An 88517-nucleotide genomic window follows, 5' to 3' on the forward strand; every position below is an offset into this window, starting at 1 on the left:
CTCGGGCCGGGGGCGCCGGTCGGGCCAGCCGGTCCGGGGGCGCCGGTGGGGCCGGGGGCGCCAGGGCTGCCGCTCGGGCCGGGGGCGCCGGTCGGGCCGGGGGCGCCGGTCGGGCCGGGTTCACCCGTCGGGCCGGGGGCGCCGGTCGGTCCGGGGGCGCCGGTCGGGCCGGGTTCACCCGTCGGGCCGGGGGCGCCGGTCGGGCCGGGTTCACCCGTCGGGCCGGGAGGACCGCTCGGTCCGGGAGGCCCGGGCGGGCCAACGGCGCAGGCCGCCCTCGTGATGGTGTTGGTGTCCAGCGTGACCGCACCATTGCGCGCCAGGGCGCGGCCTTCGAGTACGGCGCCGGTGTTCAGCGTGATGGACGCCAGAGCCATGATGGTGCCCTTGAACTGGGTGGTCGTGTCGAGCGTGGCGGAGCTGCCCACCTGCCAGAACACGTTGCACGCATTGGCCCCGTTGATGAGGGCCACGACACTCGCCGGAGCGGTGATCAGGGTCTCGGGAATCTGGAAGATGAAGACGGCGTCGGGGTTGTTCTGGCCGTCGAGAGTGACCGTTCCGGTGAGGTTCAGCGTCGACGAGGCCGTGTAGACGCCGGGCGCCAGCGTCAGTCCGCCGATGTCGGGCGGAGTGGCGGTGCCGGGACCCCGGCTCGCAGCGTCGTTGTAGGCGATGACGAGGTCGGACTTCGCCTGAGCGGCGGCGGCGTCGGCGATGTGCTGCGTGCCGTTGACGATACCGGGCGGGAAGCCGGTCACCGAGCTACCCGGGTGGAGCCCCAGGTCGCCGTTGATGACGGTGGGGCCCGTGTTGGTGACCGTCGAACCGGCCAGGACCGCGTAATTGGTGGCGGTCCCCAGGTTCACGGGGGCTTCCGCCGCGTGAGCGAGGTTCGGGACCAGGGTCGCAGCCGCGAGGAGCGCTGCGGGAAGCAGGACGAGGATTCCCCGTTTGAACAGATTGCGTCGAGGTTTTTGGTCGGGTGGACCCGACCGGATGCCATCCAATGCCACAGCAGGACCTTTCTTGTTGCTCCGGGTCTCAGCCCTCCCGAAAGAGGTTCCCGAGCGCCCGCGACGAGGGCTGGCCAGGGCCGCAGGCCCCCTGCCCGCGCCGGCGCGCAGGCTCCCCGGGAGCGGGACCGAGAGCGACTCCCTGCCGGAGGTAGTGATACGCCGTCACGTGGAAGGAGTCACGCATATTTCACAGCAATCGGTCGTAAATCGTAAAAACTGGTCTATATGGCCGACGTGACGTCGGGATGCACGGCCCCGCGGGGACTCCGTGCGGCACCGTGAAGGGGAGGGCCGAGGGCGTCCCGCGCCCTCGGCGACGCGCGCCGTCCTTGTCAGGTGGCGCGCCCGTAGCGGACGCTGCTGCTCCAGATCTTCTCCAGTCGCACGCGGGTGCCCGGGTACGGGGCGTGCCAGATCCTGTCGTGGCCGGCGTAGATGCCCACATGGCCCATGGTGCGGCCCTTGGGGAAGAAGACCAGGTCACCCGGCGCGCGGTGGCTGCGCGAGATGTGGCGGGTGTGCGCGTACTGCTGCCCCGCGGTGCGCGGCAGTCGTCTGCCGGCTTGCCGGAAGGCGTAGAGCGTCAGGCCGGAGCAGTCGAAGCGTTTGGGACCGGTCGCGCCGTAGGCGTACGGCGAGCCCTGTTTGGACGCGGCCACGGCCACCGCCCTGATGCCGTATGGCGAGGCGGTTCGGGCCTGGGCCGCCGGCCCGGTCACCGTGGCGGTGACGAGGAAGAGCAGGAGGAGGAAGAAGACGTGGGCTCTGGGTGCGCGCGCAACGGTCCGTCGGTTCTGCTGGGCCTTGCGGGAGTCCGTCCTGGAGTAGGGCATGGTGATACCTCCATCGGATGCAGAGAACAGTCAGTCGGAGCTGGGAAGTTCAGGCTTTCGGTGACATGCGTTCTGGCTCTCGATAGCCGCCCAGTTTTCTCCGATGCTTTTCGCTCTCCGGCATCGGACACAGCGTGATTTTGTCCCGGTTTCGCAAAGAATCCGAGACGGTATTGAGAAATGATTTCCGGCGAGTCGGTGCGCGAAGGCGGGGAACAGCCCGCCAACGCCGCTCACTCCTCTGCGGTTTCCGCTGATCGCAGGGGCGGAGAGCGGCTCTTTTCCGCTGTCGGCGCCGGCGCGTCCAGCGTCTCTCAGGGGCTTTCCGCCGCCCGCCGAAGCAGGGCGACCGGTCGGTCCACTGCCGTCGACCTGGTCTTCATCCCGTAGGGCTCCTGCTCGTCCTCGCTGAGCACTTCGCGGCTGTTCGGGTCGCGGGAGATGTGGACCTGCATGTAGGGGATGGTCTCTCCGGGGGCGAAGAGTTCGCCCTCGTGCCATTTCGGGATCACCCACCACATGGCCGCCCACTCGGGAGCCTGAGTCATGTTCATGATTGCGCTGCTGCGGTAGATCCTCGACCGGTAGCGAAAGAAGTCATCACCCGGGTTCGCGAGCCACCGTGGCGCGTCCCAGAGGTGCTTGCGATCGGCGGAGTCCACGTCCCACGAGTACTCGATCGACTGCGGGTAACTGTTGGAGAGTTTGCAGCGGTCCGCCCGGATGAGCGAGACGGCGGCGGCGAGTTGGAGGCGCCCTGGGGAGGAATCGCGCAGCGGCACCTCGATGACGGCATCCTTGGAGAAATCGTCCCCCGGGTCGAGGCGGCTGCCCGCAGAGGCGGTCTGGCCGGCCGCCAGCATGCGCACGGGGTGGTTGAAGTCCTCGTGATGAAGCGGGCCGGCACGTACAGACTGGTGCCGGCGGCGTTCAGGGTCGGCTTGCCGAAGGAGGCCATGAAGGGGACCTTGGGCGGGGCGACGTACGGGGTGTACATGGCGGAGTACGCCACGCTCGTGGAACCGATGAGGGCCGACAGGGCGACGCCGGTCGCGAAGCTCTTGGGGTGTTTGATCTCCCGCCAGACCTTCTGACGGTTCACCTCCCACCACGCCCAGGCGGACCACATCACCAGGGCGATCCAGAGCGGGAACAGCCCGGCGTGGTAGCCGCCTTCCCACTGCAGGACCAGGAACATCAGGCTGGTGACGGTCGCGATGACGACGCCCAGCAGTACGCACTGTGCCGCGTACCGGGTGGCCCGCTTGCCCCAGCGGTCGAAGACGGCGCCTGCCGCGACCGTCTCCAGCAGCGCTCCGGTCAGGAACACCACCCCCATGACACGCCCCCCGAAGGTCAGCGCCCTGAGGGCGTCCGAGAGCCCCACCCGGAACAGCACGGCGGCGGACACCAGCAGCCCGAGCGTCATGAAGCAGGCTTGGGCCCGCCTCCGCCAGGGGCGGTCCGGCCACAGGCCCGGGTCGGCCCGCCATCGGACGTCCCCCGGATGGCCGAGGTCGAGGTCCGGCGGCATCCCCGCCTGCCGCAGCACCCGGCGCAGGTCCGGTAGGGACCACGCCCGGCCGACGGTCCGCCCTGCGACGCTGACCTCCCGCAGGCCCCGGCTGTCGGGTGCGTGCACGATGACCTGCGGCCGGCGGGGCGTCATGGCCCCAGGATCGGCGCGGCGCGAGCGGGTCGCAGCCTGCGGGGGCATCCGGGTGACGGACCCGAGGGCGTCGGGCCCGGAGATTCGGCTACACGGGAGCGGGCAGGCGGGGGGCGGAGGACGCCTTCCCGCTCGGACCCGTGCCGGGACCGGAGCGCCGGGAGCACGTCCCCGCACGGGCGTCGCGTACACGTCCCCGACCGAAGGAGCAGAGCGCCATGGGTACCCCTCCCAACGATCCCGTTCCTCCCAGCCCCACCCCGGCGCCGGGCCCCGGCCCCGGGCCGCAGCCCGGGCCCGTGCCGGGTCCCGTACCGGCTCCGGGGCCCGATCCCGTGCCGCCGGCCCCGCCGCAGCCCGGACCGGACCCCGAGCCGCCGCCCGCGCCGCGGCCCGACCCGCACCCGCAGCCCGGCCCCCTGCCCGGTCCCGTACCGGCGCCCGAGCCCCTCACCTGAGGGGGCCGACGGCGGGCGTGTCGCCCTGCGTAGCGGCTTCGGCAGGGGGTAGCGGCCTGTGGGGGCCGGATTCCGGCGAGGGGGCAGGGAGCGCCGGAACGTCCACGAAGGGTGGCGCGCCGTGCAGAGTGAGAAGAACGGACCGCCCACCAGCCCGTTCCCGCAGGACCCGGGGGATCCGCACCCCGCCCCTCCCACGCGCCCGTTCCCGGTCGACCCGCAGGCGCCGCGGCCGGCGCCCAGGCCCGGCCCGGCGCCGGCGCCGAAGCCCGAGCCGCCACCGGTCGCGGACTGAGGCAGGAGGGCCGTGGTAGCGGGGCGCGGGTCGACGCCCGCGCGGCCTACGACATACCCGGCGCGGAGGAGGTGCCACCATGAGCGCGCTCATTCCGCTGGTCTCCGTGGCGGACGGCCAGCTGCTCATCCCGGCCGACGAGGTCACGGCCCTGCTGCGACGCCTCGCCTCCGGGTGGCTGCACTCGGTGTACGAAGGTGAGACGGAGCTGGATCCGGGTACGGCCCTCGGGCTGGCCGGCGTCCTGGTGGAGCTCGCCGATCAGATCGACGTGGAGTGCATCGGGTACATGCCGATGAGGAGCGGGGACGAAGGCTCGGCGCCGCCCTGAGCGGAGGCGGTCCCCGCCGCAGACAGGTCCGCAGACCCTGTCCGCAGCCGGCGGGCACACGTACCTCAGGCCGAGTCCGACGGGTTCGAGGATTCGGCGGCGCGGCGGTATTCGGCGTTGATGCGCTGGGCCTCTTCGAGCTGGTCTTCCAGGATCACGATGCGGCACGCGGCCTCGATGGGGGTGCCCTGGTCGACGAGCTCCCGCGCGCGGGCGGCGATGCGCAGCTGGTAGCGGGAGTAGCGGCGGTGTCCGCCCGCGGAGCGGAGCGGGGTGATGAGGCGGGCTTCGCCGATGGCACGCAGGAAGCCCTGGGTGGTGCCGAGCATCTCCGCGGCCCGGCCCATGGTGTAGGCGGGGTAGTCGTCGTCGTCGAGACGGCCGAACGAGTCGTCTGCTGTCATTGAACCTCTCTCATGGAACGCGTGGAGGGGCCCTGGTGCCGAACGGCACCAGGGCCCCGAAGGAACTACTACACCATCTGCCGGCCTCAGTACTGCGCCGGCCTTCGGTTTCCGCAAACCCGACCGAGTCGCTGTCGGGGGTGCGGGGATCGCGGTTGCTTGACCGGAGACCACCTCACTATCGATGTCCTGCGGTACCCGGGTTCCAGACTGCCGCCCGGGCGATCCTGATGGCGCGGGGCTCCTCCGTTCTTCCCTCGGTGATCAACTACTTACCCAACGGGGGACTGCATACTGCTGTACTGCTTACTGCTGTACTGCCTACTACGGGTACTGCGAACTGCTCTGTGGCCTGTCACAGCGCCACTCTCCGGCAGCCAGCCCCGTCGCCCATCCTGCATCTGCTCTGGCTTAGAACCCCACTGCCGAACTTCCCGGTGCGCGCGTCCGCAGCCGACGCCTTCACCGAGGTGCTGCTCACTGACTTCACTGCTGGGTACTGCGCACTGCACTTGCGGGTACTGCCACTGCGTCAACCGCGGCACTGCTCACGGCGGCCCCTGATCACTGCGGGCCACCCGGTCCGGCCGTCAGTCCCGTCGCCGTCCTTCGACAACGTGGCTTCGGAACTCCACCGCCGCACCGTTCTGCGTACTTCAACTGATCTTGCTTGCCCGGCAGTTCGTCTCTGCCGGGCCTTGCTGTCTCTCTGGGCTACGAGAGAAACCATAGCCAGGCCACCGCCCAATGTCTACTCCGACCGCGATAGATTTTCGTGTGCATCGAGGGGAGCTAGGCCTCCGTGGCGGCGTCAGGATGGGGAAAACGGCCTGCGCCGCAGGTCAGGCGCCCGCAGGTACGCGAAAGGGCCCGACCGGCGTGTGCCGGTCGGGCCCTGCTCTGTTCGGGTGTCGGACGGTCGACCCGTCTTACGGTCGGACCGTCAGACGGTCAGACGGTCACCGGGGTGCCCAGCATCGCGGAGGCCCGCTGGAGCGGGCTGAGGGCGGGCGCGGGCGCGGCGGCCATGGGGAGGCCGCGGCAGGTGAAGCCGAGCTGGGTCATGGCCCGGATGACTTCGCCGGCGCTGAAGTCGCGGCGGTCCTGGCGGGTGATGACCTGGCCGACTTGCTTCACGGGGTAGGTGCGGCGCCCGATGATCACGGACTCGCCCGTGACCTGCTCGGGCTTGACGCCCTTCATCGATTCCAGGACGCCGCTCTTGGTCAGGTCGAACGGGAAGCGGGCGATGACGCAGCGCATGATGCCTCACAGGGAGAAGAGGAAAGGGGTCGGACCGCGGTGAGGCGGTTCAGCGCGCGAGGGCGAGCTCGGCCTCGGCCGTCGCGGTCAGGTGCGAGGTGAGCGCCCCGCCGTCGCCGAGGACGTCGCGCAGCCGGATCTGGTCCGTGTACGCGTCGCCGTCACGGACGGCGGCGAGCTGGGCCTGGGTGACCAGTCCCGCCCACAGGCCGTCCTCGTCCAGCACTACCAGATGACCCGTACGGGCGCTGGCCATGACGGACAGGGCCACCTCGACCGTCATGTCGTCACCGATCTGCGGGCCGCCGCCCGCTTCCGCGGCCTCGGCCACCGCACGGTACACAGGGAGGGCGTGCGCCGAGCGGGGCTGCATCTGGACCAGCGTCACAACGTGCCTCCTGCAGAGATGGGTCAGTTTCCTGATCAAGTGGTGTTCAGGCCGCCGCGTTGAAGGAGGTCTGCCGCCCGCTCGCGCGCCGGGCCGCCGAGGCGGGGCTGCGCCGGCCGCGGGAGGCGGCGCTGCGCTTGGGCCGGTCGGAGGCCGGCGCGGTGATCGTGACCGGGATGCCGGAGGGGGCCTGGGCGCCGGTGATGCGGCGCAGCGCCTCCTCGCCGGAGCGGACCTGGGTGGTCTGGGGGACGATGCCGGCGGCGGCCATGAGGCGGGTCATGTCGCGGCGCTGGTTGGGGGTGACGAGGGTGACGACGCTGCCGGACTCGCCGGCGCGGGCGGTGCGGCCGCCGCGGTGGAGGTAGTCCTTGTGGTCGGTCGGCGGGTCGACGTTCACGACGAGGTCGAGGTTGTCGACGTGGATCCCGCGCGCCGCGACGTTGGTCGCCACCAGCACGGTGACGTGTCCGGTCTTGAACTGGGCCAGGGTCCGGGTGCGCTGCGGCTGCGACTTGCCGCCGTGCAGGGCTGCGGCGCGGACCCCGCTGTTGAGCAGGTCCTGGGTGAGGCGGTCCACGGCGTGCTTGGTGTCCAGGAACATGATCACCCGGCCCTCGCGGGCCGCGATCTCGGTGGTCGTCGCGTGCTTGTCCGTGCCGTGGACGTGCAGGACGTGGTGTTCCATCGTGGTGACCGCGCCCTGGGAGGGGTCCACCGAGTGGACGACGGGGTCGGTCAGGTAGCGGCGGACCAGCAGGTCGACGTTGCGGTCCAGCGTCGCGGAGAACAGCATCCGCTGGCCTTCGGGGCGCACCTGGTCCAGGAGCGCGGTGACCTGCGGCATGAAGCCCATGTCGGCCATCTGGTCGGCCTCGTCGAGGACGGTGATGCCGACCTGGTTCAGCCGGCAGTCGCCGCGGTCGATGAGGTCCTTGAGGCGTCCGGGCGTGGCGACCACGACTTCGGCGCCACCGCGCAGCGCACTGGCCTGCCTGCCGATCGGCATCCCGCCGACGACGGTGGCCAGGCGCAGCTTGACGGCGCGGGCGTACGGGGTGAGCGCGTCCGTGACCTGCTGGGCGAGTTCCCGGGTCGGTACGAGGATCAGGGCCAGCGGCTGGCGGGGCTCGGCGCGCTGTCCGGCGGTGCGGGCCAGGAGTGCCAGGCCGAAGGCGAGGGTCTTGCCGGAGCCCGTCCGGCCGCGGCCGAGGACGTCACGGCCGGCGAGGGAGTTCGGCAGCGTCGCCCCCTGGATCGGGAACGGCATCGTCAGCCCCTGGACACCGAGCGCGGCGAGCAGCTCCGCGGGCAGGTCGAGATCGGCGAACGCCTCGACGGCGGGCAGCGCCGGAGTGATCGTCTTCGGCAGGGCGAACTCACCCTGCACCGCGGAGGACCGTCGGCCGTAGCCGCCGGAGCGGCTCGGAGCCCCGCCCGAACGGCTGGGGGCGCCACCCGAACGGCTCGGGGCGCCACCCGAACGGCTCGGGGCGGAGGAACCGAAGCGGCTGCCGCGACCCGAGCCGGCGGCGGAGCCGAAAGCGGGGCCGCCGGTGCGGCTGCGGGTGCGGGAAGAGCGGTCGTTCGTACGTACGGGGTTCATTCAGAACCTTCCTTGATACGGCGCGTATCAAGGAATTCCCGCAGCAGAGGAGCAGCGCGGGGAATCACGAGAACGGCCGAAATGAAATGCGAGAGCGAACTCGGTCCACCGGAAATGGGTGGCGGTGCGAGTGCTGAAATGCGTGACGTCGCGTCACGGGGGTTGCAGGTCAAAACACTGCGGAAATGCGGGCAGCTGGGGCCCGCACCCCGAGGGATGCGGGCCCCAGCTACACGTGTACGTCGGCGTCAGGCGGGAAGGATGTTCTCGGCCGTCGGGCCCTTCTGGCCCTGCGCGATGTCGAAAGTGACCTTCTGGCCCTCGACGAGCTCGCGGAAGCCCTGGGCGGCGATGTTCGAGAAGTGGGCGAACACGTCAGCGCCGCCCCCGTCCTGCTCGATGAAGCCAAAACCCTTTGCGGCGTTGAACCACTTCACGGTGCCAGCAGCCATGTCATATCTCCCTTGGGGCAGTACACCAGCGGCCGCACAGTGCGGTCACCGTGTCGCCGCGATGATGCCCCGCCCGGAAAAGACACCGGGAAATATGAAGCGCTTCCGTGCGGCGCGGGGGCCGACCGGAACCGCTTGAAGTTTTTGGGTACCAAAACTGCAACCGAGATCGACAGTAGCACGTCGCAGTGTCCTGTGTAGGTTAAATGCTTTCGCGCTGTGCGTTGCGGTAAGAACTCTCCTGGCGGGGTCTGTTAAATTCTCAGACCGCGGACACAGATATTCATTCGGGGGATCAGGCCGCGGGCTCGGGCTGGCGCAGTTCCGCCTGGCCGAACAGCAGGGCGTAGCCGCCGGGGAGCCGGCGCAGGATCCGGGCGAGCAGGTCGGGTCCCGCCAGGCGGGAGACGATGGCGAGCACGGCGCCGGTGTCCCAGCGGGCGGTGGCCGGCGTGGCGCCGGTGCGGGCGGCCATGTCCTTGATGAAGCCCCAGCCCGTGAGCTGTTCGGTGTCGGGGATCTGGGCGGTCAGGGCGAGAGCGGCCTCGACGGGCAGGCAGTGGGCGAGGTCCACGCGTTCCTCTCCGGTGACCTGGCGGCCGAGGGCGGCGAGGACGGTGCGGACGGCCGCCTCGGCGCGTTCGCGGGTGGGGTAGGCGCCTTCGTAGCGCACGCGTTCCAGCATCTGCTCGAACGTCATGGCGGGGGCGGCCAGGTGCGGTCGAGGCTGGTCGTACATGGGGCTGCGGTTGCCTTTCTCTTCGATGGTTCGGCGTCCGGGCGGTGGCGTCGGTGCGGGCGGCGGGGGCGGTGGCGGGTCAGGTGGGCTGTGGGTGGCCGAAGAGGAGGTCGTAGCCGGGCGGGAGCTGGAGCAGGGCCTCGCGCGTGAGGACGTCCCCCGCCGCGGCGGCCACGGTGGACAGGACGGCGCCGATGTCCCACAGGGCCGTCTTCTCGGTGGCGCCCTCGATCCAGGCCGCGGTGGCGCGGACGAAGCGTTCGGGGGAGAGCGGTTCTGCGGCCGGCAGGGGGTTGAGGAGGATCAGGGCGCACGTCTCGGGGAGCCGGGCCGCGAGCTCGGCTCGTACGGTGCCGACCAGGTGTGCGCCCAGCAGGGCCAGGACGACGCGGGTCGCGCGTTCGGCTTCCGCTCGGGTCTGATACTTGCCGCGTTCCTGGACCTGGTCCAAGAACGCCTCCCAGCGCATCGACATCACGTCTCCTCCGGGGGAGGGCGGGGCGAAGGGCTAAGGGCTTAGGCGAGGGGCCGGGGAGCGGAGGGCGGGGTGCCGGAGGGGGGCGGTTCCCCGTCCTCCGCCGCTGGTGACGGGCTGTGACGGGCTGTTCAGCCGGAGATCTGCTTGCGGCCGGATTCGCCGCTGATGCTGATCTTGCGGGGCTTGGCACGCTCGGCGATCGGGATCCGCAGGGTCAGGACGCCTGCTTCGTAGTCCGCCTCGATGTGCTCGGTGTCCAGGGTGTCGGCCAGCATGACCTGGCGGGAGAAGACGCCGAGGGGCCGCTCGGACAGTTCCATCTGCACGCCCTCGGACTTCTCCGCGGGCCGGCGCTCGGCCTTCACGGTCAGCATGTTCCGCTCGACGTCGACGTCGATCGCCTCGGTGCTCACGCCGGGGAGGTCGAAGGCGATCACGTACACGTCGCCCTGGCGGTAGGCGTCCATCGGCATCACGGACGGCTTCGACCACGTGCCCGAGGCACCCGACAGCTGCTGAACGATCCGGTCCATCTCGCGGAACGGGTCAGTGCGCATCAACATCGCGAAACACCTCCAGTTGGCTCAGGCAGAGACTGCCAATGCGCTTCCACGTGCTCCTGTTGTAACATGTCATCGAAACGATGACAAGCAAGGAGTCATCTGGAGGATGACAGAGCGACGGAGAACGCCATGAACGAGGCCGCCGAGCCGACAGCACCCGTTCCCTTCCTGGCCGCCGCCGCGGCGCTGGAGGCCATCAACCAGGCCCTGAAGGAGGCGCAGCAGCACTCCGCGACGGCGTCGGCAGCCGACGCGGCGCCCGCGACGGACCCCGGCCCGCACCCGGCCCTGGCCGCGCTGCTGACGCTGCGCGAGGTGCGGGAGCAGCTCGCCGGCTGGGAGAGCGGTCTGATCGAGACCGCCCGCGGGCGGGGCGCGAGCTGGGCCGACCTCGCGGGCCCCCTCGGGGTCGCCAGCCGTCAGGCCGCCGAGCGCCGCTACCTGAGGCTGCGCCCCGGCACCGCCGGAAGCACCGGCGAGGAACGCGTCCAGGCGACCCGCGACACGCGAGCCGCCGATCGCACCGTCTCCGCCTGGGCCCGCGACAACGCGGCCGACCTGCGCCGGCTCGCCGGTCAGATCACTGCCCTCACCGGGCTGCCCGCCAGTGCCCAGAACGCCATCGGGGACCTGAACGAGGCCCTCGCCGACAACGACGCCGCCCGCCTCGTCCGTCCCCTGACCGACACCCGGGCCCATCTGCGGGCCGAGGACGCCGAGCTCGCCGAACGCATCGACGCCCTGACCCGGCATACCGACCAGCTCCGCCAGGACATCCGCGACCAGCGCAGCACCTGACGCCGGCGGGTCACGCCCGTAGATCCAAGGAGGGATCACCATGGCCGAACGCCCACTCCAGGAGGCAGGCGGCAACGACATCGCCGTGGAGGTCCTGGACCACACCGTGGCGGTCAGGCCCACCGGCGAGATCGACATCGAGACGGCGGCCTCCCTGCGGCTCGCCCTCTTCGAGGCTCTCGCCCAGGCCTCGTCGGCCAGGCCGGTGGCGGTCGACTGCAGCCGCCTGACCTTCTGCGACTCCTCGGCGCTGAACGCGCTCCTCGCCGCGCGACGCGCAGCGCACGAGAGTGGCACCGTCATCCGCCTGGCCGCCCCCAACGTCCAGCTCCAGCGTCTTCTGCAGATCACCGGCGCCCTGTCGCTCTTCCCGGTGGACCGGTGCCCGCCGGCGACGGGGCGCGGCCCGTGGGGAGGCCGTGCATGACTGGCCGTGCATGACTGGCCGTGCATGACTGACGGTGCACGGCTGACCGTGCATGACTGGCGGACTCCCGCCGACGGCGGTTGCATTGAAGTGAGGGGGCCTGTCAGAGCGCCCCCCGCGGGCCGCTCGATCGCGAAGGCCGTGCCGTCATGAACACACCCCGCACCGGACCACCGCGCGTCGTCACCAGCATCCCGGTGGGGGCGAAGCCACTGGCGGTGGCGGTGGACGTCCAGCGCCGCGTCTTCGTCACCAACAGCGGCGCCGCCACCGTGTCGGTGATCGACTCTTCGACCAACACGGTGAGTGCCACCCTCGGCGTCGGATCGCGCCCCGAGGGCGTGGCGACCGATCCTCAATTCGGGACCTGCGTGGTCAACGGCGGCGACAACACCGTCTCGATGCTCGACAAGTCCCACCACCTCGTCGCCACCGTCAGTGTCGAAGGCCTGTTCGCCGGCCCGTCACCCCCCGTGACGCGGGTGGCCGTCGATCACCAGCTGGCCCGCGCGTACGTGACCCACCGCGGGAGCGCCAGGCTGTCGGCCATCGGCCTCGGCGGCCAACTGCCCCCCTTCGCACCCCCGTTCAGCGAGGTGCCCGGCGCCCTGGGTGTGGCGGTCGATCCGGTGAGCCACCGCGTCTTCGTCACGCAACCCGACCTCAACACGGTCTCCGTGATCGATCCCGCGACCGGCGCGGTCGAGGCGACCATCCCCGTACGACAGCAGCCCACCGGTATCGCGATCGACGGCCCCCGGCGTCGCGTCTACGTCGCCGACTCGGGCGTCCACACGGTGTCCATGATCGATACGGCCACCGGTGGTGTCACCGAACTCGACGTCGCCGCAGGGCCCGAGGGTATAGCGGTCGACTCCCGCGGTGACGCCTACGTCACCCACGTCGACGGCACCGTGAGGGTCATCGACGCCGCGTCCGGCAGCGTGAGCGCCACCCTCCCGGTGGGCTCCCAGCCCGAGGGCGTGGCCTTCGAGCCCCACAGCAATCGGCTCTATGTCGCCAACAGCGGTGAGGACACCGTGTCGGTGATCGATCTCGCCGCCGGTGGGGGAGGGCCGCCGCAGGGCACGGCCCTCACCAGTCGCGCCAGCGGTCCGTGAGCTCCGACCGGTCGAGGCCCCGCCTCGCCGTCAGGGCGGTCACGTCCACACCGTGGCCGCCCAGGGTGAGGTCGATGTAGTCGCACAGCTGCTCCCGCTCCAGTGTGCAGAAGCCCGCGCCGCCGTGCCGGTCGTCCCCGTCGATCGCGTTGAGGGCGAGGACCACCCGCTCGACGGTCCCGAAGACGGCGTCGTCGGACGGGTCCCGCAGCGCACGCACCTCGTCTTCGAACGCCTCCAGCGCGGCGTCCGTCGCCAGCAGCAAGGACTCCGGGTAGGGAACGGCCGCGCCGGCGCTCTCCGGGGCCAGGGCCCCGGTCGCCACCTTGCGGGCCCTCTCGGCCATCTGGGTACGCCATGTGTCAGAAGGTCTTTTCGCCATGGACCAGACGGTAAGCCCGAGCACTGACAGTCGACCGCTGGCGTACTGGCGCACCGAGCCTGCCGCTGGCGGCAGTTCGGCCGTGGCGAGGTCAGGCCGCCGCCTGCGCGCGGGCGCGGTCAGGGGTCTCCTGCCGTACGACCCGCCGGCGACGGGTCGGCAGGCCCAGGGTCGGGTTGGCGACGCCCCAGGCCGCGCCCTTGCAGATCAGTTCCTTGTAGCGGGCGGCGATGCGGCCCGTCAGGGCGCGGTCGACCGCCCGGTCGTCGGCGGTGACGAACTGGATCAGGCCCTCCCTGCGGCCCAGCGAGATGCACTGCTGCACGTAACGGATGGGGACGCGGGGGACCTCGGCGCCGGTGAGCCGGGCGGCGATGGCGTCGGCGGCCTGCCAGGCCATGGGGACGCCCGAGGCGCAGGACATGCGCAGGGGCTCGCCGCCCGGGCCGATCGCCATCGCCGCGTCGCCGACCGCGTACACGTCCGGGTGGGAGAGCGAGCGCATCGTCGAGTCGACCACGATCCGGCCGCGGTCGGCGAGTTCCAGGGTGGTGGCCCCGGCGATCGGGTGGACCGCGAAACCCGTCGTCCAGACCGTGACCTCGGCGGGGATGGTCCGGCCGTCGGCGGTCCTCACGCGGTCCGCCTCCACGGCGTCGACCGCGGTGTGCTCGTGGACCGTGATGCCGAGACCGTCCACCACCTTCCGCAGGTGGGCGCGGCCCTTCTCCGAGAGCCAGCCGCCGAGGACGCCGTGGACGGCCAGCGCGACGTCGAGGTCCGGGCGGGCCTCGGCGATCTCGGTGACGGCCTCCACGCCCGTCAGGCCGCCGCCGACCACGACCACGGGCCGGCCGGCCTCCAGGGCGGCCAGGCGCGCGCGCAGGCGCAGGGCGCCGGCCCGGCCGGCGATCTCGTGGGCGTGTTCGGCGACGCCGGGGACACCGCCGTCGTTCCAGCCGCTGCCGAGGGCGTAGACGAGGGTGTCGTACTCCAGTTCCTCCCGCTCGCCGCCGCTGGCGGGGGCGAGCGTCACCGTCTTGCGGTCCACGTCCACGGCGGTGACCTTCGCGAGCTTCAGTTCCACACCCGTGCCCGCGAACACCTCGGAGAACGGGCGGGGCCTGAGGTCCTGGCCGGCCGCGAGCTGGTGCAGCCGGACCCGCTCGACGAAGTCGGGCTCGGGGTTGACCAGGGTGATGGTGACGTCCTCGTGGTGCAGCCGCTTGGCGAGGCGGCCGGCGGCGGTGGCGCCGGTGTAGCCGGCTCCGAGGACGACGATGCGGTGCTGCATGTCCGTGCTCCTGTCTGGGCGGGGCTGCCGTGGTCCGGCGTGGTTTCGCCTCTTGAACCGGACAGCCCCGCGTTCCCTGACAGGATCGCGATGTGACCTGCGTCACATGTTTTCAGAGGGTGTGGAGCGGGGCCTCCCCGTGGTGCGCGGCGGCCCACAGCTCCGTCGCGCGGACGAGCTTGTCCGGGTTGACCTGACTGCGGACCGCGGCGATGCCCTCCTCGGTGACCTCCAGGCAGGTGATCCCGACGACCTTGCCGTCCACGACCGCCACGATGGCGGGCCCGCCGTTGGCGGTCGTGGCGTAGATGCCGGGCGCACCGCCGATGAGGGCCCGCTTGGCCGGGCTGGGCTTGAACAGGCCGCGCAGGAACGTGGCGACCGCGCGCGCACCCTCGAACGCCTTCGCGCGGGCCGGGACCTTCCCGCCGCCGTCGCCCACCGAGACGGCGTCCTGGGTGAGCAGGCGTACGAGGGGCTCGGTACGGCCGCTGGTCGCCGCGGCCAGGAACTCCTCGACGATCCTGCGGGCAGCGGCCTCGTCGATGTCGGTGCGTGCCTTGCCGTCCGCGATGTGCTTCTTGGCCCGGTGGTAGATCTGCTGGCTGGCGGCCTCGGTGATGTCCAGGATCTGGGCGATCTCCCGGTGCGGGTAGTCGAAGGCCTCGCGCAGGACGTACACCGCCCGCTCGCCCGGAGACAGCCGCTCCAGCAGCACGAGGACGGCGTACGACACCGACTCGCGCTGCTCGGCGGTATCGGCGGGGCCGAGCATCGGGTCCCCGGCGAGCAGCGGCTCGGGGAGCCACCTGCCCACGTAGGTCTCGCGCCGGGCCCGCGCCGAAGTGAGCAGGTTGAGGCACCAGTTGGTGAGGACCTTGGTCAGCCAGGCCTCGGGCACCTCGATGCGCCCGACGTCAGCGGCCTGCCAGCGCAGGAACGTCTCCTGCACGGCGTCCTCCGCCTCGCTCGCCGAGCCGAGCAGCCGGTAGGCGATGGCCTCCAGCCGGGGCCTGGCGGTCTCGAACCGGTCCACGTCACTCATGATCAGGGCCATGGTCACGATCCTAGAGGGGACCCTCCAGGCGGTTCAGTGCTCGCAGAGCGAAAATTCTCGTTCGTAGAGCTGCTGGTTGTGTTCGTCCACGAAGAACTTGCGCTCCCGCATGAGCTGTTCGCGGTAGTCCTCGGCCTGTTCAAGCGTCATGGTCGCGGTGTCGGACCACGGCTGCTGCGGCGGCACGTCGGACGTCGAGACGATCCTCTCCGACGGGTCGACCAGGAAGAACGCGAGGATCTTGCGGTGTCCCGGCCGGGTGGGGTCCGTGAGCCGGAACGAGTCGACGCGGTGCTGCAGGATGTTCGGGAACGCCAGGCAGCGGCCAGCCGGGGTCGCCACCGACCCCAGCAGCTGGTTCAGCGCGTCCTCGTCCTCCAGGCCGTAGACCTCGCGCAGGCCGTTGTCGTCGTTCTGCGCGTAGTGCGGGTCGTCGAGTGCGGCCCGGAAACCGAGGCGGCTCTCGGTGATGTTCTCGCTGTCCCAGTAGTACATGCCGGTGGAGACGATCCGCTCGTTCATCATCCCCTCGACGTGCCAGGAACCGCCGGGGTACTCGGGCTTGTCCGGGGTGAGGTGAATCGTGGCGAGCTTGACGATGACCTGGAGACCGCGGCCGCGCAGGTCGACCCGGCCGGATGCGTCGGGCGACGGGGGCGGGGTGAAGTCCGGGGCGTCCGGGACGACCGGACGGCGGTTCTCCGACCAGTCCTCAAAGGCCTCGTCCCACGCGCTGAGGGCTTCCGCGTAGGCATCGGCGTCACTGTAGGAGGACTTGTCCGGATACTCCGGCTCCGAGTCGTACCACCCGTAGGGATCGGCCTCGATCCGCAGCGGCCGCGGATGACGCAGATCGGTGAGCACGTTCTCCAGCAGCGGGCGCATGCGCGCGAACACGTCCGGCAGGACGCTGGCCAGCTCGCGATGGGCCTCGGGGTGGAGGTTGTTGACGTAGGAACGGAAGACGACCTCGCCGTCCTCGCTGACGTCCACGTCCGTGGGCAGCCACTGGAACTTCTCCGAGAACTCGTACTTCGAGTACCGGTCCGCCGGGTTCTGCCACGTGCTCTCGGGCGCCCCGCTCACCTCTCTCACCAGGCAGAACAGCGAGGGGTGGACCAGGTCCAGGACCTGGCCGTCGGATCCGGGATGCCAGTCCTGCTCTGCTGCGGGGACCTCTTCCAACACCCGGACCGCCTCGCACAGCCGGGATCGGAGCGTGTCGTCGACCAGCGCGTCCGACTGCCACACCCCGTCGACGGCGGACACCTCGACGCCGGTGCGCTCGTCGCGCAGCGCGGCGTAGTGCGCGAGTTCGCCGAGGACGTAACGCACCTGCGCCTCGGTGAGGCCCTGCGCGAGCGCTTCGCGCGTCCACCGGGCGACGATGTCCGCGTCGTTCATCTTGTCGAACCACCCCGGCTTGGCCCGGATGTGTGCGCTGCACTGCATCATCTGCAGTTCCCGCAGCGTTCGGGGCGTCGCGAACGCTATGGAACGGGACACGTGAAAGGGCAGCGGGAAGGCGGACAGGCCGGTCAATTCTCTTGGTCCTCCGAGTCGGTGTGCGGTGGCGGGAAGGATACGTCAGCGCCCTGACAGCGCCGCCGTGCTCCGGCCGTGCTCCGGTCTGCTCCCGAGCCGGCACCCCCCGGCGCCGCGTACCGGTCGGCCCGGGATGCGGCCTGCCCGGGGGGCCGCGATCCTGGAACCGACGGGGGACGCGACAAGGAGGCAGCGATGTCGATGATGGACAAGCTCAAGCAGATGCTGAAGGGCCACGAGACTCAGGCCGGACAGGGCATCGACAAGGCCGGCGACTTCGTCGACGGGAGGACGCAGGGCAAGTACAGCAGCCAGGTCGACACCGCCCAGGACAAGCTCAAGGAGCAGCTGGGGCCCATGGACCAGGGGCCGGACGCTCCGCCTCGCCCGTAACCGGGAGCTCGCGCGGGACCGGGCGGTGCTCTCGGCCATGGCGGGGCCGCAGGCCGTTGTGCCTGCGGCCCCGGTCGGGCGTCGGGTCAGGACGGGTCGGTCAGGACGGGTCGGTCAGGACGGGTCGCCGTACTGGAGGCCGCGCCCGTTGGTGCCGACGTAGACGCGGCCGTAGGTGTCGGGGTCCCCGCTGATGACGCCGACGCCGCCGATGCTGCCCCACTGGTGGGCGTCGTCGTTGACGCGGAGCCAGGTGGCGCCCTTGTCGGTGGAGCGGAAGACTCCGGTGACGTCCTTGACGGTGCCGATCAGGTACATGGCCTGGTAGCTGCCGCCCGGCGCGGCCTTGCCGAAGCCGAGGGCGGAGGCGGACTTCACCGTGGCGAGCGGGGTGAAGGTGCGGCCGCCGTCGGTGGAGTGCAGCAGCCCCTTGGAGCCGTCGGCGATCCACAGGTCCCCCGCGACGCCGGGGACGGCCGTGAGCCGGCCGGCGGGCAGGCTGGTGGCGCGGGCCGTGAAGGTCGCGCCGCCGTCGGTGCTGGCGTAGAGCGTGCCGCCGGACAGCGAGTAGAAGGTCTGCGCCGAGGCGCGGTCGGCGACGACCACGGCGCCGGTGCCCAGGCCGCTGACCTTCGACCAGCTCGCCCCCTTGTCGGTCGAGCGGTACGGGGCCTGACCGGCCTCGGTCCAGACGATGGCGGAGCCGTCCGCCGCGAGCGCCACCTGGCCGCCGTCGGCGCTGCCCACCGGCTCCGCCGGGAAGCCGTTCCAGCTGCTGCCGCCGTCGGTGGAGTAGGCACCGTCCTTCGCGCCGCCACGTCCGACGCGGACCATCACCGCAGGGTTGGACTGGGCGAAGTCGATGTCGGTGCTGTTGGTCATCATCGGGTTGTCCAGCCGCCCGGCGGGCACCTCCGTCAGGGAGTCGTGGCGGAAACCGCCCAGGTCACCCATGGCGGTGATCGCGGATGCGCCGCCCGGCGGGGCGATCACGTCCATCAGCGCGGTCTCCTCCAGCCCGCGGGCCCCCGCGGTGCTCCAGTGGCTGGTGCCGCCGCTGTCGGTAGCGGCTGCGTCCTTGCTGCGCCAGATGCCGCTGCCGGTGCCGTACAGCGCGTGCCCGGAGTCGAACGGATCGATGGCCAGGGCCGTCATCCAGTGCCCGGTGCCGGTGCCGACGTACGGGGCGGCGGCGGCGCTGCGCACCGACTTGGCGGCCTGCGCCTTCCAGGTCGCGCCGCCGTCGGTGCTGCGGTAGACCTCGTCCTCGGGCCACCAGCGGCAGAGGGTGGTGACCATCACCGTGGACGGCTTCTGCGGATCGACGGCCAGACCGGAGAACCCGTAACCGCCCTTGGACGGGGAGACGTTCTTCCACGCCCCGCCCGCCGGCGTGTGCTTCCACACCGAGCCCCCGGTCACGCCGTTGGGGCCGAGGGCGTTGGTGTACGACAGGTACAGCGAGCCGTCACCGGAGACCACGCCGTGCTGCGGCATCTCGCCGGTGGGCTGCCCGGGGACGGCCTGCCAGGTGCCGCCGCCGTCGGTGGAGCGGTACAGGGACGTGGACGTGTCGGCGACGCCGACGTAGACCGTCTTGCTGCCGGGCGGGCCGTACGTCACGAAGGTGATGCCCGCGCCGCTGCTCGCCCCGTCCTTGACGGGGAACGAGGGGACCTGGCTCCACGTCGCACCGTGGTCGGTGCTGCGCCACAGGCCGTTCTTGCGGGTGCCCAGCAGCAGGGTGCCGTTGTCCGAGGGGTTGACCGCCAGCCGTTCGCCCGCCCCGCGGCCGTCCTCGTTGGCGCCCAGCTTGAAGGGCAGGTCGGTGCGCTGGAAGGTGCGGCCCCGGTCCGTGGAGCGCAGGATCGCGCCGTTGCCCGCCCAGTGGTTGGTGTAGGTGCCCGTCGCGAGGTAGAGCCGCGCGGGATCGACGGGGTCGGTCGCCAGTGAGTCGATGCCCAGGAGGTTCCAGTCCTTCTCGCCGAGCCAGTCGGTCAGCGGGATCCACTGCTCGGCCGCCGGGTCCCAGCGGTAGGCGCCACCCATGTCGGTGCGCGCGTACAGCAGGCCCTTCTCCCGCGGGTTGAACACGAGCCCGGTGACGTAACCGCCGCCCACGACCTGAGCGTTCTTCCAGACGTACGGTCCGGCCGCGGTCCCCGGCCCGTCGGGCTGGGGCCCGGCCATTTTCACCAGCTTCCACTGCTGGTTGGTGCTGCCCCTGCCGGGGTACTGGATGACTCCCGCACCCTCGGCCGTGGAGCCTCCGGAGACGTCCAGGACCTGGCCGCTCCTGCGGGAGGTGAAGGTGACGGCGCCGGAACCGCTCACATCGTCGATCCGCCACTCCTGGGAGGTGGCGGAGCTGTCGGTCTGCTGCTCGGCGGCGGCTGCCTGGGCGGTCGAGTCACCCGCTATGCCGAGGACTTTGCCGCTGTTGCGGTTCACCAGCTCGTAGTAGCCGTCCTTGGTGGGCCTCAGCTTCCACTGCTGGTTGGCGGTGCCCTGGTCGGTCCACTGCTGGATGCGGGTGCCGTCGGCGGTGGAGAACGCGTTGACGTCGAGCGCCTTGCCGCTGCGTACGGAGACCAGCCGGTAGTAGGCGTTGCCGTCGACCGTCGCGGCCTGCGAGTCCTCCTGGACGAACAGCAGGTACGGGACGAGGACGGCGGGGACGCCGAGCAGCAGGCCGGTCGCGGTCCAGCGACGGCGGTGACGCCCGCGGCGCCCGCCGTTCGTGGGGTTCTTCATGGGGGGTGTTCTCCTTGCAAGCCACCGGAGGAAAGGCGGATCCGGCCACCGGGGCGGCCGGATCCGACTCCTTGTGGTCACAGGGCCCGCAAAGGGTTGCCGTGCGCCGGGAAAGTCGTCTGCGGGGCCGGTGATCCAGGGCACCGGCCCCGGCCGCATACCCTTGCCGACGCCAAGGTGCGGTGCCGTACTCGGCGGCCCGCTCCCCAGGGAGGTGGGAATGGGGCTCATGGATGCGGACCACACGGGGCTGGTCGTCGCCGCGCAGACCGGTGACGACCGGGCGCGCGAGGAACTGATCGCCGCGTACCTGCCGTTGCTGTACAACATCGTCGGGCGAGCGCTGAGCGGACATGTCGACGTCGACGACGTCGTCCAGGAGACCCTGCTGCGCGTCGTGCGCGACCTGCCCGCCCTGCGCGCGCCGGAGAGCTTCCGGTCCTGGCTGGTGTCGATCGCGCTCCGCCAGATCACCGACCACCGCCACCGCCGGCGCGTCTTCGCCGACCGGACCACGGTCATCGACGAGGCCCTGCGGATGCCGGACGCCGACGCCGAAGTCGAAGACGTGACGATCCTGCGTCTGCACGTGTCGGACGAGCGCCGCCAGGTCGTCGAGGCCGCCCGGTGGCTCGACCCGGACCATCGGGTGCTGCTGTCGCTGTGGTGGCAGGAATGTGCCGGCTCGCTGAGCCGAGACGACGTCGCCGCCGCGTTGGGGCTCACCGTCGCCCACGCCGGCGTACGGGTGCAACGCATGCGCGAGCAGCTGGAACTGAGCCGGACGATCACCGCCGCGCTGGGCGCCGACCCGCGCTGCCCGCAGCTGGACGAGACCGTCGCCCGCTGGGACGGACGGCGTTCCTCGGTGTGGCGCAAGCGGATCGCCCGGCACACCCGCGGTTGCCCGGTCTGCACGGCGATGACGACGGCGACGGCGACGGCGACCGGGCGGATCGCGGCCGAGCGGCTGCTCCTGAGCCTCGCGCCGCTGGCCGTCCCGGCCGGACTCGTCGCCGCGCTGACGGCCAAGGGCCTGCTGTCGGGTACGGCCGCGAGCGCCGCCGCCGGGCTGGCCACGGCGCAGGTGGCCGCCGGCACGGCGACGGGAGGAGGCGCTGCGCACGGCCTGCTGATCGGCAAGCTCCCGGCGGTGACCGCGCATCCGCTGGTGAGCCTCGCCACCGGCGCGGCGCTCATCGCGGGGATCGCGGGGACCGCCCTCTACGCGACCTGGCCCGAACCGGCGCGTCAGGTCCCCGGCGTCACCGCTGCTCCGGCGGCCGGCGGACCGATACCGGCCCCGTCGGCCTCCACCCCGTCGGCCGGGCCGTCCCCGGTGAGTCCGTCCGACGCCGCGAGCACGGTTCCGCTGGGCGCCCAGTCGCTGGAGTCGGTGGACGAGCCCGCCCTGTACCTGACGTACGCCGACGACTTCGCGACGCTCGGCCGGGCCTCCGCGTCCAGCAGCGCGCAGACACGGCAGCGGGCCACGTTCACGGTCGTCCGCGGGCTGGCCGACACTCGGTGCGTCACCTTCCGCGCCTCCGACGGCCGCTTCCTGCGCCATCGTGACCTGAGGCTCCGGCTGAGCGCCGACGACGGCAGCGAGCTGTTCCGTGAGGACGCCACCTTCTGTCCGCAGCCCGGGGCGGTCGCCGGGTCGGTCACCCTGCACGCGCACAACTACCCCGGATCGGTCCTCCGCCACCGCGACGGCGGCATCCGGCTCGACGGCTCCGACGGCACCCGGGCCTTCGCCGGCCAGGCCTCCTTCATCGTGCGCAGGGCCTGGGCCACCGCTCCCTGAGCGTGGGGGGCCGGGGCGCGGGGCGGGGTCGCGGGCCGGGTCGCGTGGCTCGGCGTAACACTTTTCGCGCGCGAGATGCATCACGGGGCCCATCGTCCGGGCGGCGCGCCTTTTCCGTTACGCGACGGGCCGCCCGGCGGCCTCCCCTTGCGTGGGGGAGTTCCCCCGTCGACGCATCCCCGGAAGAAAGCCCTTCAATGACGCGACACATCCATGAACCCCGGGCGACCGGTACGCAGGAGCGGCCCCATGCCCTGACCCGCGACCTCCGAGGAGAATCATGAAGGGCCTGCACCGGCTCGGCCGCAGCCGCCGGACCTGGACGGCAGGACTGTCGGCCGCGGCGCTGGTCGCCGGTGTCGTGACGCTCCTGCCCAGCTCCGCCGGAGCCGCGAGCCTCGGTACGCAGGCGGCCCCCTCGGGCCGGTACTTCGGCACCGCCCTGGCCGCCGGCCGGCTCGGCGACTCGCGGTACACCGCGATCGCGGACCGGGAGTTCACCATGGTCACCCCGGAGAACGAGATGAAGTGGGACGCCGTCGAACCGTCCCGCGGCCATTTCAACTTCGGGCCCGCCGACCAGATCGTCAACCGCGCCGCGGCACACGGCCAGCGCCTGCGCGGCCACACCCCGGTCTGGCACTCGCAGCTGCCGTCCTGGGTCAGCTCCATCGGCGACGCGAACACGCTGCGCAGCGTGATGAACCACCACATCACCACCCTGATGAGCCACTACAAGGGCAAGATCTACGCCTGGGACGTGGTCAACGAGGCCTTCGCGGACGGCTCCACCCAGCACCGCAGCTCGGTGTTCCAGAACGTGCTGGGCAACGGCTTCATCGAGGAGGCGTTCCGCACCGCCCGGGCGGCCGACTCCTCGGCCAAGCTCTGTTACAACGACTACAACATCGAGAACTGGTCGGACGCCAAGACCCAGGGCGTCTACGCCATGGTCAAGGACTTCACGTCCCGCGGCGTGCCGATCGACTGCGTCGGCTTCCAGAGCCACTTCGGCGCCGGCGGCCCGCCGGCCAGCTTCCAGACCACCCTGTCCAACTTCGCCGCCCTCGGTGTCGACGTCCAGATCACCGAGCTGGACATCGCCGGGGCGTCGCCCACCCACTACGCCAACACGGTCAAGGCCTGCCTGTCGGTGGCCCGTTGCACGGGCATCACGGTATGGGGCGTTCGCGACAGCGACTCCTGGCGCAGCGGTGAGAGCCCCCTGCTGTTCGACGGAAGCGGAAACCCCAAGGCCGCCCACACCGCCGTCGTGAACGCCTTCAAGGCCGCCCCCGGTACCCCCTCCGGCCCCGCCGGCACCGGGGAGATCAGGGGCGTCGGCTCCGGTCGCTGCATCGACGTCAACGGCTTCAGTACCGCCAACGGCACCCAGGCGCAGCTGTGGGACTGCAACGGACAGACCAACCAGCGCTGGACCCACACCTCCGGCAAGCAACTGATGATCTACGGCAACAAGTGCCTGGAGGCCAAGGGCAAGGGCGCCGTCAACGGCACCGCGGTGGTCATCGGTGACTGCAACGGCGGCGCCGGCCAGCAGTGGACCGTCAACACCGACGGCACGATCGCCGGCGTCCAGTCCGGGCTGTGCCTCGACGCCGTCGGCGCGGCCACCGCCAACCACACCAAGATCCAGCTGTACTCCTGCTGGTCCGGCACCAACCAGAAGTGGACCGGCCTGTCCAAGGCGACGACCCCGACCCCCACCACGCCGCCGCCGACGGGCGGCACGTGCGCCCTTCCGTCGACGTACCGATGGACGTCGACGGGCGCGCTGGCGCAGCCGGCGAACGGGTGGGGCTCGCTGAAGGACTTCACCCACGTGACGTACAACGGCAAGCACCTCGTCTACGCGTCCAACACGGCGGGATCGAAGTACGGCTCGATGGCGTTCAGCCCCTTCACGAACTGGCCGGAGATGGCGTCGGCCGGGCAGAGCGGGATGGGCCAGCCCGCGGTGGCGCCCACGCTGTTCTACTTCGCGCCGAAGAAGATCTGGGTGCTGGCCTACCAGTGGGGTTCGTGGCCCTTCATCTACCGCACGTCGAGCGACCCCACCAACCCCAACGGCTGGTCCGCGCCGCAGCCGCTGTTCACCGGCAGCCTTCCCGACTCGCCCACGGGCCCGATCGACCAGACCCTGATCGCCGACGGCCAGAACATGTACCTGTTCTTCGCCGGTGACAACGGCAAGATCTACCGGGCGAGCATGCCGATCGGGAACTTCCCGGGCAACTTCGGCTCCTCGTACACGACGGTCATGAGCGACTCGGAGAACAACCTGTTCGAGGCGCCGCAGGTCTACAAGGTCCAGGGCCAGAACCAGTACCTCATGATCGTGGAGGCGAAGGGGGCGAACGGGCGCTACTTCCGCTCGTTCACGGCCTCCAGCCTGAGCGGTACGTGGACCCCGCAGGCCGCCGGCGAGAGCAACCCCTTCGCGGGCAAGGCCAACAGTGGTGCCACCTGGACCAACGACATCAGCCACGGTGACCTGATCCGCAGCAACCCCGACCAGACCATGACCATCGACCCCTGCAACCTGCAGTTCCTCTACCAGGGCAAGTCCCCCACCGCGGGCGGCCCCTACGACCAACTGCCCTACCGGCCGGGCGTCCTCACCCTCCAGCGCTGACCCGACCGACCAAGAAACCCCGGCCGTACCCCGGCCGGGGTTTCTCTGTGCCCCGCACCGTCCGACGGTGCGGGATGTCCTACGCGGCGGGCGCGGGGCCGACGTCCGGGAGCCCGAGCTGGAACCTGCCGAACTGGGCGCGGTCCCGGGCGGCGAAGAACCGCTGCAACAGGTCCTCCTCCGCGAACGCCCCGTGTATCCGCGCGCGCACCTTCCGCAGCACCTCTTGCGGCTCCTCCGGCTGGCCGAAGCGCAGCAGCTCGGCGCACATCGCCTCGTCCTCACGGAGCTGGTCCAGCAGCCAGCGGGCCAGGTCCAGGCCGGTGGTGCAGGGGATCGAGCCGGTGATGTGGAGGGACGGGCCTTCCTCGGTCACCGGGTCGTGCCAGAAGCCCCGCGGCAGGAAGAGCACGTCGCCGGGGGAGAGCACCAGGTCGTCGACGACCTCGGCGGGCGGCGTGCCCATGGCCGAGTCCGCCGGGTGCATGGAGAATTCGTTGCGCCCGAAGATGCGCCACCGCTTCTTGCCCTGGAGCTGGACGACGAACACGTCGTGGTCGTCCCAGTGGGTGTTGAAGCTGCCGGTGGGCGCCCAGGAGGCGTAGAGGTTGAACTCGAAGTCGCTGAGCAGTCTGCGCTCGAATGCCTCGGAGAGCTGTGACACCCCGGGGTGGATCTCGTCCAGGTATCTCATCGAGAGCGTGTGGCCCGCACTGAGCGCCGCGCGCAGCTTCACCGGGTCGATGCGGACGCGTCGGCGGCCGCGCCGGGACGAACGCGCCTCCATGTAGGCGGCCTCGGCCAGCTGCTTGCCGTCCCGCGACAACCGCATCTGCGGGGATCTGAGCGGATGCGTCTCCAGGAGCTGGTTCAGGTCGTCCCAGCCGAAGACGTCCCTGATCTTCTCCGCGGCACCGGGGAACACGCGGTGTTCGCGGTGGTAGACCTGCGACAGGAAGTCGCCGGACACCACCGTGGAGATGACGTCCTCCATCGCGCCCGAGAGGTCTCTCGTGTATTCCATGATTCCTCCGTGATTCGCCTGCGAGCTTCCCCCGGCGGCTTCAGCCGGCACAAGAGGCGAAGGTGCTCATGAAGTGGCATTGCAGGAGGCTGAACGGCGCCGGTTGGCGAGCAATGTCCAGTTCGGCGGGGTCTGTTGCCTTCATGTTCCTGCAAGGTCACATCCTGTCCCGTTGCCCTCGTTGCCGTGCCGTCGATCTTGCGGCAATTCTTGTGTCAGCAAGCAGGCCGGTGCTTCGGACTGACGGGTAAAACCTTCAGGCGACTTCGAACCCGCGCTCTTGCCGATTCATATGGACAGGGGAGTCCGCTCCCCGTGTGAAAGGAATAATCATGGACGCTCAGGACACCAAGAACATCGAGATCGTCGAGGAGAAGTCGGTGCTCGAGGACATCGAGATGCTGGCTTGGCCGCGCAACCTCGCCGTTGTTCCCGCGGATGTCCTCGACCTGGTCTAAATCAGGGACGAGGGGCGGGTCGGCGTGCCTTCGGGCCGCCGGCCCGCCCCGCCTCTGAAGCGCGACCTCGCGACGGCATTGCAGGCATGGCAGAAGGACGTCTCCCATGAAGATCACCATTAGAACTCCCCACCTCACGGTGGTGGATGACTTTCTCGGCGAGGCCGAATTCGCATCGCTGGCGACCTCACTGCAGTTCCTGTCCTACCGCCCCATGCACGCCAAGGAATGGGTCAAGGCCTACGGACTGTCATCGGCGCCCGTCCTGCAGAGCGAGCTGGCCACCCGAGGACGGGTGGACTCCACTCCCCCGGGGATGAGCCGGGTCGGAGAGCTCGTCGAACGCATCGCCCGGCCGGACGAAGCGCTCCAGGACAGTTATCCGCAAGGGATCACCGGCAAGGGGTCCACCATCACCGGCCGCACCGTGCTCTCCGGGGTGGGAGCGGCTCTGAACTGGCACAACGACGCCGAGAGCCTGCTGGGTGCCTATGTCTTCTACGGGCATCCGCGCTGGGGTTCCACCTGGGGCGGCGAGCTGCTCGTCCTGGCCGAGGACGAAGCGGACGGCCGGGACCGGACCGGGAACTCCGATGATGGGCCCCGGGAGATCAACGGCGACCTGGGACCCGACTTCATGCTCGACGACCGTGCCGAGCGGTACCGGAACGACATCGGGCACGGCATCTTCGTCTCCGCCCGCCCCAACCGTTTGGTCCTGCTCACCTCCCGGGTCCACCACCGGGTCGCGCCGGTGACGCCCAGCGCGGGAGACCAGCCCAGGACGGCCGTCGTCGGCTTCTTCGTATCGGATGCGGGCGCCTCCTAGGAGCTTCCGCCATTCCGGCCCCAACTCTCAGCTCGGATTCGTGATTCAGTGACACCGCAAGCGATGATTCAGGACGCGATCGATCAGGCGATCGTGGAGGCGGGCACCAGCGGAAACATCGTGCTGCTTCTCGTCGACAAGGGACGCGAAACCCTGGTCGAGTGGGGTACGGAACACGCCGGTGCGACACCCGCGGATCAGTATTACCAGCTGGGTTCGATCTCGAAGTTCCTCACCGCGGTGGCGTGCCTCGTCCTGGAGGAGCAGGGCGAGCTGAGTCTGGACGAGCCGATGCGGTTCGCCGACCCCTTGATTCCCCGCTATCTGGGGCGAAGGGTTTCCCTCACGCCCCGCCAGGTCCTCCATCACGTCACGGGTCTCAACGTACGCAGCGTTCCCGGATACGCGCGCGATGAGTCGATTCCGGCCCTAGCCGACATCATCGCCGGCAAAGGCCGGTCGCCGGCGCTCGCCTTCACCGGGATACCGACGGGCCGTGTCGCCTATTGCAGCGGCGCTTTCGCGCTGCTTCAGACAGAACTCGAACACGGACACGACCTCGCCGGACTCCTCCCGGCTGCGCTCCGTGCGATGTCACCCGGGGTGGCCGTGCTGGCCGATGCGCTCGCAGGACCGGTGAACCCCCTCCTGGCCGAGGGGTTCATCCACCCCTCGATACCCGTCCCGTACGGCTCGCTCCACTACCCCGAGACCTGTGCCAGCGGCCTGTGGGCGCGTCCGAAGGACCTCATGACCCTGCTCGTCGACATCGCGGCCCACCTGCGCGGTGACGACCCGGGCGGCCCGCTGGGCCGTCGGATCCGTGGAGAACTGCTCTCCCGCCATCTCCACCCCAAGATGGCGATGTCCGCCCTGGTCGACGAGGACAAAGAAGGACGGACCTACTACCACCACCAAGGGGCCAGCGCCGGATTCACCACCGAATTCGCGAGCTACCCCGAGGACGACGTACACATCGTCGCGATGGCGACGGCCGCGGTCACTCCGCCCGAGCTGCGCACGGTGGTCAAGCAGGCGCTCGCCACCACGTCCGTGGGCACCCCGGTCCCTTCTCCGGGCAGCGTGCTCGCGGCGCAGAGCGCGACGTCGGCGGACAGCCGCACCGAGGACGCCGGGATCTACGCCGGCGACTGTCTCGGAGCCGAGGTGGCGCGGGACGTCGCCACGGTGCGCACGCAGAGCGGGTTCGAGCTGGAGCTGCGCAGGACGGCCCCCCATGTCTACGCGGTCCCCGGGGAGCAGTACCCCCGGTGCGTGATCGACGGAGACCGCATGCGGTTCGGCGACGGCTCCCGCCTGTACAGGCTCAGCCGCTCCTCGACCTCCGGATCCTAGGGAAGATGGGTGACTTCGGTGCCAGAACTCCTCGTACTCACCAGGATCCAGGGCGGCTGGGACCTCTTCCAGACCAGCTACGTCGAGGCTGCCCGGACGTTGCGCAGAAACCCCGGACGGCTTGCGGAGCTGTGGGCGGAGCGCCGTCGTGCGGTGGGTCTGCACCCGCTCTCCGACGACCTGCGGAAGCTCTACGGCGCCCAGATCGACCGGAGCCGTGCCGCCATGGCCACTCTGGCCCCCCCGCTGCTGCAGAGGTACGCCGACCACGCCGTGCCGCTGATCGAACATGCCTGGCTGCGGAGCATTCCGTTGCGGAGCAGCGCGGTCGAGGCGGCCCGGGCCGTGCTGAAGGAGCTCTCGCTCCCCGATGAGGCGGCATTGGCCACGGTCAGCAGCCCACCGGGCGGCGGTCCGGCCGGCCGGACCGCCAAGACGGCCACCGGCTTTCGCATCCTGGCCACCGACGACGGCACCACATCGTCCCTCGCGGTGCTCCTCCACGAGGTGGGGCACTTCCTCTACGAGGCCGACCCCGGACCGGGGCCGACCGAGGGCATCGCGCACTACGTCGAATCCGAAGCCGCGGCGCTGGCCCTCGGGCGAGTGGGGTTCGACAGGTACCTCACCGCACTCCCGGAGTCCGGCGAGAAACGGCGGCTGTGGGACTCGTACTGCGACACCGAAGCCTGGCTGAACCACTTCTACTTCCTGACGGAGGCCGCCGAGATGGGCCTCTGCGCGCCGCCTTCGGACACGTTGGACATGCTCTACCTCCGGGACACGTACGGCAGCACGGTCGGATACCAGTTCGTGTACGCCGCGGCATCGAGCCTCATGGCCGATCACCCGGAGCAGCTCGTCACCCGGCTGCGCACCGCCGCCGCCACCGCCGCCCCCGCTACCGCCGCCACCCGTACAGGAGAGGAGATGACCTCCACATGGTGATCGACCACGTAGGACAGGACCCCCAGGACGAGGTCGCGGCGCGCTTCTACAGCAAGATCGACCGCAGCAGGGCCGTCCAGCAGACCGGCGAGGGGCTCTGGTTGGTCCTCGGGCATCCGGAGGCCGTGCAGCTCCTGAGGGACCGCACCGTCAGCAGCATGACCAGAAACCCCGGGTCCGGCATCTGGGACCAGGTCTCCTCGCGCTTCTTCATGTTCAAGGACGCCCAGCAGCACATGCGGTTGCGGCGCATGGTCGGCGACTGCTTCACACCCGCCCGCCTGGCGGAGCTGAAGGCCGGCATCCGCCGGGCGACCTGTGAGCGCCTGGACCGGCTGGGCGAGGCCGCCGCGGCCGGGGGGCAGGAGGCCGACATCATGGCGACGGTGGCCTACCCCGTCGCCTCGGACGCCATCTGCCGGCTGCTGGGCGTGTCCCCGGTCGAGGGCGCCTTCCTCGGTCAGTGGGCCGTCTCCCTGTCCCAGCACACCAGCGACGAGCAGTTCAACCGCAGCGCCGACGAGATCCTGGCCTTCTTCCAGGAACAGCTGTCGGCCCACCGCACGACCCCCGGGGGCTCGGGACTGCTGCCGATCATGGCCGAGCGGGCCCTCGCCGCGGGCATCGACGACGACGAACTCCTCGCCACCTGCATTCTGCTGGTCGTCGCGGGCTTCGAGACGAGCGCGAACTTCTTCGGGAACATGCTCCTGTCGCTGCTGTGGCGTCGTGACCGGTTCGAGCGGCTGGTAGCCGACGAGGCGCTCGTCGCGCCCGCGATCGAGGAGCTCCTGCGGCTGCACAGCCCGGCGCACGTGGTGATGCGCAGGACGACCGGAGCCACCGTCGTGGGGGACACGGTCATACCGGCCGAGGCCCAGGTCGCCGTACTCCTGGGGCTCTGCAACCGGGATCCGCGGGTATTCGACGATCCGGACGCCTACCGCCTCGACCGCGCCTCCAATCCCCACCTCGCCTTCTCCCAGGGCCCGCACTACTGCGTGGGCGCGTCACTGGCCCGCGTCGAGCTGGAAGCGATGCTGCGCGCGGTCCTCGACCGCCTCCCCCTGCTGTCCCTCCACGCGGAGCAGTCGCTGCGCTGGTCGGGCCGCTTCCTGGGCAGGGGCCTGGACCGGCTGGAGGTCGTCGCGGCATGAGTACACGCACTGAGGGCGCCGTCGAGAACGCGCCCGCGGCGCAGCGGGCCCTGTCGTGGGGACCCCTGCGACTGGGCCTGGGCGGCAACCGCCTGGCCGGACCCGATTCCTTCGGCCCGCCGCGGGACGAGAAGGAGAGCCACCGGGTCGTCCACCTCGCCTGTGACCGCGGGGTGGCCGTCATCGACACCGCCGACTGCTACGGCCCCTACTGGTCCGAGCGCATCATCGGAGAGGCACTGAGCCGGCGTGACTCCCGGCCGCTCGTCGCCACCAAGGTGGGCGTGGTGCGCGACGCGTCCGCGGGCTGGTCCGTCGAGGCGCGACCGGAGGACCTGGCCCGGGCGGCCGAAGGCAGTCTGCGCAGGCTGAGGCTCGAAGCCGTCGACGTGCTGCAGCTGCACCACCCCTCCACCCGGGTCCCGCTGGAGGATCAGGTCGGCGCCCTCCAGGACGTACGGCGCCGTGGTCTTGCCCGTCACATCGGACTGTGCAACGTGACGCTGGAGCAGCTTCAGAGGGCTGAGCGCGAAGGACCGATCGTCAGCGTGCAGAACCATCTGCACGCCCTGCGCATCACCCCGGACGACCTGCGCCTGGTGGCGTACTGCAAGGACCGCGGCATCACCGTCATGGCCTACCAGCCCTTCGCCGAAGGCGCCCTGCTGAACGAGCCCAGGGTCGTGCGAGCGGCCGAACGCAAGGGCGTTCCCGCCGCCCAGGTGGCGCTGGGCGTGCTGCTCGACCTCGGCGACCACGTGATGCCGATCCCCGGATCGGGGTCGGCGCGCCACGTGCAGGCCAACGTCGACGCCGTCGTGGACCACCTCGGCCTGGCCGACCGCGGGTACCGACCGACACCGACCGATGCGGAGCACCTGTGATGAGACTGCCCGAACGCTCGGGGCCGCGGCCCGTCACCAGTGCCACCGTGCCGCACCAGCAGCTCACCCAGAGCTCCCCCTACTACGTACAGCGGCGGCTCCTGCGCCGGTGCGAGGAGCTCGCCGGCGTCGAGGTGTCCGCCACCAGGGTGTCCGTACCGGGCGCCGTCGGCCTTCACCTCACGCACGCGGGGCAGGACGGCCGGCCGCTGGAGTTCGCGCACGCCCACCCTTCGTACGACGGCTCGTGGCACGTCAGCCTGCCGGCGGGCGAGGCGGCCGCGGTCGTCGAGGCGGGATGGGGCGAGTACCACCCGCTCGCCGGCGACCGGCTGCCCCGGGGCACCGTTCTGCTGTTCGCACCCAGGGACGGCGAGGAGTCCGATGTCTGCTTCGACGTACTGAAGAGCGCCCATGCCTTCGCTTGCCGCACGCTCGGGGGATCACGTGACTGACGACGACCTCGGTTCGGTGTGCGTGCTGGGCGCCGGCCGTTTCGGAACGGCCCTTGCCCTGCGGCTGATGGACCACGCGGTCAGCACGCGGGTCGCGACACGCCGCGACGACGCCGAGACGCCCGGCCTGCTGGACCCCCTGCTGGAGCGGCGGGCCGTGAGGCCGACGCTCGAAGCGCTCGACGGGGCGGACATCGTGGTGCTCGCGCTTCCCTTCCCCGCCGCGGTGAACCTGGCGGAGAAGTTCCCCGGGTTCGCCGAGGGCCGCATCGTCGTGGACGCGACGAACCCGCTGACCGAAGAGGGCGATGGCATCGTCCTGCCCCCCGACACCAGCGGAGCGGTCGAAATCGCGCGGCGCATCCCCTATGCGCGTCTGGTCAAGGCCTTCAGCACCTGCACCGCGGAGGAACTCGCCTCGGACGCGACCGGGGCGCTCAATCTGGTGGCGGCGGACGACGAGGCGGCGAAGCAGACCGTGCTGCGGCTGTCCCGCCACATCGGTCTCGCGGGGCTCGACGCGGGCGTACTGGCCCACTGCGGTGTCCTGGAGGGGATGGCGCTCCTGCGTGAGGAGATCCGTCGCCGCAACCCGGCCGCTGCCGCCGAGGCTGCCGCCCGCCGCCTGACGGGAGCTCTGCTCGCGCCCGGTACCGGGGTGGAACACCCATGCTGAACTGGGGATTCATCGGGGCCGGCCATGCGGCCAGGGTCGCCATGGCGCCGGCTGTGCACCAGTCGAGGCTGGGCACCCTGCGGATCGCGGCCGCCAGGGAGCTGCGGCGGGCCGAGGCGCTCTCCCCGCAGAAGCAGAGCACCGACTACGAGGACGTGCTGGCGGACGACGCCGTGGACGTCGTCTACATCAGCCTGAGCAACGAGAGCCACCTGGCCTGGTGCGTCAAGGCGCTCGAAGCGGGCAAGCACGTGCTGTGCGAGAAGCCGCTCGCCCTGTCGGCCGCGCAGGTGGACCGGATCGCGGAAGCCGCGGACCGCGCCGGGCGCATCGTCTCGGAGGCCATGTGGTACCGGTGGCACCCACGGATGCGTTCGGCCGAACGGATCGCCGCGTCCTTCGGCCCCGGAGCGCACACCGAAGCGACGTTCGCCGTGCACCGCACGGACCACGCGAACTACAGGTGGGACCCGGCGAGGGGCGGCGGCGCGCTCTACGACCTGGGGGGCTACGTTCTGAGCGCGGTACTGGCCCTGAACGGCTGGCAGGCGCCCCGGATCGTAGCGAGCGCCATGACCACCGGCCCGACCGGAGTCGACACGAGCACGACGGCGTCACTGGCATGGGACGACGGCGCGACGGCCGAGGTCCACGTGTCGTTCACGGCGGAGCGACCGCGCGAGGTCCTCGACCTGCGCGGAGCGGGAGAGCAGCTCTCGCTGCCCGACTGGCCGTTCTCCGCGGTGGCCCAGGACACCGTGCACCTGGTCCACCGCGACAGGTCCGGCCGGAAGGCGGTGACGGAGTACTCCGACGTCAACTCCTACCGCCTGATGGTGGACGAGTTCAATCGTGCGGTGAGCGGTGATGACGGCCGGCGCGGCGAGAGCGGCGAGAGCGGCGAGCTCGTCGAGCGCGCCTGGACGATGCCGCTCGCCGAGTCCCGTGCCGTAGCCGCGCTGTCCGAAGCCGTGGCCCGTGAAGCCTCATCCAAGGAGAACTGACGATGGACCCCACACCCAGCGGACGGCCCTTCCAGAAGCTGTGGGCAGCCACCGCCACGTCGAACCTCGCGGACGGGGTGAGCCTGGCCGCGGCGCCCCTGCTCGCGGCCACCGTGACCCACGACCCGGCGCTGATCGCCGGCATCACCGTCGCGCAGAGGGCCCCCTGGCTGGTCCTGGCCTTCCTATCCGGAGCCCTCGCGGACCGGCTGGACCGCAAGCGTGTCGCACAGGCGGCGAACTGGATCCGCGTCGCCGGATTCGCGACGCTCGCGCTGGCGGTCCTGGGCGACGCCGTCTCCATGCCGCTGCTCTACGCGGTCTTCTTCGCCATCGGGACGGCCGAGACGCTCTACGACAGTTCGTCGTCCGCGTGGCTTCCGACCCTGGTGGACCCGGACGACCTGGGCCGGGCCAACGGACGGCTGCAGACCACCTTCGTCGTCTGCAACGAGTTCGTCGGACCGCCGGTGGGCGGGTTCCTCTTCGCCTCCGCGGCCGCGGCCCCGTTCGTGCTCGGAGCCGGCGGCTATCTGGCCGCCGTCGGCCTGCTGGCGCTGATCCCCTCGGCCACCCGCCACCGGCAGGAGTCGTCCGCAGAGCCCCTGTCCGCGGAGCCCCTGACGGTGAAGGGCATCGCCGCGGACATCGCCGTCGGCGCGCGGTGGTACTGGTCGTCGCCGACGCTGCGGTCGCTGAGCGTCATCGCGGCGATGGGCAACGCCGTCAGCGCCGCCACCTACGGCATCCTCGTACTCCTCGCCACGGACGTGCTGGGTGTCACCTCCAGCTGGTACGGCGTACTGCTCGCGGCCAGCGCCATCGGCGCGGTCGTCGGCGGTCTCGTGGCCGGCAAGGTGGGCGAGTGGATGCCGCTCGGCACGCTGATCCTGGTGACGAACCTGCTGTCGGCCGGATCCACCATCGGCATGGGACTGGCGATCAGCCCGGCGGTCACCGTCGCCTTCATGGCGCTGGACGGCTTCGTCGTCCTGATCCAGACCATCCAGGTCGTCACCCTGCGACAGCAGATCGTGCCCAACGAGCTGATGGGCCGCGTCACCGCGGCCTACCGGTCCGTCGCCGTCGGTGCTTTCACCGTCGGAGGGATCGTGGGCGGCCTGGTGGCCAAGTTCTTCGGAATCCCCGCCGCCTTCTACGTCGGTGGTACCGCCATGGCGGTCACGGCCCTGGCGGTCCTGCCCGTGCTGAACAACAAGCGCCTCGCCCAGGTGAAAAAAGAGGCAGCAGATCCGGAAGAGACTTCCGGATCCCGTTCGATGAAGGAGGATGAAAGTGAAGGAATTCACTCTCGATGACCTGGTGCGCATCCTGCGGGAATGCGCCGATCAAGACGTCTGGACCGAAATCGAGCTGGGCGCGGACATAGCGGACGAGGATTTCGAAAGCCTCGGATATGACTCGCTGTCGCTGTTCAACACGCTCACGCGCATAGAGAACGAATTCGGAGTCGAGCTCTCGTTCGACATCGTCTACACGGCCGCGACCCCAGGGACCCTGGTGAAGGTGGTCAACGAAGCTCTTCTGAGCAAGGCGTAAAAGAGAGACGGGGGTCAGGGACATGTGCGGAATCGCCGGGTGGGTGGACTTCGGACACGACGTGTCGGCACGGCACGAAGAGATCCGGAACATGACGGACACGCTGGCTTGCCGCGGCCCGGACGCGGAGGGGATGTGGACGGCTCCGCACGTGGCTCTGGGCCACCGCCGGCTCGCCATCGTCGACCTCGAGGGCGGCCGTCAGCCGATGACGGACGACGACCGCGGCCGTGAGCGCGTGACGCTCACGTTCTGCGGAGAGGTCTACAACTTCTCCGAGCTCCGTACCGAGCTGGCCGGGCACGGCCACGCGTTCCGCACGCGCAGCGACACCGAAGTGGTGCTCCGCGCCTATCTCCAATGGGGCCCGTCCTTCGCCGAACGCCTGAACGGCATGTTCGCGCTGGCGATCTGGGACGGCCGCAGCGACGAACTGACGCTCCTACGCGACCGCATGGGCGTCAAGCCCCTGTATTACTTCCCCACCCCGGACGGTGTGCTCTTCGGGTCCGAACCGAAAGCCATACTCGCCCACCCGAGGGTGTCCGCGCGCGTGAATTCCGACGGACTGCGCGAAGTCCTCGACATGGTGAAGACGCCGGAGGCGGCCGTCTATTCGGGCATGTACGAGGTGCGGCCCGGGCACATCGTCCGGGTGAGCCGGAAGGGCCTGGTCAAGCTCCGCTACTGGGCGCTGGAAGCCCGCGAGCACACCGACGACCTCGGTACGACGATCCGGACGGTCCGCGAGCTCCTGGAAGACACCGTCCAGCGTCAGATGGTGGCCGACGTCCCCCTTTCCTCCCTGCTCTCCGGCGGCCTGGACTCGTCCGCCATCACGGCTCTCGCCGCCCGCACGCTGGGATCGGAGCGGCTGAGGTCCTTCTCCGTCGACTTCGCCGAAGCCGCCGCCGGGTTCCAGCCCGATGCGGTACGCGGCGCGGCCGACGCCCCCTACGCACGCGAACTGGCCCGGCACGTCGACGCCGACCACACCGAAATCATCCTGGACAGCGGTGAGTTGCTCAGCCCCGCCGTGCGCGCGGCCGTCCTGCGCGCCACGGACCTGCCGCCGGCCTACTGGGGTGACATGTGGCCGTCGCTCTACCTGCTGTTCAAAGCCGTGAAGCAGCACACCACCGTGGCCCTGTCGGGGGAGTCGGCGGACGAGCTCTTCGGCGGATACCGGTGGTTCCACAATCCGGGGGCCGTACGGGCGGACACCTTTCCGTGGCTCACGTCGGGTTCGGCCCGCTATTTCGGCGGACTTCAACTGCTCGACCGGGGACTGGTGGAGAAGCTCGACATTCCCGGATACCGCCAGGCCCGCTATCACGAGGCCCTCAGCGAAGTGCCCGTACTGCCGGGCGAGGACCCGGGCGAGCGCCGCATGAGGGAGATGAGCCATCTCAACCTCACACGCTTCGTCCAGACGCTGCTGGACCGCAAGGACCGCATGAGCATGGCGGTCGGGCTGGAGGTCCGGGTCCCCTTCTGCGACCACCGGCTGGTCGAATACGTGTTCAACACCCCCTGGTCGATGAAGGCATTCGACGGCCGGGAGAAGAGCCTGCTCCGCGCCGCCACGGCCGACCTGCTGCCCACGTCCATCCTGGAACGCGTGAAGACCCCGTACCCGACCACTCAGGACCCGGCCTACGAGAGCGGTCTGCGCACCGAGATGGCCGAGATCCTCCGCGACGGCAACGCCCCGGTGCGGTCCCTGCTCGACGTGGAGAAGGTGCGGGCGGTCCTGGACCGGCCGCAGGGTGCGACCAGCCGGTCCTACGACCGGGGCAGTCTCGAGATGGCGATCTGGCTCAACAGGTGGCTCGGCTCCTACGACGTCACTCTGGATCTTTGACGCCGGAGTCGCCGAGGAGGTCCGAGGTGGCCAGCAGATAGCCGAGCTGCGCCCGGTTGGTGGATCCCAGCTGCTCGGCGATCTTCGCGATGTGCGAACGGCAGGTCCGCACGCTCATCCCCAGCCGCCGGGCGATGGCCTCGTCGACGTAACCCGAGATCAGGAGCTGGCAGATGGTCCGGCGGATGCCCGGAATCACACTCGGCTCCTCCCGGCTCCGGCTGCTTGACGTCAGGGGGGTCCCGCGCTGCCAGGCGCGCTCGTAGACGTCCACGAGGAAGGCGATGAGAGCCTGGTTGCGGACTTCGAGAGCGCTCTGCCGGTCGCTGCGGGCCGGGATGAACGCCACCTCACGATCGAAGATGATCATCCGCTCGAACAGCTCGTCCAGGGTCCGGACCTGCGCCGACGCACCGGCGTCGCTGATCTGGTGGATGTAGTCCATGGTCGCCGGGTTGTAGCGCACGGTGTGCTGGTACAGCGTCCGCAGCCGCACCCCGCGGCCGAGCAGGGCACGGCTGCGCTGCAGGGCCTCGGACAGGACCGCCGAGGAGCGGCCGCCGCCGGGCTGGGCCGTCAGCAGCTCGGTGGTGCACCGCTGGGTGGCATCGTCGATGGCGGCGTTGATGGCCGGCAGGCCCTCCAGCATCACCAGGTCCGCGGTGGGGCGCTGCTGGGCGTTGTAGAGGGCCTCGATCGGGTCCAGGGCCCGCTGCAGTCCCTGGGTGACCGCCTGACGCTGGTGGATCTCCTCCTCGATGGGGCGCACGAGCATGGCGAGGGCGTAGGACGGGCGGACGGGCATCAGCGTCCGCTCGGCGCCCGGGGCGGGCTGGAGGAGCTGCATCCGCAGGAGGCAGGCGGGCGCGGAAGGCTGATCGGCGTGACCGGTGCGGACGGCGTCCATGTAGTACTCGACGCCCCGCTGGCAGAGTGCACCACTGTTATCGCACTCATTGCCCGATTCACACGCTTCGTTCATGTTCAGCCTCCTGCAATGTCACTTCATGAGCACCTTCAACTCTTGTACGGCTGAAGCTGTCGCGAGAAGCTCTCATCCATCGCGGGTATCCGCCCGCGAATGAGGGGGAAATGATGAAGCTTCTTCACAAGGCTACCGGGCCCGCAATCGTGCTCATTGCACTCGTCTCGGTCCTCACAACTACCGGCCCTACCGCTGCTAATTCGGCGGGCACCGAAACTCACGCGACCGCCAGTGCCGCCGGTTCCGTCAAGGCTCCGGATCCCGGGTGGGATTAATCACTCCGCTGGGGGACTCGGGCCGGGCGTGGCTCCTATGAACCGGGAAAGCATGCGATACCTGCCGCCACCGTACGAACCGCCGCAGAGTTCTGGCGACCTCACGCGGCGCCTGGAATCGCTCCTCGCGGCGGACGTGCCGGCGCTCTGCCCCGTGTACGTGGGGCTGGCGCTCCCCGTGCCCTGTTCGCCGAAGCACGCGATCGCGACCCACGCCATCGCCGAACACCTGGCACGGCGCGACGTCGAGGCGCTTCCCGCCTTCAGTGAGATACCGCCCCGTCGGCTCCGCGTCCTCACCGCGGCCAGTTGGGGCCGTGCGGACGCGGTGGGGTCGGAGGTCGACCACCTTCCGACCGATCTGGCGACCGGCCTGTGGTGGCGGATCAGCGAACTGTGCAAGCGTTCCGAGGACTTGACCCCACTCGAACGCGACACGGCAGGCACGCTGATGCTGCGGCTGGGCTATCCCGAGCAGGCGGCGCGGCTGCTCGGGATCACCGACGTACGGGCGGGCATCCCGGCCTTCCCCCGGGACGTCCGGCCGGAGCACGCACTCGCCCGGGTGACCGTCTCCCTGCAGCTGCACCCCAGGCCCGGTCTCGTGGTGACGCAGGCCCTTCGAGCGGTGGCCGATCCCCGCCTGTCCGTCCTGACCCGCCTGACACTGGCGGGCTTCGCGATGCCGCTGGAAGCGAGCCGTGAGGCCGGTTCCGGGGCCCTGTACGAGACCGTCCGGCTGGCCGAACAAGCACTGACGCGACTGATCGACGTGGATCCGGAGCACCGGTGGGTCGAGCGCAGGGTCCTCCAGTCGCTCGCCGACGCCGCCGTCCTGCGCGGGGAACCCGAAGCCGCGTACGCCTATCTGGACCGGGCGGCCCTGGGCGCGATGGGCATGCGGCCGCAGGACGGCCTGCGGCGACTGGCGTGGGACGAAGAGGTGCTCGCTCTCCTCGCGTGCCAAGGGCGCGCTTGCCGGAGCAGGGACGACGCCGAGGGCGCCGTGGCCGCCACGTCCCGCATGCCGGGCATCGCTCCGTACGACGCCCACGCCTGGGCCGCCCACGGCTACGCGCTCCTGGTCTCGGGCCGGCTGGACGAGTCGCTCCACGCCTACGAGGAGATGCTCCCGCTCGGCGGACATCCGGTGGCCGCGGCCGCGTTCCACCTCGGCTGGATCCACGAGAGCCGCGGAGACCGAAGACGCGCCCAGGACGCCTACGCGTACTCGTACTCGATCGACCCCACGGTCCCCGCCGTCAAGGAGAGGCTGTCCGCCTTTCGCTGACGGCGCCCCCCGGTCGGCTCCGGTCGCTCCGGTGGGACCGGTCCGCTCCGGTGGGGACCGCAACGCCCCCCGCTGAACAACCAACCAAGAAAGACGTCTGATGTTCGAGGCTCACCACCACGCACGCATGCTCGCCGACGCCACGCGGCTGACCGCGTTCCACGACGCCATGGCGGAGGTGATCGCAGACGGGGACCGGGTCCTCGACGCCGGGACGGGTACGGGCATCCTCGCCGCCATGGCCTCGCAGCTGACCTCGGGGACGGTCGTCGCGGTCGAGTACCTGGAGGACACCGCTTCCTTCGCGCAGCAGGCCCTGCGGGCCTCGAACCTCGACCGCGTCGAAGTCGTCCAGGGCAACGCGGTCCAGGTCGACATCGGCACGCCCCCCGACGTCGTCGTCTCGGAGACGATCGGATCCCTCGGACCCGAGGAGAACATCGTGGGCCTGACCCACGCCCTGCGCCGCCGCTACCCCGACATCCGGGCCTTCATCCCGTCACGGCTGCGCGTCCTGGCGGAGCCGGTCGTCTCGCCGGAGGCGGACGCGCTGCGCGCGAGCGTCATCGGAGCGTTCACCCGGGAGCAGCCGGGCGGGATGTCGTTCGCCTCCGTACTGCCGGAGGCGGAGCACGCGCTGGGCAGCCAGATCATCACCGCGAAGCTGACCGACGCGACCTCGGCCGGACCCGCCCGGACGCTCATCGAGTACGACCTGGGCAGCACACCGGAGGCCGACTTCAGCCAGACGGTGTCCTTCGGCGACTCCCCGGCCAATGCCGTGCACCTCTACTTCGAGGCGCCCCTGTCCCCGTCCGTGACCCTCAGCAGCCACCGCACCGCGGCGTTCACGCACTGGGGCCACTCGTACATCGTCCGCCCGCCCCGAGCCTCCGCGGTCACGATCGGCTACCGCAGCGCCGACCGGCGCTTCACCTGCCGCTGGGACCGCACCGCTGATCGGACCGCTGACTGCGACTGACAACGGCTGCGCGCCGGGTTGTATCAGGCGGGTATCGGGCAGCGCTTGGTCGTCCATCGAAACCGTGCGCCGGGCCGCGTACGAGGGGGCCCACAGCCAGCCTGCCGTATCGTCGTTTCGGGTCGCCGGTCGCGCCACGGTGGAGTGGTGAGCGCCGCCGGGAGCGCCCTCCCACCCGGTCCGTACGAACAGGAGTCGTCCGCCGTGTCCTCCGCTGCCCCGGCTGGATCCTCCGCGCCCCCCGTCCGCGTGTTGCTGGTCGAGGACGACGAGCTGATGCGCCGGTCCTTCACCGTCGCCCTGGAGCGCTACGGCTACGAGATGAAGGCCGCGGCCGACGGGCTCGAAGGGCTGGAGACCTTCCGGGACGAGCGCTTCGACCTGCTGATCCTGGACGTGATGCTGCCCGGACTGGACGGGATCGGGCTGTGCCGCAGGGTCCGGGAGACCAGCCTGGTGCCCGTGCTGATGATGTCGGCGCGTGGCGACGGGCTCGATGTCGTCGCCGGTCTGGAGGCCGGAGCGGACGACTACGTGGTCAAGCCCGTGGACACGTACGTGCTGGTGGCGCGCATCCGGTCCCTGCTGCGGCGGGCCACCTACGCGCCCGCACCGGAGCCCGGACAGGCCGCCGGCGACAGGCCGCACGCCGAGGGGGAGGTGCTCGCGTTCGGGGACCTCAGCATCGACACCGCCGGCATGGAGGTGTTCGTCTCGGGCAGCCGCGTAGCGCTGACCCCGACCGAACTGAAGCTGCTCCTCCAGTTCGCCGCCCACCCGGGCGTCGTGCTGGAGCGGCACACCCTGCTGCGCGACGTCTGGGAGTACGGCTGGGACGGCGACAGCCGGGTCGTGGACCTGTGCGTGCAGCGGCTGCGCCGCAAGCTGGGGCGCGAGCGGATCGAGACGGTCCGCGGCTTCGGCTACAAGCTGAGGCGCTGAGGCCGGTGCGTCCCCTCCACCGGCTGTGGCCGGCCCGCGCGTCCTTGCGCTGGAAGATCGCCGGGCTCGCCGCGATCACGGCGTGCCTGGTCGTGGCCGCGGTGGGCGTCTCGGTACACCTGTGGACCGCGGACGACATCCGCGACCGGGGCGAAGCGCGGGCCGTCAACACGCTCTACTCGGCCATGGACGTCTACCGGCGTACGGGCACGCTCGCGGACGGCGCCGCGCTGGACCCGGCCGAACTGCCCGCCGTACTGCGCGACCCGGCCGACGGTAACCGGCACACGGCCTACGACGGGCGCGTCGAGGGAAACGTGGGGCCGAGCTTCTGGGCCGCCCAGCGGACCGGTGGCCCGGACCGCCCGGAGAGCCCTGTCCTCGCCGTCCAGGTCAACATGAGCTCGGAGCTCCACACCCTGCGCCGGCTCGACGTGACCATGACGCTGGCCTCGCTGCTCGCGCTCGCGGCGGCCACCCCCCTGACGATCTACGGGGCCGGGCTGCTCGCCCGCAGACTGCGGCGGGTCTCGCAGACCGCGGGCCGGATCTCGGCCGGGGACCTCGACGCCCGGACCGGGCCCACGAAAGGCCACGACGAGGTGGCCGACATCGCCGCCACCGTCGACCTCATGGCCGACAGCCTCGGCCGACGGCTGCGCACGGAGCGCCAGTTCACCGCGGACGTGGCCCACGAGCTGCGCACCCCCGTCGGCGGCCTGCTGGCGGCGGTCGACCTGCTGCCTCCGGGTGACACGGAGGATCTGATCCGTGCCCGGGTGCGGGATCTGCGCGGCCTGGTCGAGGACCTCCTGGAGATCTCCCGCCTCGACGCAGGCGCCGAACAGGCCGTCCGCGCGCGGGTGCCGCTCGGTGCCGTCGTCTGCGACGCCGTGGCCCGCACCGGCCTCGACACGGCGGTCACCGTCACCGAGACCACGACCCCGACGGTGGAGACCGACCCGCGCCGCCTGGAGCGGATCGTCAGCAACCTGGTCGTCAACGCCCACCGGCACGGTGGCGGCACCCCGGTGGAGGTCACCGTCGAGGGCCGTACGGTCGTCGTACGCGACCACGGCCCCGGCTTCCCGCACGACCTGCTGCTCCACGGACCGCGCCGTTTCCACACGGCCGCGCCGCAACGAGGCCCGGGCCACGGCCTGGGCCTGACCATCGCCCTGGGCCAAGCCCGTCTCCTAGGCGCCGAGCTCCGCCTGGACAACGCCCCATCCGGCGGCGCCCTGGCCACCCTGCACCTGCCGACGTGACCGCGTCCCGGCGTCCCGGCCTTCGGCGTGACGGCCTGACGGGGTCCCGGCCGGCGGCGTGACGGCCTGACGGGGTCCCGGCCTTCGGCGTGACGGCCTGACGGGGTCCCGGCCTGCGGCGTGACGGCCTGACGGCGTCCCGGCCTGCGGCGTGACCGCCTGACGGCGTCCCGGCCTGCGGCGTGACCGCCTGACGGCGTCCCGGCCTGCGGCGTGACCGCCTGACGGCGTCCCGGCCTGCGGCGTGTCCGCCTGTCGGGGCGTGGCCGACTGACCGCCTCCGCCTGCGGCGTGATGGCCTACCGGCCTGTCGGCAGGCGGCCCGTACACAACCGCTACGAAGCGGCGCGGACGCCGATACGTGCCCGCTCCGGCCCCGATACATTCCCCCGACACCCTTCGAAGTGCGCCTTCCCGCACTCGAAGAGGAGTCCCCCGTGACCACCCGTCCCCCCGCCCCGTACGCCCCGCACACCACGCCCGGCGTCGCGGCCTCCACCACCGACCTGACGAAGGTCTACGGCAGTGGCGACAACCGGGTCGTGGCCCTGGACCAGGTCACCTTCGCCTTCCGGGAGGGCGAGTTCACCGCGATCATGGGCCCCTCCGGCTGCGGCAAGTCCACCCTGATGCACTGCGCCGCCGGGCTCGACTCGCCCACGTCCGGCTCCGTACGCGTCGGCACCACCGAACTGAGCACGCTCGACGACCAGCAGCTCACACAACTGCGCCGCGACCGGATCGGGTTCGTCTTCCAGGCGTTCAACCTGCTGCCGACGCTGACCGCGCTGGAGAACATCACGCTGCCCCTGAGCATCGCCGGGCGCCGCCCCGACCGGCAGTGGCTGGACCGCGTGGTTTCCATGGTCGGCCTCTCCCAGCGACTCGACCACCGGCCCGCACAGCTGTCGGGCGGCCAGCAGCAGCGCGTCGCGGTGGCGCGCGCCCTGGTCTCGCGCCCTGCGATCGTCTTCGGCGACGAGCCCACCGGCAACCTCGACTCCCGCGCTTCAGCCGCGGTCCTCGGCTTCCTGCGCGACTCGGTGCGTGAGCTCGGCCAGACCGTGGTCATGGTCACCCACGACCCCGTCGCCGCCGGCTATGCGGACCGCGTCGTCTTCCTCTCCGACGGCCGCCTCGTCGACGAGATGGCGCACCCCACCCCGGACCGGGTCCTGGACCTGATGCTGCATCTCTCCCGGGGCGCTGACACCTCCGGGGGCCCCGAAAACGTAGAAACCCGCCCACGCACCAGCTGACCCGGCCTCGCCCCGGACCGAACCAGCCACCGGCTACGAGCCACCCGCCACCCGCCACCCGCCACCGGCGACCAGCCACCGCCCCCCGCTCGCCTCCGTCGAGCCACGTCCCGGAAGCTCCCTTCCCCATGCTCAGAACAGCCCTGCGCAACCTCCTCGCGCACAAGGCCCGTCAGCTCATGACCGTCCTCGCGGTCTGCCTCGGGGTCGCGTTCGTCTGCGGCACCCTCGTCTTCGCCGACTCCACCGCCGCCGCCCACCGCGCCGCCGTGTCGAAGAACTTCACCGGCATCGCGGTCACCGTGACCGCGAAGGAGCCCCCGCCCGGGGCGCCCGCCGACCCACGGACCAGCGTGCTCGACGACACGCTCGCACGGAAGCTGGCCGAGGTCCCCGGTGTCGCCGCCGTGCGTCCGTCGGTCGACGGCTCGGCCACCTTCAACGCGGCGGACGGCACCCCAGTGCGCGCCGGCAAGCCGGGGGCGAACCTGGCCGCCGCGTACGTACCCGGCAAGGACGGCAAGGACGACCGCTATCCGCTGGCCGAGGGCCGCGCCCCGACGAACAGCGGCGAACTCGCCGTGGACACCGGCACCGCCCACGCTGGCCACTTCCACCTCGGCGCCACGATCACGCTGGCCACCGACGGCCCGGTCATGACCAAGCGGCTCGTCGGGATCGTCACCACCACGGAGAGCCGGGTGACAGCCGGCGGCACCCTTGCCCTGTTCGACAAGGCGACCGCCCAGGAACTGTTCGCGTCCCCGGGCACGTACAGCGGCCTGGACCTGTCCGCCGCGCCCGGAATCGACCCGTCCGAACTCGCCGCCCGCGTCACCGACGTCCTCCCGGCCGACCGCGCCGAGGCCACGACCGGCGCCGCACGGGCCGCCCAGCAGGCCGTCCTCGTCGACACCCTGACCCGGGGCTACGAGAAGCTGCCGCTGCTCTTCGCCGGGATCTCGCTGTTCATCGGCTCCTTCCTCATCGTCAACACCTTCACCATGCTCGTGACGCGGCGCTCCCGCGAGATCGCCCTGCTGCGGGCGATCGGCGCCTCACGCCGCCAGGTGTCCCGCTCCGTACTCCTGGAAGCCCTCCTGGTCGGCCTCGTCGCATCGGCGGCCGGTTTCCTCCTCGGCCTCGGCATCGCCGCCGTCCTGCCCGACCTCCTCGGCACCGACGGCAGCACGCTGCCCCGAGGCCCCCTGGTGATCGGCCCGCGCTCCGTCGTGGCGGCGCTCGGCGTGGGCGTGGGCGTCACCGTCCTCGCCGCGTGGCTCCCGTCCCGCAGGGCGGCGAAGGTCGCACCCGTCGAGGCGATGCGCACGGCCGGACAATCGCCCTCCGCCTCCCGGTCCTCCCCGTCCTCCCGGTTCTCCCGGTCCCGGATCCGCGGCGCAGCGGGCCTGGCCCTGCTCCTCCTCGGCGTCGGCTGGCTGGTGTCGCTCACGGGGGCGAAGGACGCCTCGGAGGAGAACCTCCAGAAGGCGATGCTCGGGTGCGCCCTCCTCATCACCGCCTTGATCATGCTGGCACCGCTGCTCGCCGTCCCGGTGATCCGGCTGACCGGGAGACTGACCGGCCGCCTCGGTATCACCGGCCACCTCGCCCGGGAGAACGCGCTGCGCGACCCGCGCCGCACCGCGGCCACCGCCGCGACCCTGATGATCAGCACCGCGCTGGTCGCCGGCCTCGCCGTCATCGGACACTCCACGGGGCGGGCCCTGGACCACCAGGCGGCGGCCGGGCTCGGCGCCGACTACGTGATCAGTACGCGCAGCACGATGACCGGCATCGCCCCCGACGCCGTACGACGGGTGGCCGACACCGCCGCAGTGGCCACCGCGAGCGCCGTCACGGACTCCACGCTGTTCACCGGCGGCGGGGTCCGGGAGATCTCCGGCGTCGACCCCGACACCGTGAACGCCGTCATGAAGCTCGACTTCGTCAGCGGCTCCGCCGAGGGTCTCGGCCCGGGCCGGATCGCCCTCTCCCGCACCATGGCACGCGAACACGGCCTGACCACCGGCAGTCGCCTCGACGCCCGCATCGGCCGCAGCCACGAACCGGAGCAGTACACCGTCGTGGGCGTCTACAAGGACAACCCCGTCGCCCGGGACGTCCTGGGTGCCCGAACCGACGTGGCGAAGCACAGCTTCCTGCCCGACTCCGTCCAGCGCATCCTGGTCCGCACGGACGGCGACGCGGTCTCGAAGACCACCGAGCGACGACTGCGCACCGCCCTGGGCAACAGCCCGCTGCTGAAGGTGCAGGACCGGGCCCAACTCGTCCGCGAGGCCGCCGGCACCATGAGCGACCTGCTGAACGTGATGTACGGGCTGCTCGCCATCGGCGTCGTGACCAGCGCGCTCGGCATCGTGAACACCCTGGCCATGTCGGTCGCGGAACGCACCCGCGAGATCGGCGCCCTGCGTGCCCTCGGCATGGACCGCGCGGGCATCCGCCGGATGATCCGCCTGGAGGCAGTGACGGTCGCCGTGTTCGGCACCCTCCTCGGCCTGGCGGGCGGCCTGTTCGCCGCATGGGCGGTCGGCTCGCTCGCCAACGGCGCGATCGAGCAGTACTCCCTGACCCTCCCCTGGGGCACGCTCCTCCTCACCTGCCTGCTGTCCCCCACGACCGCGGCCCTCGCGGCCACCCTCCCGGCCCACCGGGCCGCAGCCCTGAGCCCACTGAAAGCCGTCGCCCAGACGTAACCCCCACCCGCCGGCCCGCCGCCCCCGTCCCCGACGTGACGCGGCCCCGGCTCGTCGCGGCCTTCCTCGCGCACCTCGTAGACGCCGACCTGGAGTGGGGGGTTCGCGCGGCAGGCCCGAAGGGGCCCGGCACATGGGTGGGTGCCGCTCGTGTCGTTCCTCCCCGCCGTAGCCCTATGCGTCGACCGCGGCAGGGTCGATGCAGTCGACGTCCTCCATGAAGGAGAGCATCCGGGCGTTGACCACGTCGGGGTGATCGATCTGCGGGCCGTGCCCGGTCGCGGAGATGATCTCGGCGCGGGCGCCCGGCACCAGCCTGGGTACGCGCTCCAGCTGCCGCTTGGGGTGTACGAGCAGGCTGTGCTTGCCCATGATCACGTAGAGCGGGGTCCGGATGGACCGCAGCGCGTCCTCGGCCAGCGGCAGGGGCGCGGGGCGGCGGATCCGGTACGCGCGGGCGCCGAGCTGGATCCACTTGCGCATCTCGGGGACGGCGAGGACCGGCTGATCCAGCCAGGCGGCGAGGCGCGGGCGCAGTGCCTTCGGGGCGAGGGTGGCGAACAGGCTCACGAAGACCCAGGCGAAGAAGCGCAGGCCGACCTTCTCCAGGCCGCCGGGGTCGAGGGCGGTGACGGAGGCGAGCCGTCCGGGCCGCCGGTGGGCCTGGTTGAGCACCAGCCAGCCGCCGTAGGAGGAGCCGACGAGGTGGACCCGATCGAGGCCGAGCGCGTCGAGGGCCTCGTCCATCCACTGAGCGGCCCGCTCCGGCTGCCACATGGGTTCGCGGTGGACGCTGCGGTTGGCGTCGCCGGGGGTGTCGAGGGCGTACACGGGGCGGTCGAGGCTGAGCCCGGGGGTGTTGGGGTACCACATCGCCGAGCTGTAGCCGGCGCCGTGGATCAGGACGATCGGCGTCCGGGAGTCGGCGGCGGGGTCCGCGGGTCCGTACCGGTAGACGTGCGTGGTGCCGAACGCGGTCTCCACATCGGTCTCGGAGCGGATGGGCGCCCCCATCGCGTAGAGCACGTCGGCGGCGGCGAAGTAGCGGTCGCGCAGGGTGTCGTTGACGTAGCGGCCGACATCGGGGCGTACGCGGGTGGTGTTCTCGGGCACGGCGGCACCTCCTGTGAAGATCCGTTCTTCATGGTACGACCGTACCATGAATATGGTACGGCGGTATCATCAAGGCGTGTGGGGAGCGGACCGCGAACCACCATCGACGGGCGGAGACACCGGAACATGCCGAAGCGTGTGGATCACGAGGAGCGGCGCGCCCAGATCGCCGAGGCGCTCATCCAGGTCGCGGGGCGGCGAGGGCTGCATGCGGTCGGCATGCGGGACGTGGCCGCGGAGGCCGGTGTGTCGCTCCGTCTCGTGCAGTACTACTTCGAGACCAAGGAGAGGCTGCTCTTCTACGGCCTTCGGCATCTGACCGACCGCTTCACCGCGAGGGTGGGCGCCCGCCTGGCCGCCGCCGGCCCGGACCCGGGCCCGCGCACCACGGTGGAGGCGCTGCTGTTGGCCTCGCTGCCGACCGACGAGGAGAGCCGCACGTTCCACCTGCTGTACAGCTCCTACGCGATCCTGTCGGTGACCGACGAGGCGCTGGCCGCCCAGCCCTTCATCGACAACCCTGACGCCGCGGAGAACGCCCTGACCGGACTCCTCGAACAGGCACAGGCGTCAGGCCTGGCCGACCCCGTCGCGGACGCGCGCACGGAGGCGATCAGCCTGCTCGCGATGGCGGCGACCATGGGCACCAGCATCCTCGTGGGCCAGCGGAGTCCGGAGTCGGCCATCGCCGTGCTCCGCCACCACCTGGACCGGATCTTCACGACTGCCGAGATCTCCTAGGTCCGCCCCCCGACGGTGGCTTCCCGGACAGCGCAGTCCTACCGTGGAGAGACAGCGAGCGTACCTATGGAGCGCGCCATGCTCGTCATCCTCGGACTCATCCTCTTGATCGCCGCGCTGGTCGTCGGCGTGACCGGCGTCGTCACCAACGACGGCAGCGCCCACGAGCTGACCGGTGAATTCTCCGTATTCGACTACCACGTCACCGGCTCCACCGGCTCACTCTTCCTCTACGGCATCGTCGTCGGGGCCGTGGCCATGCTCGGGCTGAGCCTTCTCCTGGCCGCTGCCCGCCGCCCCTCTCGCCGCGGCCGCGACGCGTACCCCACACGCACGGCGCGCCGCGAGACGGCCGCTGTCGGCAACGACCGCGAAGACGTCGTAGACCAGCGCGGTACCTCCCGCCCGCAGACGACGAGCGCGCGAGAGCCCAACCCCGAAGGCGAGCGCCGCAGGGGGCTCAACCCGTTCAAGCGCCGATCCGAGCCCCGGTAGGCCGACAGGGCTCTGCCGACCAACCGCCGGGGCAGCCCTGGACGGGGCGTCGCCGGCAGAAGATGACGAAGGGTGGAGACCTGTGAGTATCGGCAAGAAGATCGCGCACAAGGCCGAGGCGGCCAAGGGCGGCGCCAAGAAGACCGTCGGCCGTGTCACCGGCAACTGGCACCTTCGGGCCGAAGGCCGTGGTGACCAGGCCAAGGGCAACGTCAAGCAGGCTGGGGCGAAGATCAAGGACGTTTTCAAGCACTGACCACTGCGCCCGCCCTGTCCGCCTCACGGCAGGGCCCCGGAGGTGCCAGGTATGGCCATAAGGAACGGCAGTGCCGCCCAGGCCGGATCCCCGGGGCGGCGTGTGTCCAACAGCCGTGCCATGGAGGTCCTGTCCAGGGTCGGACTCTCCGCGCGCGGTGTGATCTACGTACTGGTTGGGCTGCTGGCCGTGCAGATGGGGTTGGGCGGCGACAGCGGCAAGGAGGCCGACCGGTCCGGTGCGGTGCGGACCATCGGGGAGCAGCCGTTCGGCCGGGTGCTGCTGTGGGCGCTGGTCGTGGGACTGGCGGCTATGGCGCTGTGGCGCCTGTCCGAGGCCGCGTTCGGACAGGCGGTGACGGGCGGTGACAAGTGGACCCGGCGCCTGGGCTCTTTGGGGCTGGCGGTCTTCTACGCCGTGATCTGTATCGGGGTGGTGCAGACCGCGCTGGTCGGCGGGTCCGCCGGGGGCCGTCCCGGCGATGAGGCGTCGAAGGACTACACCGCGAGGGTGCTGACCTGGCCCTTCGGGCGGGTGCTCGTCGGTGTGGTCGGAGCCGTCCTGGTCATCGTCGGCGTGGTGATCGTGGTCCGGAGCCTGATGCGGAAGTTCGAGCAGAACTTGCGGACGGGCAAGATGAGCCCGGTGACGCGGCGGGTGGTCGCGGGGCTGGGCATTGTCGGCGGCGTGGCGACCGGCGTGGTCGCGGCGGTGTCCGGGCTGTTCGTCGTGCTGGCCGCGGTGCGGTTCGATCCCGGGGAAGCCAAGGGCATGGACGAGACGCTGCGTTCGTTCGCCGCCACGCCCGCCGGGCCCGTGCTGCTGATCGCGGCGGCGGTGGGCCTCCTGCTGTTCGGCCTCTACTCGTTCTGCGAAGCCCGCTGGCGTAAAGCCCCTGAGCACGGCACCTCGGCAGAGCAGCCGGCCGAGGCCCCGGGCTCGGAGACGCGCCCGAGTGCGCCCTAGCGAGGGCATCGCGTCAGATGCCGTGGGCCGCTCGTCGCCGTTCGGGCTGCTGCCCGGGGCGGTCGTACCATGCTCGGGCTGCTCGGCCTCAGGCGTGAGAACGGTAACCCGCCTTGGGCAGGGCGCCGGTCAGCCGCTGGATCCCTCTGAGCGTTTCCGACGGGCCAGGGCTTGGCACGGCTCCGCCCGGGTGTAGTGATCAACACCGACGAGGCGTGACGTCGGCGGCGTGTGCGGCTGCGTGCCTCAAGGCGGCGTCGGGAGGTACCCCAACTCCCGGAAGACCGGCGCGAACACGACGTTGCGCGGCGGGGTGCAGCGGAGCTGCAGGTTCTCGCTGGAGGTGAGGGTGAGGAGCCGTGTCGGCTGCCGCTGGAATCCGCTGATGGTCAACGATGCCTGACGCTGCTGGAAGTCGTGCTGGAGGTCGAGCAGCAGGTGCAGTGCGAAGACGTCCATGAAGGGCACACCGACGAGGTCCATGTGCAAAGGGGCGCCATCGGCTGCCGCGGCGGCGGTGGCCTGGTGGAGGGTCGGGCAGGTGTCCATGTCCAGTTCGCCGGCCACCGTGATGACCGTGACTTCTGGATCGTGGCGCATGGTGACGCGGATGCCGTCGTTCATGGTTCGTCCCCGTTCGGGGGTCGAGCCCTTCACGGTCGCCCGCCGATGCGGGAGAAAAGGCCGCTGAGCGCGTGGCGTAGGGCCGCACGCAGCCGAGCGAGACCACCCGTACCAGGCCTTGGCCACTGGTATGGCCGTAGGGGCGGCGCGGGGTCTCCCACCAGACCAGGCTGGTTGTCCCCTTACAGTCCCAGAAGCCATGGCCGCAGTCCAGACGACGCCCGGCCGTTCTCAGAGCCCGGCCGGGGCGAGCGTGAACCGGCTGGGCTCTGCGTGCGTGGGCGAGTGGTGCTCTGCTCAGAGGCGTGAGGTCTCCCTCTGGCCCGGCTTCTGCCTGCTCGCGGGACGACTTTGCCCTGCTGGGGTACAGCTCCCTCTCGGATCACGCTGACATGTCGCCGCTGAGACGGCTGGCGAACAGCACCCGCAGGTGGCTGGTGCGGCGACGCCCGGGCCGGGGCGGGGGAGAGGACAGCAGGTCGGGGATGCCCCAGGGGGCCTTCTCGATACCCGCGGTTCCCTCCGCGTAGCCGCCCTTGCCTGTGCCGGCGGCGAACACCGGCACTCCGACATCCATGCGGGCTCAAGTGGCGGGTGACGATTGCTGGTCATGCTGACCGATGCACCGTTCCGGGACTCGATCGTTTTCGACGGTGTCGACCGTGTCGACGAAGTGGAGGTCGAGGCGGTGACGGCTGGGTTCGGCACAGTCGAGTTGGTTGCGTCAGAGGCCGACTGCCCCGGACGGCACGTCCGGGCTGCGGTCGCTCTTCGGACCGGGTGCAATGGGGCTTTCATTCCGTGTCCGGCAGCCAGGCGTTCTTGTTCGCGTTGTACCAGTAGCTGTGGCCGGCGTTCAAGGCGACCGTGCGGAACGGGCGGCCGTGGTCGTCGATGCGGGTGGTGCCCTGGCGGTCGCCGCTGCTCCAGGCCAGCTCCAGGTACCAGCTGACGTCCTGACCGAGTGTGGCGGCGTCGACGTTCAGGACCTGGGGGTCGGTGGCGGAGACCTTGTACGGGAAGTCGGTCGAGGCCGTCGGCCGCTCGCCCTCCCTGCCGGGTACGGGCCTGGCCCTCGGGGAGGCGTCGTCCAGGTCCACGGCGAAGGACGCCGGCACCAGCGCGCCGCCGCAACCGGCGCCCATCGTGTACGCGTTCCAGCCGGGAGCCTTGCGGCCGCTCACGACATGGACGTACAGCGCGTGCAGGACCGCGGGCTTGCCCTCGGTGCCCTGGACGGTCAGCTGCATGCGCAGGTGCCCCGCCGGGACGGCGTCCAGGGCCCGGGCCCACCCTTCGGTCGCCTGCCCGGCGGGGGGTGGGGGGACCGTGCCGGGTGCCTTGTCCAGGGCGAACCACTGGTCGCAGGGGCTGTCCCAGTTGTCGGGCAGGACGTTGACGGTGAACGGGGCGGTGGGGGAGGCCCCCTCCTTGGCGGTGGCTGTCGAGGGGGACGACGGTCCGGGGCTGGACGGGGGAGTGGAATCGGCGCTGGGCGTGGGTGACGACGACCCGTCGGACGGCAAGGCCGGACCCGCCGCCGCCCGCTCGCGCGAGGACGGCTGGACGGCGCCGTGGCGCGTGTCCCCGTGACTCGTATCTCCCAGGGCGGAGACGGCGGCGGCGATCCCCGCCACCGCCGCGGTGGCCACGGCGGCTGCAACGGCGAGCAGCAGCCGAGGACGCCGGACCCGCGGCACGGAGGCCCGGGCGGAGCCCGGCTGGATGAGGGCGGCGGGGGCGTCTGCGGCTGCCTCCGTTGCCGGTGCAGGAGCGGGCGCCTCCGCCGGTGCCGGCGCGGGCGCCGGAGTGGGGGTGGGCGCCGGGGCGGCCTCCGCACCGGCAGCTCCGGGCGCCGGGGCGGACCCGGCCGCGGGCGCCGGGGCCGGTGCGGGGTCGGTCTCCGCCTGCGGCCGGACCTCCGAAGCCTCCCCAGCCACGACCATCGCCGATGCAGGCGGCACCTCCGGCGCGGCGTCACCGCCCGGCGCCGCCGCGGAGTCCGCCGCCCCCGACCCCGGGGCCTGCCCCTCCGCTACCCCCCGCCGCCGCTCCACCAGGGCCAGCAGCCACTGCCGGTGCAGCGCGACCAGTTCGTCGGCCGAGGCACCGCAGACTCGGGCGAACCGCTCCACCGGGGCGTAATCCGTGGGCACCGCCGCGCCGCTGCAATAGCGGTGCAGCGTCGAGTTGCTGGAGTGCAGACGCTTCGCGAGCGTGCCGTAGCTGCGCCCCGAGCGCTCCTTGAATCCGCGCATCAGCTCCGCGAACCGCTCCGTCTCCGTGGCCATTCCACCCTCCCCCTCATCCCGGAAGCACGTTCCAGGCTCGCCCGATCGCCCAGGTGAGAAGGGTCGGGAGCGTTCCAGGGTTCCTACTATCCCGGTGCGGACGCCACTGGGACAAAACCAGCCGCACAGTTGGGTCATCAGCCCGTCGGTCCGCCGATCGGATCGGCGGGCGGATTCGGCGGTCGCAACGGGAGGGCCCCAACGGGGGCCCCACCCGCCCCACCGACCGCCCTCGGCCGCCTGCGGCAGCAGCCGACCGGAACAGCAGCCCCACCCAACGTCTCGTCAGAGAACAGGAAGCGGAAGCCTCCGTCTGACGACCGCACCGACACGGAGAGTTCCCCATGCGTACCTACCGACTCCGCACCACTGCCCTGGCCACCGCCACCGTCGGCCTCGCTCTGGCCCTGACCGCCTGCGGCGGCTCGGACAGCGCCAGCGGGCCGACCGCGGACCCCGCCGCGACCAAGAGCGCGGACAAGCCGGTCTCGACCGGGACCGTGACGCCGTCCGGGGAGGGCGCCTCCGCAGCCCCGTCCGCGGGCAAGGGCACCGGAACCGGCACGGCCACCACCACCCCGGCGAAAGCCGGTTCGGGCGGCAAGGACACGGGGGACACCGGTGACTCCTACGCCTACACCCACTCCTGCTCGGCGCGCGACCTGACCGTCAAGGTCACTTCCCCGACGGGTACTCCGGCCACCGTCCGGGTCATCACCGTGACCAACAACGGTTCCACCTCCTGCGGTCTGGACTACTTCCCCACCGTCGGCTTCAGCGCCAAGGGCGGCGCGCTCGGTCTCCAGGCCACTGCCCCCGGTGGACTGGGCGGTGCCCCGGCGTACCCGGTGCACCCCGGCGCCACCGCGTACGCGGCCGTGAACCTCAACCCGTCGGGTGGCACCGGCCCCGTGGCCGACGAGGTCAACGTCCTGGCCGACAAGGAGCACATGCCGAACGCGGACGGCGTCAGCCTCCAGCTGGCCAAGCCGGGCAGCGTAGCCAACCCGAAGGTCGGCCTGTATCGCACCAACACCCACGACGCGCTGAGCGCCTTCTGAACGGAGTTCCGGGGGCGGCGGTGCCAGTCCCACGGGTGTGTCACCGGGCGGGCTGAACTGTCCTGGGCGAGGAAACGCCAGACGTCGCGTTCCCTTCACCAGCTCGTGGATGTCGGGGCCGCGCGTCCAGGATGCGAGGTACGAGCGCAGGGCCGCCTGCGAGGAGCGTTCCGAGCCGTTCGGAATCCCGTCGGCCGGGGGGCTTCGCCCCCTCCGCGCGGTGGCCCGGGACCTGTCCCGCACCCTCATGCGGGCACGCGGCGAAACCACCTCGGACTCCCCTGGTCAGCCTGCTCCAGCTCCCTGGGGCTGGGCCCGCTGTCCGTAGTCCCGGAGCAGGATCTGTGGTTCGCGGCTCCCCAGCCGGGCCGGCTCGGCGGCCGACCATGTGCGGCGCCAGCTCGGGCGCACGGTCCAGGGACACCCCGAGCAGTTCCTCCCCGAAGCTCTCCGAGCGGTCCGGGTCCCGGTCCCCTCCGACGGTCATCCTGTGTGCCTCCAACGGGGCGGCGGGCCGGCGTCCGGATGCATGGGCGGCCTGGCCTCCAGGAGGTTCCCCCACAACTGGGCACGCCACACGGCTTCGTGCCCGACGGCCTTTTCCGGTTCGCCCGGCGTTCGCGTCCCCGCGCACACCGGGCGAAGCTGAACGCTCGTGATCAATACGTCAGGGCGTGCCTTTCGGTCAGGCCGGGCCCGTGGCCGTGCCTTCCTCCTCGGCCTCCATGCGCCGGATCCCCTCGTGGGTGAGGGTGACCATCGCGGGGGTGTTGCCGGGTTCCCAGTCGACGGTGATCAGTCCTTCGCCGGCCAGGTAAGTGCAGGCGGCGGCCAGGTCCTGTTCCGGCACGTGCAGGTCGCGCTGCAGCTGTGCTCCGGTGATGCCGAGGAGGCGGTTGCCTTCGACGGCTTCGTACAGGGCCCGGAGCACCTGATCGCGGTAGGTCTTGCGTTCGCGCAGTGTGGCCATGACCGCGTCCTTTCGTGTGAGGGGTGCGCTCCGGGGCCCGCCGGGTCTTCTCAGATCTCGTCGGAGTGGGCGTCGGCGCCGACGGGGGACAGGCCGGCGGTCAGCCGCGCGCGGGCGGGGCCGGCGGGTGTCGCCGTGTCCACGGTGAGGTGGAGGCGGGTGTCGCCGTCGAGACCGGGGTAGCTGCGCTGTTCCGCTCCGGCGAAGCAGCCGCGAAGGGCTTCCGCGACCATGCGGGCGGCTTCGGGCGTGTGCGCGATGATCCGTACCTCGGCGTGCCCGAGCGACGGCAGGGTCTGGGTCTCGATGTATTTCACGTGGGCGTGTTCCCTTTCAGGGAGGATGAGAGGCCGGCGGGTCGGGGCGCCGTGGCGCCCCGACCGCTGCCCCCGGTCGGAGGAAGGTCTGTTCCTCACCGGTCGGCATCCGTGTGGAGGGCTCGACGACCGGTGTCGTCCGGTAGGCCGGGAGGCCTCGGCAGGGGGTCGCTGAAGTGGTGGGCCTCGATCCGCGCGTGGTGCTGGGCGTTCAGCAGGTGGATCCAGCGCATTCCGATGGCGATCGCGAGGATGATCACCGTGATGAGGACGACGGTCTCCACGGAGCTCACCGCCAGCCGTTTCCGGGCAGCGGGAGGGTGCTTCGGTCCGGCAAGTTCCGGAAGGCGGACGTGCATGCCCCGCCTTCGCCCTCCCAGGTGTCTTGCCGGCGACGGGCGTCGCGGATGTCGCGCCCGATGGCAGTTTCGTTGGTCATCAGCGCGCCCGCGGTGAGGACGCTGCCCGGTATCGTCGCGGCGGCCATCAGGCGGGCCGCGGCTGCGGGTGCAGTCTCGGGCGGGATCACGAGGAGGTCCCAGCGGCCGACGGTGTAGGAGAGCAGGATCAGCTTGTCGGGGTCCTGTTCGGTGAACCAGCCCACGTGCAGCGTGCGCCCGTCCATGGGCACGGTGTGCGGTACGACGGGCCAGCGGGTGGGGTTCACGGTGACGCGGGTGATGCGGCCCCAGGGCTCGTCCAGGGCAGCCAGCAACACCGGGAGCTCGGCTTCGAGGTTTCGGGAGCAGGGCCACCAGGCGCCGTCCAGCTGGCCGGCGAGCGTGCTCTTGGGGGTGAGGGACAAGCGAGCCGGAAGCTCTGCGGCGAGGTCGCGGGGCGCGGTCCGGTCGAGGGTCGTGGTCATGATGTGGACCTGCCCCCGGACTACCCGTCGGCAGCCCGGTATTTAGGCGATCGCCGAAAATGACACCCGCGTGAAGCCGGTGTGCGAAGTACTTCCGGTGCTTTCACTGTACGCCTGTTCGACGGACTGTGACCGGCCTGAACAGGCATTTTCCGGCGGGCCGCGGAGCGAGTGGCGGGAGTACCGTGAAAGAACGGCAGGCCGGCGCAGTGCGGCCGTACCCCGTAGACGGGCGGATCCACATGGCTGACTCCGACACCCCACACACGCCGCCACTGCTCCTGCCGGACGCCATCCACCAGGCGATCAAGCCCGGTACGGCGCTGCTGCGGCTGGAGACCACGAGCTCCCGGCAGGGGCGCCTGGACGGCGCGTGGTGGCCGCGCACCCGTGACATCGAGACCGAGCTGCCCGCGCTGATCAGCGCGTTGACCGAGCACCTCGGGCCCATCACCCGGGTCGGCGTGGACGCGTCCGCCTGGAACGGCCTCCCCACCCGCCTGGTCATCGACGACCAGATCGTGCACCTCGACTCCGACCCGGTCGGCGACGACACCGTACTCGTCACCCGCGGCCACAACGACCACTTCGCCCTGCTGGTGGTTCCCCCGGACACCAGCGCCGACGACGCTCGCGACGTGATGGCCCGCGCCGTCCGCGCCGACAACATCACGCAGGCCGCTCAGATCCTCATCGCCACCACACCCGAACCTGAGGACAGTGCCGACGCGGCAGGCTGACGGCGAATCCTCAGCGGCCGAGCCGAGAGCGCGGCGCCACCGTGGCGGGCGGCCCGGTCCCCTCCGGCGTCGGTCGGGATGCCACAGAGCCCGGCCGGAGTGACTGTGGACCGGCCGGGCTGGGCATGTGGGCGAGTCGTGCGCTGGTCAGAGCCCCTCGTCGTGCAGGTCCTCTTCGCGCAGCAGGTCGTCCTCACGGCGGCGTGAGGCCTCCTTCGGGCCGGGCTTCTGTCCCTTCTCGCGGGACGACTTGCCCGGCTGGGCCTGCGCAGGGTCTCCGGGACGATGGTGCTCCTGCGCCTCGCGGCCCTTGCTCGGCTCCTGACGCTTGTCCTGACTACCGTCCATGACGGCGACTCCTCTGGATGACTGGGTACGGATTCCTCTGGGATCACGCTGACACGCACAGCGACGGCCCGCATCATGTCGCCTGCGAAGCGAGGCACACGGATGAGGCCCCTCCCCAGCGGGCGGCGTCGAAAGGCCGGCTATCCCTCCAGCGCCTATCCCTCCAGCGCCGAGGAGGACGCGATCCACACCCCGCCCGTCGGCCTCAGCGTGAGAGGCGATTGACCGGACGGCAGCCACTCGACATCGCGTAGCGCCCGGGGCCCAACCCCCTGACGCCCTACGAAGGCACTTGTGGCACGCGAATGGCATGAGAGCCCAGAAGGATCTGGACAGCAAAACAAGCCCCAGGTCTGTGGCCTGGGGCTTTGTTCGTGCGGCCCGTTTCGCAGCCCATCGCATCGCGCTCGAATGTGATCCGACGTCCGGAGGAGGTCGGGCCGGTCCGCCGCTGGCCGCGTCGTACGTGGACCCCACCGCCGCACCCAGCGGGTGGCGGCTCTCCACCACACGGTACGTCTTGTCCACCAGGTAAGTGGTGCACCTTCCCGTCGGGTGTGGTCGTGGTGATCGTGCGCAGGGGTCGCCGGGGGATGGGTCGGTAATGAGCCGCACTGTGGTGGCGTGACGCTGTCGTGGGGAGCCCTCGTCTACCGGATCCAAGGGAGAGGACTCGGGTGAACTGGCAGGTACGAGCGGGTCTCGGGTGTGATGTGTCTCTCTTATGCGGTGTGGGTGCACCACAGATGGTCAGTCAATAGCAGGCAGTTTTAAGACAGTTGTCGGGAGCGAGCCTGAACTGAGGCGGCCCTGTCGGCCCTTGCGGCCAAGCGCTGTGGCGGCGTTCGGCATGGCGGGGGCATCGAGGGCGGGTTTTGGCCATGCCAGGAGTCGAGTTGACCAAATGATTATGTGCTCCACATGATTGGGCCTCGTTCCCAGAGTTGATCAAGAAAATGGAGCTAAACATGCAGGTCAGTCGCATGCTCAAGGGTGCTGTCGCAGCTGGTGCGCTCGTGGTGGCCGTCGCTGCCCCGGCGATGGCCGGCGAGTCGGATGTCAGTGGCGGCAAGTGGTACTTCGGCGTCAACAGCAAGGACTTCGTGTACTCGAACTACTACCACGGCGAGCGTTGCCACGGTTCCTCGGCGAAGGGCAAGTACCTCGCGCAGAGCGGCAACGTCGAGAAGGAGAAGACGTCCTACGCGTCGGCGCCGGAGGCGGCCTGGGGCAACGAGTCGTACTACCGCTCCAACTGCAGCTGAGAACCTTCGCGGTTCTCTGCGTTTCCCGTAAGCCATCCCCGTTCTGATCTCGAAGATGGAGATAAACATGCAGGTCAGTCGTATGTTCCAGGGTGCTGTCGCAGCTGGTGCGCTCGTGGTGGCCGTCGCTGCCCCGGCGCTGGCCGGTGAGTCGGATGTCAGTGGCGGCAAGTGGTACTTCGGCGTCAGCAGCAGCGACTTCGTGTACTCGAACTACTACCACGGCGAGCGTTGCCACGGTTCCTCGGCGAAGGGCAAGTACCTCGCGCAGAGCGGCAACGTCGAGAAGGGGAAGACGTCCTACGCGTCGGCGCCGGAGGCGGCCTGGGGTAACGAGTCGTACTACCGTTCCAACTGCAGCTGAGAACCTTCCCGGTTGTTCGAGCTTCGCGTAGCCATCCCTGACCATGTGGGGGGCCGAAAACAGGTCCCCCACACGGCTGGGCTCTTCGGCGATCCGTTCGGCCCCATGTCATGCCCCCAAGCGCTCCAACCTAGGTAGTCGATGCTGCACCGAGGGATCAAATTCATCTACGCCGCCGTGCTCGCGTTCTCCGCGGTGGTGTCGTTTCTGTTCGTGCGGGGGCTGGACGAGGACTGGGTGCTCGGTCACTCGGCTGTGGTCTGGGTGCTTGACTCCGACGACTCGACGAGCGGGTCGCAGGTCGCGGGGGATCTGGCATCGTTCGCCGCCGACCACAAGGTCTCGGTCGCCCGCGAGGTGCCCGACCTGAAGGACCCCGACGGCCGCCGACACCTCTACCTCGCTTCCGGCATCCCGGACTCCGATGCGGCGTCATGGCTGGACGAGGGCTATCCGGCGTTCGGCCGGGACTACCGCACCGAGGTGCATCCGCTCGCCGAGATCGGACAGCGGGACCCGCGGGGCTTCTACTACGTGTTCGGGCCGCCGGAGGCCGCCGATGCCCTGGTGGCCGAGTTCGCCCGTCTGGGCCTGCAGGCGAGCGTGCAGCACCCGCTCTCCCTCGCGGAACTGGCTCCCTACTACGCGGACGGCACTCTCGCCCTGGCGCTCGGCGTAGTCGCTCTCGCCGCTGTGACGATGACCGGCGCGAGCGTCCTGCTCAACGCGAAGACGTACGGGGTGCTGCGCCTGCAGGGTAGGTCCTTCGCTGAGATCCTGCTCCGTGACCTGCGGCAGCTGGCTGCGTTCGGCGCGATCGCGGCCGGCGCCGTAGCCGCTGGGGTCCTGGCCCTCCTCGGCCTGTACAACGGTCTCGCCTGGATCGGCCTCTTCGCTTCGGTGACCGCAGCCATCGCCGGCCTTCTCGTCCTTCTGATGCTGGCCACCCACGCGGCCGTGCTCGCCCTGACCTTCAAGACCGACGTCCTGCCCGCCCTCAAGGGCGAACTGCCCGCCAGAGCCGCGTCCGTCTCCGCGTACCTCGTACGCGTCCCCGCCCTGCTGCTCGCCCTCAGCATCGCCACCTCTGTCGTCGCGGCCGGCCAGGACGTCCTTTCCCGCCAGGAGAGCAGGGACGTCTACGCCAAGGTGGGCGAGACATCCGCGATCCGTCTCAACGGCAGCCTGGGCGAAGACGACACGAAGGTGATGGAAGAGCGTGTCGGGCGATGGCTGCGCCAATCCGACGCGGCTGGCAAGCTCATCGTCGCCGGGCGCCGGGAACTCCGTGACATAGGGCCACGCTCCGGCCTGCCCCAGGGCGAGATGCTCATCGTCAACGAGACCTTCCTCGCCCAACAGCCCTTCTTCGATCCCGCGGGGCGGCGCTTTACCCCCGCACCACAGGACGGCAAGGGCCCCGACGCCCACGCCGTGCGCGTGCTCGTGCCCGAATCCCTCGGCCGGCACGCATCGGCCATCGCTGCGGAGATCCCCGGAACCCTGAGCCCAGCCCAACCGGAACGCATCCGGCCGGACCAGGTGCAGACGCTTACCGCCAAGAGCGGCCAACGAGTCTTCGGCTACAGCTCTGGCGACCAGGCGCACACCGCCGCCCGCAACATCAAGGAAGACCGCTCGCTGGTCAGCGACCCGGTGCTCGTCGTGGTCCCCAACGGGTCGCGGTTCCTCACCGACAACGCCTACACCTCGTTCGCCACTCAGGGAGGTGTGGTCTTCCCCGACCCGTCCCACATCCAGGCGGGCATCGAAGCGAACAGGCTGCAGGACGAAGTCATAGCCATCCGTCCGGTCGGGCAGAACGCGGCTCTGCAAATGAGGGACGCGCTGAATGACTTCCGGCTCCATCTGTTCAACCTGGCCGTGGCCGTGGCCGTGCTCGTCATCACCGGCATCGGCGTTTGCATCGTCTACTCCCGCAAGAACGCCCAGGCCATCTTCGTCAAGCACATCAGCGGCTGGAGGTTCGCGGCCAGTCACCGCTCCGTGCTGGCCGTCGAGGGAGTCCTCGCCGTTCTCCTGGCCGGCTGGGTCCCGTTCGACGTGTGGCAGCAGAACCAGGAGCTGAAGGAGTACACGGCCCTGGGCATCCCCGCCCCCAGCGAACCCGCGCAGATCACCGCGCTGGACCTGGGCCTCACCGCAGGGCTGGTCGCCTTCGAGGCCGGTGCCGTGCTCCTGGCGCTGATGGTCTTCCACCGCCGAATCGTCAAGGAAGGGGCGACCGAATGAAGCCACCCACACCCACACCCCGTCACTCAGGAGGAGCAGCGCCGTGATCGATATTGAGAAGCTGTCGAAATCCTTCGGACCCCGGACCCTGTGGTCCGACGTCACCTTGACCATCAACGGCGGAGAGATGCTCGCCCTGGTCGGCCCCAGCGGCTCGGGTAAATCCACCCTCCTCAACTGCCTCGGTCTCCTGGAAACACCCAGCGCGGGCGCGATCCGGCACCAGGGCAAGGACATCACCCGATTCGACCGGCGCGGGATCCGGCGGTTCCGCCGCGAGGTACTCGGCTACCTCTTCCAGAACTACGCCCTGATCGAGAACGCCACCGTCGCGGCCAACCTGGAGGCCGCCATCAAACCCCGGCGGTCCCTGAAGCACACCCCTCGCTTCACCATCGCCGAGGCCCTCGACCGCGTCGGCCTCGCCGGGCGGGAGAAGGAGAAGATCCACTACCTCAGCGGCGGAGAACAGCAGCGGGTGGCCCTTGCCCGACTCATGGTCAAGCAGCCCGCACTCGTACTCGCCGACGAGCCGACCGGCGCCCTCGACCACGCCAACACCACCATGGTCGTCGACATCCTCCGCGAGATGAGTCACGCCGGATGCGCCGTCGTCATCGCCACCCACAACGACTACGTGCGCGACCGCTGCGACACCGTTTTCGCTGTCAATGAGCCTGCCCCGGTGATGGGCTTCCCCTCACGGTCAGCCAAGAAGTCATCGGCGCGGTGATCAGGGGCCCCTCACCGAGCCCCAGACCGCCGCGCCGTCGCGACTCGCCTGCTTGCGGGCAGAAGAGCCCAGGGCTCTGAGAACGTTGACGTGGGCCGGCGCAATACCGCGGCCGTGTACCGCCTACGTTGACCGGGAGAGAAGTATGACCATCAAGGACATCGGGCCGGAACCTCAGAGCTTCGACCTTGAGAAGACGACGCTCGAGAACACGAACTACCGTGCGGTCGCCTGGTCCGGGAAGTACCTTCAGTTGACCCTCATGTCGATCCCCGTGGGTGAGGACATCGGCTTGGAGGCGCACCCGGAGACCGATCAGTTCCTACGAGTGGACGCAGGCCGGGGCCGCGTCCAGATGGGCCGCACGAAGGATCGACTCGACTTCGACCAGGAAGTCGAGGACGGCTGGGCCATCCTCGTGCCCGCCGGCACTTGGCACAACGTCACCAACATCGGTGACGAGACCCTGCAGCTCTACGCCGTATACGCGCCGGTCCACCATGCGTCGGGCAAGATCCAGGCGACAGCCGCCGACGCGGAGCGCGACGAGGACTCGGGCCACGACGAGCCGCCGAGCTGGTCGGTCCAGCCTCCCCAGCAGCCTTCGGACGAGCACGCCTGACCGGCGAGCACGCCTGACCGGCGAGCACGCCTGACCGGCGAGCACGCCTGACCGGCGAGCACGCCTGACCGGCGAGGGCGCGTCCGCCGTGGCGAAGCCCCCCGCGTGCGGCCGTTCAGTTCACCGGGTTGATGTCGGGCACTCCGAGCCGGACCGCGTCGGCGGTCCGGTCGTCCGGCTGCTGCTGGGCCTCGCGCTCGGCAGCCACGCGCCTGAGGTAGTGGTCGACCTCGCGGTCCTGCTGTGCCCGGTTCCATCCCAGGTGGGGCGCCATCAGCTGGGCCACGGTCGGCGCCGCGTCCACCCCGCGGTCCCAGGACTCGATGGAGATCCGGGTGCGCCGGGCGAGGACGTCCTCCACGTGGCGAGCTCCCTCGTGGGTCACCGCGTACACGGCCTCGACCCTCAGGTAGTCGTCGGAACTCGGCAGCGCCTCGCCGAGTGCGGGGTCGGCCGCCACGAGGGCGAGCAGTTCGGGCGCCAGGGAGCCGTAGCGGTTCAGGAGGTGCTCGATACGGGCGACATGGAGCCCGGAGTGCCCGGCGAGCCGGTGCCGGGAGTTCCACAGAGCCGGGAAGCCGTCGGCGCCCAGCAGCGGAACGCGGTCCGTGATGCAGCCGGGGACCTTCTCGTCCAGGGCGCGGGCGGCCTCGTCGACCGCGTCCTCGGCCATCACCCGGTAGGTGGTGTACTTGCCGCCCGCCACCACGACGAGTCCGGGTACCGGATGCGCGACGAGGTGCTCCCGGGACAGCTTGCTGGTCTCCGCCGCCTCGCCGGACAGCAGGGGGCGCAGGCCGGCGTAGACGCCCTCGACGTCTTCGGGGACCAAAGGGGTCGCCAGGACGCTGTTGACGTGTTCCAGCAGATAGGTCACGTCCTTGGAGCTGAGGGCCGGGTGGGCCTTGTCGAGCGTCCAGTCGGTGTCGGTGGTCCCGATGATCCAGTGCCGGCCCCAGGGGATGACGAACAGCACGCTCTTCTCGGTGCGCAGGATCAGTCCGGTGCGGGAGTTGATCCGGTCACGGGGGACGAGCAGGTGGACGCCTTTGGAGGCGCGGACGTGGAACTGGCCGCGGGTGCCGGCCATGGCCTGGGTGTCATCCGTCCACACCCCGGTCGCGTTGATGACCTGCTTGGCCCGCACCTCCGTCTCCTCGCCGCTCTCCAGGTCCGTGACCACGGCGCCGACCACCCGCTCGCCCTGCCGCAGGAAGCGGCTGACGCGGGTGCGGTTGGCGGTCAGCGCCCCGTACGAGGCGGCCGTACGGGCGAGGAACAGGGTGTGGCGGGCGTCATCGACCTGGGCGTCCCAGTACTGGATGGCGCCCACCAGTGCGTCGGAGCGCAGCGCGGGCGCCTCGCGCAGGGCCCGACGCTTGCTCAGGTGGCGGTGGACGGGCAGGCCGCCGGAGGTGCCGGAGGCCCTGGCCATCGCGTCGTACAGCAGCACGCCGCTACCGACGTACGGGCGCTCCGTGACGCGGTGTTGCAGGGGGTAGAGGAACGGCACCGGACGCACCAGGTGGGGGGCGAGGTACCGGAGCAGGAGGCCCCGTTCCTTGAGAGCTTCGGCGACGAGGCGGAAATCGAGCATCTCCAGGTAGCGCAGACCGCCGTGGATGAGTTTGCTGGAGCGGCTGGACGTGCCCGAGGCCCAGTCGCGGGCTTCGACGAGTCCGACGCTCAGGCCCCGGGTGGCGGCGTCCAGGGCGGCTCCGCAGCCGACGACGCCGCCTCCGACGACAAGGACGTCGAGTTCGCCCCGTCCCATGTCGGCGAGGGCCTGCGCGCGGGCTTGGGGTGAGAGGGCCACCGGATCGACCATGGTCTCCTCCTCGGTGCTGCGGGCGCGCGCGGCGGGCGGAACCTATTCGACCTTGGCCCAGTCGAGTGTGCGCTCCACCGCCCGCTTCCAGCCCTCGTACCCTTCGTTGCGCCGATCCTGCGACCACGCGGGCTCCCAGCGCTTGGACTCCTGCCAGTGGGTGCGCAGTTCGTCCGTGTCGCGCCAGAAGCCGGTGGCGAGCCCGGCCGCATAGGCGGCGCCGAGCGCGGTCGTCTCGGCGACCACGGGACGGCTGACCGGTACGCCGAGGACATCGGCCTGGGTCTGCATGCAGAGGTCGTTGGCGGTGACGCCGCCGTCCACCTTGAGCACGTCGAGGTGGACGCCGGAGTCCTGCTCCATGGCTTCCACGACGTCGCGGGTCTGGTAGCAGATGGCCTCCAGGGTGGCCCGCGCCAGGTGTCCGCTGTCGTGGTAGCGGGCCAGACCGACGATCGCACCGCGGGCGTCGGAGCGCCAGTACGGGGCGAACAGGCCGGAGAAGGCGGGGACGAAGTAGATACCGCCGCTGTCCTCCACCGTCTTGGCCAGGCGCTCGCTCTCGGCGGCGTCGCCGATGATCTTCAGCTGGTCGCGCAGCCATTGCACGGCGGAGCCGGTGACCGCGATGGATCCTTCGAGGGCGTAGACCACCGGCTCGTCGCCGAACTGGTAGGCCACCGTGGTCAGCAGACCGTGCTGCGAGCGGACCAGTTCCGTCCCCGTGTTGAGCACCAGGAAGTTGCCGGTTCCGTACGTGTTCTTCGCCTCGCCGGGCGCGTAGCAGACCTGCCCGACGGTGGCCGCCTGCTGATCGCCGAGGACACCGGTGATGGGAATGGCCTCGCGCAGCGGCCGGGAGGTGCGGGTCCGTCCGTACGCCTCGGGATGGGAGGACGGGTTGATGGTGGGCAGCATGGCCCGGGGTACGCCGAAGAAGCCGAGCAGTTCGTCGTCCCAGTCGAGGGTCTCCAGGTCCATGAGCATGGTGCGGCTGGCGTTGGTGACGTCGGTGGCGTGGACGCCGCCGTCGGGTCCGCCGGTGAGGTTCCACAGCACCCAGCAGTCGGTGTTGCCGAAGAGGGCGTGGCCCTGCTCGGCGGCTTCCCGCACGCCGTCGACGTTCTCCAGGATCCATTGGATCTTGCCGCCGGAGAAGTAGGTGGCCGGTGGCAGCCCCGCCTTACGGCGGATGACGTCGCCCTGGCCGCCGCGCTCCAGTGCGGCGGCGATGGAGTCCGTACGGGTGTCCTGCCAGACGATGGCGTTGTAGTACGGGCGGCCGGTGCGGGGATCCCAGACGACCGTCGTCTCGCGCTGGTTGGTGATGCCGACGGCCGCCAGGTCGGAGGCGTCGAGGTTTCCGTGCCGGAGGGCGTTCTGGATCACCGAGTTGGTGCGTTCCCAGATCTCCACGGGGTCGTGCTCGACCCACCCCGAGCGCGGGAGGATCTGGGAGTGCTCCAGCTGGTGCCGCGCCACCTCGTTGCCGGCGTGGTCGAAGATCATGAAACGGGTGCTCGTGGTCCCCTGGTCCACTGCGCCGACGAAGTCAGCCATGGGGTGCCGCCTTCCTTTGGGATGCCGTGCGTGGGGGCTGTCGTCCGGGACGGAACAGGCTGGGCCCGCCCCCGGATCGCGTCAGCTCTCGTCCGGTGTCGGTACGCGTCCGGGGGGCTCCGGTTCGGCGGTCGGCAGGAACCTGCCGATGAAGAACTTGTAGAGACCGGCTCCCAGGAGACCACCGATCAGCGGGCCGACGATCGGCACCCAGAAGTAGAAGTTCCCGTACTGATTCCTCCATGCCCCGCCGTACCCGGTGAGGAAGCTGGCCAGCCGGGGGCCGAAGTCACGGGCGGGGTTGATCGCGTACCCGGCGTCGGTGCCCCAGGCCATGCCGATCGCCACGACGATCAGGCCGACGATGAACGGGGCGAGGTTGGCGCCGGGAGGCGTGTTGAGCAGGTCCGTGACCGCGAGGATCAGCAGGAGCAGGATCGCGGTGCCGATGACCTGGTCGCGCAGTGCGCCCCACTCGGTCACCTGCAGGTTCGGGTTTCCGTTGGCCGGGAGCGTGGAGAAGACGCCCTGCGTCTTGATGGTGTGGCCGGGGTCGGCCTTGGCCAGCGCCTCGGTGTAGTTCCAGCGGACGATCAGGGCGGCAACGAAGGCTCCGGCGGTCTGGGCCAGCGCGTAGGGGGCCACCCTGCTCCACGGGAAGCCCTTGAAGGCGGCCAGGGCGACGGTCACCGCGGGATTGAGGTGGGCGCCGCTCAGCCTCGCCGCTACGTAGACGCCCAGGGTCACGCCGAGACCCCAGGCCCAGGCGATGCTGTCGTGGTTTCCGAGGCCGCCCGGGGGGTCCGTCAAGGCTCCGCCGGCGACCACCTGGGCCACGACACCACAGCCGAAGAGTATGAGGATCATGGTGCCGGCGAATTCAGCCGAGAGTTCACCGACCAGCCCTGATGCTTTCAGGCGCTCCTTCATGGGTGCCCGCTTCCCGCCGGTCCGAAGACCGGCACTCGACTGCCCCGAGCCCCCCGGTTCAGGGTAAGACGGGTCGCCCGTACCGGAAAGGCGGGGCGGGGCCGACCCTGCGGAAGCCAGTGCCCGCACGGTCCTCCGGGGCCTTCTCCGGGGCGTCGTCCGCGTAGTCGCGGAGACCCGCGGCGCGGCAGCACACTGTTCGTAGGGCGTGCCCTCACGGACGCGCCTGGCCCGCGCGCGGTGTTTCTGTGCTCCGTCACGGTGCCGGGCCACTGACCCGCTGGCTCCGACCGGGAGGCACTCGATGAAGATGCTGATCAACAGTCCCCAGACCGTGGTCGCCGACGCCCTCCGGGGGCTGGCGGCAGCCCACCCGGACCTGGACGTGGACGCCGAGGCCCGGGTCGTCGTACGGCGGGACGCGCGGCAGGGCGGACGGGTCGGTCTGGTCTCCGGCGGCGGCTCCGGACACGAGCCCTTGCACGCGGGCTTCGTCGGACACGGAATGCTGTCCGCCGCCTGCCCGGGCGAAGTGTTCACTTCCCCCGTGCCCGACCAGATGGTGCGGGCGGCAAAGGCCGTGGACTGTGGCCAGGGGGTGCTGTTCGTCGTCAAGAACTACACCGGGGACGTGCTGAACTTCGACATGGCCGCCGAACTGGCCGAGGAGGACGGCATCCGGGTCGAGCGGGTGCTGGTCAACGACGACGTCGCCGTGACCGACAGCCTCTACACCGCCGGGCGCCGGGGGACGGGGGCCACGCTCTTCGTCGAGAAGATCGCCGGGGCGGCGGCGGAGGAGGGCGCTCCCCTGGAGCAGGTCGCCGCCATCGCCCGGCGGGTCAACGAGGCCTCGGGCAGCTTCGGCGTGGCGCTGAGCGCCTGCACCACCCCCGCCAAGGGCTCCCCCACCTTCGACCTGCCGGACGGCGAGCTGGAGCTGGGCATCGGGATCCACGGCGAGCCGGGCCGGGAGCGGCGCCCGATGATGTCGGCGGGGGAGATCGCGGAGGTCGCGGTGGGCTCCGTGCTGGACGACATGGCGAACGCGACCGCGGTTGCCGACGGGCCGGTCCTGGCCTTGGTGAACGGGATGGGCTCAACGCCGCTGCTGGAGCTGTACGGCTTCCACGCGGAGGTGGCCCGGGTGCTTGCGGCACGGGGCGTACAGGTGGCTCGGACCCTTGTGGGGAACTACGTCACCTCGCTGGACATGGCGGGGTGCTCGGTGACGCTGTGCCGGGCCGACGAGGAAATGCTGCGGCTGTGGGACGCGCCGGTACAGACGGCAGCGCTGCGCTGGGGCCGCTGACCCCAAGGCGGTCTCCCGCTGTGCATCCGCCGAGAGCCGGATGGGCTCCGCCCGGCGTGCCGGACCTTCTGCCGAACGGCGGCGCCCGCCCGCGCGTCGGACGCGGCACGTCTCTTTATCGCCCTGGAGCCCTACGGCGGCATCTTCGTCGCCGGGTGTTGACCGTCTCTACTGGCATGTTGTGGCACGGCCGTTCCGGAGGCGCGTAGCAAGGAGCTTCGGTCGGTGTGTGATCCAGTGCACACCGGCAGGAGCGATGAGTCCGCTCTTCGCCGTCGGTCGTATGAGTGACAACGACGAAGCGAGGAAGGCCCTGCCATGACCGACACGCTCACCGCGCCCCGCCATCTTCCTTCCGCCGCGCCCGCGTCGCGATCCGCCGCCCGGTGGGCCGTGGCCGGCGGCATGGTGGCGGGTCCGCTCTTCCTGGCGGCCGGTCTCGCCCAGGGGTTCGCGCGGGACGGCTTCGGCTTCACCCGGAACGCGATCAGCCAGCTCGCCCTCGGGGAGGCGGGCTGGATCCAGACGGCGAGCTTCGTGCTCACCAGCGCGCTGCTGCTCGCCGGCGCGACGGGGCTGCGGCGGGTGCTCCGCGATGGCCCCGGTGGAGCATGGGGCCCGGTCCTGGTCGGTGTCTTCGGTGCTTCCTTCTGGGCTGCGGCGATCTTCCCGGCCGATGCCGGGGCGGGTTTCCCCGCGGGCTCCCCGGACGCGACGGTGATGAGCGGGCACGGTGCAGCCCACATGTTCGCTGGAATGATCGGCTACCTCGCCCTGTGTGCCGCGTTCGTCGTTCTGGCCCGTCCGCTTGCCGCCCGGGGCCTGCGGGGCTGGGCCGTCGCGTCCCGCGTCGTACCCGTGGCCGTCCTCGCCGGCTTCATGGCCTCGGCCATCTCCGTCCTGGCGTTCACCGCGGGCGCTGGCCTCGGCCTGCTGTGGCTGACCGCGGTGACGGCCCGCCTCGCCGCCGCCCCGGACATCCCCTAGCCGGCCGCCGTTCCCGCAGGCATCATCCACACCACCAAGATCATCACGACACGAAACGGGGCACCCATGACCGACGCCGTGAAGGGTCCTGCCAGCTACTTCCCGTCCATCGAGAAGAAGTACGGCCGTCCCATCATCGAGTGGAAGGACCTCATCCGCTCCTCGCCGCTGGCCAAGCACATGGAGCTGGTCAACTGGCTCAAGGCCGAGCACGGGCTCGGCCACGGCCATGCCAACGCCCTCGTCGCCCACACCCTCGCCGAGAACAGCGGCCAGTGATCGGGAACGTGATCACGCCCTGTGGTTCATGGCAGATCGGGTGACTTCTCCAAGGAACTCACGGAGTACGTGCCACAGGGCGTCCGGTCGCTCCAGGTGAACGTCGTGCCCCGTCCCGAGGACGCTCAGGGCCGCCGTCTCAGGCCGTCGCCGGAGCATCTCGTCGATTTCCTCGGGCGGCATGATGCCACCGAGCTGTTCGAGCACGGCGGCGGTGTCCGCGACGTACGCGGCCCGGCACACGTCCTGCGGGCGGCGCTCGCTGGCACCGTGGCCGCGCTGGTCGACGGCGACGACGCGGTAGCAGCGGCTCAGATCTCGGACGATGGCGTCCCATTCGTCCGCGTGGCCGGCCAGCCCGGCAACAGGACTACGGGCGGCCCCGACCCACCGCAGTCACGGCAGGAAATGCGGACACCCTCACGCCGGGCCTACATGTGCAGGCAGGCCGAAGAGGGGGAAGAGGTGGTCGGTGTCGCGGAAGGCCGTGATGCCGGCGATGCGGTCACCGGAGAACTCGACGACCTGGAGGAGGCGCGGGCACCTAGCGAGTCACGACGTCCGGGTCGCGCAGGGCGTTGGCCAGCAGCGACATGTCCTGATGGTTGGAAACGACCTGACGGCGAGGTCGTCCGGCTCGGGCAGGCCAAGGGGTGCGGAATTGGTGTCCCGCCAGTCCAGCAGTCGCCGGATCACCACTCCGGCTTCTATGCCCGGATTCCCTAATCGGCGAGGGCGACGAACGCCGGGGTGCTGCTCGGATCCCCGTCGACGGCGATCAGGCCTTCGCTCGCCAGATAGGTGCAGGCGGTGGCTAGATCCTGTTCCGGCAGGTTCCAGCACCCAACGCTGTGGCGCATGTTCGTAACCCCCCATAGCTGGGCTGACCACCTGGGGCTTGCTGGGGAGCCAGAATGGGTCAATCCTGACGAAATAAACTTCTCTCAACGCACCGTATCCACGAACGACTACGTGGAGAAGATGCGCTCGGGGGAGTGGGATGGGCGACGCCCTGGTACAGCGTTGAAGGTCATGGAAGTGGACGGCCAGCTGGTGTCGTACGACAACCGAAGGCTTGATGCAGCGCGCGAAGTGGGGAGGCCGGTAATCATCGAGCACGTCGACCCGAACGCGGTTCACCCTGATTCGACAACCGGACGGACATGGGCGGAGCAATTCAGAAGGCGCATGAATTCCTCGCGGAACAGAAATGAACTAGGTGAGTCAGTTCCCCCGACTGGACTCCAGGAGAGGCCGGAGCACGTGCGCAACGGGAAGTGCAAGCCAAGATGACGACGATCGAACGCCTATGGGAAGATTTTCAGCTTCCCATCAGAGATTCCCTGCATTTTGCAGACGGTAGGTCCTGTGATGTTGACCTCGACTCCGACGTGCCGAGCGGTTTGAGGGTGCTCGCCCCGTTGGACCTTGATGAAATGCTGGAGAGCGATCCCCTTCATTGCGCGGTTGACTGTTGACCGTGCGCTCACCTGGGCAATTTTCTTCACGGAATCCAATCCATTTGATCGGATCCAGCTGTCCGGAAACGTGGCCACCTTTAGCTCAACGTCGGGATTCGAGATCGCAGTCGACATCGACGATCCACGAACTCCAATCTCTGGGCCTACATCGAACCGGACCCCGTAAGGATCACCTCCCCGGACCGTAGGAGAGCGCGGCGGGAGCAAGGAACAGGTTGCATGTGTCCAGTGCCGGCGTGCGGTGGCGGACCGGCTGCCATCATTGCCGTCCGGCATCGGCGCTCCCGGCCCCCACGTCGGACTCCTCACCGGAAGCGACGCACCGATCCGGTCCTCGGCTGTAGGGTGCACCGACCGCGGATCCTGCCCAGCCATCTTTGCGATGCTTGCACTGGATGACCCAGCGCCGACCAGCCGTCTCGACGCAGCAGGTCTCGCGCGGCGTATTCAAACTGGGTGTAGTGGCGGCACCCAAAGGTGGTCGGCCAGCCAGGACTGCACCGCGATGAGGAAGCCAGATGCCCCGACACCGGCCAGGCCTAGCAACAAGAAGAGCTGGAAGTCGGAGCCCCTCTGCTTGCCTGGCCGACTGCCTCGGTTTGGGTGGCGTCGAGAGGGACGGCGGGTCTTTTTCGCCTGGTCCAGGCGTTCGCGGCCTACGCGCACCCCTGGTCGCTGATGGCCTTTTGGCGTGCGGAACGGTGGACGGTGACCGGTGCGACCACCACGGCGAAGTCTTACCGGCTGCTGAAGGCGACCATGCAGACCGTCGTCGAGGACGAGTTGATCCGTCGGAACCCCTGCTCCATCCGCGGCGCGGGCCGCGAGGACGCCGATGAGAGGCCAGTCGCCACCATCGACCAGGTCTTCGCGCTCGCCGAGGCCATTGGTGTCCGCTGGCGGCTGATAATGCTGCTGGGCGCCTTCGCCTCCATGAGACCCGAGGAGCTGGCCGAGCTGCGCCGTGGCGACATCGACCTCGACACCGGATCCGTGCGCGCGCAGCGCACCGACGAGCCGGACGGCGCGGATGGAGTCGCCGCCCAGGTCGAAGAAGCTGCTCTCGACGCTGACTTCGGCCTGCGCCAGGACCTCGGAGGCCCGTGACGCGGTCGGCATGCCGAGCGAGCTCCGCTTCTACGACCTGCGCCACACCGGAAACATCCTCGCGGCGGACACCGGCGCCAAGCTGAAGGACCTCATGGTCCGCGCGGGCCAGTCGTCCGCGCGGGCCCAGCTATCAGCACTCCACCAAGGCACACCAGCGGGTCCGACCGGCGGCTCCGGAGCTGAACACCGGACGCCGGGTGACCGGAGACCCCAAGTCCCGAGCGGGCAAGCGGGAGATCACTGCACGCTCGCAGACAACATCGACACCAACGTCCGCCGCCAGCGCACGCAGCGAGCTCGGCGTGGATCCCGGTCCCATGATGAGCGAGGTCTACCAGGGCATCCTGACCGGTCAGCCCTTACTGCGGTGCGCCGCATGACCGTATGAGTTCAGGCTCGTGTACATCACCGCGCCTGCGATCCACATCGTGGCGACGACCGCCGGGCTGTCACGCAAAAGCACCGAGACTCCCATCAGCGCGACGATGAAGGCCGCAAGCGACAGCGACGGCCGAGGTCGTTGCCGCGCCGACCGCGCGGCGACGACCTCGTCGATGACTTCCTCGACGATCTCGGCGACCCGGTCGTCGATCACATCGCCGAAGCGGTCGATGAAGAGTTCCATGTCGCCCTGGGTCGCCCCCGCGGGCCCGGTGATGTCACCCGCCGTTGAATGCTGCGTCTTCATGTCCACAACTCTGGCCCACCCGGCTCCCGATGGCAGTTATGCCCACCCACGGTCCAGGGGTGGGTTATCCCTACCCCAAGGTGGTCGGTTGTCCTCGTGTCGCCGTGGACCGGTGCCTGAGTACCGTCCTGAACGGGAGTTGGAGCACGAGCTGAGGGGCGCCGCATGGTTCAGGCACACGAGTACGATGATCACGTATCACGCATGGCGCCGGAGCCGGAGTTGAGTGACGACACAGCTGTGGACGGCGACCGTGGCAACCGGCCGTCGGGTGTCGCGGTACCGCCCAATCCCTACCGGGCACTGGTGACCCCACAACTGTGGCGTGCCTGTGCCCACCTGGCCACGGACGGCCTCATGGCGCTCGCCGGACTGGCCGTGCTGGTGACGCTCGGCATCGCCCTGTGCCTGGTACCCGTCGGCCTGACCGGCGTACCGCTGGTGCTCGTCGCGGGCTGGGCCCTGCACCGGCTCGGCGTCGCCGAACGGTACCGCTGGGCCGCGATCCACGGGCTCGACTTCCCGGAGCAGCCCCGGCCCTCCCTGTCCGGGCCGCTGCTGCGGTCGGCGGTCTCGCTGGCGAACGACCGGTCGACCTGGCGGCTCATCGCCTATTTCGCCGTTCTGGCGCCGCTGTCGCTGGTGACGTTCCTCGCCGTCCTGCTGGTGTGGGGCGTCCCCTTGGCGCTGGTCCTGCTGCCGGCGTACTACACGCGACTGTCCTCCGGCCGGGCCGCCCTCGGTCCCCTGACCGTCGACGACCCGGGTACCGCCCTGCTGGTCGCAGCCCTCGCGCTGCTGGTGTGCGCCACGCTCTCACCCCTGGTGGTCCGAGCGCTGCTGGCCGTCGACGTACTGCTCGCCCGTACGCTGCTGGCCTCGCCGCGGGACATGGAGCTGGCCAAGCGGGTGGAGTACCTGACGGAGAGCCGTGCCCGCGTCGTGGACGCAGCCGAAGCCGAACGGCGCCGGATCGAACGGGATTTGCACGACGGCGCCCAACAGCGTCTGGTAGCCATGACGATGACGCTGGGGCGAGCCCGCTCCCGGCTCAAGGACACCGGGCAGGACGCGGCCCTGGAGCTCGTCGAGGACGCCCGGCGCAGTGCCCAGGAGGCCATCATCGAGTTGCGCGACCTCACCCGAGGACTGCACCCGCCGGTGCTCACCGACCGTGGCCTGGACGCCGCGCTGTCCGCTGTGGCCGCCCGCTCGCCGATCCCGGTGACGGTCGATGTCCAGGTCACCCCCCGGCCGTCGGCCACCATCGAGGGCATCGCGTACTTCGTGGTGACCGAGGCCCTGACCAATGTCGCCAAGCACGCCGGGGCGACCACGGCGTGGGTCGTGATCCGCCGGGCGGGAAACCGGCTGATCACGACCATCGGCGACGACGGCACCGGCGGCGCGAAGGTGGCACCGGGCGGCGGACTCGCCGGGCTGGCCGACCGGGTCTCCGGAGTCGACGGCCAGGTGCGTGTGACGAGCCCGCCCGGTGGACCGACCCTGATCGAAGTGGACATGCAATGCGCGTAGTGATCGCCGAGGATTCCGCCCTGCTGCGGCAAGGCATCGTCCTGCTGCTCGAAGAGCAGGGGATCGACGTGGTGGACGCGGTGGGTGACGGCGAGGCGTTGCTGCGCTCCGTGGCCGAACACCAGCCGGACGTCTGCGTCGTCGATGTCCGGATGCCGCCGACCTTCGTCGACGAGGGGCTGCGCGCCGCACTGGTGATCCGAAACCGCTGGCCGGACATCGGTGTGCTGGTGCTCTCCCAGTACGTCGAACAGAGCTACGCCATCGACCTCATCGACAGCGCCACCAGCGGCGTCGGCTACCTCCTCAAGGACCGGGTCTCCGACGTCGACGAGTTCGTCGCCGCCCTGGGGCGCGTCATGGCCGGCGACACCGTCCTGGACCCCGAAGTGGTCAAGCAAATGTTCGCGCGCAGCCGCCGGCAGGACCCGCTGGCCACCTTGTCACCGCGGGAACGGGAGGTCCTCGCGGCGATGGCCGAGGGACGGTCCAACGGGGGAATCGCCACCCTGCTGGTCATCGGCTCGGCTGCCGTCGAGAAACACATCCGCAGCATCTTCCTGAAATTCGGCCTGCATCCAGAAGACGGCGAACACCGCCGAGTGCTCGCTGTCCTACGTTACTTGGGAGCCTGACATCAGTACGCCGCCGCACAAGAAGCACCGCTGGATCCTCGTCCTCGGCCTGGCCGTCCTCGGCCTGATCGTCGTCGCGGGTGCCTGGCTGGTCACCATCGTCCTGCCGGCCCGGGAGGACTACTCCTCGACCAGCACCGTGAATGCCGCCGACAGCACCTTGCTGCGCGTCGACACCGACGGCGCGGGCGTCACGCTGCGCGCCGGCACCGACTCCTCCGTCCATGTCACAGCGACCGGCGACTACACCGACACCCGCCCGGAGGTGTCGGCCGTCGCCTCCGGGGCGACGACCACGGTGTCCGCGTCCTGTGCCGGCAGCTGCTCGCTGAGGCTGGAGATCACCCTGCCGGCCGGCCTCGCGACGGAGGTGAGCTCGGGAGCGGGGGAGATCACTGCCAGCGATCTGACCGGGCGACTGGCTCTGAACACCAAGGCCGGCGCCATCAACGTCACCAACCCCGGCGGGCCACTGGTCCTGCACAGCGGCAGCGGCCAGATCGTAGTGGCGGGCGCCAAATCCCCCCGGTTCGACGCCACCACCAAGGAGGGGGAAGTCCGGGCCGCGTTCACCACGGCGCCCACGACCACGAACGTGACCACCGACCAGGGCGGCGTCGACCTGGCCCTGCCGCCCCACGCCGGCTACTACGTCGAGGCCAGCAGCGAGAGCGCCACACCGCAGATCAGCGTGCCGGTGGACCGCAACGCCAAGAACACGGTCACCGTGAAGACGGGCAGCGGAGGCGTGGACATCCACTGAGCCACCGGTCCGAGCCCCCGTCCGACCTCGGTCGGACGGGGGCTCGGTGGTTTCTCAAGCCTTCACCGACCGCGCGACCGGAGAGCGTACGCGGCGGCGAATCCCTCCGGCACGGCCACATCGCCGAGGGTCCAGCCCCGCGGGGCTGGACCGGGCGTCGGCCCGGTGCCCACGTAGTCGAGAGCGGGACTGCGCGAGAGGCCGGCCCCGATGCCCTTGAGGTACGACTCCTTGCGCGCCCATGCCCGGGCGAGCGCCATCGGCTTGGCGTGATCGGGTGCGGCAACCAGTTCCGCCGTTTCCATCGGGTGCATGGCAGAAGAGACCTGCGCGACGGCATCCGCCCGGAGGATCCCCTCCACGTCCACGCCCACCGGTGCACCGGCGATCCCGATCAACGCGAGATCGCCGCTGTGGGAAAGCGAGAAGTGCACCCCTCCACCCTCCACCGCAGGGCGGCCGTGCGGCCCGCCGCAGGAGGGACAGGGCTCTCGAACCAGCTGCACCGCACCGGGAGCGACTCCAAGGTGAGCGCCGAGCACTATGCGCAGAGCCACGTGCGCAACGACGTAGCACCGGCGATCCGCACTCCGATGGAACGCGGCTGCCCGCTGCTGCTCCATCCCGTCGAGGACACCGGGAGCGAGACCGGCAGCAACCGCTCCCTGACGGAGCGAATCCACGGTCCACAGGGACAACGTGCCGTCGTGCGTGTCGCAGAGCGCGGCACGGCGCACATCCTCAGGCCGTCCTCCGAGGATCAACTCGGCTGGGAACTCGAGGACGGACGTGTTGGTCATTCGGCAAGTCTAGTGCTGCCCCGCGCACGTTCATGGAGGAGTGCGGGGGCGGTTCGGGGTAGGTCGGGCAGTCGATGCTAGCGACGGGTGTCGCCTGTCAGCAGCTCCAAGACAACGAAGAAGGCCCAGGTCGCTGACCTGGGCCTTCTATCAAGAGCGGATGACGGGAATCGAACCCGCGCTATAAGCTTGGGAATCACCCGGCACGTGGACCGGTACACGCGACCCGACCTGCAGGAACGTGCGCTGATGACCTCGGCGCGACTGCTTTGCGGGCCCCCTTGTTGACCGCTGTTTACCCTCCCTACTGGCACGTTATGGCACGGACTCTCGTGTGAGGTGAGAGGTGACGCCGACGGGGAGGATGCCCAGGCGTACAGGTGTCAGCTTGGTGTGTCGCCCGATACGGAGCGAAGCGGCCTCCACCGTGGTGGAGGCCGCTGTGAAGAGAGGGGTTCGTGCTACGCGGTGAGGGCGAGCCAGTCGGCGGCAGACGGCCACCTCAGGGGCTTCATGGCTTCACGTAGCCCCAGCAGATCGGCGCAGCGGCCCTCGATGGCGTCTATGGTGCGGGGCGGGGTGTGGTCATGGAGCTGGAGCGCACGGACCTTGGCGAAGACCTCTCGCTTTGCCGGGTTTCGGTTGTGAGTGTTCAGTCGGCCCGGCAGGTCATCCTCGCGGTTGGCCTGGCCGAGCCAGCGCACATGGCCGGAGGGGTCCGTGACGATGTAGATGGCGGCGACGATGTCGTCGTACTTCCAGCGGTCGGACCAGGGAAGGGCCGTCAGGTGGGTCTCCACGAGGTGTCGTCCGCACGCGAGCGGAAGGGCGCCGAGCCTGGGCCTGGTCAGGCGGGGTCCGATCGGCAGCATCGTCGTCATCCCTCCTCACCCGCCTCGTCTGTAAGGAACTTCTCCGTCAGCGACTCCTCCGGGCGGGGGTGCCCGAATCGCATGTCCGCGACCATGGCCGCGAGCATCTGCAGGTCTGTCTTGGTGACGCTGAGGGCCTTTGTGATCGCCACTACCTCGTCGTCCGTGGCACCGTGCAGGGCGGCCTGCTCCGCGGTCTGCGCGGCGTCAAGGAGCTCACGGGCACTGCTGATGAGGTCGACGATGGCGGCGGGCATTGTGTCGGTGACGGCTGTGTAGAACTGCGCGCGGGCGAGAGTGAGGAGCTCCTGTGGGGTGGGGGCCGGGGCCGTGGGGGCAGTGGGGTCGGTCTGGCTGTCCCGGTTGTTGGTCTTGGTCCGACGCTGGACGGTCTTCGGGAACTGCGTGTCGAACCAGTGCTTGGTGGCGACCGAGCCGTCCACGGGCTCGTTGTCCGTGTTGATGGTCCTCGGGGCGCGGTTCTCGTTGGCCGCGGCGGCGAGTTCCTGCATCAGCGCGATCGTCCGGGGCGTCTGCAGCAGCATCGCCTTCCGGGCGTTGATGGTACTGCGCCGGATCTGGCGGTCTGCGGGGGTCTCGCCCTGCTGTTCGGAGTCGGTTTCGTGGGTGCCAGCCTGTGCGCCGATCGAGCCGCGGTCCGCGTCGATGATTTTGTGTTCGGCCAGCCAGTGGATTCCCCGGGTCGTCAGGAACCGCTCCAGGACGTCGGGGTCGGTACCAGCGGCGGTGAGGGCGTCGGACCACTCCGGGAGGTCTGCGAGGCCCTCGGATCCCTTGAGGAAGGTACTGCTCAGCAGGCCGTCCAGGACGCGGGGGTTCCAGCGGTGGCGGTAGCCCTCTCCGGCGACTGCAGAGACCATCCGCAGTCGGTTCGCCACGTGGTCCTTGTTCGTGTAGCTGCGGCTTGGCTCGCCCAGGACGCGTCGGACGGCGTCTGCGCGGCCCTTGTCGCCAGGGAAGACCGCGGCGAACAGGGCCCGGTCGCGGCGGTCGCGGCGGGAAACCACGTCATCGCCGGGCTGACGGTTGGGGTCGTCTCCTTCGCCGGCGAGCCAGGCCCTCTCGCTCTCCGTGAGCCAGCCCTTGGCCTTGGCATCCCGCAGAACGGCACGCAGGTCGGAGGCGGCCTTCTCGGCGAGGACGTAGCCGAGCGGCGGACGACGGTGGTCGGCGCGGTTGGGGTCGAAGACGACGTTGTGGAACTCCTGCGGATCCGCCGTTCCCACGATGATCTGCATGGGAACCGTGGCGATCTTCGCGGCGTCGAGCGCGACCTCGTGCTGCGGGTGCCGGTCGTCGCCGTAGGCGGTGCGCATTGCGGTGGCGAAGGCTGGCACCCAGACTGTCGGGTCGGCGATGCGGGCCGGATACTCCGCACCCGGCCGAGAGTCCGGGAGTTCGAGCTTGCTCCGATCGATCCCGAACACGATCTCCTTGCTCGAGAGGTCGAAGAGCGCGAGCCGGGCACGCGTACGGTTCGCTCCCTTGATCGCGGTCAGGTCGAGCACCCTGCGGTCCGCGGCACCGGAGTTGTCGGTCTCGTCGATGCAACGCAGCAGGGGGGCGTGCAGGGTGGTTTCGTTCTGTCCGTAGGCCCTGATGTCGTCGCGCAGCTTGTACCCGCGGGCGCCGTCGGCGTCGCTGAGTGCGCCCTCCATGACCCCGATCAGTGAGCTGAGGGTGTTGGCGGCCACCGGGAGGGACGTCGTGAGATAGGGCAGGGGTTTGCCCTCGGTGCCCGTCCCGGTGACCAGGCGGGGGAGCATGCGGGCGGGGTCGGGGTTCGGACGCGTCGGCGAGTGGAAGGTGCCGCGGATGCGCTCGTTGTACTCACCCGGAGTGCCGGTGAACCCGTGTGCGGTCACAGACAGGATGCGCAGCCCGGTGCTGGGGTCTTCGTTGATGACGCCTGGGCGGATCCGGTAGGTGCCGTCGGAGTTGCGGGCGAGGTACGCCTTGGGACGCACGATGTACGGTGCGATGGCGTCGGTGATCTCCAGCGGCAGGCCGGTGTCGGCGGCCAGCGCCTCGGAGAAGGCCTGCGTCCAGCTCGGCTTGTCCGGGCCAGGGAACGGGTTGTACTCGGGCACGGCGCCGTATTCAACGGCGGCGGTGATGGTCACGCTAACTCCCAAGGGGGACGCGGTATGCAGTCCGGGCCGGGCGGTCCGGGCAGAGCGGAAGGCCCGAACCCCCTCTGAATACCTTGGGAGTTGTTCGGTATCAGCCGTCGCACGCTAACGCGATGTAGACGTCTGAACCCGTCCGGTACTCGGCTGGGTGGCGCGACCGTGAAGCAGTCATTGCGCACTCCCCCGATTCCGTAGGAACCATTGGGGGTTGAGCAGAGTCCCGGCATTGGGCCGAAAGCTACCTACTACGCTACCGCCACCCGCTGACACTCGGGGCTTCGTTTCGTGAAGAGGCTTGCGTGGCAGGCCGGTTGAATCTGTCCCCGCGCCTGTGAGCTGCGCTGGAACGGCTCGCCCCGATCTGACCCCTCGCCCTGCCGCTCAGTTCGTGAAGCGGGCTGCTCGCTCACGAAGTTCCTGTGCGAGGCACCTCACCCCAACCCGGTGAACGGAGCAGCCATGTCCCTGCCCCTGCTTGAGATCCCCCTCCACGCCCGGCCGCTCCAGGGCCGAAACGCTCTGGTCACCGGCGGAGCCACCGGCATCGGCGCCGAGATCGGACGCGCCCTCGCCGCCGCCGGAGCCACCGTCGCCGTCAACCACCTCGGCCAGGACCCCGACGCCCACGCCCTCCTTGCCGCCTTCGAGTGCGACGGCAGCCCCGGCATCGCGGTCAACGCCGACCTGACCGACCCCACCGCCGTGCAGACCATGGCCAACCTCGTCCGTGCCGAGATCGGCCCGGTCGACATCCTCGTGAACAACGCCGGCTCCTATCCCCGGGTCCCCTGGCAGGACACCGACGAAGCCGCCTGGAACTACTCCCTCGACGTGAATCTCACCGCCCACTACCGAACCTGCCACGCCCTGACTCCCGGCATGACCGAACGCCGCTGGGGCCGGATCGTGAACATCGGCAGCGTCAACGCCCGCGCCAGCCGCACCAACCTCGTCGCCTACAGCACCGCCAAGGCGGGCCTACTGGGCCTGACCCGTTCCCTGGCCCGCGAGCTCGGCCCGTACGGCATCTGCGTCAACACCGTCCTGCCCGGCGCCATCGAGGTGGAAGCCGAAACCGCCGTCCCCGCCCATCACCGCGCCCGCCCGGAAGACCAGATCAACCGCCAGTGCGTCCCGCGACGCGGACGCCCCGAAGACGTGGCGGCCCTGGTGGCGTTCCTCGTCGGCCCGTCCGCGTCGTTCATCACTGGGCAATCCGTCCACGTTGATGGCGGCTGGCTGCTGCACTGAGACCGTCAACAAGCAAGGAGACAGAGCGAAATGATCGAACGAGTCCGAGCCGTCCTCGTCACCGCGGACGACACGATGCTGGTCATCCGCCGCACCAAGCCGGGCCTCCCCGTGTACTGGGTGCTGCCCGGCGGCGGGGTCGAGGAGAGCGACGAGTCCCGGGAGGCCGCTCTTCACCGGGAAATTCACGAGGAGATCGCGGGGAAGGCCGACATTGTCCGCCTCCTGCACACGATGGAGTCCGACGCCGAGCGTCAGCTCTTCTACCTCGCCCGCATCGCGACGTGGTCTTTCGAAGACCGGACCGGACCCGAGTTCAGCGCCGAGGGACGCGGCGAATACGCGCTGGAGGAAATCCCGCTGACCGTGGAGGGGCTCGACAGCATCGACCTCAAGCCCGAGGAGATCGCCCACGTCCTGCGGGGCGCCATCGGTGCCGGCACGCTCGGGGTCGGAGTCGTGGTCTAGCCGTACGACCATGCGGACATGCCACCGGGGCCAACGCTGAGTTGCGTTGGCCCCCGTGCCCATGACGGGAGGTGCCGACGCATCTTCATCTGGTCAGCGAGGTAATCCGAAGAGAACGGCATAGCCCATTCGGCATGTGACAGCCATCACATGCATGACTTGCAGATTCTTTGCCGGTCCTGCCTGCTCTCAGCCCCAGGAGTAGAACGCTCAACGCGTAGGCACCAGAAGAGGAGAATCCGCCGATGTCCGTCACCATGTACACCAACTTCGTGGATACAGAGGAAATCAGCTCACTCGACGACCTGGAAACGGCCATCGTCGAGGGGCTGAACCAGTGGATGGACGACGCCCGCGGGACCGGTCAGTTCCTCCCGCCACCACCACAGGGCGGATCCGCCACAGACGTGGCCTTGAGGACGCTCCGGATGCTTGAGGAAGCCAAAGCCCGGATGAAGGAGCACAGGGCCTACGTGCGCTACCCCTGCAACAAGTGCAGCACGGCCAAATGTCGGACCGGCAGGCCGCTCGGCAGGCGCACTCGCCGTACGGTCACTGAACGGGATGAGCCCTGTTCCTTCAGGGAGCAATTCGACCGTTCCTTCGGGGAACACCTGGCGTGTTCCCCGAAGGAACAGGGCGGCCGCCAGTGACGGTGGTGGCCTTTGGGCTACCGGCTGCTTTGGCGGGGTGGTTGCTGTCGTGAGGGACCGAGGACAGCTGCGCTCGAGCCCAGGCGGGTGGTGCTCGCGGTGTCGGGGTGAGCGGGCCTTTCATCTGCTACGCCGACGAGGCGGTGCAGCCGCCAGACGAGGACGTCGCTGATCGAGGTGTCGAGTTCCCGTCGTCGGTTGGCTTCGGTGAGCAGGACGGTCGGGTCGTGGCCGGCCTTCTGGGCGTCGGTGAGGGTGGCGGCGAGGGCGGGCCATCCGGGCTCGGTGAGGATCTGCTCGGCCAGATCCGGTAGTGCTTGGCGGATAAGGGCTGCTTGCCGTTGCTGCGCCGTGACGGTCAGGCGGAGACCGCGCTGGTGGATCACGGTCAGGGGCTGGCTGGTAGCGGCTTGGTAGGCGGCGTGGAGGTGTTCGGCTGCCTGGCGGGCGGCTTCGACTTGGTGGTCGTGGTGGCGGGTGTGGTGCCAGTGCTGGGCTGCGACGACGGCCAGGAGCAGGGCGTCGAGGAGTATCGCGAGGGGGGCTCCGTCCTTGGGCGCGGGTTCACGCACGATCGCCTTGATGGCCCGGCGTGTGGCCTGGGCCTGCTGATGGCGGGCGCGGATGCGGGAGCGGCTGGCCCGCTCGAATGCGGCTGGTACCTGGGCCAGCTGGGGCCTGTAGCTGGCGGGGGCGATGAGGGGGAGGGCGTCGAGGGTTTCGGCGAGCACGGTGATGTGCGCCTGGCCTACAGCGTCGTCGGCCTGCTCGAGAACGTCAGGGATCCGGTCGGCCGTGTCGGTGACCTGCTGCCATGCCGTACGCCGACGGCCGGAGTGCCGGCCCATGGGGGCGGATTCGGTGGGTGCGAGGCGTTCGCTGATCTTGGGATAGGACAGGTCGGGGGCTGGTGGTCGTGTTGCTCGGCCACCTTGCAGAAATTGGGCAGGGAATTCCGGCGAGGCCGGGGGTGTGGACAACACAGCCACACCCCATGCGCAGAAGTCCATGGTTCACTCTCGTTTCTCTCAAAACTTGTGTCCGGCCCATTGCGGTAGGTCCAGAGCTCCGGGTGGGAAACCGGATCTACGAATTGGCGACAGGGATGCATCGCTCACGGCAGACAGGAAAGCGTTCCCATATGGGTGCGGTGCAAGCTACAACACACCAATGCCACCACGTTCACTTGAAATCGGTCCTGCCGGACGGGCTGCAGCTCGCGCCATCGAGCGCACCCGCGTTGCACGTGGCTACTCGCAGCGCCAGCTCGCCGCCCGTGTCGTCGTGTTCGGCCGGCCCATGACCTTCACCGCGCTCTCCCGCATCGAACGCACCGTGCGGCGCTGCGACATCGACGATCTGGTCGCCATTGCCGCCGCCCTCGGCACAGCACCACAGGCACTCCTTGCCGACTCGCCCGCAGGGCTCCCGTCGGCTGGTGAGGCCGCAACATAACCGACGATCCCCGGTCAGCCAAACCGGGGATTCTCCGGACCATTGGTGTTCCCGGTACGCCTTCTCGCTCCGGTCCTTTTTGGAAGTCTTTCCATTTCACGAGAGAAAGCTCTTGCGTCGATCTCCAATACCCTCTGGCCGAAAAGACCTCGTCGCCATCGAGATGTCCGACGCGATGAGCGTAAATCCCATATTCAGGGAAACCCGCGCCGCAAAGAGGTGAAAACCGATGACCGTCTGCTCACGGTCGACGAGGCCGCAGAACGTCTCGGGACCGGCGTGCGCTTCATCCGCCGCCTCATCTCCGAGCGCCGCATCGAGTACGTGAAGTTGGGCAAGCACGTCCGCATCGCCGACAGCGTCCTGACCGCCTACGTGGCGGTGCGCACGATCGCACCCGTCCACACCCGGCGGGCGGGCTACGGGACGGCCGCCTGATGCCTCCTGCCCGTAAGCGAGTTCCCCCCCCGTAGCTTCGGTGCGATCCGGAAGCTGCCCTCGGGGCGCTACCAAGCCCGCTACCCCGGCGCGACCGGCATCCTCCGCGCGGCCCCTCAGACGTACGAGACCAAGCGCGACGCCGAGGTGTTCCTCGCCCAGATCCAGGCCGACCAGGCCCGTGGCGACTGGATCGATCCGACCGCCGGCGAGGTGCTGTTTGCCGAGTACGCCCTGCGTTGGATCGAGGAGCGGGGCATCGCGGCCACCACCGACGAGCTGTACCGACGGCTCCTGCGCCTCCACCTGGAGCCGTCCTTCGGGGAGGAGTACGTGAACACCATCAGCCCCGCCAAGGTCAGGACCTGGCGTGCCGAGCGGCTGAAGGAGACCGGCAAGACCACGACGGCGAAGGCCTACCGGCTGCTGAAGGCGATCATGCAGACGGCGGTCGAGGACGAGCTGATCCGGCGCAACCCTTGCTCTATCCGCGGAGCCGGCCGCGAGGACGCCGACGAGCGGCCCGTGGCCACCGTCGAGCAGGTCTTCGCGCTCGCCGAGGCGATCGGTATCCGCTGGCGGCTGATGGTGCTGCTGGGAGCCTTCGCATCCATGCGGCCGGAGGAACTGGCCGAACTGCGCAGAGCAGACGTCGACCTCGACACCGGCTCGGTGCGGGTCCGGCGTGCCGCTCCGGAGCTGAACACGGGCCGTCGGGTGATCGGCGACCCCAAGTCCCGTGCGGGGAAGAGGGAGATCATGCTGCCGGGCTTCGTCCTCCTCGACGTCCGCCGGCACCTGGAGTGGTTCGCGCAGGACGGGCCCGAGGGCCTCGTCTTCGTCGGGGAGAAGGGCGCGCCCCTGCGCGGGACGAGCTTCGGCCGGAAGTGGCGCAAGGCGCGAGACACCGTGGGCATGCCGAAGGACTTCCGCTTCTACGACCTGCGCCACACCGGGAACACCCTCGCCGCCGACACCGGCGCCAAGCTGAAGGACCTCATGGTCCGAGCGGGGCAGTCCTCGGAGCGGGCTCAGCTGATCTATCAGCACTCCACCAAGGGGCACCAGCGCAGGCTCGCCGACGACATCGGCGCCACCGTCCGCCTCCAGCGGGTGCCTGCGGACCACAGGCAGAGCGGCGATGTCGCCGCGGGCGCGGTTCGTGCGCTCGTGCCCGCGCCACCGGCGCCGCCGTCCGGCCGGGCCGCCCGGGTGAGGTGATCCCCACAAGGGGCGCGACAACAACCTGACGCCCCGTTAGGGCAGTTATGGCACGCGAATGGCGCGCGGCCCCAGATGGGTCTAGACAACAAACAAGCCCCAGGTCGCTGACCTGGGGCTTTGTCGTGGAGCGGATGACGGGAATCGAACCCGCGCTATAAGCTTGGGAAGCTCATGTTCTACCATTAAACTACATCCGCACACGGACCATACGTGCTGGATCCGTATCGTTGCTCACTCTACCTCATGATCGACCCCCGGTGAATTTGCCGCGGGGTCGTTGTCATGTGTGGCCTACACCGGGACGTGTGGGCGGGGGAGTTGGGGCGTACCGTGGGGTCGCGGAGCGGCGGCTGGAGTGGGTGGGGATCATCCCCTAATGTGGCGATTCGTCGCAGTACGGCTCGTTGGGGAAAGGGACTCGATGGAGCACACCGTCGTCCGTTGTGCCGAAGGGCACGTTTTCAGTACCGCCTCCTTCCCGCTGCAGCACCTCGGTGCCGGCCGGATCGGGCCCGGGCGGCTGCTGCGGTGTCCGCGCTGTGCGCGGCTGCGGCAGGCCGTGCCGGTGGGTGGCGTGAAGCGATAGCGGGCAGGGCGAGGCGCGCGGGCGTGGCTCTCGATTGGGGGTGGCCCGCGCGCCTGCGTATCCTCGGGACGTGCTTCTCTCTGACAAAGACATCCGGGCCGAGATCGACAGCGGACGGGTTCGCATCGACCCGTTCGAGGAATCGATGGTGCAGCCCTCCAGCATCGATGTACGTCTCGACCGGTTCTTCCGGGTCTTCGAGAACCACCGGTACGCGCACATCGACCCCGCGGTCGAGCAGCCCGACCTGACCCGCATGGTCGAGCCGGAGGGGGATGAGGCCTTCATCCTGCACCCGGGTGAGTTCGTGCTCGCCTCCACGTATGAGGTCGTCTCGCTGCCCGACGACATCGCCTCCAGACTGGAGGGGAAGTCCAGTCTGGGCCGCCTCGGCCTGGTGACGCATTCCACCGCCGGCTTCATCGACCCCGGATTCTCGGGCCACGTGACCCTGGAGCTGTCGAACCTCGCCACGCTGCCGATCAAGCTCTGGCCGGGTATGAAGATCGGGCAGCTGTGCATGTTCCGCCTCAGCTCGCCCGCCGAGTTCCCGTACGGCAGCGAGCGCTACGGGTCCAGGTACCAGGGGCAGCGCGGTCCGACCGCCTCGCGCTCCTTCCAGAACTTCCACCGCACGCAGGTGAGGCACGAGGCATGAGTGACGTACGCGAGAACCTGACCTACGAGGGCTTCGGGCGCGCCGTCCGCGAGCTGGCGCAGACGATCGCCGACGACGGCTACGAGCCCGACATCATCCTGAGCATCGCCCGCGGGGGCGTGTTCGTCGCGGGCGGTCTGGCGTACGCCCTGGACTGCAAGAACATCCACCTGGTGAACGTGGAGTTCTACACCGGTGTGGGCACCACGCTGGAGATGCCGGTCATGCTGGCGCCCGTGCCCGAGGCGATCGACTTCACGAACAAGAAGGTGCTGATCGCCGACGACGTCGCCGACACCGGCAAGACGCTCAAGCTGGTGCACGACTTCTGCCTCGGCCACGTCGCCGAGGTGCGCTCCGCCGTCATCTACGAGAAGTCGCACTCCCTCGTGCAGTGCGAGTACGTGTGGAAGCGCACGGACGACTGGATCGAGTTCCCCTGGTCGGTCCGGCCGCCCGTCGTCAAGCGTGAGGGCCAGGTCCTCGACGCCTAGGACGAAACGAGATCTAGATGACCCAAAGGGCCCGCCGCGCAGGTAACGCGCGGCGGGCCCTTTTCGTTCGTGCCGGCTAGATGGTGCCCAGCTTGATGATCGACAGCAGCGCGATCAGCTGGATCGCCGACGCGCCCAGGGCCTTCGGCCACGGCAGGTCGTGGGACCGGCTGATCAGCGACGTGAAGAGTGCTCCGGCCGCCAGCCAGGTGGCCCAGCCCAGGACCTGGACCACGCCGTTGTCGCCGCCCAGGAACACGGCGAAGAGCAGGCGGGGGGCGTCCGTCAGCGACATGATCAGCATCGACAGCCCGACCGTCGGCTGCCAGGAGCCGTCGCCGCCCAGCTGGCGGGCCAGGGTGTGGGTGACCGCGCCCAGGATCAGGCCGCAGATGACGAAGGCCACGCCCGCGGAGAGGACGATCGGGACGGCCTTCGCGAGGGTCGCGTTGATGACGTCCTTGCGGGCGTCGTCGAGGCCGAAGACCGCGAGGAGCCCGTACAGGAAGGTGACGATCAGCGCCGGACCCCAGACGGCGTAGTCGCGCATCTGCAGGAAGGTCTGCCCCGGCCGCATCACGATGCCGCGGAGCAACTCCTTCCACGCCAGCCGCGGCCCGGCCGGGGCGGGAGCGGCCGCGCCCGCCTGGTAGGTCGCGCCCTGGCTGTACGGGTCCTCGCCGACGGCGAACATCTGCGTGTGCCCCGGGTTGTCGTTCGTGTACCCGCCGGCGCCAGTGCCACCGCCGCCATGGGCGTACGGGGGCTGCTGCCCGTGTCCGTGCCCGTACGGGTCGAAGTACTCGGGCTCGCCGTGGCCCCCGGCGCCCGGCTGCGGCCACTGCTGCTGCGGGGGCGGGCCGCCGGCGGGCGGGTAGGGCTGCTGGCCGTACGGCGGCGGTTGCTGCTGACCGTACGACTGCTGCTGCGGGGGTTGTTGCGGAGGGCGGTTGTTGTCCCGGCCGCGTCCGATCCTGAATCCAGCCACGTGATCGAACGTACCTGGTCCCGCGGGTCCTTGTGGACGGGCGGCCGGAACCCGCGGCCTTTGCGGCTGACCTGTGACATCCCCTAGGGGATGCCGTGTCGACGCGACGAGGGCTGGCCGGGCCGTCCGGCACAGCGCGACGGCCGGTCCCCGTGAGGGGGACCGGCCGTCGCTGTGTTGTGGGGTGCTGCCGTGCGGTTACGCCTCCTTGGCGTCCTCGGCCTTGGGCTCCGCGGCCTGCTCGGCGGCGGGTTCCGCGACCGTCTCGGCCGCTGTCTCGGCGGCGGGCTCGGCCGCCGCCGCCTTGGCCTCGCCCACGGGCTCGGCCTCGGCCTCGGCTGCCTCGGCCTCCGCCTTGGCGTCCGCCTTTGCCTCCGCCTTCGCCTTCGCCTCGGCCTCAGCCTTGGCCTTGGCGTCCGCCTCAGCCTTCGCCTTCGCCGCAGCAGCCTCAGCGGCCTGAGCCTCAGCAGCAGCAGCAGCTGCCGCCGCGGCCTCCGCCTCCGCCTCCAGGGCCGCCAGTTCGGCCTCCGTCGGCTCCGGGGCCTTCACCGACTCCAGCAGCAGCTGGGCGACGTCGACGACCTGGACGGATTCCTTCGCCTGGCCGTCGTTCTTCTTGCCGTTGACGGAGTCGGTCAGCATGACGAGGCAGAACGGGCAGGCGGTGGAGAC

At 70.2% G+C, this 88517-nt stretch carries 88 protein-coding genes, 1 tRNA gene and 5 pseudogenes; 53 read left to right on the forward strand and 41 right to left on the reverse strand.

What is annotated here, in order from left to right; genetic code table 11:
• From AC07DU_RS23270 to AC07DU_RS23280, 3 genes are all read right to left on the reverse strand, one after another.
• The coding region (locus tag AC07DU_RS23270) for an ice-binding family protein (protein WP_479113312.1) at window positions 1-869 on the reverse strand (869 nt) is incomplete at its 3' end.
• Window positions 870-1351: 482 nt separating this feature from the next.
• A complete protein-coding gene (locus AC07DU_RS23275) occupies window positions 1352-1852 on the reverse strand; it encodes a C40 family peptidase (RefSeq protein ID WP_479113314.1) in 501 nt (166 codons plus the stop codon).
• 314 nt (window positions 1853-2166) lie between these two features.
• Window positions 2167-2721, reverse strand: coding sequence for a hypothetical protein (locus AC07DU_RS23280; protein WP_479113316.1), 555 nt, complete (start codon window positions 2719-2721; stop codon window positions 2167-2169).
• A gap of 3 nt (window positions 2722-2724) precedes the next feature.
• Here AC07DU_RS23280 and AC07DU_RS23285 point away from each other — a divergent pair, with 3 nt between their 5' ends.
• Both AC07DU_RS23285 and AC07DU_RS23290 read left to right on the forward strand, forming a co-directional pair.
• Window positions 2725-2946, forward strand: coding sequence for a hypothetical protein (locus AC07DU_RS23285; RefSeq protein WP_479113318.1), 222 nt, complete (start codon window positions 2725-2727; stop codon window positions 2944-2946).
• A 1407-nt stretch (window positions 2947-4353) separates the two neighbouring features.
• On the forward strand, window positions 4354-4605 hold the full coding sequence (locus tag AC07DU_RS23290) for a DUF6213 family protein (protein ID WP_479029527.1): 252 nt from the start codon (window positions 4354-4356) through the stop codon (window positions 4603-4605).
• A gap of 65 nt (window positions 4606-4670) precedes the next feature.
• Here AC07DU_RS23290 and AC07DU_RS23295 read toward each other — a convergent pair whose 3' ends face one another.
• The 8 genes and pseudogenes from AC07DU_RS23295 to AC07DU_RS23330 all read right to left on the reverse strand — a co-directional run bounded on the left by AC07DU_RS23295 (window position 4671) and on the right by AC07DU_RS23330 (window position 10498).
• The gene (locus AC07DU_RS23295) at window positions 4671-5009 is read right to left on the reverse strand and encodes a MerR family transcriptional regulator (RefSeq protein ID WP_361951950.1); all 339 of its coding nucleotides are present in this window, start codon (window positions 5007-5009) and stop codon (window positions 4671-4673) included.
• Between the two features lie 951 nt (window positions 5010-5960).
• Window positions 5961-6272 carry an SCO5918 family protein gene (locus AC07DU_RS23300; protein WP_360896542.1) on the reverse strand — a complete coding sequence of 104 codons (312 nt, stop codon included), beginning with the start codon at window positions 6270-6272 and terminating at the stop codon, window positions 5961-5963.
• Between the two features lie 58 nt (window positions 6273-6330).
• Window positions 6331-6660: pseudogene (locus AC07DU_RS23305) on the reverse strand (CBS domain-containing protein); the annotation flags it as partial.
• Window positions 6661-6706: 46 nt separating this feature from the next.
• Complete coding sequence (locus AC07DU_RS23310) at window positions 6707-8266, reverse strand: DEAD/DEAH box helicase (RefSeq protein WP_479113320.1); 1560 nt, start codon at window positions 8264-8266, stop codon at window positions 6707-6709.
• A gap of 248 nt (window positions 8267-8514) precedes the next feature.
• On the reverse strand, window positions 8515-8718 hold the full coding sequence (locus AC07DU_RS23315) for a cold-shock protein (RefSeq protein WP_360896548.1): 204 nt from the start codon (window positions 8716-8718) through the stop codon (window positions 8515-8517).
• A gap of 295 nt (window positions 8719-9013) precedes the next feature.
• Window positions 9014-9457 carry a DUF2267 domain-containing protein gene (locus tag AC07DU_RS23320; RefSeq protein WP_479029531.1) on the reverse strand — a complete coding sequence of 148 codons (444 nt, stop codon included), beginning with the start codon at window positions 9455-9457 and terminating at the stop codon, window positions 9014-9016.
• Between the two features lie 79 nt (window positions 9458-9536).
• A complete protein-coding gene (locus tag AC07DU_RS23325; RefSeq protein ID WP_479113322.1) occupies window positions 9537-9932 on the reverse strand; it encodes a DUF2267 domain-containing protein in 396 nt (131 codons plus the stop codon).
• A 131-nt stretch (window positions 9933-10063) separates the two neighbouring features.
• A complete protein-coding gene (locus AC07DU_RS23330) occupies window positions 10064-10498 on the reverse strand; it encodes an Hsp20/alpha crystallin family protein (protein ID WP_360896557.1) in 435 nt (144 codons plus the stop codon).
• A gap of 129 nt (window positions 10499-10627) precedes the next feature.
• Here AC07DU_RS23330 and AC07DU_RS23335 point away from each other — a divergent pair, with 129 nt between their 5' ends.
• From AC07DU_RS23335 to AC07DU_RS23345, 3 genes are all read left to right on the forward strand, one after another.
• Complete coding sequence (locus tag AC07DU_RS23335; protein WP_479113324.1) at window positions 10628-11296, forward strand: HSP18 transcriptional regulator; 669 nt, start codon at window positions 10628-10630, stop codon at window positions 11294-11296.
• Window positions 11297-11336: 40 nt separating this feature from the next.
• A complete protein-coding gene (locus tag AC07DU_RS23340) occupies window positions 11337-11723 on the forward strand; it encodes an STAS domain-containing protein (protein ID WP_479029533.1) in 387 nt (128 codons plus the stop codon).
• A 149-nt stretch (window positions 11724-11872) separates the two neighbouring features.
• The gene (locus AC07DU_RS23345; protein WP_479113326.1) at window positions 11873-12844 is read left to right on the forward strand and encodes a YncE family protein; all 972 of its coding nucleotides are present in this window, start codon (window positions 11873-11875) and stop codon (window positions 12842-12844) included.
• Here AC07DU_RS23345 and AC07DU_RS23350 read toward each other — a convergent pair.
• The 4 genes from AC07DU_RS23350 to AC07DU_RS23365 all read right to left on the reverse strand — a co-directional run bounded on the left by AC07DU_RS23350 (window position 12819) and on the right by AC07DU_RS23365 (window position 17119).
• On the reverse strand, window positions 12819-13190 hold the full coding sequence (locus tag AC07DU_RS23350) for a hypothetical protein (RefSeq protein WP_360896569.1): 372 nt from the start codon (window positions 13188-13190) through the stop codon (window positions 12819-12821). The genes AC07DU_RS23345 and AC07DU_RS23350 overlap by 26 nt on opposite strands.
• A 127-nt stretch (window positions 13191-13317) precedes the next feature.
• A complete protein-coding gene (locus AC07DU_RS23355; protein ID WP_479113328.1) occupies window positions 13318-14520 on the reverse strand; it encodes an NAD(P)/FAD-dependent oxidoreductase in 1203 nt (400 codons plus the stop codon).
• 112 nt (window positions 14521-14632) lie between these two features.
• Window positions 14633-15577: an RNA polymerase sigma factor SigJ gene (gene sigJ / locus AC07DU_RS23360; RefSeq protein ID WP_453372057.1), complete on the reverse strand. Its 945-nt coding sequence runs from the start codon at window positions 15575-15577 to the stop codon at window positions 14633-14635.
• 33 nt (window positions 15578-15610) lie between these two features.
• The gene (locus AC07DU_RS23365; protein ID WP_479113330.1) at window positions 15611-17119 is read right to left on the reverse strand and encodes a DUF4246 domain-containing protein; all 1509 of its coding nucleotides are present in this window, start codon (window positions 17117-17119) and stop codon (window positions 15611-15613) included.
• A 198-nt stretch (window positions 17120-17317) separates the two neighbouring features.
• On the opposite strand from AC07DU_RS23365, the gene AC07DU_RS23370 reads away from it, so the two are divergent.
• Window positions 17318-17515 (forward strand): antitoxin, encoded by a 198-nt coding sequence (locus tag AC07DU_RS23370; protein WP_479029542.1) that lies wholly within the window; start codon window positions 17318-17320, stop codon window positions 17513-17515.
• A gap of 114 nt (window positions 17516-17629) precedes the next feature.
• On the opposite strand, the gene AC07DU_RS23375 is transcribed toward AC07DU_RS23370, so the two are convergent.
• The gene (locus tag AC07DU_RS23375; protein WP_479113332.1) at window positions 17630-20269 is read right to left on the reverse strand and encodes an RICIN domain-containing protein; all 2640 of its coding nucleotides are present in this window, start codon (window positions 20267-20269) and stop codon (window positions 17630-17632) included.
• Between the two features lie 220 nt (window positions 20270-20489).
• On the opposite strand from AC07DU_RS23375, the gene AC07DU_RS23380 reads away from it, so the two are divergent.
• Together AC07DU_RS23380 and AC07DU_RS23385 are read left to right on the forward strand one after the other, a co-directional pair.
• Entirely contained in the window at window positions 20490-22079 is a 1590-nt protein-coding gene (locus AC07DU_RS23380; RefSeq protein ID WP_479113334.1) for a sigma-70 family RNA polymerase sigma factor, read from the forward strand.
• Window positions 22080-22359: 280 nt separating this feature from the next.
• Window positions 22360-24735, forward strand: a complete 2376-nt coding sequence (locus AC07DU_RS23385) for a non-reducing end alpha-L-arabinofuranosidase family hydrolase (protein WP_479113336.1) — start codon at window positions 22360-22362, stop codon at window positions 24733-24735.
• Window positions 24736-24814: 79 nt separating this feature from the next.
• Here the strand turns inward: AC07DU_RS23385 and AC07DU_RS23390 are convergent, their stop codons facing one another.
• Window positions 24815-25759, reverse strand: a complete 945-nt coding sequence (locus AC07DU_RS23390) for a cupin domain-containing protein (RefSeq protein WP_479113338.1) — start codon at window positions 25757-25759, stop codon at window positions 24815-24817.
• A 332-nt stretch (window positions 25760-26091) separates the two neighbouring features.
• On the opposite strand from AC07DU_RS23390, the gene AC07DU_RS23395 reads away from it, so the two are divergent.
• The 12 genes from AC07DU_RS23395 to asnB all read left to right on the forward strand — a co-directional run bounded on the left by AC07DU_RS23395 (window position 26092) and on the right by asnB (window position 36950).
• Window positions 26092-26217 (forward strand): hypothetical protein, encoded by a 126-nt coding sequence (locus AC07DU_RS23395; RefSeq protein ID WP_360896597.1) that lies wholly within the window; start codon window positions 26092-26094, stop codon window positions 26215-26217.
• A gap of 106 nt (window positions 26218-26323) precedes the next feature.
• On the forward strand, window positions 26324-27046 hold the full coding sequence (locus AC07DU_RS23400) for a hypothetical protein (protein ID WP_479113341.1): 723 nt from the start codon (window positions 26324-26326) through the stop codon (window positions 27044-27046).
• Window positions 27047-27109: 63 nt separating this feature from the next.
• Window positions 27110-28402 carry a serine hydrolase domain-containing protein gene (locus AC07DU_RS23405; protein ID WP_479113343.1) on the forward strand — a complete coding sequence of 431 codons (1293 nt, stop codon included), beginning with the start codon at window positions 27110-27112 and terminating at the stop codon, window positions 28400-28402.
• Window positions 28403-28411: 9 nt separating this feature from the next.
• Window positions 28412-29350 carry a hypothetical protein gene (locus AC07DU_RS23410; RefSeq protein WP_479113345.1) on the forward strand — a complete coding sequence of 313 codons (939 nt, stop codon included), beginning with the start codon at window positions 28412-28414 and terminating at the stop codon, window positions 29348-29350.
• On the forward strand, window positions 29344-30507 hold the full coding sequence (locus tag AC07DU_RS23415) for a cytochrome P450 (RefSeq protein ID WP_479113347.1): 1164 nt from the start codon (window positions 29344-29346) through the stop codon (window positions 30505-30507). The genes AC07DU_RS23410 and AC07DU_RS23415 overlap by 7 nt, the downstream gene beginning before the upstream one ends.
• Entirely contained in the window at window positions 30504-31391 is an 888-nt protein-coding gene (locus AC07DU_RS23420; protein WP_479113349.1) for an aldo/keto reductase, read from the forward strand. Before AC07DU_RS23415 ends, AC07DU_RS23420 begins: the two co-directional genes overlap by 4 nt.
• A complete protein-coding gene (locus AC07DU_RS23425) occupies window positions 31391-31846 on the forward strand; it encodes a luciferase domain-containing protein (protein ID WP_479113351.1) in 456 nt (151 codons plus the stop codon). The genes AC07DU_RS23420 and AC07DU_RS23425 overlap by 1 nt, the downstream gene beginning before the upstream one ends.
• Entirely contained in the window at window positions 31839-32522 is a 684-nt protein-coding gene (locus AC07DU_RS23430; protein ID WP_479113353.1) for an NADPH-dependent F420 reductase, read from the forward strand. Before AC07DU_RS23425 ends, AC07DU_RS23430 begins: the two co-directional genes overlap by 8 nt.
• Window positions 32516-33526 (forward strand): Gfo/Idh/MocA family protein, encoded by a 1011-nt coding sequence (locus tag AC07DU_RS23435; protein ID WP_479113355.1) that lies wholly within the window; start codon window positions 32516-32518, stop codon window positions 33524-33526. The genes AC07DU_RS23430 and AC07DU_RS23435 overlap by 7 nt, the downstream gene beginning before the upstream one ends.
• 2 nt (window positions 33527-33528) lie before the next feature.
• On the forward strand, window positions 33529-34845 hold the full coding sequence (locus AC07DU_RS23440) for an MFS transporter (protein WP_479113357.1): 1317 nt from the start codon (window positions 33529-33531) through the stop codon (window positions 34843-34845).
• A complete protein-coding gene (locus AC07DU_RS23445) occupies window positions 34817-35086 on the forward strand; it encodes an acyl carrier protein (protein ID WP_360896627.1) in 270 nt (89 codons plus the stop codon). The genes AC07DU_RS23440 and AC07DU_RS23445 overlap by 29 nt, the downstream gene beginning before the upstream one ends.
• A gap of 22 nt (window positions 35087-35108) precedes the next feature.
• Window positions 35109-36950, forward strand: coding sequence for an asparagine synthase (glutamine-hydrolyzing) (asnB, locus tag AC07DU_RS23450; protein WP_479113359.1), 1842 nt, complete (start codon window positions 35109-35111; stop codon window positions 36948-36950).
• Here asnB and AC07DU_RS23455 read toward each other — a convergent pair.
• Window positions 36934-37932 carry a helix-turn-helix transcriptional regulator gene (locus AC07DU_RS23455; protein ID WP_360896633.1) on the reverse strand — a complete coding sequence of 333 codons (999 nt, stop codon included), beginning with the start codon at window positions 37930-37932 and terminating at the stop codon, window positions 36934-36936. The genes asnB and AC07DU_RS23455 overlap by 17 nt on opposite strands.
• A 330-nt stretch (window positions 37933-38262) precedes the next feature.
• Here AC07DU_RS23455 and AC07DU_RS23460 point away from each other — a divergent pair, with 330 nt between their 5' ends.
• The 6 genes from AC07DU_RS23460 to AC07DU_RS23485 all read left to right on the forward strand — a co-directional run bounded on the left by AC07DU_RS23460 (window position 38263) and on the right by AC07DU_RS23485 (window position 46672).
• Window positions 38263-39501, forward strand: coding sequence for a hypothetical protein (locus tag AC07DU_RS23460; protein WP_479113362.1), 1239 nt, complete (start codon window positions 38263-38265; stop codon window positions 39499-39501).
• 100 nt (window positions 39502-39601) lie between these two features.
• Window positions 39602-40483: a methyltransferase domain-containing protein gene (locus AC07DU_RS23465; protein WP_360896639.1), complete on the forward strand. Its 882-nt coding sequence runs from the start codon at window positions 39602-39604 to the stop codon at window positions 40481-40483.
• A 204-nt stretch (window positions 40484-40687) separates the two neighbouring features.
• A complete protein-coding gene (cseB, locus tag AC07DU_RS23470) occupies window positions 40688-41425 on the forward strand; it encodes a two-component system response regulator CseB (protein WP_479113364.1) in 738 nt (245 codons plus the stop codon).
• A 5-nt stretch (window positions 41426-41430) separates the two neighbouring features.
• A complete protein-coding gene (locus AC07DU_RS23475) occupies window positions 41431-42693 on the forward strand; it encodes an ATP-binding protein (RefSeq protein WP_479113366.1) in 1263 nt (420 codons plus the stop codon).
• A gap of 437 nt (window positions 42694-43130) precedes the next feature.
• On the forward strand, window positions 43131-43952 hold the full coding sequence (locus AC07DU_RS23480; protein WP_479113368.1) for an ABC transporter ATP-binding protein: 822 nt from the start codon (window positions 43131-43133) through the stop codon (window positions 43950-43952).
• Window positions 43953-44080: 128 nt separating this feature from the next.
• Window positions 44081-46672 carry an ABC transporter permease gene (locus AC07DU_RS23485; protein ID WP_479113370.1) on the forward strand — a complete coding sequence of 864 codons (2592 nt, stop codon included), beginning with the start codon at window positions 44081-44083 and terminating at the stop codon, window positions 46670-46672.
• A 174-nt stretch (window positions 46673-46846) separates the two neighbouring features.
• Here the strand turns inward: AC07DU_RS23485 and AC07DU_RS23490 are convergent, their stop codons facing one another.
• A complete protein-coding gene (locus AC07DU_RS23490) occupies window positions 46847-47785 on the reverse strand; it encodes an alpha/beta fold hydrolase (RefSeq protein ID WP_479113372.1) in 939 nt (312 codons plus the stop codon).
• Window positions 47786-47911: 126 nt separating this feature from the next.
• On the opposite strand from AC07DU_RS23490, the gene AC07DU_RS23495 reads away from it, so the two are divergent.
• The 4 genes from AC07DU_RS23495 to AC07DU_RS23510 all read left to right on the forward strand — a co-directional run bounded on the left by AC07DU_RS23495 (window position 47912) and on the right by AC07DU_RS23510 (window position 50243).
• The gene (locus AC07DU_RS23495; protein WP_479029555.1) at window positions 47912-48526 is read left to right on the forward strand and encodes a TetR/AcrR family transcriptional regulator; all 615 of its coding nucleotides are present in this window, start codon (window positions 47912-47914) and stop codon (window positions 48524-48526) included.
• A gap of 78 nt (window positions 48527-48604) precedes the next feature.
• Window positions 48605-49021: a hypothetical protein gene (locus AC07DU_RS23500; protein ID WP_479029556.1), complete on the forward strand. Its 417-nt coding sequence runs from the start codon at window positions 48605-48607 to the stop codon at window positions 49019-49021.
• Between the two features lie 82 nt (window positions 49022-49103).
• The gene (locus AC07DU_RS23505; protein ID WP_360896662.1) at window positions 49104-49277 is read left to right on the forward strand and encodes a CsbD family protein; all 174 of its coding nucleotides are present in this window, start codon (window positions 49104-49106) and stop codon (window positions 49275-49277) included.
• A gap of 51 nt (window positions 49278-49328) precedes the next feature.
• The gene (locus AC07DU_RS23510; RefSeq protein WP_479113374.1) at window positions 49329-50243 is read left to right on the forward strand and encodes a DUF1206 domain-containing protein; all 915 of its coding nucleotides are present in this window, start codon (window positions 49329-49331) and stop codon (window positions 50241-50243) included.
• Between the two features lie 246 nt (window positions 50244-50489).
• On the opposite strand, the gene AC07DU_RS23515 is transcribed toward AC07DU_RS23510, so the two are convergent.
• The 3 genes from AC07DU_RS23515 to AC07DU_RS23525 form a co-directional block, all read right to left on the reverse strand.
• Window positions 50490-50867, reverse strand: a complete 378-nt coding sequence (locus AC07DU_RS23515) for an STAS domain-containing protein (RefSeq protein WP_479029560.1) — start codon at window positions 50865-50867, stop codon at window positions 50490-50492.
• Between the two features lie 382 nt (window positions 50868-51249).
• The gene (locus tag AC07DU_RS23520; protein WP_479113376.1) at window positions 51250-51444 is read right to left on the reverse strand and encodes a hypothetical protein; all 195 of its coding nucleotides are present in this window, start codon (window positions 51442-51444) and stop codon (window positions 51250-51252) included.
• Window positions 51445-51661: 217 nt separating this feature from the next.
• Window positions 51662-53158, reverse strand: a complete 1497-nt coding sequence (locus tag AC07DU_RS23525) for a helix-turn-helix domain-containing protein (protein WP_479113378.1) — start codon at window positions 53156-53158, stop codon at window positions 51662-51664.
• Window positions 53159-53502: 344 nt separating this feature from the next.
• On the opposite strand from AC07DU_RS23525, the gene AC07DU_RS23530 reads away from it, so the two are divergent.
• Window positions 53503-54219 carry a DUF4232 domain-containing protein gene (locus AC07DU_RS23530; protein WP_479113380.1) on the forward strand — a complete coding sequence of 239 codons (717 nt, stop codon included), beginning with the start codon at window positions 53503-53505 and terminating at the stop codon, window positions 54217-54219.
• A 685-nt stretch (window positions 54220-54904) separates the two neighbouring features.
• Here AC07DU_RS23530 and AC07DU_RS23535 read toward each other — a convergent pair.
• The 4 genes from AC07DU_RS23535 to AC07DU_RS23550 all read right to left on the reverse strand — a co-directional run bounded on the left by AC07DU_RS23535 (window position 54905) and on the right by AC07DU_RS23550 (window position 56371).
• Window positions 54905-55189 (reverse strand): hypothetical protein, encoded by a 285-nt coding sequence (locus AC07DU_RS23535; protein WP_479113382.1) that lies wholly within the window; start codon window positions 55187-55189, stop codon window positions 54905-54907.
• Window positions 55190-55239: 50 nt separating this feature from the next.
• Window positions 55240-55506, reverse strand: a complete 267-nt coding sequence (locus AC07DU_RS23540; RefSeq protein ID WP_479113384.1) for a hypothetical protein — start codon at window positions 55504-55506, stop codon at window positions 55240-55242.
• Window positions 55507-55601: 95 nt separating this feature from the next.
• The gene (locus tag AC07DU_RS23545) at window positions 55602-55790 is read right to left on the reverse strand and encodes a hypothetical protein (RefSeq protein ID WP_479113386.1); all 189 of its coding nucleotides are present in this window, start codon (window positions 55788-55790) and stop codon (window positions 55602-55604) included.
• Window positions 55791-55795: 5 nt separating this feature from the next.
• Entirely contained in the window at window positions 55796-56371 is a 576-nt protein-coding gene (locus AC07DU_RS23550) for a DUF5994 family protein (RefSeq protein ID WP_479113388.1), read from the reverse strand.
• 242 nt (window positions 56372-56613) lie between these two features.
• Here AC07DU_RS23550 and AC07DU_RS23555 point away from each other — a divergent pair, with 242 nt between their 5' ends.
• Complete coding sequence (locus AC07DU_RS23555; RefSeq protein WP_479029573.1) at window positions 56614-57111, forward strand: DUF5994 family protein; 498 nt, start codon at window positions 56614-56616, stop codon at window positions 57109-57111.
• Between the two features lie 147 nt (window positions 57112-57258).
• On the opposite strand, the gene AC07DU_RS23560 is transcribed toward AC07DU_RS23555, so the two are convergent.
• Window positions 57259-57459 carry a hypothetical protein gene (locus AC07DU_RS23560; RefSeq protein WP_479113390.1) on the reverse strand — a complete coding sequence of 67 codons (201 nt, stop codon included), beginning with the start codon at window positions 57457-57459 and terminating at the stop codon, window positions 57259-57261.
• A 968-nt stretch (window positions 57460-58427) separates the two neighbouring features.
• Between AC07DU_RS23560 and AC07DU_RS23565 the strand changes: the two genes are divergently transcribed.
• From AC07DU_RS23565 to AC07DU_RS23585, 5 genes are all read left to right on the forward strand, one after another.
• Entirely contained in the window at window positions 58428-58724 is a 297-nt protein-coding gene (locus AC07DU_RS23565) for a lactococcin 972 family bacteriocin (RefSeq protein ID WP_479113392.1), read from the forward strand.
• A 67-nt stretch (window positions 58725-58791) separates the two neighbouring features.
• Window positions 58792-59088 carry a lactococcin 972 family bacteriocin gene (locus AC07DU_RS23570; protein ID WP_479113394.1) on the forward strand — a complete coding sequence of 99 codons (297 nt, stop codon included), beginning with the start codon at window positions 58792-58794 and terminating at the stop codon, window positions 59086-59088.
• 141 nt (window positions 59089-59229) lie between these two features.
• Entirely contained in the window at window positions 59230-61341 is a 2112-nt protein-coding gene (locus AC07DU_RS23575; RefSeq protein WP_479113396.1) for a bacteriocin-associated integral membrane family protein, read from the forward strand.
• A 43-nt stretch (window positions 61342-61384) separates the two neighbouring features.
• Window positions 61385-62074 carry an ATP-binding cassette domain-containing protein gene (locus tag AC07DU_RS23580; protein WP_479113398.1) on the forward strand — a complete coding sequence of 230 codons (690 nt, stop codon included), beginning with the start codon at window positions 61385-61387 and terminating at the stop codon, window positions 62072-62074.
• Between the two features lie 145 nt (window positions 62075-62219).
• Entirely contained in the window at window positions 62220-62696 is a 477-nt protein-coding gene (locus tag AC07DU_RS23585; protein WP_479113400.1) for a cupin domain-containing protein, read from the forward strand.
• 115 nt (window positions 62697-62811) lie between these two features.
• On the opposite strand, the gene AC07DU_RS23590 is transcribed toward AC07DU_RS23585, so the two are convergent.
• The 3 genes from AC07DU_RS23590 to AC07DU_RS23600 all read right to left on the reverse strand — a co-directional run bounded on the left by AC07DU_RS23590 (window position 62812) and on the right by AC07DU_RS23600 (window position 67014).
• Entirely contained in the window at window positions 62812-64524 is a 1713-nt protein-coding gene (locus AC07DU_RS23590; RefSeq protein ID WP_479029578.1) for a glycerol-3-phosphate dehydrogenase/oxidase, read from the reverse strand.
• Window positions 64525-64566: 42 nt separating this feature from the next.
• A complete protein-coding gene (glpK, locus tag AC07DU_RS23595; protein ID WP_360896700.1) occupies window positions 64567-66084 on the reverse strand; it encodes a glycerol kinase GlpK in 1518 nt (505 codons plus the stop codon).
• Between the two features lie 81 nt (window positions 66085-66165).
• Window positions 66166-67014, reverse strand: a complete 849-nt coding sequence (locus tag AC07DU_RS23600; protein WP_479113402.1) for an MIP/aquaporin family protein — start codon at window positions 67012-67014, stop codon at window positions 66166-66168.
• A gap of 304 nt (window positions 67015-67318) precedes the next feature.
• Between AC07DU_RS23600 and dhaK the strand changes: the two genes are divergently transcribed.
• From dhaK to AC07DU_RS23615, 3 genes are all read left to right on the forward strand, one after another.
• Window positions 67319-68326 carry a dihydroxyacetone kinase subunit DhaK gene (dhaK, locus tag AC07DU_RS23605; protein WP_479113404.1) on the forward strand — a complete coding sequence of 336 codons (1008 nt, stop codon included), beginning with the start codon at window positions 67319-67321 and terminating at the stop codon, window positions 68324-68326.
• A 318-nt stretch (window positions 68327-68644) separates the two neighbouring features.
• The gene (locus tag AC07DU_RS23610; protein WP_479113406.1) at window positions 68645-69313 is read left to right on the forward strand and encodes a DUF998 domain-containing protein; all 669 of its coding nucleotides are present in this window, start codon (window positions 68645-68647) and stop codon (window positions 69311-69313) included.
• Window positions 69314-69379: 66 nt separating this feature from the next.
• On the forward strand, window positions 69380-69592 hold the full coding sequence (locus AC07DU_RS23615) for a DUF4287 domain-containing protein (RefSeq protein WP_360896710.1): 213 nt from the start codon (window positions 69380-69382) through the stop codon (window positions 69590-69592).
• Window positions 69593-69604: 12 nt separating this feature from the next.
• On the opposite strand, the gene AC07DU_RS23620 is transcribed toward AC07DU_RS23615, so the two are convergent.
• Both AC07DU_RS23620 and AC07DU_RS23625 read right to left on the reverse strand, forming a co-directional pair.
• Window positions 69605-69988 carry an alpha/beta fold hydrolase gene (locus AC07DU_RS23620; protein ID WP_479113435.1) on the reverse strand — a complete coding sequence of 128 codons (384 nt, stop codon included), beginning with the start codon at window positions 69986-69988 and terminating at the stop codon, window positions 69605-69607.
• A 326-nt stretch (window positions 69989-70314) separates the two neighbouring features.
• Window positions 70315-70452 carry a hypothetical protein gene (locus AC07DU_RS23625; protein WP_479113408.1) on the reverse strand — a complete coding sequence of 46 codons (138 nt, stop codon included), beginning with the start codon at window positions 70450-70452 and terminating at the stop codon, window positions 70315-70317.
• A 1308-nt stretch (window positions 70453-71760) separates the two neighbouring features.
• Here AC07DU_RS23625 and AC07DU_RS23630 point away from each other — a divergent pair.
• Window positions 71761-72057, forward strand: a pseudogene (locus AC07DU_RS23630) (tyrosine-type recombinase/integrase); the annotation flags it as partial.
• A gap of 42 nt (window positions 72058-72099) precedes the next feature.
• Here AC07DU_RS23630 and AC07DU_RS23635 read toward each other — a convergent pair.
• Window positions 72100-72192: pseudogene (locus AC07DU_RS23635) on the reverse strand (hypothetical protein); the annotation flags it as partial.
• Between AC07DU_RS23635 and AC07DU_RS23640 the strand changes: the two are divergent.
• Window positions 72173-72341 (forward strand): annotated as a pseudogene (locus tag AC07DU_RS23640) (tyrosine-type recombinase/integrase); the annotation flags it as partial. The pseudogenes AC07DU_RS23635 and AC07DU_RS23640 sit on opposite strands and share 20 nt — an antisense overlap.
• A gap of 194 nt (window positions 72342-72535) precedes the next feature.
• On the opposite strand, the gene AC07DU_RS23645 reads toward AC07DU_RS23640, so the two are convergent.
• Window positions 72536-72871, reverse strand: a complete 336-nt coding sequence (locus AC07DU_RS23645; RefSeq protein WP_360903034.1) for a hypothetical protein — start codon at window positions 72869-72871, stop codon at window positions 72536-72538.
• A 222-nt stretch (window positions 72872-73093) separates the two neighbouring features.
• On the opposite strand from AC07DU_RS23645, the gene AC07DU_RS23650 reads away from it, so the two are divergent.
• The 3 genes from AC07DU_RS23650 to AC07DU_RS23660 all read left to right on the forward strand — a co-directional run bounded on the left by AC07DU_RS23650 (window position 73094) and on the right by AC07DU_RS23660 (window position 75805).
• A complete protein-coding gene (locus AC07DU_RS23650) occupies window positions 73094-74407 on the forward strand; it encodes a sensor histidine kinase (protein ID WP_360903031.1) in 1314 nt (437 codons plus the stop codon).
• Window positions 74398-75042: a response regulator transcription factor gene (locus AC07DU_RS23655; RefSeq protein ID WP_360903028.1), complete on the forward strand. Its 645-nt coding sequence runs from the start codon at window positions 74398-74400 to the stop codon at window positions 75040-75042. The genes AC07DU_RS23650 and AC07DU_RS23655 overlap by 10 nt, the downstream gene beginning before the upstream one ends.
• A 139-nt stretch (window positions 75043-75181) precedes the next feature.
• On the forward strand, window positions 75182-75805 hold the full coding sequence (locus AC07DU_RS23660) for a DUF4097 family beta strand repeat-containing protein (protein ID WP_479113410.1): 624 nt from the start codon (window positions 75182-75184) through the stop codon (window positions 75803-75805).
• A 62-nt stretch (window positions 75806-75867) separates the two neighbouring features.
• Here AC07DU_RS23660 and AC07DU_RS23665 read toward each other — a convergent pair whose 3' ends face one another.
• The 3 genes from AC07DU_RS23665 to AC07DU_RS23675 form a co-directional block, all read right to left on the reverse strand.
• Window positions 75868-76605 (reverse strand): 4'-phosphopantetheinyl transferase family protein, encoded by a 738-nt coding sequence (locus AC07DU_RS23665; protein WP_479113412.1) that lies wholly within the window; start codon window positions 76603-76605, stop codon window positions 75868-75870.
• A gap of 461 nt (window positions 76606-77066) precedes the next feature.
• The gene (locus AC07DU_RS23670; RefSeq protein ID WP_479113414.1) at window positions 77067-77486 is read right to left on the reverse strand and encodes a hypothetical protein; all 420 of its coding nucleotides are present in this window, start codon (window positions 77484-77486) and stop codon (window positions 77067-77069) included.
• Window positions 77483-79621 carry a hypothetical protein gene (locus tag AC07DU_RS23675; protein ID WP_479113416.1) on the reverse strand — a complete coding sequence of 713 codons (2139 nt, stop codon included), beginning with the start codon at window positions 79619-79621 and terminating at the stop codon, window positions 77483-77485. Before AC07DU_RS23675 ends, AC07DU_RS23670 begins: the two co-directional genes overlap by 4 nt.
• A gap of 468 nt (window positions 79622-80089) precedes the next feature.
• Here AC07DU_RS23675 and AC07DU_RS23680 point away from each other — a divergent pair, with 468 nt between their 5' ends.
• The 3 genes from AC07DU_RS23680 (at window position 80090) to AC07DU_RS23690 (ending at window position 82002) form a co-directional block, all read left to right on the forward strand.
• Window positions 80090-80881 (forward strand): SDR family NAD(P)-dependent oxidoreductase, encoded by a 792-nt coding sequence (locus AC07DU_RS23680; RefSeq protein WP_479113418.1) that lies wholly within the window; start codon window positions 80090-80092, stop codon window positions 80879-80881.
• Between the two features lie 30 nt (window positions 80882-80911).
• The gene (locus AC07DU_RS23685) at window positions 80912-81349 is read left to right on the forward strand and encodes an NUDIX hydrolase (protein WP_479113420.1); all 438 of its coding nucleotides are present in this window, start codon (window positions 80912-80914) and stop codon (window positions 81347-81349) included.
• A 245-nt stretch (window positions 81350-81594) separates the two neighbouring features.
• Window positions 81595-82002 (forward strand): hypothetical protein, encoded by a 408-nt coding sequence (locus tag AC07DU_RS23690; RefSeq protein ID WP_479113422.1) that lies wholly within the window; start codon window positions 81595-81597, stop codon window positions 82000-82002.
• 17 nt (window positions 82003-82019) lie between these two features.
• Here AC07DU_RS23690 and AC07DU_RS23695 read toward each other — a convergent pair whose 3' ends face one another.
• Entirely contained in the window at window positions 82020-82850 is an 831-nt protein-coding gene (locus AC07DU_RS23695; protein WP_479113423.1) for a hypothetical protein, read from the reverse strand.
• Window positions 82851-83172: 322 nt separating this feature from the next.
• Between AC07DU_RS23695 and AC07DU_RS23700 the strand changes: the two genes are divergently transcribed.
• The 3 genes from AC07DU_RS23700 to AC07DU_RS23710 all read left to right on the forward strand — a co-directional run bounded on the left by AC07DU_RS23700 (window position 83173) and on the right by AC07DU_RS23710 (window position 85116).
• A complete protein-coding gene (locus AC07DU_RS23700) occupies window positions 83173-83457 on the forward strand; it encodes a helix-turn-helix domain-containing protein (protein WP_479038451.1) in 285 nt (94 codons plus the stop codon).
• A 219-nt stretch (window positions 83458-83676) separates the two neighbouring features.
• Complete coding sequence (locus AC07DU_RS23705; RefSeq protein ID WP_479038454.1) at window positions 83677-83895, forward strand: excisionase family DNA-binding protein; 219 nt, start codon at window positions 83677-83679, stop codon at window positions 83893-83895.
• 6 nt (window positions 83896-83901) lie between these two features.
• Window positions 83902-85116: a tyrosine-type recombinase/integrase gene (locus AC07DU_RS23710; RefSeq protein ID WP_479113437.1), complete on the forward strand. Its 1215-nt coding sequence runs from the start codon at window positions 83902-83904 to the stop codon at window positions 85114-85116.
• A 126-nt stretch (window positions 85117-85242) separates the two neighbouring features.
• Here AC07DU_RS23710 and AC07DU_RS23715 read toward each other — a convergent pair.
• Window positions 85243-85316: transfer RNA gene (locus AC07DU_RS23715), tRNA-Gly, on the reverse strand.
• A 459-nt stretch (window positions 85317-85775) separates the two neighbouring features.
• Between AC07DU_RS23715 and dcd the strand changes: the two genes are divergently transcribed.
• Both dcd and AC07DU_RS23725 read left to right on the forward strand, forming a co-directional pair.
• Window positions 85776-86363 carry a dCTP deaminase gene (dcd, locus tag AC07DU_RS23720; RefSeq protein WP_030152916.1) on the forward strand — a complete coding sequence of 196 codons (588 nt, stop codon included), beginning with the start codon at window positions 85776-85778 and terminating at the stop codon, window positions 86361-86363.
• On the forward strand, window positions 86360-86857 hold the full coding sequence (locus AC07DU_RS23725; RefSeq protein ID WP_479113425.1) for a phosphoribosyltransferase: 498 nt from the start codon (window positions 86360-86362) through the stop codon (window positions 86855-86857). The genes dcd and AC07DU_RS23725 overlap by 4 nt, the downstream gene beginning before the upstream one ends.
• 76 nt (window positions 86858-86933) lie before the next feature.
• Here the strand turns inward: AC07DU_RS23725 and AC07DU_RS23730 are convergent, their stop codons facing one another.
• Together AC07DU_RS23730 and AC07DU_RS23735 are read right to left on the reverse strand one after the other, a co-directional pair.
• On the reverse strand, window positions 86934-87845 hold the full coding sequence (locus AC07DU_RS23730) for a Yip1 family protein (RefSeq protein WP_479113427.1): 912 nt from the start codon (window positions 87843-87845) through the stop codon (window positions 86934-86936).
• Between the two features lie 198 nt (window positions 87846-88043).
• Window positions 88044-88517: pseudogene (locus AC07DU_RS23735) on the reverse strand (iron-sulfur-binding reductase); the annotation flags it as partial.

Source organism: Streptomyces sp. NPDC045695, assembly GCF_056432025.1.

Bases quoted from the DNA above. Each gene is read 5' to 3' on its own strand.
- AC07DU_RS23275 (WP_479113314.1), bottom strand. From the start codon at position 1,852: ATGCCCTACTCCAGGACGGACTCCCGCAAGGCCCAGCAGAACCGACGG.
- AC07DU_RS23290 (WP_479029527.1), top strand. From the start codon at position 4,354: ATGAGCGCGCTCATTCCGCTGGTCTCCGTGGCGGACGGCCAGCTGCTC.
- AC07DU_RS23295 (WP_361951950.1), bottom strand. From the start codon at position 5,009: ATGACAGCAGACGACTCGTTCGGCCGTCTCGACGACGACGACTACCCC.
- AC07DU_RS23300 (WP_360896542.1), bottom strand. From the start codon at position 6,272: ATGCGCTGCGTCATCGCCCGCTTCCCGTTCGACCTGACCAAGAGCGGC.
- AC07DU_RS23310 (WP_479113320.1), bottom strand. From the start codon at position 8,266: ATGAACCCCGTACGTACGAACGACCGCTCTTCCCGCACCCGCAGCCGC.
- AC07DU_RS23315 (WP_360896548.1), bottom strand. From the start codon at position 8,718: ATGGCTGCTGGCACCGTGAAGTGGTTCAACGCCGCAAAGGGTTTTGGC.
- AC07DU_RS23320 (WP_479029531.1), bottom strand. From the start codon at position 9,457: ATGTACGACCAGCCTCGACCGCACCTGGCCGCCCCCGCCATGACGTTC.
- AC07DU_RS23325 (WP_479113322.1), bottom strand. From the start codon at position 9,932: ATGTCGATGCGCTGGGAGGCGTTCTTGGACCAGGTCCAGGAACGCGGC.
- AC07DU_RS23330 (WP_360896557.1), bottom strand. From the start codon at position 10,498: ATGTTGATGCGCACTGACCCGTTCCGCGAGATGGACCGGATCGTTCAG.
- AC07DU_RS23335 (WP_479113324.1), top strand. From the start codon at position 10,628: ATGAACGAGGCCGCCGAGCCGACAGCACCCGTTCCCTTCCTGGCCGCC.
- AC07DU_RS23340 (WP_479029533.1), top strand. From the start codon at position 11,337: ATGGCCGAACGCCCACTCCAGGAGGCAGGCGGCAACGACATCGCCGTG.
- AC07DU_RS23345 (WP_479113326.1), top strand. From the start codon at position 11,873: ATGAACACACCCCGCACCGGACCACCGCGCGTCGTCACCAGCATCCCG.
- AC07DU_RS23350 (WP_360896569.1), bottom strand. From the start codon at position 13,190: ATGGCCGAGAGGGCCCGCAAGGTGGCGACCGGGGCCCTGGCCCCGGAG.
- AC07DU_RS23355 (WP_479113328.1), bottom strand. From the start codon at position 14,520: ATGCAGCACCGCATCGTCGTCCTCGGAGCCGGCTACACCGGCGCCACC.
- sigJ (WP_453372057.1), bottom strand. From the start codon at position 15,577: ATGGCCCTGATCATGAGTGACGTGGACCGGTTCGAGACCGCCAGGCCC.
- AC07DU_RS23370 (WP_479029542.1), top strand. From the start codon at position 17,318: ATGTCGATGATGGACAAGCTCAAGCAGATGCTGAAGGGCCACGAGACT.
- AC07DU_RS23375 (WP_479113332.1), bottom strand. From the start codon at position 20,269: ATGAAGAACCCCACGAACGGCGGGCGCCGCGGGCGTCACCGCCGTCGC.
- AC07DU_RS23380 (WP_479113334.1), top strand. From the start codon at position 20,490: ATGGGGCTCATGGATGCGGACCACACGGGGCTGGTCGTCGCCGCGCAG.
- AC07DU_RS23385 (WP_479113336.1), top strand. From the start codon at position 22,360: ATGAAGGGCCTGCACCGGCTCGGCCGCAGCCGCCGGACCTGGACGGCA.
- AC07DU_RS23390 (WP_479113338.1), bottom strand. From the start codon at position 25,759: ATGGAATACACGAGAGACCTCTCGGGCGCGATGGAGGACGTCATCTCC.
- AC07DU_RS23395 (WP_360896597.1), top strand. From the start codon at position 26,092: ATGGACGCTCAGGACACCAAGAACATCGAGATCGTCGAGGAGAAGTCG.
- AC07DU_RS23400 (WP_479113341.1), top strand. From the start codon at position 26,324: ATGAAGATCACCATTAGAACTCCCCACCTCACGGTGGTGGATGACTTT.
- AC07DU_RS23405 (WP_479113343.1), top strand. From the start codon at position 27,110: ATGATTCAGGACGCGATCGATCAGGCGATCGTGGAGGCGGGCACCAGC.
- AC07DU_RS23415 (WP_479113347.1), top strand. From the start codon at position 29,344: ATGGTGATCGACCACGTAGGACAGGACCCCCAGGACGAGGTCGCGGCG.
- AC07DU_RS23420 (WP_479113349.1), top strand. From the start codon at position 30,504: ATGAGTACACGCACTGAGGGCGCCGTCGAGAACGCGCCCGCGGCGCAG.
- AC07DU_RS23425 (WP_479113351.1), top strand. From the start codon at position 31,391: ATGAGACTGCCCGAACGCTCGGGGCCGCGGCCCGTCACCAGTGCCACC.
- AC07DU_RS23435 (WP_479113355.1), top strand. From the start codon at position 32,516: ATGCTGAACTGGGGATTCATCGGGGCCGGCCATGCGGCCAGGGTCGCC.
- AC07DU_RS23440 (WP_479113357.1), top strand. From the start codon at position 33,529: ATGGACCCCACACCCAGCGGACGGCCCTTCCAGAAGCTGTGGGCAGCC.
- AC07DU_RS23445 (WP_360896627.1), top strand. From the start codon at position 34,817: ATGAAAGTGAAGGAATTCACTCTCGATGACCTGGTGCGCATCCTGCGG.
- asnB (WP_479113359.1), top strand. From the start codon at position 35,109: ATGTGCGGAATCGCCGGGTGGGTGGACTTCGGACACGACGTGTCGGCA.
- AC07DU_RS23455 (WP_360896633.1), bottom strand. From the start codon at position 37,932: ATGAACGAAGCGTGTGAATCGGGCAATGAGTGCGATAACAGTGGTGCA.
- AC07DU_RS23460 (WP_479113362.1), top strand. From the start codon at position 38,263: ATGCGATACCTGCCGCCACCGTACGAACCGCCGCAGAGTTCTGGCGAC.
- AC07DU_RS23465 (WP_360896639.1), top strand. From the start codon at position 39,602: ATGTTCGAGGCTCACCACCACGCACGCATGCTCGCCGACGCCACGCGG.
- AC07DU_RS23485 (WP_479113370.1), top strand. From the start codon at position 44,081: ATGCTCAGAACAGCCCTGCGCAACCTCCTCGCGCACAAGGCCCGTCAG.
- AC07DU_RS23495 (WP_479029555.1), top strand. From the start codon at position 47,912: ATGCCGAAGCGTGTGGATCACGAGGAGCGGCGCGCCCAGATCGCCGAG.
- AC07DU_RS23500 (WP_479029556.1), top strand. From the start codon at position 48,605: ATGCTCGTCATCCTCGGACTCATCCTCTTGATCGCCGCGCTGGTCGTC.
- AC07DU_RS23510 (WP_479113374.1), top strand. From the start codon at position 49,329: ATGGCCATAAGGAACGGCAGTGCCGCCCAGGCCGGATCCCCGGGGCGG.
- AC07DU_RS23515 (WP_479029560.1), bottom strand. From the start codon at position 50,867: ATGAACGACGGCATCCGCGTCACCATGCGCCACGATCCAGAAGTCACG.
- AC07DU_RS23520 (WP_479113376.1), bottom strand. From the start codon at position 51,444: ATGGATGTCGGAGTGCCGGTGTTCGCCGCCGGCACAGGCAAGGGCGGC.
- AC07DU_RS23525 (WP_479113378.1), bottom strand. From the start codon at position 53,158: ATGGCCACGGAGACGGAGCGGTTCGCGGAGCTGATGCGCGGATTCAAG.
- AC07DU_RS23530 (WP_479113380.1), top strand. From the start codon at position 53,503: ATGCGTACCTACCGACTCCGCACCACTGCCCTGGCCACCGCCACCGTC.
- AC07DU_RS23535 (WP_479113382.1), bottom strand. From the start codon at position 55,189: ATGGCCACACTGCGCGAACGCAAGACCTACCGCGATCAGGTGCTCCGG.
- AC07DU_RS23550 (WP_479113388.1), bottom strand. From the start codon at position 56,371: ATGACCACGACCCTCGACCGGACCGCGCCCCGCGACCTCGCCGCAGAG.
- AC07DU_RS23555 (WP_479029573.1), top strand. From the start codon at position 56,614: ATGGCTGACTCCGACACCCCACACACGCCGCCACTGCTCCTGCCGGAC.
- AC07DU_RS23560 (WP_479113390.1), bottom strand. From the start codon at position 57,459: ATGGACGGTAGTCAGGACAAGCGTCAGGAGCCGAGCAAGGGCCGCGAG.
- AC07DU_RS23565 (WP_479113392.1), top strand. From the start codon at position 58,428: ATGCAGGTCAGTCGCATGCTCAAGGGTGCTGTCGCAGCTGGTGCGCTC.
- AC07DU_RS23570 (WP_479113394.1), top strand. From the start codon at position 58,792: ATGCAGGTCAGTCGTATGTTCCAGGGTGCTGTCGCAGCTGGTGCGCTC.
- AC07DU_RS23575 (WP_479113396.1), top strand. From the start codon at position 59,230: ATGCTGCACCGAGGGATCAAATTCATCTACGCCGCCGTGCTCGCGTTC.
- AC07DU_RS23585 (WP_479113400.1), top strand. From the start codon at position 62,220: ATGACCATCAAGGACATCGGGCCGGAACCTCAGAGCTTCGACCTTGAG.
- AC07DU_RS23590 (WP_479029578.1), bottom strand. From the start codon at position 64,524: ATGGTCGATCCGGTGGCCCTCTCACCCCAAGCCCGCGCGCAGGCCCTC.
- glpK (WP_360896700.1), bottom strand. From the start codon at position 66,084: ATGGCTGACTTCGTCGGCGCAGTGGACCAGGGGACCACGAGCACCCGT.
- AC07DU_RS23600 (WP_479113402.1), bottom strand. From the start codon at position 67,014: ATGAAGGAGCGCCTGAAAGCATCAGGGCTGGTCGGTGAACTCTCGGCT.
- dhaK (WP_479113404.1), top strand. From the start codon at position 67,319: ATGAAGATGCTGATCAACAGTCCCCAGACCGTGGTCGCCGACGCCCTC.
- AC07DU_RS23610 (WP_479113406.1), top strand. From the start codon at position 68,645: ATGACCGACACGCTCACCGCGCCCCGCCATCTTCCTTCCGCCGCGCCC.
- AC07DU_RS23615 (WP_360896710.1), top strand. From the start codon at position 69,380: ATGACCGACGCCGTGAAGGGTCCTGCCAGCTACTTCCCGTCCATCGAG.
- AC07DU_RS23625 (WP_479113408.1), bottom strand. From the start codon at position 70,452: ATGCGCCACAGCGTTGGGTGCTGGAACCTGCCGGAACAGGATCTAGCC.
- AC07DU_RS23645 (WP_360903034.1), bottom strand. From the start codon at position 72,871: ATGAAGACGCAGCATTCAACGGCGGGTGACATCACCGGGCCCGCGGGG.
- AC07DU_RS23655 (WP_360903028.1), top strand. From the start codon at position 74,398: ATGCGCGTAGTGATCGCCGAGGATTCCGCCCTGCTGCGGCAAGGCATC.
- AC07DU_RS23665 (WP_479113412.1), bottom strand. From the start codon at position 76,605: ATGACCAACACGTCCGTCCTCGAGTTCCCAGCCGAGTTGATCCTCGGA.
- AC07DU_RS23670 (WP_479113414.1), bottom strand. From the start codon at position 77,486: ATGACGACGATGCTGCCGATCGGACCCCGCCTGACCAGGCCCAGGCTC.
- AC07DU_RS23680 (WP_479113418.1), top strand. From the start codon at position 80,090: ATGTCCCTGCCCCTGCTTGAGATCCCCCTCCACGCCCGGCCGCTCCAG.
- AC07DU_RS23685 (WP_479113420.1), top strand. From the start codon at position 80,912: ATGATCGAACGAGTCCGAGCCGTCCTCGTCACCGCGGACGACACGATG.
- AC07DU_RS23690 (WP_479113422.1), top strand. From the start codon at position 81,595: ATGTCCGTCACCATGTACACCAACTTCGTGGATACAGAGGAAATCAGC.
- AC07DU_RS23695 (WP_479113423.1), bottom strand. From the start codon at position 82,850: ATGGGCCGGCACTCCGGCCGTCGGCGTACGGCATGGCAGCAGGTCACC.
- AC07DU_RS23700 (WP_479038451.1), top strand. From the start codon at position 83,173: ATGCCACCACGTTCACTTGAAATCGGTCCTGCCGGACGGGCTGCAGCT.
- AC07DU_RS23725 (WP_479113425.1), top strand. From the start codon at position 86,360: ATGAGTGACGTACGCGAGAACCTGACCTACGAGGGCTTCGGGCGCGCC.